The organism is Chryseobacterium panacisoli, from assembly GCF_008274625.1.
Lineage (GTDB): Bacteria > Bacteroidota > Bacteroidia > Flavobacteriales > Weeksellaceae > Chryseobacterium > Chryseobacterium panacisoli.
Genome location: NZ_VTRU01000006.1, coordinates 57,672 through 173,014, shown reverse-complemented (window position 1 = coordinate 173,014; position 115,343 = coordinate 57,672). Strand labels below are relative to the sequence as shown.

Genomic DNA, 115,343 nt, shown 5'->3' with positions numbered 1-115,343 from the left:
GGAAGGAAATGCTACACAGGCTTATGAAAGAGGAAACTCTTATGTAGACTTCGCTCCAGACCGAGTAGCAATGCAGGATGCCACTGCACAGATGGCACTTTTACAGTTCATGCAGGCAGGAAAAACTAAAGTTGCCGTTCCTTCCACTGCTCACGCGGATCACCTGATCCAGGCGAAAGTAGGTGCTGATAAAGATTTACAGGAAGGTATCAACAAAAACTCTGAGGTGTTCAACTTCCTTAGTTCTGTATGTGATAAATACGGAATCGGATTCTGGAAACCGGGAGCGGGTATCATTCACCAGGTTGTACTGGAAAATTATGCCTTCCCTGGAGGAATGATGATCGGTACTGACTCTCACACGGTAAATGCAGGAGGACTGGGAATGGTAGCAATAGGTGTAGGAGGTGCTGACGCGGTAGACGTAATGGCAGGAATGGCCTGGGAGCTTAAAATGCCTAAACTTATCGGAGTAAAATTAACCGGTAAAATGAGCGGATGGACTTCGGCAAAAGATGTTATCTTAAAAGTAGCAGGAATCCTTACCGTAAAAGGAGGTACTGGGTGCATCGTAGAATATTTCGGTGAAGGCGCTGAATCTCTTTCCGCAACTGGTAAAGGGACTATCTGTAACATGGGTGCTGAAATCGGAGCTACAACTTCTACTTTCGGATATGATGATTCTATGAGAAGATATCTTTCCGCTACAGGAAGACAGGATGTAGTAGATGCCGCTGATACAATTGCTGAGCACCTAACAGGTGATGCTGAAGTATATGCAAACCCTGAGCAATATTTCGACCAATTAATAGAAATCAACCTTTCTGAACTGACTCCTCACTTAAACGGACCTTTCACTCCCGATTTGGCGACTCCGGTTGCTGAATTCAGAGCTAAAGCTGAAGCTAACGGATGGCCTTTAGAAGTTGAGTGGGCTCTTATCGGTTCTTGTACCAACTCTTCTTATGAAGATTTATCAAGGGCTGCTTCCATTGTAGAAGATGCGGTATCAAAAGGGGTAAAACCTAAAGCCATCTTAGGAATCAACCCTGGTTCTGAACAGGTGAAATTCACAGCAGAAAGAGACGGCTTCTTAGATTCTTTCAGAAAATTTGAAAACGCAAGAATATTTACCAACGCTTGTGGACCATGTATCGGACAATGGGACAGAGAAGGTGCTGAAAAAGGAGAGAAAAACTCTATTATTCACTCTTTCAACAGAAACTTCGCCAAAAGAGCTGATGGTAACCCGAATACCCATGCATTTGTAGCTTCTCCTGAAATGGTGGCTGCTGTCGCGATCTCAGGCAGACTAGATTTTAACCCAATTACAGATACATTAACTAACGAAGCTGGTGAGCAGGTAAAACTTGAAGAACCTAAAGGCTATGAACTTCCTTCAAAAGGATTCGCAGTAGACGATAACGGATATCAGGCTCCATCTGAAGATGGTTCAAGCGTTGTTGTGAATGTAAGTCCTACTTCAGACAGACTTCAGTTATTAGAAGAATTCCCGGCTTGGGATGGTAAAAACATTGAAGGAGCTAAGGTATTGATTAAAGCTTTCGGAAAATGTACTACTGACCACATTTCTATGGCCGGACCATGGTTGAAGTACAGAGGACACTTAGACAATATCTCAAATAACATGTTGATCGGAGCTGTCAATGCTTACAACATGGAAACCAATAAAGTTAAAAATGAATTAACCGGTGAATACGGTGAAGTTCCGGCTGTACAAAGAGCTTACAAAGCGGCAGGCGTTCCGACAATCGTTGTAGGAGACCAGAACTATGGTGAAGGTTCTTCAAGAGAGCATGCTGCCATGGAGCCCAGACACCTTGGCGTGAAAGCTGTATTGGTAAAATCATTCGCAAGAATCCATGAAACCAACCTTAAAAAACAAGGTATGCTTGGAATCACTTTCGCTAATGAAGCTGACTATGACAAAATCCAGGAAGATGACACGGTTAACTTCTTAGATCTTGATCAGTTTGCTCCAGGAAAACAACTGACTTTAGAATTCGTTCATGCTGACGGAACTAAAGATATCATCATGGCCAACCATACTTATAACGATCAGCAGATTGATTGGTTTAAGGCTGGTTCTGCCCTGAACCTGATCAAACAACAGGAAAAATAAGATTAATTGTTAGATTAATTAATATAAAGGCGGCTTCAATTGAAGTCGTCTTTTTTATCATACCTGCTAATAAATTCAATAGGAGCGGACTAAAGTCCGCTTTTAAAATTATAAAATACATCTGGCTTTAGCCAAAACTTACAATTTTCTTACTTTAATCTATCCAGAAGATTTGTTCTATAGCTTTCTCCAATGGGAATTTCATACTCAGGAAGAGTGATTTTTTTAGCCCCAACACTCTTGATTCTATCCAAATTGACAATGAAAGATTTATGAATCCGCACAAATCTTTCAGGAAGCTGGCTTTCCATTGATTTAAGAGTATCCAGAACGATAAACTCATCATTTTCTGTCCGGATATTGACGTAGTCCTTGATGCTTTCTACGTACAGAATCTCATGAAAGCCGATACGATGCCTTTGTCCAGAGGATTTCACAAAGAAATGGGTATTTTCTTCCTGTGGAAAAGAAAACCGCTCCTGAGCCTTTAATACACTCTTTTGAAACCGTTCAAAGGAGACAGGCTTCAAAAGGTAATCCACAACATTATGTTCATATCCTTCCAGCGCATATTCAGAATAAGCCGTTGTTAAAATATACTTTTGATCAGGTCCAACAATCTTCATAAAATTGATTCCTGTAAGCTCCGGCATCTGAATATCCAGAAAGATGAGGTCTGAATCATTTTTCTGCAGATACTCTAAAGCCAGAATCGGATTCTCTGTAGAGAAAACCAGTTCAAGAAAAGGAATTTTCTCTACATAATGCTCCAGCAGAGAGATTGCCAGGGGTTCGTCATCAACAATGATACATTTTATCTTATTCATCCCTTAAATCAATTTTTAAATCTACAATAAATTCCGTTTCTGAATCTTTGATTTCAAGCTGATGTTTAGGATAAAGGATTTCCAGTCTTTTTTTCACATTCTGAATTCCTATTCCTGACACGATATCTTTCATTTTCTGTGTTTTAAAATTTAAAAGATAAAAATGCAGAATCTTATCATGATCTGAGATTTTCATTTCAAAACCTTTATCACGAAAATCTCCATGTTTGAAAGCATTCTCAACAAAAGGAACAAGCAACATTGGTGAGATCTTCAGCTGAGGATATTGAATATTTTTTTCTATTAGCAACAGTTCAGGGTTTCTGATCCTAAGTTTTTCCAGTGCAATTAAACTGTCAATATATCCAATCTCTTTATCCAGCGAAATAGCATCTTTTGCAAGGTCTTTTGTACTGTACCTCAGCAATTGTCCAAGTTCTTCAATGGCAGGAAGTGCTTTATCCGATTTCTGATAGACCAGAGAGTAGATATTATTTAATGAATTAAAAATAAAATGAGGATTGATCTGAGTTTTTAGTGCCTGAAGTTCCGCCTGTTTCTTGTCTATCAGGAGCTGTTTTTTATCATTTTCAGCCACACCGTATTTTTCCAATATCCACAAAATTCCTGCAATGAAAGTAGGTAATGAGCTATTGTAAATATTATCAAAAAAATAAAAGAAAAGTTCTGTACCTTCACCATAATTCCTAAAACCTAATGTTTCCGGAAGCATAATTTCCTCAAGGATATAACGCAATCCGGCAAAAAACAGAAAAGCCAGTATAAAAACAAAAACGGCAGAATACAGTTTGTCTATTTTAAAAACTTTAGGAAAAACAATGAAATATGCAAAGTAGAAAGTAAGAATCTTCACAAGGAAGAATGTAATTCTAAGAACATGCATATTAAATTTATTAGTCTCCGGAAAAAAATAATTCGGAGTGATCACTGTTCCTATAAAATTAAAGCTCCAATAGATAATCTGAAGCCATATAATTTGCTTTCTTTTCATATTCAAATATACCTTCTGCTGTTTTATTTTGACATTATTTTTCGACAAAAGCCTGTTTTTTTCCGATAAAACTTTTTTAATCTACTCAAATTCATGTTTCATCTAACGTCTATTTTCATGAATACATTCGCCTAATATCTTTGTCCCGGATATATAAAAAAATATTATTTATTGATCTATACATTATGAAAAAAAATATTTTCTTTATTTCAATATTGTTTTGTTCTGCAGTAACAGGACAAATAAAAGATACAACTAATGTTAATAAAATTGAAGCTGTTACAGTGAATGGTAAAAAAGTTCTTGTAGAGCGCAAAGTAGATCGTCTTGTCTACAACGTTCAAAATTCAATGTTATCACAAGGAAGTTCCGGAACAGAAGTTTTATCCTCCACTCCCTTACTTAAGATGGATGAAGACAAAGGGTTGCTTTCCATTGCAGGAAAAAACGGGGTCTCTGTAATGGTTAATGATCGTTTGTTGAATCTTTCCGGAGCAGAACTCATGAACTATCTGAGAAATTTACGTTCTGAAAATATTTTGAAAATCGAAGTTATTACAACCCCACCGTCAAAATATGATGCCCAGGGAAATAGCGGTATCATCAATATTGTTCTTAAAAAGAATCAGAATCTCGGATGGAGTGGCTATCTGAATACCAATTACACTCAGAAAACATATGCAGGTTTCAGCAGTGTGGCAGGGGTAAATTACCAGAATGAAAAAATAAAAGCTTCTGTAAAAGTAATAGGCTATGATGGAGATAAAAGATCTGTAGAAAAAAATAATATCATAGGCCAAAGCTCTTCTATCAGTAAAAATGACAGAAGAGATATGAATGACGGGCTGGGTCTGAATGCCAATCTTGATTATTCGCTTTCTAAAAATTCTAATATTGGGTTGGTATATGATATTACAAAAGGACATTCTAATATGGATATCAACTCAACGCAAAACTATTTTACCAACACTACTTCCACTTTGCAAACTGATACGGATTCAAAGCACCGCTCTACTTTTACATCACAAATGCTAAATCTCTATTTTGATCAAAAGTTGGGAGAACATAAACTAAGTCTTGGCGCAAATTATTATGGAAATCTGCCCGATACGGAAGTTAATTTTACAACAAGAAATATCATCAGCAACTCAACACAGGTTGTGAGAAATCTTTCTTCGGTAAATTATAAGATCTATTCTGGCCAGGCTGACTTAACTTTAAATTTCAAAAAAATCCAGTTGGAAACAGGTGCGAAATACAGTCAGTTTTCTAATAATTCGGACATTGGATATTTTAATTTCACCAATGAGAATTATATCATAGATCCGGCAAAGAGTAATCTTTTTGATTATAATGAAAAAAATTATGCAGGTTATGTCAGTGCCAGTAAGGACCTTGGCGAAAAATGGTCTGTAAAAGCAGGACTTCGCTATGAATATTCACAAACCAAAGGTTTCTCGCCAACTACCCAATCAAAATCGGAGAACAATTACGGAAAGTTTTTTCCGACAGCCTATATATCTTATAAAGCCAATGGTAATAATCAGTTCAGCATTAATTATTCCCGAAGAATCAACCGTCCTTATTTCCGGGCTTTAGATCCGTTCCGATGGTATTCTAATCCTAATACATATTATACCGGAAATCCAAGCCTGCAGCCATCATTTAATCATAATATTGAGTTTAATTATATCTTTAAAAATAAATTTTCAGCCAATCTTTATTATCAGAAAACAAAGAACAATTTTGACCAGATTTCCTTCCTGAACGGAATTGACCTTACCAGTACCTATGAAAATTATTACAATCAGGATATTTACGGGATTAATTTCAATTATACAGATACGTTTTTCAAAATCTGGGAGAGCAATATCTCAACTTCCTTCAGTTATAATGAAACTCAGATTACAAGATTCAATCTGATTCCTAAAAATGGACAGTCATTTTATTTTTCTCTGAACAATACATTCCAGCTGAATAAGGCAAAAACATTCATGCTGTTTGTCAACTACTGGAACAATCTTCCTTCCAGAGACGGATATTTTTTTGTAAGAAACACAGCAAGTCTGGATGCGGGAATCAAAATGAGTTTTGCGGAAAAAGCCCTTCAGGTCAATCTTTCTGTAAGCGACATTTTCAGACAGTCCGGACTGAGGGCTGAAAAATACTTTACTGATAATACACAATATTTTGATAACTATTGGGACGCCAGAAGAATGACACTCAGCATCACTTACAATTTTGGAAATCAGAAAGTAAAATCAAATAACAGAGCCGTGAATTTTGAAGAAAAAAACCGTGCCCAATAACTGTAAAAAACTAAGCCTAGGGAATTTCATGAGATAACCATCATCATATATAAAAAAAACAGAGTGTACTGCTCTGTTTTTTTTGTTTAAATAATTTGTAAGTCATGCTAAAACCTGAATTCAATTCTCGCAAATAAAAACCTTCCTCCTATACCGTACTGGGAAACCTGTCTTGAATATACAAACTGGTTATCAGCCGTTAATGAACTTATATTCGGACTTTTAGATGGTAGAATATTCAGGATGTTATTGCTCCCGATCGTTGCGGAAATATTTTTATTAAAATCATACCCTACAGATAAATCTGTCACAAAGCGGTTATTAAGCACAAAATGCTCTGTACTTCCTGTTACTCCGTCAAAATTAGCATCTAAAACATCTGCATCTGTCACTTTACCGAAGAAAGAATTACGCAATAAAAAAGTAAAACCGGAAAATCTTAACGTATTGGATAAGGTAGCTTTTACGCGTGGTACCGCTTCTTCAAAATACACTCTGTTGGGTTCTGAGAAATAATTATCAATCTGGCTTATTAATTTAGGCGACGCATGGATATCTCCGATTCTTTTGGTCTGATTAAGATTAAGGCCGAAATTATTTTCCAACGAAATACCTTCCGAAATCTTTGAATTCTGAGAAATCGTAATATCCAGACCTTTTGTCTGAGAGTCTACAGCATTGGCAAAAAAGTTGGCAGCGCTGGCCCTTGCCAGATCAAAGGCACTTTGCAAAACCTGATCATCAGCATTGTTGATCTTATCCGGACGGAAAAACAGATCTGTAAGCACTACTCTGTCTTTAATCTTTATTAAATAAGCATCAGCTGTAAAAGTCAGACTTAATGCCGGAATTTTCCATGTAATTCCTGTGCTGTAGGATTGTGATGTTTCCTGTTTCAATTTTGGAATACCCAATGCCTGTGCTGCTTCAGAATTATTTCTGAAAGTACCTACCTGTGTGGTTTTCCCCTGCTGAATCAAGGTAGAAGTGGAACTATAATAGATTTGCGCTAAAGAAGGTGCTCTAAACCCTGTAGAAACAGCACCTCTCCAGTTCAGATTGGGAGCCAGCTTTACATTGGTTGCCAGCTTATAATTGAATGTAGACCCGAAGTCTGAATAATTCTCATATCGTAAAGCTCCTTCCAGCAGCCATCCGTCAGTAACTTCCAGCTCTGCATCGGCATACGCTGCAACACTGTTTCTGTTTCCGGAAACTGCATTTTCCGGACTGAAACCTGGAAAAACCTGTGCCCCTGCAGGTCTTATATTTCCGAAGAAATCGGTTACTTTTTCATTTTCAGGAGTCTTGGCGGTTACCACACGTCCATAGATATCGTAAGAAGCATAAGAGTTTTCTTTTCCTGCATTTACTTTATAATTTTCATGTCGGTATTCAGCACCAAACGCAAGGTTCAATCCTTTCAGGACATCATATTTTTTTGACAAATCCAGATTAACGGTATTTTGTGAAAATTCAGACCCTCCGGCATCAAAAGTTCGTGGAGAATTGTCTGTAATTGATGTATTAAATGTATTTACCACGCCAAAACTAAAGGTGTTTTTCCCGAAAGTATTGCTGAAATCCACATTCCAGCCATTCCATTTTCCTTTAATTCCGGCAGCGAGAGAATAATCATTTACTGTGGCTTCAATCTGAGGAAGATATCCGTTGGGGGTAACGGCATTGATGTTTCTTTCAGTATTTGGAAGTCTGTAAAATCCTCCGGCATTTCCAAGGCGGTAACTATATCCCCCAAAAGAATATACTTTCCATTCCTCATTCACAGGAATTTCAGAATTAAAGAAGAGCTGCCCCGATTGCAGTTTAGACTGCCCTGCTCTCAGACTGAAATCTTTTCTCTCTAATCCTCTGTCATTAAGTTCCTGAGAAGTAAAATCTTTGCCTAACAGCTTTTGAAGATCAGAAATACTGTTTGCCCCCGAAATCTGGGATTGAAAATCAGGTGCAAAATATCCAACCTTACCTGCATATTGTTTAATCGTATTGATAATCTGCTGAGTATTGGAAGTGTTGGTAATATTCTTATACAATCCATCAATATTCACTCCATCCTGCAGTGCTCTGTAATTAATTGCATTGTAAGCATTATAGATATCTCCCTCTCTTACTCCGGCTCTGGAATAAGGGTCGCGGTATTGTGCAGAACCTGTAACGTTAAAAAATCCGGTTTTCCCTATTTTAGCTCCATAATTAAGGTCTACAGAAATGGTCTGTCCATCTATCCCCCCGGAGAAATTATTGGTAACAGGTGAAGCATACCCACCTAAAAACACCTGTCCGGAAAGTCCTAGTCTTTTTTTCAATCCGAGATTAACGACTCCAGCAATGGCATCAGAACCGTATTGGGCAGAAGCTCCGTCTCTTAAAACTTCAATTTTTTCTAAAGCAAAGGCCGGAATAGCGTTAAGATCTGTTCCCACAGAACCTCTTCCCGGTGTAAGGGTAACATTGATCAATGAAGATTGGTATCTTCTTTTTCCGTTGAGCAAAACCAAAACCTGATCCGGACCCAATCCTCTTAAAAGAGCAGGATCTACAAAGTCAGTTCCATCGTTAACCGTGTGAGAAGTGGATGAAAATGACGGTACAATATAATTTAAGGCCTGGCTGATATTGTTAGTCGGGCTCTGTTTTAAAATTTTTGATATATTAATGATATCTACCGGAACGGGAGTATCTGTTAATGATCTTCCGGACCCTCTTGACCCAAGAATAACCACATCCTCTATTTTCTTAGATTGTAATGTGTCTGTCTGTGCGTAATAAAATGTAGAAATAAGCGCGACAGAGGGAACAAAGATTCTTTTTTTGAAATTATGCATGTTGATTGTTGTTTACTTTTTGTTATTAAAAATTGTTTTTTGAGCAACAAAAATCCTGTAGCCTTAAATTTTAAGGTTACCATTAGGCGCTCGAAATGTTTGTATTATTTTTTAGAAATAGAATTGGCTAGAAACAACAACACATGCGCATATAGAAATGGCATGAAAACATATCGGAATAATGAAGACTCACTTCATGATCCGAGGAATAAGAAATAACTGATGTAATGTGATTTCCCCTGTCTTTAAACATTGATCTTAACTTTAAAACAAAAATTCAAGATGGGGATAATGATAGAATGATAAACATTTTTTCCGGAAGATCCGGCTTATCGATTGCAGCACCTTGCTTGTTTTTGCAGGTTGCTATCCCATCTAGAGATTCTTGATAATTACCCGGCAAAGATATAATTATTTCGGAAATAAAAAAAATTTTAGCTTAATTTTTCGATTTTCACAATTTTAGCGTAACAAATTATCTTTTTCAGCGTCTAACCGGGTATCAGTAAAAACATTATGAAAAAAACGATTTTCGCATTATCCTTGTTAAGCTCTGTTGTTGTTTTCTCACAGGAAAAAAACAATAAGCCTCAGGAAAAACAAATTGAAGGAGTAGTCATTACCAAAACTAAAAAAGCCGTTGAACAAAAGGCAGACCGTACTATTTTTGACTTTTCTGAGCAACCTCAACTGAATAATGGGAATGTTCTGGAAGGAATTAAAAAACTTCCAGGCTTAGTATCTACCGACATCGCAGGAATGATGTATCAGGGAAAAATGCTTGAAGTGTATCTTAACGGAAGACCTTTGAACATCACATCCAATGAGTTGAACTCCTTTCTTGAAGGAATGCCGGCTAATTCTGTAGAAAGAATTGAAGTGATTACCCAACCCGGCGCTGAATTTCCGGCTACTTCCGGAGGTGCCATCATGAATATTATCACTAATAAAAATGCTAATAAATATTTAACAGCTACTTATTCCGGGAATTATTCTTTTACAAATTATGATCAATACAGAAGCAGAACGACCAACTCCGTTAACTTAAATGCCAGAAATAAATATTTCGGATGGCAGCTGAATGTTGGCCAGAACTACCGTGAAAGTATGCTGAACGGCCAGCAGGATGAGCTTTTAACCAGTCACACCGACAGATACGGACGGGGATATTTTGCAAAATCAGGATTAACTTTTGATTTGGGTCAGGACAGATTATTATTAAACTACGACATTTATCACAACAATAACGACAATTATACTTTAAGTAACGGCCATGGAGATTTGCCGTTTCAGAATAATCCCAAGGATTTAAGAGAGGCTTTTTATACTTCTTCGGATGTGGCTCATACCAATAGCTTGAGACAGGAAGCTGTTGTAACATATCAGAAACGTTTTGCTGATAAATCTCAAAAACTGGATTTCCAGTTTGGTTATACAAGATCAGACAGTAAGTTTTCTCAGGACAATTATTTTCAGGATGGGACATTTGTAATGCCTACAAACCCGCCAATTAACAGTGTAATGAGTGGCTTAAAAGATATTCTGAACAATAAATCTGTGATGAATATCGCCAACTTCAAAGTAGATTATGCCCAGCCTATCAAGCTTCTTGATGGTGGAAAGGTAAGCTTTGGAGGGTTGTATGAAAAGCAGGATTATGATACGGAAAGTTTTGGTTTGACCAATCTTGAATATCAAAGACAAACGGCGTCAACTTATTTAGAGTTTCAGGCAAAATTGAAAAAATTTGATTTCACTTTAGGTTCCCGTGCTGAGAACTATGATATTTCAGGGGTAACAAGATATTTCGACAAAGATGCAAAGCTGGTAGAAGCGAGTTTGATTCCTTTCAATAAGTTTAAGTTCTTTCCGAATGCCAGTGTACAGTATAATATGATGAACCAGGTTTATATTGCCGCGAATTACAACAGAAAAATCAGTTTGCCAAGTATTTCTGCCTTAAACCCGAATAACGTGACATTCTCCGGACCAAGTACGGAAGTAAATGGTAACCCAAATCTACGGCCAACTATTTTTGATAATTATGAAATAAAAGTATCCGCTTTTGATTATGCATTTATCGGGTACAGTGTAAGTTCAGCAAGCAATCAGGTGGCGCAGATCATCCGAAAAGACGGAAGAAAACTTTTCAATGAACAGGTGAATATTTCAAATATGAAAATTCATAACTTCAACGTGGGTCTGCCGGTTCCTTTTATGGTTTTCAGCAAGCCTTTGAGCGAGATTATGAAGTTTAATTTCAATCCTGATAAAATTAATTTCATGTATCTGTATGCCGGTTATCAGAAACATGAAATCGATAATCTGAATAATAAAGGGTTCTGGATTTTCAATATTATGACGCAGATTATTTTGCCAAAGGATATCAAACTGACCGCCAATTACAGCTATCTGACTCCAAAAGCAGGATATTTCTACTTCACAGCAGAGAAACCATTCAACAACTCGCTTGATATTACATTGACGAAGAAGTTTATGAACAACCGTCTTACACTTTCTGTTTTTGCGAATGATATTTTCAACGGACAGATGATGCAGGTACGTTCTAATCCGCCATCAGGAACTCCGGTAATGATCAGCAGCAAGTATGACACAAGGAATTTTGGATTTTCCATCAACTATAAAATTCCAACGAGAAATAAGCTGGCGAAAGAGGATCCGAATATTCTTAATCAGACCAAAAAAGAAGATAATGGAGGCGTAATGCAGCAGGCGCAATAATTCTTAAGATAAATAAAAGAGGCCGTAATCATTTTACTGCCTCTTTTTTATATGTAATATAGGTTTTGGTAAAGACAATGGACACCTGTTAAAAGCAAAACGGGCTTCCTTCGTCTACGCTCAGGATCAGAGCCCGTTTCTATTGATATTGAAGTGGTGTTATTCATGAAAATATTAGTGATATTAGTGTTTAGATCAAAAATCTATCGTTTGAAATCTCCAGTCAATAATATTTACTAATGTGAGTTGATTTAAATATACAGGAAGATCGGTGATGATTTTTAAGGTCTGAAGGGCCATCATGCTTCCTATTATTCCCGGCAAAGCTCCTAAGACACCGAGACTGTCACAATCCGGCGTATCTTCGTCAAAAGGAGGTTCAGGAAATAGATCTCTCAGGTTTCTACTTCCGTGATGATTAAACACAGCTACCTGTCCTGAGAATCCCAGAATGCTTCCGTAGACCAAAGTCTTTTTTAACTTTACACAGGTATCATTTACCAAATATCTTGTTGAAAAATTATCTGAACCGTCTACAATAACATCGTACTGAGAAAGGATTTTTTCAGCATTGCTTTTATTGATTTTTTCTTCAATTCCTTCAAATACAACCTGATGATTAAGGTTTTCTACATATATCTGAGCACTCTTTACTTTTGAAAGTCCTACTGTATCTTCAGTATGAATAATCTGCCGGTTCAGATTATGAAGTTCAACCTCATCAAAGTCTGCAATCCCAAGAGTTCCTACTCCTGCAGCGGTCAGATATTGAATTATGGGACTTCCCAAACCTCCTGCTCCTATGACAAGAACTTTTGAAGCCATGAGTTTCTTTTGCCCCTCCAGTCCTATTTCTTCAATAAATATCTGCCGGCTGTATCGCGAAAAATGATCTTCTTTTTTCATACTTTATGATAATTGAACCATTAAGATTCTTTAAGTTTTTAAGGAAAGTTAAGCTGAGCTTTGCTTTAAGAAGATATGGCCTTAAAATCTTCGATTTTTCTTAATTTAGCTTCAGCTCTTCAAAGTTCTTAATGGTTTTAAAAGTTTAAAATCCACTATATACAGAATCCCAGTCTTTCATCACAGGATCATACCCTGCTTTTTTAATCATGAGCCTGATCTCATCCATGCTTCGTTCGTCACTGGTTTCAAACTGTTCCAGAGATTCTTTATCTACAGCATAGCCACCTGGATTTGTTTTTGAACCTGCGCTCATGGCAGTTGCTCCCAGAGACACTATATTATTTCTGAATACCTCACTTTCTCTGGTGGAAATGGAAATTTCAAGGTCTTCATTCCAGATTCTGTAAGCGCAAATGAGTTGAAGAAGGTCTTTATCTTCCATAATAAAATTAGGCTCTATGATTCCTTCTGCCGGTCTGAGCCTTGGAAAGGAAACCGAAAATTTACTTTTCCAGTATTGTTTCTGAAGGTAATCTATATGTAAAGCGTTGAAAAAGCTGTCAACCCTCCAGTCTTCAAGCCCAAGAAGAACTCCCAGCCCGATTTTATGAATTCCCGCTCTTCCTATTCTGTCCGGAGTTTCCAGCCGGAAATAAAAATTTGACTTTTTCCCTTTCGGGTGGTATTCTCTGTATACCTCCTGATGATAAGTTTCCTGATACACCAAAACGGAATGAACTCCTTCTTCATGAAGTAACTTGTATTCTCCTTCCATTAAGGGCTGAACTTCAATAGAAATATTGGAAAAATGAGGTTTTAGCTTACGGACAGCATTCTGAAAGTAAGGAACTCCTACTATTTTATTCGCTTCTCCGCTTACCAGCAAGACATGATTTACGCCCATAGATTTCAACACTGATGCTTCAATCATCAGTTCCATATCGGAAAGTGTTTTTCTTTTCAGATTATTATCGAGGCTGAATCCGCAATAGGTACAGATATTCTGACATTCATTACTGAGATACAGCGGGGCATACAACTGAATGGTTTTTCCGAATCGTTTTTGGGTAAGCCTCTGCGTCATTCTTGCCATCAGTTCCAGTTCCAGAGAAGCAGCTGGTGACAGGAGATTAAGAAAATCATCAAGGGTTTTATTTTTCTTCTGAAGACTGTATCTTACATCAGCCAGGCTCACTTTTTCAAGCTTATCCTTTACCTCATCCCACTGGTAGTTTTCAAAAACATCTTTAAAGCTTTTCATGAGTGTGGTTTATTCAAATAAAAATGAAGTAAGCGGACTTGAAGCTTCAGCATGGTTGGCAATGGCTCCCAATCCTGATTCAAAAGCTCTTCTTCCGGCAATCACACCTTCTTTAAAAGCTAAAGCCATATTCAGTGGATTTCCGGCAACAGCAATGGCTGTGTTCACCAGGACGGCATCTGCTCCCATTTCCATTGCTTTTGCAGCATCGGATGGTGCCCCGATTCCGGCATCTACCACGACAGGAACATTACTCTGACTGATGATGATTTCCAAAAAGTCCTGCGTTCTTAATCCTTTATTTGTTCCAATAGGTGCTCCCAAAGGCATTACTACAGCTGTTCCGGCATCTTCAAGGCGTTTGCACAAAACAGGATCTGCATGAATGTAAGGCATTACAACAAATCCTAATTTGGCCAGTTCTTCAGTAGCATATAAGGTTTCAATAGGATCCGGCAGTAAGTACTTTGGATCGGGATGAATTTCCAGTTTTACCCAGTTTGTTTCCAGTGCTTCTCTGGCTAATTGTGCTGCTAATACAGCTTCTTTTGCTGTTCTGGCTCCGGAAGTATTCGGCAGAAGATGAACGTTGGTTTCTTTTAATGAATCAAGCAGATCGTCTTCGCCGGATTGAGCATCAATTCTTTTTAGGGCCATCGTTACCATATTGGTTTCGGATGCGATGACAGATTGTACCATATCACTCATACTTCCGAACTTGCCTGTTCCTAAAAACAGCCTTGATTCAAAAATTCTTCCTGCTATTTCTAATTTCTGATTGTTCATATCATTATTTTGTTTAGTTCTTTAATAATGGTGGGCTCCTTTGTAATGAGCCCGGATACGGCAACACCGTAAATTCCAATTTCCTGCAATGGCAAGATATCTTCAAGGGTAACACTTCCGATTGCAAATATTTTGGGAATGTCTATTGCTTTTTCTCTTAATCCATCTATGATATTACGATATCCTTCAAACCCTAGAACAGGGCTTAATTTTTCTTTGGTTGTGGTAAATTTCAAAGGTCCCAAACCAATATAATCACAAGATTCTTTGATTCTCTGGATGACATCAGAAAGGGTATTAGCAGTTCCGCCAATAATTTTATTTTCGCCTAAGATCTGTCTTGCTTCTTCAATAGTACTGTCGTTTAAGCCTAAATGCACCCCGTCAGCATCAGTTTCTTTCGCCAACTGTACATGGTCATTAATGATACAAACTGCCTGATATTCTGAACAAAGTTCTTTTGAAACTTCACAAAGGCTGATTAATTGATTTTCAGGTGTATTTTTCCATCGAACCTGTACCCATTTGATCCCGTGATCCAGAGCTTTACGGATGCAAAGTTCCTGTTCCTGAAGGGTTTTTCCTTGTGATATGTATTGTAATTTTTCCATGTTTATTATGAATGTGTTCCCAATAAAGAGGGATTGCTTTTTAAAAATTTTTCAACGTATAGTTTTCCCTTCCGGCAGGCGGTTTCCATGCTTTCACTTTTGGCTAGCCCTGCTGTGATTGCTGAGGATAAAACACAGCCCGAACCATGTTTGGGGAAATACATTTGAGTATCTTCGACTGGAGTTAAAAGAGTTTCTTTTTCGTTTTCAACTAAAATATCCGTTCCTAAATGATCTTCCCTATGCCCACCTTTGATCAGCAATGAACATTGATGGGTATCCGGCAAAAGATTATGTTCCTTTAAAACACTGTATTCATTATAATTAGGGGTTATCAAACTGAGTTTATTAACAACCGTTTTTAATTGAGGAAGTGTTTCAAGATCAAAAAAAGTAAACTCAGAAGTGCTTTTCAGAACGGGGTCCCAAACGATTTTCACATCAGAATTGCCTTTTTTAACTGTTTCTACAATCTTATTCAGAAATTCGGCATCTTTTACAATTCCGATTTTCACTGCTGAAACGGGATAATTTTCCATCAGTACCTGAATAGCATCAGTCACTTCTTTTACAGAGCGCCATTCCAGACTCAAACATCTGGAGGCTGTTTGCAATGTCAATGCTGTACATACTCCGAGTCCCATCACTTTCGCTGTCTCAAAGGTTTTACTATCTGATAACAAGCCTGCTCCACCGCTGGGGTCAAAGCCTGCAATACTTATGACGTAAGGACGTTCCTGCATTTTTTGAATACTTTTAAAGGTTCTTCGCTTTCCCAAATGGCACCTAATAGAGCTGCTCCATTTACTCCTGTTTCAAAAACTTTATGAATATTATTCTCGTCAATTCCTCCAAGAGCCATCAATTTTACATCCGGATTGTTCCCTAGTTTTATTTCTTCCTTAATCGTGGAATCCAATCCATAGCCTTTTTTGGAAATACTTGGAAAGAATGGGCTTATGAAAGCATATTCCCATTCTTTGTCCAAAGCATTGTATGTTGTAATATTGTGCACTGAAGTTGAAATTGTATTTTTTCCTGCAAAACACTTGTATACCTCTTCTTTTCGGTCAATCTCTCTGAAATGAAATCTTGAAATGGGATATTCCTTCCCAAGATCATGATGCGTATGCAGTACCAACTGCGGATAGAAAGTTTCATGAATTTGGGTAATGAATTCAGTCATTTCATTCCTAGTGATCCATGGCTTGCGGATGTGAAGCAGGTCAAGACCTTCCTGAAACATTTCGTTAATAGTATCAGTTTCGTTGGGAACAATCAATTCAGGAGTGATGACTAGGATCATATATAAATTTCTTTTCCTTTCTCAATAAACTCCTGTGATTTATCCAGCATTCCCTGTTCTGCAGATTCACGGATTTCCTGAGTAATTTTCATTGAACAGAATTTTGGTCCGCACATTGAACAGAAATGGGCAATCTTTGCACCTTCTGCCGGCAGTGTTTCATCATGATAAGCCCTTGCTGTTTCAGGATCTAATGAAAGATTGAACTGATCCTCCCATCTGAATTCAAATCTGGCTTTACTTAAAGCATTATCTCTGTATTGTGCACCCGGATGTCCTTTTGCTAAATCTGCTGCGTGTGCTGCCAATTTATAGGTTATTACCCCAACTTTTACATCATCTTTGTTTGGAAGTCCTAAATGTTCCTTCGGCGTTACATAACAGAGCATCGCACAGCCAAACCAACCGATCATCGCTGCCCCGATTCCGGAAGTAATGTGATCATAGCCCGGCGCAATATCAGTAGTCAAAGGGCCTAAGGTATAAAATGGAGCTTCATGGCATTCTTCCAGCTGCTTTTCCATGTTTTCTTTGATCATGTGCATCGGCACGTGTCCGGGGCCTTCAATCATTACCTGTACATTATGTTTCCATGCAATTTTCGTCAGCTCACCTAAAGTTTCCAGTTCTGCAAATTGAGCAGCATCATTGGCATCTGCAATAGATCCCGGACGAAGGCCATCTCCCAAAGAGAAAGCAACGTCGTACTTCTTCATGATCTCACAGATTTCTTCAAAATGAGTGTATAAGAAGCTTTCTTTATGATGAAATAAACACCATTTCGCCATAATTGATCCTCCTCTGGAAACAATTCCGGTTACTCTTTTCGCTGTTAAATGGATATATCTCAACAGAACTCCGGCGTGGATCGTGAAGTAAGAAACTCCTTGTTCCGCCTGTTCAATCAGGGTATCTCTGAAGATTTCCCATGTCAGATCTTCAGGAACTCCTTTTACTTTCTCTAATGCCTGATAAATAGGTACAGTACCAATTGGAACCGGACTGTTTCTGATAATCCATTCTCTTGTTTCGTGAATATTTTTCCCGGTTGAAAGATCCATAATGGTATCTGCTCCCCATCGGCAGGCCCATACTGCTTTTTCCACTTCTTCTTCAATACTGGATGAAACAGCACTGTTTCCGATATTGGCATTGATTTTCACCAAAAAGTTTCTTCCGATGATCATCGGTTCACTTTCCGGATGGTTGATGTTATTGGGAATAATTGCTCTTCCGGCAGCAATTTCGTCTCTTACAAATTCCGGAGTAATTTTGCTTTTGGGAGTATTTGCTCCAAAGCTGTGTCCCGGATGTTGAAAAGCCATTTCTTTTGATACGGAATCAAGCTGTTCTATCTTTTGATTTTCTCTGATCGCTACATATTCCATTTCCGGAGTGATGATTCCCTGTTTTGCATAGTAAAGCTGTGTAACTTCCTTTCCTTCCTTTGCTACTTTGGGTTTATGATCATAGGAAAACCTTAACTCATCAAGGCGTGGATCTGCTAAACGCTCTTTTCCGTATTCAGATGTAATTCCTTCCAGGATATTTACATCACTCCTGTCCAGAATCCATTGTTCTCTGATCCTCGGAAGTCCTTTCTGAATGTCAATAATCGAATTTTCATCGGTATAAGGTCCTGAAGTATCATAGATCGTTACCGGAGCATTATGTTCAAAGCCGCCATTGGTCAATTTCGTGGGGCTAAGCTGTATTTCACGCATTGCTACATTGATCGGATGTAATGTTCCTTCAACGTAGATTTTCTTTGAGTTCGGAAATGGCGAACATGTAATGGAGTGAGCCATAAGTATTGGTATTAAATATGTGATTAACCGCCCTGAGTGGCAGTAATGATTAAAACTGAATCGTTGTTATTGAGAATGGTTTCCGCCCAGACTGACAGCGGAATAATACGGTTATTGAGGGCTACAGCAATGCCTTTCTTTTTGCCAGGCAGTTCAATAGCCAATAATGCTTCCAGGTTTGCAGGAAGTACATCAAATGTTTTTCGGGTGTGGTTGATAATAAGTTCCATTCCTAATAATTTAAAATATACTTTAGGAATGGCCATTATTGTACAATAGAATGTACAGCAAAAGTCATCTACTTTTCCCTACGCTGGTATGATCCAGATCAGGTTCAAAGGGTAAAGTCTCAGTCTGTTGGTAACAGACACCCCTAAAGTTTGGGACGAAGTTAGACATTATTTTGAAATAAGCAAAATTGATTTTTGCCTATAATGAAAAAAGACCATCTCGATTTTGAGACAGTCTTCACTTTTTTTTAAATAGTTCTTTAGTAAAAAAGCTTCAAGCTTCCATCAGAATTATATTGATTAGTCCAATTTGATTGGCTCAGAAAAAATTCGGAACTATAAGGTTTATACTCTTTTGAAATTCTTCTTTGAGGATTATTTTTTGATAATGAAAAGTAGAAATATTCTTCAAAAATACCCAAATTTTTAAATGGATTTTGTGCAGAATCAAAGTTATCAAAAGTAATTTCATTCGTAATGTAAGCATCCATATTATTATGCTTTTCAGTTTTAATAGCCTTTTCTAAATTTCCTGAATTATTATAAATAAACTTTTCTACGTAGGTCAAAATATAATCTTGTGGGTCAGTTGGATCGTATGGAACATTAGGATATTGAGTTAAGATCTCCATTAACTTTCCTGAAGCATCATAAGTATAGGTCAAATACTTATCCATATATGAATTATTAACCTGTGGAAGAACTACTTTAATAACTCTACCTTGATTATCAAATTCAAATTTCCTTTCATTCAATTGAACATTAAATGATGAATCTGAGCTATAACTTCCTACAACAGCTGTATTTCCTGTATAAGATATTTTAGTATAAATCAGATTTGTAAATCGGTCCGGAGCTCCCGAAGCTCCTGAGAACTTCAAAATTCCTCCATTTTTTTTATAAACTCTTCCCTGAGCATCATATTCGAACATATAATTTTGTTCCAATCCATTAAAGACAGGTGACAGAAAAGGGTAATTCCACGATATTTTACTAGTATTTTCAGTAATCGTCTGTTCTGAATGATCAACTGGCAATTCATCATTGTCTGAACAAGATGCCATAACCAGCAACGTGGCTAATAAAAGTGATTTGAATTTCATGGTATAGTTTTATGATATGTTATTCTTCACAAGCTCTCCAGATTGCATCATTCTGCGGCACGGGAGCTATGATTTCAATGTTTTCTTTGGTTACCGGGTGAATAAACTCCAGTTTCCTTGCATGAAGATTGATGCCTCCATCAGGATTGGAACGTGGTGCTCCATATTTCAGGTCTCCTTTGATCGGAACTCCTGTTTTGGATAATTGTGCTCTGATCTGATGATGTCTACCGGTTTCAAGATCAATTTCAAGAAGCAGATAATTATCTAATGCTTTGATAACATGATAAGTCAGAATAGCTTCTTTTGCCCCTTCTGTTGCTTTGGGAAAAACAATGGCTTTATTATTCTTTTCGTTTTTCTTTAAATAATGGACCAGCCTTTGACTTTGCGGGATCATTTCTTTCCCCACAACGGCCCAATACGTTTTTTTCACTTCACGGTTTTTTACCATCTGGGTAAGACGGGATAGTGCCTTGGAAGTTTTTGCATAGATCACCAGGCCTGAAGTTGGGCGGTCTATACGATGAACCAAGCCGAGAAAAACATTTCCCGGCTTAGCATCTCTTATTTTTATAAAGTTCTTGATGGATTCTAATAGTGATTCATCACCAGTCTTATCGCCCTGAACAAGCTGACCGACTTTTTTATTGACCACCAGAAGATGGTTGTCTTCATATATAATCTGCTCCTTCATATTTCTTCAGTCTATCTTCTTCTATTGGATAATGACAGAATAATCCCTGCCAGAAGACCTACAGTTTTAACAGCAGAAAGTTTTGAATCCTCCGGAATGAATGCTCCGAATACACAGATAGCCGCAGCAGCGTACATTGCATAAACAAAATTCTTATTCGTAAGCAGCGGAGCCTGAATAAAGAAACTCGCCCCAATCAGAACATAAAAAACTTTTCTAGAAAGCAAATGATTGATTTCCGGAGAGAATAGATTAAACCATCCTACAGCAAGGCAAATCAGTGCTGCGATAGATAATATTCCCTGGATAGATTGTTGATTCTGCATAGATTAATAGCTTTCGTTTTCGTTTGGAAACTCTACACTTTTCACATCTTTTACATACTGAGCAACAGCTCCTGTAATTTCTGTGTAAAGATCAAGATATCTTCTCAAGAATTTCGGGCTGAAACCTTTGTTCATTCCTACCATATCATGATATACCAAAACCTGTCCGTCACAATCTGCTCCGGCACCAATTCCGATAGTAGGGATAGAAATGCTTTCGGTTACTTTTTTAGCTAATTCTGCAGGTATTTTTTCTAATACTACAGAAAAACAGCCTAACTCTTCCAAAAGCTGTGCATCAGCAATCAGTTTTTCGGCTTCTGCCTCTTCTTTAGCTCTTACTTTATACGTTCCGAATTTATAAATAGACTGTGGTGTTAATCCCAAATGTCCCATTACCGGAATTCCCGCATTGATGATTTTCTTGATAGATTTGGAAATCTCTTTTCCGCCTTCAATTTTTACGGCATGTGCACCACCTTCCTTCATCATTCTTACCGCAGACTCCAATGCTTTTTCAGGATTACTCTGATAAGTTCCGAAAGGTAAATCTGCTACCACCAAAGCTCTGTCGGTTCCTCTTACCACACTTTGAGCATGATAGATCATTTGATCCAGCGTAATAGGCAATGTAGTTTCAAAACCAGCCATTACATTCGCTGCAGAGTCTCCAATTAAAATAGCATCTACTCCACCTGCATCTACCATCTTGGCTGTGGTAAAATCATAAGCTGTAAGCATTGTTATTTTTTCCTTGTCGAATTTCATTTTACGCAAGGTTTCAGTCGTAACTTTTTTAATTTCAGAGTGAACAGACATAATTTATCTATTTTTAAAAGTTAAAAAGTCGGCCTTGGGCCGACTTAAGTTTTTGTATGATTTATAAAACTACATGACCGAGTTTCATGAGTTTGTCGTGATTTAAGATCTTGATATTTCTCCCGTCCACTTCAATCAGGCTATCCTGTTTGAATTCGGAGATCAAGCGGATGGCACTTTCTGTAGCAGTACCGATGATGTTGGCAATTTCTTCTCTTGTCAACGAGATCTTGATAAAACCTTCAGGATCTACTCCCAGCTTCTGTTCCAAAAGCAGCAGTATTTCAGCCAATCTTTCTCTCACCGTTTTCTGGGCAAGGAAAGTAATGGTATTGGAGGATTCTCCTAGTTCGTATGAGATTTTTTGAAGCATTACGAAAGACAGCTGCGGATCTACTTCCAGAAGATACATAAAAATATCTGCGGGTAAGAAAACACATTCAATATCTGTCATTGCTTCTGCTTTGGCCTGGAAATTTTCCCCGCAAAGCAAAGAACGATAGCCGATGATATCCCCTTCTTTGATAAATCTTAAGATTTGATCTTTCCCGAATGCTCCTGATTTTGAAAGTTTGGCAGCACCTTTTTCCAGAACAAATACCCCTTTCGGAGTTTCACCATCCTCAAAGATGGTATCATGTTTCTGAAAACTCAGTTTCTTTTTGCCATTAATGTATTTTTCAAAATCTGCGCTAGAAAGTCTTTCTTTAAATGATTTATCATTAAAAACTCTGGCGAACCTCTCTTCAATTGCTATCTGTTGTTCCTGCGGCATTTTATATGATATTTATCACAAAAATAGAACTTTTTAACGCGATAAACAAAAAAATTTGTTATAATTTTGTAGTTCAATATTTTATGGGGTGAGCGAGAACTGTTTTCATTGTGGTCAAGGGATAGAAAAAGAGAGAATTTTATTTGATGAAAAGACTTTCTGTTGTAATGGATGTAAGTCTGTTTACGAAATTCTAAATTTAAATAATTTAAGCAATTTTTATGAGCTTAATAAAGGAGCGGGAATCCGTCCTAATGATGAAAATTCTACCCAATTTGACTACCTGGATACACCGGAAATTTTTGAAAAAGTCACTGATTTTTCTGAAGGAAATACCAGCCTTGTTACATTCAAAATCCCGGTAATCCACTGTTCTTCATGTATCTGGCTATTGGAAAGCCTTCATACTTTAAATCCACATATCAAATATTCACAGGTTAACTTTACAAGAAAGACCTTACAGATCTCATTCAATCATAACGATCTGAAATTAAGTGAATTAGCTAAATTTTTAACCAATCTCGGATATAAGCCCGTTATAAGCCTTGAAACAGCTGATAAAAATGAAGATCATCTCGACAAATCTTTATTAGTAAAATTCGCCATTGCCGCCTTCGCTTTCGGTAACGGAATGTTCCTTGCGTTTCCTGAATATATCGGAGGCGAAGATTATTGGATGGAGCATTATAAAGGCTTATTCAGAACCTTGATATTCCTTCTGGCAACACCTGTTGTATTTTACTCAGCTTCAGATTATTATAAATCCGCATGGTATGGTTTAAAGAATAAAATCGTCAATATTGATGTTCCGATTGTCTTAGGAATTTTTGTTCTATACGGAAGAAGTATTTATGAAGTGGTAACAGATTATGGTCCAGGATATTTTGATACCCTTTGCGGACTTTTATTCTTCATGCTTCTCGGGAAAATTTTTCAAAAAAGAACGTACAACGCTCTTTCCTATGACAGAGATTACAAATCTTTCTATCCTATTGCCGTAACGAAAGTTGATTTCGAAGGAAAACAGGATAATATTTTACTGTCTGAAATAAAAGTAGGTGATAGAATTCTGGTTAGAAATCAGGAAATCATCCCGGTTGACGGAATTCTGATCAGCGGAGAAGGAAATATTGATAACAGTTTTATTACCGGAGAAAGCGAAAGTATCAGCAAACAGCCTGGTGACAAAATTTTTGCGGGAGGAAAGCAGGTTGGATCTTCTTTAGAGCTTGAAGTGATTAAAAACGTAGATCAAAGTTATTTGACTCAGCTTTGGAATAAAGAGGCATTTAAAAAGCATGAAACCGGACTTGACACATTAACAAATAACGTCAGTAAATATTTCACATTCATTATTTTAGGCATCGCTTTAGCCGCGGGAACTTATTGGTATTTTATTGATTTAAATAAAATGTTCCAGGTTATTTCAGCCATTCTGATCATTGCATGCCCTTGTGCTCTTGCGTTGTCGGCACCGTTCACTTTCGGACACATTATGAGGATTTTAGGCCGGAATAAGTTTTATGTAAAAGATACTTTAACGATTGAAAAAATCGCTAAGCTTGACACCATTGTCTTTGATAAAACCGGAACAATTACGCACAGAAAAAAATCAAATATCAAATATCAAGGATTAGAGATCAATGAATTTGATTCTCTGAATATTAAAACATTATTAAAGAACTCCAACCACCCGCTTTCAAAATCATTATATGAATTCATTGAAGTAAATGATGATTATTTCCCTGTAGAAAATTTTGTTGAAATTTCAGGAAAAGGATATGAAGCCAGTGTAAGAGGAAATTTTTATAAAATCGGGTCTGCCCGTTATAATGATCAGGAACCCAAAAATCTGGAAACAGCTGTTTATATCAGCAAAAACGGATCATATTTAGGTAAATTTATCTTTAAAAATGAATACCGCCCAAAACTGAGAGAACTTTTCACAAAATTAACCAACTACAAAATATTTATCCTGAGTGGAGATAACTCCTCGGAAGAAAGCCAGTTAAAAGAACTTATTCCGAATTACAAAGGAATGGCCTTTAATCAGAACCCGGAAGATAAACTGAATTACATTAAAGCCCTTCAGGACCAGCATATGAAAGTAGCAATGCTTGGAGATGGTCTTAACGATGCAGGAGCATTAAAACAAAGTAATGTAGGAATTGCCATTGCTGATGACACCAACAGTTTTACACCATCCTCTGATGTAATTATGAATGGTGATAAAGTGGTTGCATTAGACCATTACCTGAACGTTTGCAAAGGCTCCATCACTATTGTGAAAATGACATTTATAATCAGTTTTCTATACAATATCGTTGGTTTAAGTTACGCTGTTACAGGACATATGCATCCGCTCTTTGCAGCAATCATCATGCCAATCAGTTCTATTACAGTGGTTACCTTTACTACACTTTCCACCTGGATTTTAGGCCGGAAATATTTCAAAAAACAGGCCTAAAAGCCCTTATTTAGACTGATTTTAAATTAGCTGAAATCGTCATTTCGTGATGAAAGTCATTATTTTTCACTAAATTTGAACCCCGAAAATAGGTTAATTTTGTTGTCCAATGGATATTCTATATTTAATGATCCTCTGCAGTGTTTCTTTGGCTGCGATTTTCTTGGTCGTATTTATAGTGTATGCCCGAAAAGGACAGTTTGAAGATGATGAATCTCCGGCTGTCAGAATCCTTTTTGATGATGAAAAAGTCAAAGAAAATGATGAAACAGGCAACAAAAATAAGGACGAGAAAGAAATAGGAGAAAATAATAAAAATTGAGAAAAATAGTGAATAGTTGATATGGAAACACAGAAGTTTAGTTATGACAATAGTATTGTCCGTGCGTTCCTTTATGCGACCTTAGTTTTCGGTCTTATAGGGTTTACGTTCGGGCTTACGGCGGCATTAATGCTTTTCTACCCTGAATTACCTGAATTCTTTTTCGGGACAGATGACACAACCATTAAGAGTTTGGCATCGGGTAATATTCAAGGTTTAATAAACACTCATGGTGCATTTGGTTTTGGTAGAATCAGAATGCTGCACACCAACACCGTAATCTTTGCATTCGTTTGTAACATTGTTTACACGGGTATTTATTACTCATTACAGAGATTATTAAAAACAAGAATGTACAGTGACACATTGTCTTGGTTACATTTCTGGACTTGGCAGTTTATGATCGTTGCTACGTTCATTACGTTCTTTATGGGGATCAACACCTCTAAGGAATATGCTGAACACGAGTGGCCGATCGACATATTGATCGCATTCTCATGGATCATTTTTGGTATCAATATGTTCCTGACTATTTCAAAGAGAAGAGTGAGACACCTTTATGTAGCGATCTGGTTCTACATTGGTACATGGATTGCGGTAGCAATGCTTCACATCTTCAACAACCTTGAAGTACCTTTATCTTTCACAGGCTGGAAATCTTATTCAGCATACGCTGGGGTAAAAGATGCTATTGTACAGTGGTGGTATGGACACAATGCGGTTGCATTCGTATTGACGACTCCGGTTCTAGGTTTAATGTATTACTTCCTTCCGAAGGCTGCAGACAGACCGGTATTCTCTTATAAACTGTCTATTATTCACTTCTGGTCATTAATTTTCGTATATATCTGGGCTGGTCCTCACCACCTTCAGTATACAGCTCTTCCGGCTTGGGCTCAGGCGGTAGGAACAGGGTTCTCTATCATGCTTATTGCACCATCTTGGGGAGGAATGTTAAATGGTCTTCTTACATTAAGAGGAGCTTGGGATAAAGTAAGAGAAAATCCTATCCTTAAGTTTTTCGTAGTAGCCGTTACTTGTTATGGTATGGCAACGTTTGAAGGGCCGCTTTTGGCAACTAAAAACATCAACAAAATTGGTCACTTTACAGACTGGGTTATCGGTCACGTACACTTAGGAGCTCTTGGATGGAATGGTTTCATGGCATTCGGGGTTATCTATTATTTGGTACCAATTATGTGGAGAACAAAACTTTGGTCTGTAAAATTAGCTAACTGGCATTTCTGGTTAGGTACTTTAGGAATTATTTTCTATGCAGTTCCAATGTATATTTCAGGATTCACACAAGGGTTAATGTGGAAGCAATTTAACCCGGACGGAACATTATTATGGAAAAACTGGCTGGATACTGTAACGGCTATTATCCCTTACTTCAAAATGAGATTCGTAGGAGGTTTATTCTATATCTCAGGATCTATCCTAATGATCGTAAACGTAATTGCTACAGTAAGAAAAGGATCATTCCAGAAAGAAGTTCCTGCTGAAGCTCCTGCGTTGGCAAACATCAGTAAAAACAGAAAAGAAGGAGAAGGTACTCACCTTTGGCTGGAAAGAACTCCGGTATTATTAGGTATTTTATCTTTCATTACAATATCTATTGGTAGTTCAATTGAAATCATCCCTACACTATCTCTTAAGAAAAGTGTACCTACGATTTCTGCAGTGAAGCCTTATTCACCACTTGAACTTGAAGGTAGAGATATTTATATCCGTGAAGGATGTAACGCTTGTCACTCTCAGATGGTAAGACCGTTCAGAGATGAGATCACAAGGTTCAACGGTAAAAACGGACAATACTCCAAAGCTGGAGAATTCGTATACGACAGACCGTTCCTATGGGGTTCTAAGAGAACTGGACCGGATTTACATAGAGAAGGAGGTAAAAACCCAAGTTCTTGGCACTACAAGCACATGTATAACCCAAGATCTACTTCCGCAGGTTCCATCATGCCTCGTTATCCTTGGTTAATTGCTACTGACTTAGACAGAACTAAGATGGTAGACAAAATGAAGCTGATGAAAAATGTATTCGATGTACCTTATTCTAAAGCTGAAATTGATTCTGCAGACAAATGGGCAAATAACCAATCAGCAAAAATTGTAAAAGATATCTTCTCAGAAGCAAATGACCTTAAACAGGCTTATGCTAAGAGACCTCAGGGAGAATTAGAGAAAAAAGAAATTGTAGCTCTTATTTCTTATCTTCAGAGATTAGGAACAGATATCAAAACAACTGAAATCAAAACAGCAAGTAATAACTAAAACATTAAAAGGCTCATATTATGATTCCTCAGAACTTTAAAGATATATTATCCAATACAGAAAATGCTGGTTTCTACCAGACACTGGCTCTGATTTTCTTTATGCTGTTCTTCATTGCTTTGGTAATTTATGTTTTTAGCAGGCCTAAAAAATATTACAAAGAAGAAGAGGAGGCACCTCTTGGGGATGAAGAAGATGACGATTTTAATTTAAAAAATTAAACTATTTTTTATGAAACAAAGAACACCTGTTGTTATAAACATCTTAATAATAATCGGACTTTTAATAGTTTTTTATTATTTATTTGTACAGAGCTACGCGTTCCTTTCTTCACCTTACTTCTGGGGAACTGTTGTGATCGCCGGTATCCTTGCCTATATCCATGGTGCAATTGGAGATCTGATTGAAAACAACAAATTCAAAAAATTATCTCCGGAAGAAAAAGCAGCTTATTTAGCTGAAAAGAAAGTTCCTTTCTTAAAAAGAATGTATTTAGCTGCATTCAAAAAGCAATCTGAAACTGAAGAAAAAGATATCCTTATCGACCACGGTTTCGATGGAATCATGGAGCTGGATAACCAGTTACCAAAATGGTGGGTAGGTTTATTCTATTTTGGGACTGCTTTTTGTATTGTATATATTGCAGCATACTCTTTCACAGACTTCGCTCACCCGTTAAGCGAATATGAAAAAGAATATAAAGAACAGCTGGCAAGTATTGATAAGTATATGAAAGAACAGCCTCCTGTAACTATTGAATCAGCAAAATATTCAGCTGATAACATTGCTGCAGGTGAGGAAGTATTCAAAACAAACTGCGTTTCTTGTCACTCTGATGGTGGTAGAGGTGGTATCGGACCCAACCTTACTGATAACTTCTGGCACAACCAACCTGAAAAAACATTATTCAAAAACGTATTCCACGTTGTAGAAAATGGGGTAACAGGTACGGCAATGCAGGCTTGGGGTAAAAATGGGGTATTAACAGGTGCTGACATTCAGAATGTTGCCGCTTATGTTTACCACATTAACCAGGAACAGCCGCCAATTACTCCGGCACAGGGAGGTGCTACTCCATATGGTGATGAAGCGCATTGGGAAAAAGAATAATTTAAAAAATTAGAAACATATGAAAAAAACATAATTTGTTATTACCTTAGAAATAGTAACGAATTATGTTTTTTCTTTTTATAAACACATTACAAAAATGTCAGACATAGAAGAAATAGAAGTACGCGGCGGACAGGGACAGGTTCTGGACCCTGAAACTTACAGAGATTCTATAGGGACAATGGAGCAATCCGGAAAAAGAAGATGGGTATTTCCAAGAAAGCCTAAAGGGAAATATACCAACTACAGAAACATTGTAAGTTATTTATTACTAATCATTTATTTTTCATTACCGTTCATCAAAATCAATGGTAATCCATTATTATTGTTCAATGTCATAGACAGAGAATTTTTCATCTTTGGACAGCCTTTCTATCCACAAGACTTTTTTATCCTTACTTTAGGTGCTATTGCCTCTTTAATCTTCATTATTGTTTTTACGATTGCGTTCGGAAGAATTTTCTGCGGGTGGATTTGCCCTCAGACAATTTTTATGGAATCGATCTTCCGTAAAATAGAATATCTGATTGAAGGTGACAGAAACAAGCAAATGAAGCTGGACAGACAGGAGTGGAACAGCGAAAAGATCTGGAAAAGAAGTTTAAAATGGACTGTTTACATCATTATTTCATTGGTGATCACCCACTTTATGTTTATGTACATCGTAGGATATGAAGAGGTATTCAAGATCATTGGTGAAGGACCATTTGCCCATCCTACCAATTTTATTGTAATGATTCTTCTTACTGCTGCATTTTACTTTGTATTTGCATGGTTCAGAGAGCAGGTTTGTACATTGGTATGCCCATACGGAAGACTCCAGGGAGTATTAATTGATAAAGATACAATCAACGTTTTCTATGACTTCAAAAGAGGAGAAAACAGATCAAAATGGAGAAAAGGCGAAGACCGCAAGGCTGCCGGCAAAGGAGATTGTATCGACTGTCACCAGTGTGTAGTAGTATGTCCTACGGGAATTGATATCCGAGACGGACAACAATTGGAATGTATAAACTGTACGGCCTGTATTGATGCCTGTGACGAAGTGATGGAAAAAGTAGGCCTTCCAAAAGGACTGATCCGATATGCTTCTGAAAACGAAATTGAAAAAGAAACTCAATTTAAGTTTACAGGAAGGATGAAAGGATTTGCCGTATTCTTACTCCTTCTTGTAGGATTCTTAGGATACCTTCTGTACAGCCGTGGTGAAATGGAAGCTAAATTCATCAAGCCGGCAGGAAGCACATTCTTTGTAAGAGACGGTAAAATTACCAATACCTATAATTATACTTTCCTTAATAAAACGAACGATAAAAAAATAGTTACTATCAAAGTAATTGATCCGGCACATGGAGAAATCACATACAGTGCATCAAGCAAAATTCAGGTAGACCGCGATAAAATTTCTAAAGGGACCATCAATATCAGCTTCCCTGAAGGAGAAATGAAACTTTCTAAACAGAATATTACCATTGGCGTTTACGATATGAAAGGAAAACTGATTGATTCATACCAGACTTATTTTGAAGGGCCATTTAAACTGCAATTTTAATTAGAAAAAAATGAAGAACTTTAGTTGGGGACACGGTGTTGTAATTGCATTATTTGCATTCATAGCTTTTATATTATCTATGTTATTTCTTTTTCCAAACGGACAGAAGAACTCTGAAATGGTAACGGATAATTATTATGAAGAGGAGTTAAAATATCAGGATGTCATTGATGCAAAGAAAAAAGCAGACGAATTGCCGGAAAAACCTGTATACAGCCAGGATCCCAAGGGAATTAAAATTACTTTTCCAAAAGATTATAACAACTCAAATACTACGGTAAAATTTGTTTTAAACAGAACCGACGACCAGAATTTAGATATCAAAAAATCTGTACAGCTTGATGCCGGCCAGTCTTTCATAATACCTTCACAGGTATTGAAAATGGGGAACTATACACTAAGACTGAGCTGGACAACCGACAAAACAGACTACAGAATGGATTATGATGTGATATGGAAATAGGACTTATTGTATCGGCTATTGCTTTAGGCTTTGCTTCCGGTTTTCACTGTATCGGAATGTGTGGCCCTATTGCCCTGTCGATGGGATTAACCAAAAAACAGGCAGCTAACTTTTATCTTCAGAATCTTACCTATCAATTCGGAAGAATATTCACCTATTCATTATTGGGTGCGCTTCTCGGGATCATCGGACAAGGATTTGAAATGGCAGGCTTCCAGAAATACCTTACCATTACGGCGGGAGTTCTTCTGATCATTATGGCTGTATTTTCTTTTGGCGGAAAGGATTTTGCCTCAAAAATTCCTTTTCTCTCTAAATTTTTATACTCCGTTAAATTAAACTTAGGAAAACTTCTTCAAAAAGCAGATTACCGTTCAAGATTCTCTACAGGAGTTCTTAATGGTTTTTTGCCCTGCGGAATGGTTTATATGGCTCTTACGGCAAGTCTTGCAGGCGGAGGAATATGGCAGGGAGCTTTATATATGGCTTTATTTGGACTGGGAACATTTCCGTTCATGTTTGCCATTGTTTTAGCTGGAAATCTCATGAATCAGGCATTCAGGGTAAAGGTGTTGAAAGCCGTTCCTGTAATCATGATCATTTTAGGAGGATTATTCATTCTAAGAGGTCTTGAGCTGGGAATTCCCTATGTTTCTCCGAAAGCGGAAGCTATGACGATCTCGAATGACTATCAGGGAGGCTCTCAAATTAACAATAACTGCCACTAATTTCTAACTATTTTATTACGGCAGCTGTTTATAATAGTTAATTGCTTTTTGTTTCAGTTCATTGGCAGACCATTCTTCCCACTCTCCTGTATAGGGGTCGTAGCCACATTTTAAAGGCTTAGATAGATCAAGTAAATTTTCATTTGAATCAGATCGTTCAGTAAAGGCTCTACAGTCTGTACATATATAACGAAATTCACAATCTTTACAGCCCGTGATAACATCTTTTGTAACATTCCAATATTGCTCAAAATTCTGATGCTTGACAGCCTCATTTAAACTTATATCCTTTATATTACCAAAGCTTTCAGGCATTGCAGGGCAGTTTTTTATATTCCCGTTAATATCCACCGCTATTTTCTTATTAAGGCAGGAATTATGGTTAAGGGCTTCTAAAACTTTAGGAAGATTTGTCTGGAAATGATCGGAAGATATCCCTCCGCAAAAACTAAAATTCGTATATTTTTTTTGAGAAAACACTACTTTACAATATTTTTTTCTCGATCCCATAGACATTTTCGGGGGAGCATTAAACAAAAATAATGAGGTAAGTCTTTCAAATTTTGTACTTAACTCTGATATAGTATTCTCATTGATACGATCTGAATACTGCGAAATTATTTCAACTGAACTTACTATCGTATTATCAAATATCACCTTTATCTTGTCAAAATCATCAGGATCCAAGCTTTCATAACAAACCAGTGCAATAAATTTACAGCCTAATCTTTCAGCCTGAGTAACAACTCCTTTCAAGGAAGACAATTCATTTTTTTTAATTTCAATAATCATATTTGAAATTCGATCTGGATTTTGATAGTGTAAATCTAAGTCGATAAACATGTCAAACTCCTCATTGCTGCAGTAAAATCCATATTCTTCCTGAAGCAAAAAATCAAAATATTCATCTAATATTGGTTTGCTTTCTTCCCCATAATCTTTATAAATGGAAGCTAGGCTTTCTTTTTGGTTAAGTCTTTCAATGATATCCGCTAAAGAATTTGGTATAAATTCCGAATTATCTCTCTGAATATCACTGATTAAAGATCTTGTATAGCCTTTTGTAACAATACAGTTTGTGTAGACTCTAAAATAATCATGCTTCATTTCTCTATTCTTAAAATAGGCTTATAACAACTTAAAACATCCAGCTTTTGTGTATTATAATAACTTGATGAAATTTTTCTTTCAGCCTTTTTTTGCAATTTTATATGTTTAAATTCTAGTTCCTGGAAAACAAGGGGTAATTCGTTATGATGAGCTTCAATTTCTTTTATAATATCATCAAGTTTACTTTTCTGTTTCATATTCATTCATTAAATGTAATGCAATTTCTTTTTCTAAATGATAGTTACATGGAAATGATACCATATCAAACTGACCAACAGGGTTGACCTCCAAGAAATAAAAGTTATTATCTGTTGAATACAAAAAATCTATTGAGCCACTTTCCAAAGAAATCCTTTTCATAAGAATATCAATCATTTTTTCAATGGATTCCGGGAGCCTGAAAGGAACTGTCCGATTAGGAATATCATTATTATACCTTCTAAAATCTATCTGCGTTTTACTATCTGCCTGTGAGAGGATTGCCATACTCCAGCATTTTCCAAGAAGATAAAATGTTCTTATCTCAAATTTTTTTTCAATATACTCCTGGATTAAGGAAGTACTGAAGCTTTTTACACGATCCTTCTCTAAAAGTTTTGTATAAGAATCAATTTTGATATCATTGATGCTTCCTAAAAAACCGGGTGTAATAGGTTTTGTAATAGTCTTTTTATATTTTTTTTGCCCCAGCAGCTTATTATTTATATATGATTCCGGAATATTCAGGCCGATTTCTCTTGCGATATCATTTACAATTAATTTATTGACATTGGCTTTACTAAAAGAATTGATGTGTCTTTTATCTGACAACTTATATTGAAGATATTCATGCAAAACACCTCTGTTATGAGATAGATAAGATTTAAACTGAGGCAATTCTATCTTTCTAAATTCTCCGATAGAAATAAATCCTCTTCTATACCAAACGGCTTCTATTTTATCTATATCTATAATATTATTCTTAAGCTTAATAAATGTTTTTGAATCAATGACAGACAGTTCGCACTCATCTGAATCATTAATCCTTAGCCAGTCAACTTGAAAATAACTCAACCAATCTATTACAATAGCAGTTGAGATATCATATTCATCAGAAATTATTAGTATCATAATAAAAAAAAGACTACCAAAAATGGTAGTCTATTAAGTTTAAAGATTATCTTAACACCCTGACCAGCATTCAGTGCTTAATAAGTGGTTATCCTCATCATAAGTATATAATACAGAGTCAGCAGCTCCATTGTCTGAACGTGTTGTAGGGCGAATAACTCTTCTTCCTCCGGAAATAGCCATCATAGAAGTTCTTGAAATTTTTTTGCCTTTGATTTCTTTTTTGAAATCTGATAACGATTTTAAATTTTTCATAGTAATTTTTATTTTTTAGAATAAGTAATAAAAAACCAATTAATCAAATAGATTCATTACAACAATGCAGCCGCGACAAATACATTAATCGCAATATTATTTTAATTTGAATAAACATTATTCAATACTTATCCGGTTTCTTTTTCAAATGTATCAATTAATTCAACAAATCGATTCAATTTAACAAATTTTAACTTTTAAAAAATAATTAATAAATTGTATAAATAACAACAATATCATCATAAAAATGAAAATCAAATACATATGTTGTTAATTTGCATTGCTGAAAACAAAAAAAAGCAATTATTTATGCAATATATATAAAACACTATTTAGTGTCTTAATAGTGATTTTAACCCGCAAAACCACCCTGAAATTGAACAAGATGTACAAATAAATTATCAGAATCCCAGGTATTATATAAAAGAATAATGGAAAAAATGGATAATAATTAATTTTTAAAACTAAATTCTCATCGCAAGATCAATTTTACATTCTTACATTAGAAAGCCTATCTTTACACTTTACTAAACTTGGAACTATGAAGAAAACGGCCATCTTATTTTTATTAAGTTTTTTGATATTACAGTCCTGCAGTGTAAATTCTGAAATTGTCTATCACAAGGATGCCGCTTCTACTTCCGTAATGGATATTGATACAAGAGAGTTTATGGCAGAGATGATGGCCATGACACCTGATTCATTAAAACAAAAGGAATTTGGAGAAATGGACAGACTTCCAACTACCTGGACCAGTATGTATGATGTTGCCAGAAAAGAAGGAAAATTAAAAACAGAGAATCCCGATTCCATCAAAATCATGAAAAAAATCTTCATGAAGTCTACAAAAGAAAATAACACACTTGCAGGATTTTCTTTTAAGATGGATCATTTTTCGCCGGAAGATTATCAGATTCTGAAAAGTTTTACAAAAACTGAAAAAGTCCCGCTGGATCAGAATATTTATAATAATTGGGACGGAAAAACCCTGACGATTGATACCGGAAACTTTAATCTTAAAAGCATTGAAGAGGCTATTCGCTCCAAAAGCTCAAAAGAAGAAACTCAGAAGATGGCAGGAATGATGATTATGTTTTTCAAAAAGATCGGTACTACTTTAAAATTTGAAAATCCCATAAAATCAATGACAGGGAAACATGACTGGGTAAAACAGATCGATGATCATTCCATAAGAATAGAATATGATTTGAAAGCCCTATATGACAAAGATTCAAAATTCAAAAACGAAGATAAAAAGATTATCATTGTTACAGAATAAAACAAAACCCACCGAAATCCGGTGGGATATGTATTAATATGAATTAGCCAATGCTTAATCTGACAGTTATAATCTAGTTAAGACAAACCATATATAAACTATTAAGGGTACTTAATAGCATCCGTTAGTTCGATTGGATTATTCTTCATTTTTATATCTTTTTGTTTAAGTTCTGTAAGTTGATTAAAATTCGGAGTTACCTGCCTTCCGGATTCATCTACCACCTTCACGACTGCTTTTCCGGCCTTTAGTTCTTTATAAGGGTCATTATAGTAATCCAGATAAGCTTTGGTTAACTGTTTTCTGTTAACAGGAATAGTTTCAGCTATTGGATCAACTGCACCAACATCCTTCCTCAATGCAGTCATTGTAAAAATATAATTATTACCGGAATCTCTCATATCTATAATTAAACCAGGTAAAGAATTAAAAATATAAGGTCCTTCCTGAAAAGGAATATCTTTTGCAAACCATGCTTCCCAATTTCTTCCTTTATAATTCAATCTAGCTTTCTGACAGTTAACATCATGTATCTTTTTCACTTCTTCCGTAATCTTCCAATCAAATTTAGGCGCATCTTCCTTGAAAGAATATTTATCTAGACCTATTACAAAATATTTTTCTGTTGTATTATCCTTGGTTTTCCTGATTACCGAAAAATCATAATCTGATGCCTTTTTTCTAATTTGATTAGATCCTAATGAATCAATATGATACAAATTATAGGAATAAAATTTAGAAACATTATCTTTTACATCCAATATCATCTTTTTTTTAATTGTTTCATCCTTTGTGGAATCCATTTTATAAGTCATCTGATAATCTATCCTGTATGTCTGTCCTTGTAAAAAAGATATGGATACCAAAACAATAAAAAGGATCAGAATTGTTTTTTTCATCTTCGTTAGTTAAGAGGGTTAGCATAACCATTCCATAGAGAATGATTGATATTAAAAAACATAGTATTTATTTCTCTGTTAAACCATTGATAATCCGAATCTTTAGAATAGCCGGGATTATTAATAGACACAAACCGTATAAGTCCACCTTTCACAGTTTTGTAAAAATCATAGACTTGAAATTTACCAAAATGATATCGGGCAAAAACCTGAGTTTCATTTTCATTGTATTTAACGTTAACATACAACTTTTTAATATCTTCAATACTTATATCTTTATAAAAAAAACCTAGAATATTTGAAAACGTTGGCTGATCCGTATATATGAAGAGAAATTGCTCACCATTTTTTTGACCAAGCTTGTATTTCAATAGTTTATGCATCTCAGGATTTTTAAAATAGATATACTGCTTATCTACTTTCTTAAACCGATAATCTCCATAAGTATAGAATGGTATGTTTTGTTTTCCTTCATCAAAGGTTAAAATCAATTTTTCATACCTGTCCGGGTGATCAGTCTCCACTTTTTGCTGCCCATTGAAATAATAATAATTATTACAACTTGTTAAGCAAAGCAGAAATACTATCACTATTATTTTAAGTAAACCATTCATTAGTACTGGGATTATAATTACAATTTATAAAATACATTTTCTTTTTATCATCATATGTGGGGATAAAATTTGCTGTACACGCATATTTCAGTTCACATTTTCTGCATGGCATTATTTTATCTCTTTTTATATTCCATACCTCTGAAAGAAGGAATAAATTATTTTCCATATCCGAGTCTAATATACAGCCATATTCTTTTATATCAATAGAATTCAGCTGCAGCATTCCCTTTGCATTCACAAAAACGGTCTTATATAGCCCAAGATTTGCCTTTTTTCCCGTTAGAAAAGCTCTATGGTTTATTGATATAGAATTTATGCCTGCTCTAGGGAATAGAAATTCCTCTTCATTATATTCTAAAAAATATGAGTTAACATTATAAATTTCTATACTTTCCGAATAAGGTGAACTATAGAAATACAGATTTTTTAGTCTTTGCTCTTTAATTGCGTTGGGATTAAAATCTTTCTGGTAAGGTAATGATATAGAAAGACTGATAACACAGCTTTGTTTCAGGAAGTAGGTAAATTCTAATATTTGTTCCCAATCAGTCCCTGGCGGTAAATGAAGATAAAGACATTTTACTCCTAAATATTCAATTCTTTCCACAATTGCTTTGGAATTCCTTACTACGAATTCAGACAATACAATAGTCATAAATTCAATTTTAGAAGTATCATCATTAAAACATTTATGAGAAAGTTTTGGAAAATGATCTTCTGAAGAAAAAAAAATAAATTCTTTTTGAATAAGAAGTTCCAAATACTCCCATGCTATTTCATTATCACCCCATTCATCTATAATATTTTGAACAGATTTCTTATTGATATAGCCTATAAAATCAACTAAAGAATTAGGAACCAACTCAATATCATCTCTCTGCAAATCATAAATAGCACCTCTTGCTGAACCTTTAACCGGTATACAGCATGAAAATAGAAATAGTTTTTTATCCCGATTATGGCTTAGGCAGGTTAATTCCATCTTTAAAAGTTCTTAGACACAAAATTTCAGATTGATATTTTTTAGCTTCAATTTTCCTGATTAAAGGCCCGGAATAAGTAAATTTTGCTCCAGATACTACAGCTTGTGAAAAAATCGGAGGTAAAAATTTTTTCTTTACTGGGTTAACTTCCTGAAGAAGAGTTTTTTTCATGATTCATTTTCTTTAATAACAAAGCCATTTCATAATGTAGGTTATAGTTGCATCGGTAAGAAGTCATTCTAAACTGGCCAAAAGGATTAACCTCTAAAAAATAATATTCCCCGTCTATTCCTTTTATAATATCTATTGATCCTGTTTGCAGATTTAATGCTTTCATCAGTTTTGTAACTTTACGGTCGAGATCTCTAGGCATCTGATAACGAATAAACCGGTTGGGCTTCTCTTGATTATAATTCCTGAAATCAACAGACGTTGCCGGATCATTTTGAGAAAATATTGCCATCGAATAATTTTTTCCTTTAAGATGAAAAACCCTTAGTTCATATTCTTTAATAACCCGCTCCTGGAATAAGCTTGGAAAAAAAGATTCTGTAGGATTATTATATTCAAATGTCATTACAGGGAAATTTTTATTTTTATAATGAATCACTTTTCCCTCATTTAGAGATTTAGTAATCCATAATCGATTATCACTCTCAAATTGATTGGTGACAATTGTAAAAGGAATTTTAAGACCTGCTGTTTCAGCTTTTGTAAGCGTTGCAATCTTACTTAAACCCATAACTGCCGTATAATGATTCACCCATTTCTTATTTCTAAGGGCAAAAAGAATTACATTTAAAACCCCAGAATATTCTGAATATAAATATTGTAACATGTCTAAAGAAAGATCTTCTTCAAACATTTCCTTATACTTATCAAAATTTCCCCATTTGCGATACCATACAGTTGTTACTTCTGAAACATCTATCTTTCCGAAGAATTCATTTTGAATGATTAACTGTCCATGAGAATTTACAGCATAAGACATCTGTGTTTTTCCATTGAACAGATCTATATCATTTAAACGGATATATGGCTCTCCCATATTGTTTAGATGCTCTATAACAACATTTGTATCATCATCCCATGAAGTAGATAAAATTAAAATCATAATAAAAAGGGTTGATTCTCATTACGGAAACAACCCTATAAGTTTTTTTTAATTAACATCCATCCGATGCACCAGAAGGTATTACAACACTCTCAAGTACGTAAGGGTCATTAGCCGTTCCTGAACCACTGCATACTCCCTCAGGAAGTAATTTTTTCAAACCTCCATGGATCTGTTTCAGGCTACCTGTTGTAAGCACTTTTCCACTCTTTAATGATTTTAATTTTTTCATAGTAATTTAGTTTACTTTTTGGTCCTACTCTATAAGCTTTTCGGATTCCGCTTATCACGAATGTATAAAAAACATAACTCCCTGCAAAATGAATAATAAAAAGATTTCATTTTTTTTATTATGTTAACAAAACATATAATAAAAAACAGAATAAAAAATAAAAAAAACAAACAACCTTTAAGGAAATAAAAATCCCCTTCCAATAGTGAAAGGGGAAACATTCTATATGCAAAATATTTTTAATTAATAGTATCAAATCTTGCATATTCTGCAATTTTCTTAGGAAGCTTGATTCCCTCTGCTGTCTGGTTATTCTCCAGCAATGCAGCCATAATTCTTGGCAGTGCCATTGCAGATCCGTTCAGGGTGTGAACCAGCTGAGATTTACCATCACCTTTGTAACGGCATTTCAGTCTGTTAGCCTGGAACGTTTCAAAGTTGGACACAGAGCTTACTTCAAGCCACATTTCCTGAGCCGCACTCCATACTTCAAAGTCATACGTCATTGCAGATGCAAAACCAGTATCACCACCGCAAAGTCTTAATACTCTGAACGGGAGCTCAAGATCTGTAAGGATCTCTTTGATATGCTCTACCATTTCTTCCAAAACAGCATATGAGTTTTCAGGCTTTTCAATTCTTACGATTTCAACCTTTTCAAACTGGTGAAGACGGTTCAATCCTCTTACGTGAGCTCCGTAGCTTCCTGCCTCTCTTCTGTAACATTGAGAGAATGCAGTATTTTTGATCGGAAGATCTTTTTCATCCAGCAATACATCACGGTAAAGGTTCGTTACAGGCACTTCTGCTGTAGGAATCAGGTATAATTTATCTTCATTGATATAATACATCTGTCCTTCTTTATCAGGCAGCTGCCCGGTTCCAAATCCAGAGGCTTCATTTACTACGTGAGGAGGATTTACCTCTGTATATCCTTTCTCGACATTTTTATCTAAGAAATACTGAACCAAAGCTCTCTGTAGCCTTGCTCCTTTTCCTAAATAAACCGGAAAACCTGCTCCAGCAATTTTCACTCCTAATTCAAAATCAATAAGATTATATTTTTTGGCCAGTTCCCAGTGAGGAATAGCTCCTTCACCAAGACCTTCTACCGGATGAGACTGGAAAATCATTTCATTATCATCAGCAGAAGCTCCGCTTTTCACCAATTCATTTGGAATATTCGGAAGCTGGTACAGAATATTCAGTAAGTCGTTTTCTTTAACTTCTAACTGGGATTTCAATTCTGAGCTCGACTCTTTATATTGTGCTGTTTTAGATTTTGCAGATTCCGCTTCTTCTTTTTTCCCTTCTTTCATCAAAAGACCAATTTCTTTCGAAATTTTGTTGATTTCGGATAGTTGGGAATCGAGTTCAAACTGGATTCTTTTTCTTTCGTCGTCGGCAGCGATAGCCTCGTCTACCAACTCAAGATTTTTGAATTGTCTTTTCTTAAGACCTTCTAAAACGCGTTCTTTATTGTCGCGCAAAAAATTGACTTGTAACATTTTATTTAGATGTTAAATATTAGATGTTTAGCTTAAACTAAGCTAACAATTGTACAAATTTAAAAATTATTTTGTGACCGTGATGGTATTTATGGATGTTGGTGCATCAGCATCTTTTGAAAACACCGGAACGCTGTTATACAAAACTTTTGAAACCTGGAATACCGTTGGTGTATTTCGATACTGAATTTCCAAAGTATCAACCACATTATCAGCTACATTAGTGCTTTTTGTATACGTAATCTGCATTCTGGAATAGTAGGAATTCCCTGTCCCCGGATTATCAGGGCTTATAGAATCCAGTCTTCTTCTTTTAGCTCCTGCCAGATACTCCATATAGAACAATGAATCTGTTGTCATTCTTAACGAAATGCTTACCGGAGCAATATCTTTAGTTCCAAAAAAATCGTTTACGGAAAACCCGGTATAAGATCCGGTCTTTTTATTGTTCAGCAGATCCTGTCCAGTGCTGTTTTTCACATAGATATTGAGTAACTGATCTATTCTCTGTAAAGAATCATCATCACTTTTACAACTTACAAGTGTAAAAACCACAACAAGTATGCCCCAAAAATATTTCATCATAAATACAAAGGTAAAATATTAATCTTTAGGCTGCTTCTTTATTTTTCAAAATATTTCTGATACCACAGTTCAAAAGTAACCAGCTGCCAGATTTTCACCCAGTCATACTCATGTTCCTGATGATTCCACCAATCATCAATCACTGCAGTGTTGAAAAAATTTCTCTTTTTTAAACTATTAAGATTTTCAGCAATGAAATCTCTCACTCTTTTTTCATTTTTGATGAAATAGTAAACAGGAAAGGAAAACCCTTTTTTAGGCATATTCAAAACAGACTCGGGGAGATATTTTTCAGCTGTTTTACGCAGTAACGGCTTATTCTTAATCCCATTAAATCTAATATGTTCAGGCAGTGAAGCAACGTAATTGATCAGGCTGTTGCTCAGGTAAGGATAACGAAATTCCACACTGTATTTCATCGCACTCAGATCATCCCGAAATACATGATGGGAAGACAGTGAATATTTCATATCATATTCAAAATACCCGCAATAATTTTTTGCTTCCGAAGCATGGTATTTTGAAAGCCTCAAGTCAATTTTTGCATAAATACCCGGTTGGATAAGAGCTTTAGCTTCAAGAGGCATCATGCTGATCTGGCTCTGCCGAAAAAAATCAAACATATTATCCTGAGAAAAGTAGTTTTTTACCCGTTGTGAAAATTTATCTTTTGTAAAAATAAAAGGTCTTACAAAATTAAAATTCCTCATCAAGAGCCATCTATTGAGCTTCAAGGTATGGGAATAACCGGCGAAGAGTTCATCAGCACCATTTCCGCTTAATACCACTTTAAAATCTTTATCATGGGCATATTTTGCAGCATTAATCAAGACTTCAAAACTGCTGTAGGGTTCTTCAAAATGCTGGATATTTTCCTTAAGCTGATCCAACGCTTCATCATCACTCACTTCTTTTATGTCATGTAAAACACCAAAGTGTCTGGCAGCCAGAGATGCATTTTTCACTTCTTCTTCAGAAAACGGGTAAGAAATGGTGTATGTATTAATATCCGGGTTAAAGGGTTTTGATTTTGAAGCAATTAAGGTAGAATCTATTCCACCACTCATCATCAGTGCTACAGGAACATCTGCATATAATTGTTCTGATATACTTTCAGAAAGCAGCTCATCTACTTTCCTTACAGCTTCTTCTTCCGAAACATTTTTTACAGACGGTGAGGGCAATGTCCAGAATTTTTCTTTAGTGATTTTTTGATCTGCTAAATCAATGGTCATAAAAGAAGCAGGTTCCAGGGATAAAATATTCTGAAAGCAGGTTTGCGGAGCCAATGTTGTTTGAAAAAGGAAATTGGTATAAACACCATTCCAGTTGATTTCAGGTTTTACAAATTCGTTTTTCAACAAAGCTTTTATTTCTGAAGCCCAAACCAGCGCTTCCTCACTTCGATAGTAAAAGAGCGGCTTCATTCCTACTCTGTCTCTTGCCAGTATAATTTTTTTAGTGGTAAGATCGGCAATACAGATTGCAAACATCCCGTCCAGCTTTGCAAAGATTGAATTTCCCCACTCCAGATAACCTTTGAGGATAACTTCAGTATCGGAATTGCTTCGGAAAGAATGACCTAAGGATTCAAGCTCTTTTCTTAGTTTTTTAAAATTATAAATCTCCCCATTAAAAGTAATAATGATCTGCTCATTCTCTGAAAACATGGGCTGATGGCCTTTTTCGGAAAGATCAATAATGGATAATCTACGGAAGCCCAAGGCAATCTTAGAACTTATTTCCTGTAAAACCGAAAATTGTTCTTTAATTTTCGGGGTAGAATCATTTCCTGAAAAAGAAATCCCCTGGTCATGATCATACAGCCAGAATCCTTCATCATCCGGTCCGCGATGTTTGATCGCCTGATTCATTTCCAGAATATTTGTAGAGGAAATACTTTTATGAAATGAATAATAACCGCTGATTCCGCACATAATATGACTTAATAGAATTGTAAAAATAGGAAAATGACTTTGTTTTCTGTACCTGAACAGGATAAATTATTTCTTCAAAAATTTTTCTTTTAAAAGCTGAATTTCCTCTTTTGATACCATATAATCTTTCAAACTGAATGTAGTGGAGCTATAAAATTTCCGGAACATCAGGAATGCTGAAACCAGATATGATGATGTAGTTGCAAGACAGGCTCCCCAAATTCCCCATCTGGGTATGGCAATAAAAGAAAATATCACCGTAACAGCCAATCCCACTATTGATTTAACATTGAGAATCTTTAGCTCCCTCATTCCTGAGAAGTAATGCCCCACCATATCACTTACGGCAATGGCAAAAATACCCGGAGATAAGAGCAGCATGATTTCTTTGGTATGGGTGAATTCTTTTCCAAAAATAATTTCATAAACCTGTGACGGGATGATAATGATTCCCAGTACAAAACCTATCATCAGAATAAACGTCAGTTTTAATGAGTCCTTCGTTTTCTCTACCGATTCTTCCCTGCTTTTGCTATTAACCACATCTGAATATAAAACCACAGCAATACTTCTGGTAATTGTCCATATAGCTTCAGAAAAAGTAACTCCAATGGAGAAGATTCCTACACTGGCAATACCTTCAAAATATTCCAGGAAATAAAAGGAAAGTCTGTAGTTCAGAAATTGAACAAAAGCACTCAGCTGGGTTTTCCAGCCGTATTCAAACATATTCCTGGCAACCTCTTTACTGAATGATATTTCAGAAATATTGCATTTTTTGATGATCTGAAAAAAACTGGTCAGAAAAAGGACTACAAGACAACCGATCTGTGCAAGAAAGTATACTGAAACATCCTTTTTACCAAACAGGTACACCAATATTCCGATAAAGATAATATGGACAAGTTGCTGTAAAACAGTATAAACATTAAACTTCCTAATATCCTGTGTTCCAATAAACAAACTAATATTAGTGGATAACAGTGAAGAAAAGACAGAGATTCCAATAAGATACAAAAGATATTCACTCTGAATAGAAGCCAGGCTGAATAAAAAAGGAATTAAAAGCCCTGTTAGAAGAGACCACAGATAAGCAAATAATAAAACCTTTTCTATTTTAAACCTTGAAGCAAAATAGGACGCACTGCTCCCTGAAAAGATACTGCTGAAAAAACTTACTGCTGCAGCATTGGCAACCACAATAGATATGGTTCCTTTCCCTTCACTTCCCCACATATTCGTAGAATAGATCACCAGGCCGAAACTCAGGATCAGAATAAGAAAACGTGAGACAAAAGTTTTAATAATAGTAAGCTGCATAGCAATTATTTATCAATAGATCTTTTCACAAAATCAACAAAAGACTGTTTTATCATGCTCCAATTATATTTTTCTTCAAATTCTTTCCTAGCCTTAAGAGCATGTACATAATACAGCTCCGGGTTTCTTATATAGTTGAGGATAACTTCCAAAATGGCATCAGCACTCTGTGGATCTACCAGGCTGCCAAATGAAAGTGTACCTATATGTTTTCGGATTCCCTTCAAGTTTGAATAGATCACAGGCTTTCCCGCTCCCATAAAGTAAAACAATTTTATCGGCAATGAGTGATTGTTTTCAAAATTGATTTCCCGAAGATCAAAACATATATCTGCCTCTGCAAATGCTTCTGTAAACTGTTCAAAAGTCGTAGGTTTTCTGAGCTCAATAGTATTAAAAGAATATTTCTTCAGTAATGCTGAAAAATAAAGTTCATCACTATCCTGTACGGTTGATCCAATAATCAAAATCTTAATGTGAAGTGCCGGTACTTTTTGCCGAAGCCTATCCAGGGCATTGAAAAAATTTCCAATGCCCTTATCTTTCGAAATCTGACCTGTATAACATAAGGTAATGGTACCCGGTTCAAGTTTTTTTATGTTTTCATGAATGTAAACAGGATCTGGGTAATAGGGAAGTATCATCTGCTTTTTAAAGCAAAAAAAATATGCTAAAGGAAACTTTTTGGTGGTTTCTCCAAAAATAAAGTGGGTGCTTAAAAACCCTGCATACCACTGAATAAGAGAAAACTTAACGGCCTGGATAATATTAGCTGGAAAAGGGTATTTCTGAAGCATTGACATAGAAGGATACCACTCTGTAACGTCATAGATACAGCTTGCATCATGTTCTTTTACAAATTTCTTTGAAGCCACTACAGCAAGAGGTTCGGAACAAATAATAATCTGGGGTTTAAAATTTTCACAAACCTTACGGAATGTTTCCATTTTCTTTTCCGTACTTTCTTCAAGAACAGCATAGGACTCTATTTCAATTCCGTCAATAACTCCCTCATACGCTGCATATAAACTGCATATTTTTACTTCATACCCGTTATCTCTAAGAGCTTTCGCCTGATGATAAAAAATACGGTCATCATTATAGCTGTGGGATGTCGTTAAAAAAAGTACTTTAGGCATTAGTCTTACTCGAATCTATACAAATATACATTAAAACAAAAAAGTGAGAAACAGGTTCCCACTTTATGATTATTCAGCATATTAGCTTAAATAGCGTTTATTTTACAGAAGCCGCCCAGCTTTTCTCCAAAGGAAGAAGGAAGTGGCTCAAAAAATCAAGATAGGTATTCTTTGAGAAGTCAAAAACCTGAATATCGTCTGAAAGCTCTCCGTTTCTCAACTTCGTTTTAAAATCAATCAGCTTTAAAGTCTTCACTTCACCATTTTCTACAAAACTGGCTTTCATTCTGTCGAAAAGCCCCAATTGATATTGTTCATCAATTTCTCTCATTACCTTTCCTAAAGCATCAATGCTGCATCCTGAAGCCATTTCTTTTTCTTCATCTACACACACCACAATAAACTGATTCTTTTCAATTTTAAATGAAGAAGAAAGTGGTTTTCCATGAGCAGCCCAAGTAGCAAGGAAATCAAAAAGTTTTTCAGTAATCGCTTTTGCTTCTTTCGTTTCAAAAGGTCTTGAAGCCGGATATATAATGACTCTGTAGTCGTTGGTTTCTACAATATTAGATTCTTCGATTTTCATAATGTAAGTATTTATTTTTCAAGAAATTGTGTCATCACGTTCAATTCTGATTATTGAACAGCATATTACTGTAACCGTGATTTCAAATCCTTATCATTTTAAAGACAAAATTACGTAATTTTCTCGAGTCTGAGATCATTGTATTTTTTACTCAGCACATAGAGCATCATAATGAAAAGCGGGAAAATAAACGGGAAGAAAAACCTTAATGCTGCCGACTGCGGAAAGAAAAAGAATTTGATGTACACATTTACCAGGAAAAGTACTGAAATCATTCTTACCCACGCATCTTTAGAACGCCAAAATACTACTGCGATCATCCTAAATAACTCGGCATATCCCAATCATATACTCTGTTTTGATAATTCCAAAATGTAAGAGCAGCCAGTATCGAAATAATAAACAAAAAAGAGAGCCTCCATTCTACCTTCATAAACCTGTATAAGATTACAATTATAAATCTTCTGCTTCAGCAAGAAGTTCAACGATATCTTTTACGGCAACTTCGGTATTTTTGTTAAAGTGTTTTACACCATCCGTCATCATGGTATTACAGAAAGGGCATCCTGTAGCAATTACCTTTGGTTCAAAAGATAAAGCTTCTTCTGTTCTTTCGATATTGATGTCTTTATTTCCTTTTTCAGGTTCTTTAAACATCTGTGCACCTCCTGCTCCACAGCAAAGTCCGTTGGTTTTGCAACGCTTCATTTCTACAAGCTCTGCGTCCAGCTTTTCAAGAAGCATTCTTGGGGCTTCATATTCGTCATTGGCGCGTCCCAGATAACATGGATCATGGAAAGTTATTTTTTTCCCTTTGAATGCACCTCCTTCAATCTTCAGTCTTCCTTCTTCCATTAAGGTTTTAAGGAACTGAGTATGGTGTACTACGTCAAAGTGTCCGCCTAAACTTGGATATTCATTTTTCAAAGTATTGAAACAGTGTGGGCAAGCCGTTACGATTTTCTTTACTTCATAAGCATTCAATACTTCGATATTGGTAAGAGCCATCATCTGGAAAACGAATTCGTTTCCTGCTCTTTTTGCTGGATCTCCGGTACAGCTTTCTTCCTGTCCCAAAACTGCAAATTCTACCCCTATCTTATTTAATATCTTGCAAAATGCTTTTGTGATTTTTTTAGCACGGTCATCAAAGCTTCCCGCACATCCAACCCAAAATAAAACTTCCGGGGCCTTTCCTTCGGCAGCATATTCTGCCATTGTTTTTATATTGAAATCCATTTCTTTTTCAATTTGAAAATGTGAGAATTTGTAAATTTGAAATGATGTGGAATTGTATCAATTTCAAATTTACAAATTGATTAATTATCTAGTTTTCGGATGCCCAGTTCAGACGGTCAGCCTGATTGTACTGCCATGGGGCTGCATTGTTTTCCACATTGGTCATCATCAGATTCAGTTCCTGTGGAGCAGCAGACTGTTCCATTACCAGGAATCTTCTCATTTCAAAAATAATGGAAAGTGGATCAAGCAATACCGGACAAGCATCTGTACATGCATTACATGTTGTACAAGCCCAAAGCTCTTCTTTTGTGATATAGTCGTTCAGCAGTTTTTTACCGTCATCAACGAATTTTCCGTTGGCATCAATATTTCTTCCAACTTCTTCAAGCCTGTCTCTTGTCTTCATCAGGATCAGTCTCGGAGAAAGCTTTTTACCGGTAATATTAGCGGGACAAACGGAAGTACAACGTCCGCATTCTGTACATGAATAAGCATTAAGCAGCTGTACCTGGTTCAGGTCAAAGATATCTTCAGCACCGAATTTAGAAGGTACATCAGCTTCCGTTCCTTCAGCTGGTGCAGCATAAGGGTCTGCATTGGGATCCATCATTAATTTGATCTCCTTTGTTACAGACTCAAGATTATTGAATTTTCCTTTTTTATCAAGATTTGCATACCATGTACTTGGAAATGCAAGGATAATATGCAGATGTTTTGAGTAATAAAGATAGTTCATGAAGAAAAGAATTCCTACAAAGTGAAACCACCAGGCACCTTTTTCTGTGAACATCAAAAATCCGCTATCAAAACTGAAGATTTCCAAAAACGGAACAAATGTCATTTCACTAATCGGGAAGCTTCCATGTTCTGGAAAAACACCTCTAGCCTGTAAAATAAAATCTGAAGCATTCATCATAAAGAATGCCATCATTAAGGCAAATTCAATGATCAAAATCCAGTTTGCATCATTTTTCGGCCATCCGAAAAGTTCTTTCATCGTCAATCTTTTCACTCCGTAAAAGTTTCTACGGATAAAGAAAATGACAACTCCAATTACCACCAAAAGAGCTAAAACCTCCAGCGTTGCGGTAAAGAAGTTATAAAATGTATGTCCTAAAATGCTTGATAAGAAACGATGTGTTCCAAATATTCCATCAACAACGATTTCTATTAATTCAATATTAATAATCACAAAACCTACATATACAAAAAGGTGTAAAACTCCTGCAACAGGACGTGCTGTCATTTTACTCTGTCCCATTGCCACACGAGCCATAGTTCCCCAACGTTCTCCTTTTCTGTCGTTTCTATTGATTTCATGACCCAACCTGATATTTCTATAAATCTTCAGCAGGCTTTTGGCAAACAACCCAAATCCGGCCACTAATAAAATCAGGAAAATAATGTTATCGATGTACTGCATAAGGTGTATTAGTCTTTATTATTTTTACCGAAAACCGAGAAATTTATATATCTCTTCGGGTTCGCTTTCATATCTTCGATTAATGTATTCAGGTTGGAAGATGCAGAGTTCAGATTATTGTAAAGCTGATCATCCTTCATCAGTTTACCTAAACTTCCTTCTCCTTTGTCTATTCCACCAATCACCTGATTCAATTTACCCACTGTAGCATCCAGATTGGCGATCGTTGCATTCAACTGTTTAGTATCAATGCTCTGAGCCAGAGTTCCGTATTTATCCAGCGTCACTTTTCCACTCTGCATCGTAAGGCTTGCATCGTCCAATACTTTCTGCAGTTTAGGGTCATTGTGTCCTACGAGGTTGTTTACACTTCCTGCTGTAGTCTGTAATGCTCCTACGGTTTTGTTAAGGTTGGATAATAAAGCTTTTATCTCAGCTCTGTTTTGTGCATCAACAAGCAGATTGGCATTAGCCATTAAAGAGTCGACTCTATGCAGAACAACCTGCAGCTGATCTTTTACCGGACCTACCTGAGAAGAAAGACTTCCCAGTGTTCCCAGTTTGAAAGCACCTTTCAGGGTATCGCCGTCTTTTGCAGTCGGGCCACCATACATAAGGTTTACTCTCATCTCTTTGCCGGACATTAATCCTGGCTCAAAAATTTCTAATGATGAATTTTTTGAAAACTCAAATTTGTTATCTACTGTAATTTTTACAACAAAATTAATTTTACCGTCTTTTGAGGTCAGAGGAATAATTTTATCCACCTGCCCTACTTTCAATCCGTTGATAGAAACCGCCGCAGACTGCGCCAGACCTTCTACATTGTCATATTTTGCGTAAAATATATTGTCGGTAGTAAAAAGGCTTTTCCCTTTCATAAACTGAAACAACACCACAAAGCCTACAATAGCCAGAAGTGTGATCACACCAGCTTTTAATTCTTTACTGAACTTCACTTGCTAATTTTTTTCTAATAAGCAAATATAACACATTTTAAATAAATCTTTTCCAATATTGTTCTGCGTTAAATACAAAAAAAAGCGACAAAAAAATTTGTCGCTTTTTATATCATTGAAATGAATTTCTTATTGTTGCTGATTTCCAAGTTTACCCCAGATTTCAATTCTAAAATCTTCAATATCTGCATTATCCTGAAGACTTTTCATCCAAGCCTGCCCGAACATTCCAGAACTTCTCTGAGTAAGAGATTCTGTAAACTGCTTAAGATCTCCAGGTTGTTTGTTTATAGTTTCTGATTTTTTGATCAAAACATAAACTCCTGTTCCTCCTTCAACCGGGTTAGAAAGCTTACCTTTTGCAATACCGAATGCTGCACCGGCAACTTTAGGCTCCATAGCGCCAGCTACTGAAGGATTCAATAGATTTACCTGAGCAGATTGTTTTGGAGCTGCGAATAATTTAGCAATCTGATCTAAGCTAGAGGCTTTTGCTGCTGTAATCTTATCAGAAATTTGTTTTGCAGCCAATTTATTTTTAACGATAACTTCGATCTGATCTCTTACAGATTCCGGATCAGCAAGACCTGCATCCTGTTTTCCGTTCAGATAAACTACAATTTTATCACCTGTTCCATCTACAGTAAATAATTCAGTATCTCCTTTCTCTCTTTTCTTATCAAAAGCCCAAGTAAGAATTTCTGAGTCTTTTTCAGTTCCTAAGCCCTGAATCTGACCTTCAAACCTTTTTGCCGCTTTTGGATTTGAGAACTGGTAATTTCCTTTTTTAGCGATATTCACGAAATCGTTGAAAGATTTCCCTTGAACCTGCTGAATGAATTTTCTTGATTTTTTATCTGATTCAGCTTCAGTAGCATCTGAAGGTTTAATTGCTTTCACAAGGTTGGCAACTTTATACCCCATTGATCCTGATTTTTTATCTTCAATGTTGATGATATGGTAACCAAACTGTGTTTCTACTACACCAGTAGCTCCTTTAGGATTGCTTGCAAGGTAAGCAAGGAATTCAGGTACGAAAGGCGTTTCCGGAGTTGTCCATCCTAAGCTACCTCCCTGTGCTGCAGAATTCGGATCGCTGGAAAGCTTAAGGAATTCTGTAAATTTAGCAGGAGCTGCTTTTACGATAGCACCGATAGAGTCTGCTAATTTCTTAGCCTGCTCTTTAGATCTTGTTACCCCTTCACCTGCAGGACTTCCTTTGAATGCAATAAGGATATGTCTTGATAAAGTAGAATCTGAAGCTCTTTTGCCTACAAGTTTAGAAACTACATAAACATCTTGCTCTTTATAAGGACCAAAAGTCTGACCAACTGCTGCTGCTGTGATCTGATCTTTGATCGTTGGAGGCAATTGAGCAGGATTCATATACTGAGGATTGAATGGCGCATCAGAATTTGCCATTACAAACATAGAATCGTTTTTCGTATTCTGGAAGTTTTCAGTACCTCCGCTTGCATCTGTACCTCCTGAATATAATTTTGTAATTTCTTTCAAAGTTGCTGCATCATCTGCTGCACTAGGTTTTGATGGAAAATATACGACACCGATATTTCTGCTTGGTTCAGCTTTAAACATTACAGGGTGCTGCTTGATGTAGTCTGCCAGATCCTGTGTTGTAACATTGACCTTTGTTTTCTGAAGATACGCTGCATAATCTACTTTCACAAAGTCGATATCTGCAAGCTGATCTCTCTGCTTCATCAATTCTTCTGCTTCTTTCTTACCGGTAGTGACACCTGCTGAAATATTGGTAAACACCTGTCTTGCCATTAGTCTGTACTCAATCGTCTTTTTAGTTTTCAACCATTGATTATATCCTTCAGGATTGGTGTTTTTTAATGTTTCAATTTCTTTTTTAAGCTCTTGAGTTTTAAAATTACCTTTCTCATCAAAGAACTGCTGATTCTGAGCAAACATCTGATCATACTGGATCTGATTCCAGAAATAATCATCATTCATTTCAAAACCTAGTTTCTCAAACTGTTGTTTGATAAGTTTAGATTGTACAAGTAACTGCCAAGCCTGCTCTTCAAGACCGCTTTTCGGACGACCTTGTTGATCAGCCTGCTGCTGCAACACGAAAAGCTGATCATTGAACTCTTCGCGGGTGATTTTCTCACCATTTACTTTTCCTAAAACGTCAGGATTCTTACCAAAAACCTTGTCGATACTATCGGGGTTCACCAAGAACGCCAAAAGCGCTAGGGCTATTACTCCCATTAAAAGCCAAGGCTTACTCCTAATCTGTCCTAAAATTGCCATTTTATAAATTATAGTTTTTTATCAGTTTGCGAAAATACACATTTTTAAGAAATTACAGAAACAGAACTGCTTTATTTTGATTTTTAATGCAAAGATTATCTAAAAAAGGAAATTTTGACCGTATTTTTAAGTAAAAAACAAATGGCATAAGTATTGTGCATTTTTAGAATATTATAATATGCCACACGTTTTCAGAGCATATTATAAAAAATCCCTTTAACGATAAAAAACGAAAATGACAATTTGTCATTCGATTGACTATGACAGAATTTGAAGATATTAGTTTAGAAGAAATGATCAGTGACGGATTTGATATCGTAGCTGAAGAAATCAATCTTTCCGACTTCGCTGAGACTGATAAAAATTCCGAACAGAAAATATTCCCTATACTTCCCGTAAGAAATATGGTAATGTTCCCCAATGTGGTAATTCCTATTACTGCCGGGAGAAAAACCTCTATACAGCTTCTTGAGGAAGCACAGAAGAACGGAGATTTCATTGGAATTGTAAGCCAGAAAAATTCGGATATGGAGCAGCCTGCCGAAAAAGATATATATGCCACTGGTACATTGGCAAAGATCATTAAGATCATTAAGCTTCCGGAAGGAAATATTACAGCAATCACGAAAGGCTTCCATAGATTCAAGATTAAAAAGATCATTGAAAACCAGCCGTATTTCAGGGCAGAAATATCAAAATTAAAAGATACACGTCCCAAAAACCAGGAGGAATATGAAGCATTGCTTGAGAACATCAAAGATCTTGCTTTAAAGATCATTGAACTTGACCCGAATATTCCTAATGCAGCCAATTTTGCGATCAAAAACATCAATAACAATGATGATCTTCTTAATTTCATATGCACCAATGCTAATTTTTCTTCAATAGCAAAACAAAAGCTTCTTGAAGAGAAAAATCTGATGATAAGAGCTAATCAGTGCTACGAAATGATGCATGAAGATTTCAGAAAACTGGAATTAAGAAACCAGATTCATCAGAAAACCTCAAAGGATCTTGACAAGCAGCAGAGGGAATATTTCCTGAATCAGCAGATCAGAACCATTCAGGAAGAATTGGGCGGAGGGCCTGAAAGTGATGTTGAAGATCTTCTTGCCAAGGCTAAAACCAAAAAATGGAGCAAGGAAGTAGAGGAGCATTTCCAGAAGGAAATCGGCAGACTTCAACGCCAGAATCCTAATTCTCCGGACTATAATGTACAGAGAAATTATCTTGATTTCTTTACAGATCTTCCGTGGGAAACGTATACAAAAGATATTTTTGATATTGCAAAAGCAGAAAAAGTGCTTGACAAGGCTCACTTTGGACTGGAAGATATCAAGAAGAGAATTTTGGAACACATGGCTGTTTTAAAATTAAAAAACAACATGAAGTCTCCTATTCTATTGCTGGTAGGCCCTCCGGGAGTTGGTAAAACTTCTTTAGGAAAGTCTATTGCAGATGCTTTGGGAAGAAAATATGTGAGACTGTCATTAGGTGGCCTGCATGACGAGAGTGAGATCCGCGGACATAGAAAAACGTATATCGGTGCTATGGCAGGAAGAATTTTGCAGTCGATCAAAAAATCCGGTACCTCAAACCCGGTAATCGTCCTTGATGAGATTGATAAAATCGCGCAGGGTCTTCATGGGGATCCAAGTTCAGCATTACTAGAAGTTCTTGATCCTGAACAAAATAAATCTTTCTATGACAATTTCCTTGAGATGGGGTATGACCTGTCAAAAGTGATGTTTATTGCTACAGCCAATTCTCTTTCAACAATACAGACTCCTCTTTTAGACAGAACAGAGATCATTCAGATTGCCGGTTATACTTTGGAGGAAAAGATTGAGATTGCAAAAAGACACTTAATCAGGAAGCAGCAGGAGGAAAATGGTCTGGATGCAAAATCATTCAAACTTGGAAATGCAGAGCTTAAGCATATTATAGAAGCCCACACTTCGGAAAGCGGTGTAAGAACCTTGGAAAAAAGAATTGCTGCCGTTGGAAGATGGGTAGCGCTTCAGACAGCTTTGGTAAAAGAATATGATCCAAAAATTTCGCTTGAAAAAGTAGATGAAATCCTTGGAGTCCCAAGACCGAAAAGCTTATCAGAAATTACAGGAGTACCCGGAGTGGTAACAGGTCTTGCCTGGACAAGCGTAGGCGGAGACATTCTTTATATTGAAAGTATTTTAAGCAATGGAAAGGGGGCATTAACGATGACCGGAAACCTTGGGACAGTAATGAAAGAATCTGCTACTATTGCACTTGAATATATTAAAGCTAAGCATGACGAACTGGGAATTCCTCAGGAGGAAATGGACAAGAAAAACATTCACGTACACGTTCCGGAAGGAGCAACCCCTAAGGACGGACCATCCGCAGGTATTGCCATGCTGACTTCAATGGTTTCTTCTTTTAAAAACAAGAAAGTAAAACCCCATCTTGCTATGACAGGAGAAATTACTCTAAGAGGAAAAGTACTTCCTGTAGGGGGAATCAAAGAAAAACTTCTTGCGGCTACAAGAGCGGGAATTAAGGATGTAATTCTTTGTGAAGCCAACAGAAAAGATGTGGAAGAGATCAAAAAAGATTATTTAAAAAACCTGAAAGTACATTACGTCAACAGAATGGAAGAAGTCATTGACATCGCCATTGAAGAATAAAACAATTTATAACATATTAACTTCTCAATAAGGAAACACGTTCTGAGCATCAGGGCGTGTTTCTGTTTTGTAAACAAATACATTCTTCTCCTGGCTGCATGGAATAAAATTTGATACAATAGAATAAAATTCTGAAGGATTGAATAAAAAGCTTTTCAATTCAGAGGGGTTTTCTTATTTTTATTCCACACTGCAGATTTTTAGATTATGAATTTTCTTAGACTTCCTTTCCTTGTCAAGCTTACACTTGTGGTAATTTCTATCATCGGTCTTGGCTATCTTCTGGCATTAGGACAGAGTATTTTGGCTCCGTTCTTTCTTGCATTCCTTATGGATATGCTGTTTTTGCCGGCGGCTACTTTTATGGAAAGAAAGTTAAGATTCCCAAGATCAATGTCCACAATGACTTCGGTGTTCATTATGTTGATCATTTTAGGCGGAATTATTTACTTTTTCACCAATCAGCTATCAGACTTCAGTAAGGATCTTCCTCATCTCAGTGAGCAGTTTACAACTGTTTTCAAGGGCCTGCAGCACTGGGTTTCCAAAACATTCAATGTGAAAGTAGATGAACAGGTAGATTATATCAATCAGGGATTGAGTAAACTTCTGTCTTCTTCAGGCGCTATTTTAGGATTTACTTTTGGAATTTTCTCCACGGGATTTGGCTTTATTATATTTTTCACCCTATTTTTTATCTTTATTTTAAATTACAGAAGGCTTTTAAATAATTTTATTGTTACCGTCTTCAACGAAAGACATAAATCAAGCGTACAGGAAGCGGTAAATGAGATTCGTATCATGACCAAGAAATACATCTTCGGACTTTTTCTTCAGGTGATTATTGTATCCATTCTTACCTCCATTCTTCTTACAATTCTGGGAGTGAAATATGCTATTCTTTTGGGAGTTCTTACCGGGTTATTAAACGTTATTCCGTATCTGGGAATTTTTATTTCCCTTTTAATTTCCTGTTTTATAGCTTTTGCAACTTCTACCCCTTCAACATGTATTTATGTTGCTTTGGGATATATTGCCATTCATGCTGTAGATGGAAATATTGTCCTGCCATTTGTTGTGGGCTCCAAAGTAAAAATTAATGCTTTATTTTCCTTTATTGGTATTCTGTTGGGAGAACATCTTTGGGGAATTGCAGGAATGTTCCTGTGTATCCCGGCCATTGCGATTATAAAAATTATCTGTGAAAGAGTGGATGATCTCAAACCTTGGGGAAGATTGCTGGGAGAAGAACCGAGACCTCATAAGAAAAAGAAAAGCTATAAGATTTCCAAGAATATTACTTTGAAAGAGATGGATTAGGATATGAGTAATAATTAATATATCTCTAGCTTTGAAATAGAATAAAAAAGACTGCCTTTTTCAAGACAGTCTTTTTTATTTTTGTTATGAAAGAGGACACAATGGGCTCGTCCCATTTGGACAAGTGTCTGTACATAGAATATAAGACTGAACATCCGGACAGTATCCATAAGTAGGGCCTCCGGGTTCACCTCCAGGACCTCCTAAACAAGGATCACCCGGTGGAATTTTACATGGACAGCCTATTGGGCCTATATCACATTTTCCAACACCTCCTCCTCCTTGGATTTCTCTTAAATCCGTGCGGTTTAATTTTTTAAGATTTTTTAGCATGATCTATTAGTTTTTGTTTGTCCCTCGAAGATATAAAATAAAATTATACAAAAACACCAATTAACGCACATTAACAATTGATTTGATATTTTGCGTTAAATTAATCATAAAATATCCCATTTTTATTTTACATTTGATATCAAATCATCAATCATGAAAATAATAAAATTCATTTTATGCTTACTATTCGGTCTTATGTTTGTTAATGCCGGATTAAACAAGTTTTTCAATTATATGCCTATGGAGAAACCTACTCCGGAACAAATGAAACTTTTCGCTGCTTTTGGAGAAATCAGCTGGCTGATGCCATTAGTGGGCATCGTTGAAGTCATTGGCGGATTATTATTCATTTTCCCAAAGACAAGGGCATTGGGAGCTATTGTTATTCTACCTGTTATGGTTGGAATTGTCACTCATGTTTTCACTATGGATAAATCTCCAATGGGAATGGGTATTGCCGGGGTAATGTTCCTGATCAATTTATGGATGATTCTTGACAACAAGGAAAAATATAAACATTTAGTTTCATAAGGTGGCAGATAATAGGTGGCAGGTTGCATTGCCTACAGCCTATTATCTGTTTCTGCTACCTGTTCCTATACAAAAGCACTAAAGCCTGTAATGGAGCGTCCTACAATCAATGAATTGATTTCTTTTGTTCCTTCATAGGAATAAATAGCTTCTGCATCGGCAACAAATCTGGCTACGTCGTACTCCAGTAGAATTCCGTTGCCTCCCATCACCTCTCTTGCTCTGGAAACAATATCTCTTGTTCTGAGTGTACAGAAAACTTTAGCTAAAGATGCGTGCTCATCTTTTAAAATTCCCTCATCCTGCATTTCAGACAACCGGAATACCATAGTTTGCATAGCAGTAAGATTGGACAGCATTTCCACCAAGTGTCCCTGAATCATTTGAAATGAGGCAATAGGTCTTCCGAACTGTTCTCTTTTTCGGGTATAATCTAAAGCACTTTCATAAGCTCCGCGTGCGCAGCCTGTGGCCATCCATGCCACTCCTGCCCTGGTCATTCTCAGTACTTTTCCTGTATCTTTAAATGAGTTGGCATTCTGCAAACGGTTTTCTTCAGTTACAAGACAATCTTTTAACGTAATCAATCCATTCTGAACAATTCTTAAAGCCATTTTCCCTTTGATCTTTTCTACGGAGTATCCCGGATTATCTTTTTCTACAATAAATCCTTTCACTTCTCCGCTGTCCAGATCTCTTGCCCAGATAATGATTATATCAGCAAAGGTGGCGTTACCAATCCATTTTTTCTGACCATTCAGAACCCAGCCTTCAGGTGTTTTTTTACAGGTTACGGTAAGTCCGCCTGCTGCTCCGGAACCTACTTCCGGCTCTGTAAGTCCGAAAGCTCCTATTTTTTCAAATTTCTGCATCTGTGGAAGCCATTTTTGCTTCTGCTCTTCAGATCCGCAGATATAAATAGAGCCCATTGCCAATCCTGACTGCACTCCGAAAAATGTAGCAATAGAAGCATCCACTCTTGCCATTTCCATTGCTATGACACCTTCCATCAGGAAAGGCATCCCCGGACAGCCATATCCTTCATAGGTAACCCCGCAGATATCAAGCTTCTGGAATTTCGGGATGAGTTCAAAAGGAAATTCGTCTCTGAGCCAGTAATGATTCACCAGGGGTTTTACTTCTTTTTCCATGAAAGCTCTTACTTTCAGCTGAATTTCGCGCTGTTCAGGAGTAAGGGTATGGTAGATATCATAAAAATCTCCGTCAATAGGAGGAAGTTCTTTCTTTTTCTTTTCCGGATCAAGCATTTTCATAAGCCCGGAAAGCTGTTTATCATCCAGTTTTGAAAAATTATGCATCAGTTTTGGCAGATCTACTTTTTGAGAAATGGCACTCAGCTGATCAAAATCTATGGATGTGAATAGTCCTATTGCGTTTCTGATTTTGGAAAAGGTATTTGACATAGTGATAGATTGTAGTTTTGGTTTGTAAAAGATAAGCAAAAATTGCTCCGAAAGCAAAGCCACAGGTTTGCACCTGTTTTACAAAAAACTCAATTTCAGCTAATTAAAACCGAATAATCCCTTTACAATCTTTTTACTTTTGATTTTCAAGCGTTACAAAAAATCCTGACTGAACTTTGACTCAAGGAAAACAATAAAAATCAACGCTATGAAAACGACTTACATTAAATTATCTCTATCCGCTGTTCTTTTATTAGGAATTTATTCATGTAAAAAGGGAGAAGTATCTTCTACAGATCTTGAAGCTTATGCTACTACAGATTCAGCCTCTGCAATTGTTTCAGACAGCATTTCATCTGTTGCCGATATGAAGGTAAAAGACAAACAGTTTATCAAGACAGCAGATGTCAGCATGGAAGTTAAAGATGTATATAATGCAACCATCGCTATTGAAAAATCAGTACAGGAGCTTGGAGGATTTGTCACCAATAGTAATCTTCAAAGTAATGTGGTTTCTGAAAATACCTATAACACATCCAATGAAGAAGCTATGCTGGTCAAAAAATATCAGTCGGAAAACAGAATGCAGGTACGCATTCCTACAGAAAAGCTTGGAGAGTTGTTGACCGCAATCAATACCAACAAATTGTTTTTGAATTCAAGATCCATCAACGCGGAAGACGTGACGGCCAATATTAAATATTCTGAACTGGAGGGAAAAAGAAATCAAAAGACTTCCGACAATATCAGCAAGCTGAAAACAAATAAAGATAAAGTAACGCTGGATGATGGTAATATGTCTGAAGGGAATCTTCAAAAGCTGGCGAGTATGAACATGACAGATGATTTGAAATATAGCACTATCGACATTTATATCAAAGAACCTCAATTGCGTATTGCTGAAATTGCTGTTACCAACACCACAAGCATTGACAATAAGTATAAGTACAATTTCATCTATGATGTTAAAGATGGTTTTGTGTACGGATTCTATCTGATTCAGAAAATCATAGTGGCTCTTATCAATGTATGGCCTCTTTTATTAATTGCTGCAGCAATCATCTATTTTTTAAGAAAAAGAAAAATTTCAAAGCCTGAACAGCCAAAAATCCAAGAATAAAAAAACTCCTAACCAACTGGTTATCATCATAATTTTAGATTTTACAGCCTCTCATTATTGGGAGGTTTTTATTTTTTTTGAAAAAAAACTGTAACGATTGTAATGCCCGCTTTACCTACTGTTTAAAAGAACAGAAAATCAAAAAAAATAATACTATGAAAAATTTAATAAAACTTGGCTTCGCAGCATTATTATCCATGAACTCGATGACTGCAAAAGCACAGAATACAGACATCGGAAAAGACAACAGCCTGCTTTGGGAGGTCTCAGGGAACGGTCTCACTAAACCATCTTACATTACCGGAACTTTTCATATCTTATGCAGTAAAGATTTTGAAATAAAACCTAAAGTCTGGAATGCCCTTAATAAGTCGGAAAACTTTGTCATGGAAATCAATTATACCGATCAAAGCGAAATGGCCTCTATTCAAAAAATGATGGCTGCTGATAAAAAGATTTCTGAACAACTAACTCCTGAAGAAGCAGAAAATTTAGACAAAATACTGGCTGACTATGGAACAACCCTGAAAAATGTTGATACTCACAGTACAACAGCTTTATATTCTCTTGTTGCCACAAAAGCAATCCCCTGCCCTCAGAATGAAGTGAAAATGTATGAAATAGAATTATTGAAAACAGCTTTACAGAATAAGAAAAGCGTAAGCGGGCTGGAAAAAGTGGATGATCAGACTTACGCAATAAGCCAGGCGTACGACCTGAAAGAAACAATCTCTCAATTGAAGTTAGGCAACGAATATGCTGTTGCAGCAAAGAAAATGACTGAAGCATTTAAAAATGAAAATCCGAAAGATCTGGATCAGCTGATTAAGAATCCAAAATTCATGAATAAGAGACAGGAAAAACTTGTACTTACTGATAGAAATAAAAAATGGGTAGAAAAAATGCCGGAAATGATGAAAAACCAAAGTTCTTTCTTTGCCGTAGGAAGCGGACATCTTTGGGGTGAAAACGGCTTGATCAGCCTTCTGAAAGCAAAAGGTTACATTGTAAAACCTGTATCAAGTTTATAATTATAACCAAACCATGAACCGACTGTGAGTAATCCAACTGAAACTGCCTTTTTAAAGCTTGTCAACCAACACAAGGGGATTTTATACAAAGCCTCGCGGATCTATGCAGATTCTGTAGAGGACCGGGAAGACCTGCAGCAGGAGATTCTTATCCAGCTTTGGAAATCCTATCAGAATTTCAAGGGGAACAGTGAATTTTCTACCTGGATGTATCGGGTTGCCATCAATACTGCAATTACGTATTTAAAAAAGGAAAAACAGAGATCCAATACTCACTCAGATGCTCCCTCTCATTTTGAAGTACAGCAGGAAGATTATAATCCTACAAAGGACAGGCAATTGGAAATTTTTTACAGTGCTGTTCAGGAATTGAATTCCCTGGAAAAAGCAATCATATTTTATTTCATGGAAGGGATGTCACATAAAGAGATCGGAAATAATTTAGGACTCAGCGAAGGCAATGCCCGCGTAAAGCTCAACAGAACAAAAGAAAAAATACAGCAAATCATAAAAAAATCAGGTTATGAATTTTGATCAATTAAAAGAACAGTGGAATAAAGAAGACAGCGACGTCGATATTCCTGACACTATAGAACAACTAAAAGAAAGCAAACACCCTATAGAAAAGATTCAAAAGAGTATGAAAAAAGAATTTCCTGCGCAGGTTATTTCCATCATCCTTATTGGTTTCTTTCCGATGCTATTCCAATTTCCGCCTTCACAGTATACCATTTATTATATATCTTATGCTTTATTGGTAGTAGTATCCTGTTATTATTTATTCGGATTTTACCAATTTTACAAACAAGCTGAACTTTATACCGGAAACACAAGAAATAGTCTTTGGAAGATCTACCACGAACTCAAATTAAATATGGAAAGATACCAGTCGTTTGGATTCTTGTTACTTCCCCATTTTCTAATAACATTAGGTTTACTGGCATATAATCTTCTGGAGAAAAAAGGTGAATCGTTGGCGGATATTAGCCATGAACATCAAATATCCCTTATTTTATTAGTATTGATAGGCGTTCTTTCTGTTGTAGCCAGTATTATTTTATGGACAAAATATTTTTACGGACCTAGCGCCAAACAATTGGAAAAGATCCTGAATGAAATGGAAGAATAACATCCTAAAAACCTATCACAAAAGATTTTACTACAACCTCGGCCCTTGTCTGAGGTTTTGTTCTTTAAAAAAATGTTATTTCTCCTGTTCAAATTTATCTGAGGTTTTATTTTTCCGTAAATTTGCAAATCAGAAATAAATCATTATGGATTATAAGCTATTTTCATCCGATACATGATTTTCTGAACGATAAAAATTCTGTAATATGCTATCAAAAATAAATCCAACACAAACTAACAGCTGGAAAGCTCTTGACGAACACTTCGGTGGAAATGACTTTGATCTTAGAACTCTTTTCCAATATAATCCGAACCGTTTTAATGAGTTTTCTCTGCAAAAGGACAACTATCTTTTTGATTACTCCAAAAATTTAATTGATTCCAGAACAAAAGATCTTTTATTACAGTTGGCTGAAGAAAGTCAGTTAAAAGATGCTATTTCCAAAATGTTCTCAGGGGATAAAATCAATGAAACGGAAGGAAGAGCTGTGCTACATACTGCATTAAGAGATTTTTCAGATCGTGAAATTCTTGTGGATGGAGAAAACATCAAGCCACAGATCAAAAGAGTTCTTGATCATATGAAGTCTTTTTCTGAAAAAATCATTTCAGGAGAACATAAAGGTTTCAACGGAAAAGAGATCACTGATGTAGTAAACATCGGAATCGGAGGATCAGATTTGGGTCCTGTAATGGTTTGTTCAGCTTTAAAGCATTTTAAAACAAGATTAAACGCTCACTTTGTTTCCAACGTGGACGGAAATCATATTGCAGAAGTAGTAAAAGATTTAAATCCTGAAACTACTTTATTCATCATTGCTTCCAAGACTTTTACGACTCAGGAAACAATGACCAATGCGAATTCGGCTAAGGACTGGTTCCTGAAAGCAGGAAAACAGGAAGATGTAGCGAAGCATTTTGTGGCTTTATCTACTAATATTGAAGAAGTTAAGAAGTTCGGAATCGCAGAGGAAAATATTTTTGAGTTCTGGGATTGGGTAGGCGGAAGATATTCTCTTTGGAGTGCGATCGGATTAAGCATTGTCCTTTCTGTAGGATATGACAACTTCGAACAGCTTCTTAAAGGTGCTTTTGATACTGACCAGCACTTCCAGACTGCAGGTTTCTCTGAAAACGTTCCGGTATTAATGGGACTTCTGGGAATCTGGTACCGTAACTTCTATGCAGCAACAACGTATGCCATCTTGCCATACTCTCAATATCTGGACAGGTTTGCAGCTTATCTTCAGCAGGGAGATATGGAAAGTAATGGAAAATGTGTAGACAGAAATGGTGAATTTGTGGAATATGAAACCGGACCTATTATTTGGGGAGAGCCAGGTACAAATGGCCAGCATGCCTTCTATCAGCTGATTCACCAGGGAACAGAATTGATCCCTGCAGACTTTATTGCCTATGCAAAAAGTCCGAACAAAGTTTCGGATCATCAGGATAAATTATTAGCCAACTTTTTCGCTCAGACTGAAGCACTTGCCTTCGGAAAACTGGAAGAAGAAGTGGAAGAAGAGCTTAGAAATTCAGGAAAATCTGATGAAGAAATAGAAAGACTCATCAATTTCAAAGTTTTCCACGGAAACACTCCTACTAACTCTATATTATTCAAAGAATTAACTCCTTTTTCACTAGGTCAGCTGATCGCTTTATATGAACACAAAATTTTTGTTCAGGGAGTGATCTGGAATATTTTCAGCTTTGACCAGTTTGGAGTGGAGTTAGGAAAAGTATTAGCCAACAAAATCCTTCCTGAGCTTGAGAGCAATGAAGCGGTAAGCTCTCATGACAGCTCAACCAACGGATTGATCAGTTACTATAAGGAAAACAAATAGTAAGTAAAAAGAAAGTAAAAGTAAATCTATAAAGTAAAAAAGTAAAAATGGCAGAAATTCTTGACGGACTTAAAGTATCCAAGGAAATTAAAGCAGAGATCAAGGTTGAAGTAGAAAAGATTCTCGCAAGCAAAAGAAGAGCACCTCATTTGGTAGCTATTCTTGTAGGAAATAATGGAGCCAGCAAAGCCTATGTAAACTCTAAGGTAAAAGACTGTGAGGAAGTAGGATTTCAATCCAGCTTAATCAAATTTCCAAGTACAGTTTCGGAATCTGAATTATTGGAAAAAATTGACGAGCTTAATAAATCTAAAGCAGTGGACGGATTTATCGTGCAGCTGCCTTTACCGGATCAGATTGACCAGGAAAAAATTATCAACGCAATTGATCCAAGAAAAGACGTGGATGGCTTCCACCCTGAAAACTTCGGAAAAATGGCGCTTGAGATGGATACTTTCTTACCGGCAACTCCTTTCGGTATTCTTACATTATTAGAAAGGTATAATATTGAAACCAAAGGGAAAGACTGTGTAATTATCGGAAGAAGTAAAATTGTGGGAAGACCGATGAGTATTCTGATGGGAAGAAAAGATTTCCCCGGAAACTCTACCGTTACCCTTACACACTCATATACGAAAGACATTGAAGAATATACAAGAAAAGCAGACATCGTAATTACCGCTTTGGGAGATCCTCATTTCTTAAAAGGAGATATGATCAAAGAAGGAGCAGTAATTGTTGACGTGGGTATTACAAGAGTAGATAATGACTCTCCAAAAGGATATTATCTTGCAGGTGATGTAGATTTTGACAGTTGTGCAGAAAAAGCAAGCTGGATTACTCCGGTACCTGGAGGAGTAGGCCCAATGACAAGAGCGATGCTGATGAAAAATACCATCATTGCTTACAAAACTTCGGTCTATAACGACTAATTTTAAAATGAATAAAGAAGAAGATATTTTATTAAAAGAAGGTAAAATGCTCCCTGTAATGGAGCATTTTTACACTTTACAGGGAGAAGGAGCACACACCGGAAAAGCCGCTTATTTTATCAGGCTGGGAGGTTGTGATGTAGGATGTCACTGGTGTGATGTAAAAGAAAGCTGGGATCCGGAACTCCATCCTCTGATGAATGCAGTAGAAATTGCAGAAACAGCTGCAAAACATTGTAAAACAATTGTTCTGACAGGTGGTGAGCCTCTAATGTGGAACTTAGAAATACTGACCTCCAGATTGAAAGAGCTGGGATGCACAGTGCATATCGAAACTTCGGGAGCTTATCCTATGAGCGGACAGCTGGATTGGATTACTCTTTCGCCAAAGAAAACAGGACTGCCTAAAGAAGAGATTTATCAGAAAGCCCACGAGCTTAAAGTCATTATTTTCAATCAGCATGACTTTACATTTGCACAGGAACAGGCTGCAAAAGTTTCTGAAAACTGTAAGCTTTATCTTCAGAGTGAATGGAGCAAAAGAGATGATATGTATCCTAAGATCACAGATTTCATCCTTGAACATCCGGAATGGCAGGCTTCAGTTCAGACTCACAAATATCTGAATATCCCGTAAAAAAGCTTAAATTAGCTGAGCTTATCCGCTATAATACCGATAGATGCAGAGAATTCGATACTCTAGATACCTGAAATCGATCATTATGTTGCTTGACCTCACGGTTATTGCATCTATCTTCATATTCTTTTTTATAAGCAGAAACGAAAGTTTAAAATACAATAAAGAAACATGGTATCAGAATATTTTTTCTCTGATTCTGTTGTTTTTGTTCTGGGTGCTTCTGAGCGGTAGGACAAAAATATACAACATTCCGAGGAACCTTACTTATACCTTGTTTCTTGAACGCCTTTTAATTCACTTCCTCTTTTTTATACTTGGCGTTCTGCTTATAGGGAAGGTAAGTAACAATGTATTTTTCAGTTCGGATATATACTGGCTTTCCCTTTACCTTTTTATTTTCATCTTCCTTGTAAAATCACTGATCTATTTTGCAATCAAGTACTTGCGGTCTCTTGGAGCCAATTACAGGAATGTGATGTTCTTAGGAGACAGCCACTCTACAGAAATCCTGAAAAATATTTTTACAGACCGTAAAGACTACGGATACAGAATATTTGAATATGAAAATTCTAATATCAATAGTAATGAACTGGTTGCTTTCTGGAAAAAGAACGGGATCCATACTCTGTTTTTATCAATGGAAAACTCTTATAATGAATGGATTCAGAATGAGATTTTCAAATTGGCAGAAGATAATAAGATTCATATTTCACTCATCCCAAGTATCACACAAAGCGATTTTTTCCTGTATGATCTGGGATATATACAAACCCAGCCGGTTCTTAACCAGGCAAGATATCCTTTAGATTATTATTCTAATTTTCTGATGAAAAGGACGTTTGATATTTTGTTTTCTGTTATTATACTGGTTTTTATCTGCTCGTGGGTATTCCCAATTATTGCGGTTTTAATCAAGGCTACTTCCAAAGGTCCTGTCTTTTTCCTTCAGAAGAGGTACGGTTTTCATGAAGAGGTATTCAATTGCATTAAATTCAGAACAATGGTTGTAAATGATGAGTCCACAACCAAAACTACATCGGTAAACGATTCAAGGATTACCAAAGTGGGTAAATTTTTAAGAAAAACAAGTCTTGATGAGCTTCCACAGTTTATTAATGTACTGAAAGGGGAAATGTCTGTAGTAGGGCCGCGCCCTCATATGCTTTCCGTGGATAATTACTATAAGCCAAAAATCGGAAGATACAGCTTAAGAAGTATGGTAAGCCCTGGTATCACAGGACTAGCACAGGTAAATGGATTACGCGGTGACTTCGGAGATGTGGAAGTGGAGATGAAAAAACGGGTTCTGGCCGATGCTTTCTATGTAAGAAACTGGAGTTTTGTACTCGATCTGGTGATTACTTTAAAAACCGTTTTTCTGGTTATAGGTGGAGATAAAAACGCAAAATAAAGAACAGGACCAGATTAATATCGAAATAATTTTAACACAAAACCAGGCTTTAGTCTTCTTCTCGACTCTAGTCCAATTAAATAAAAAAGTCTAATTTAGCAGTATGTTAAAAAAGTTTTTCACAGCAGTAGGGGAATACATGATCCTCTTGGGAAAATCCCTGCAGAAACCTCAGAAAATGAGGGTTTTCTGGAAGCTGTTCATGAGAGAAATTAATGATTTGGGAGTAAATTCTTTCGGACTTGTCATCTTCACATCCATATTCGTTGGAGCGGTAGTGGCTATTCAGATGTTCAACAACTTTGATGCTTCTTCTTTTCCTATTCCGCCTTCATTTGTGGGATATGCTACGAAAGCAGTTTTGGTTCTGGAATTTGCCCCTACCATTATCAGTCTGATTCTGGCGGGTAAAGTGGGTTCTTATATTGCCTCAAGTATTGGGACCATGAGAGTTTCCGAACAGATTGATGCATTGGATATCATGGGAGTAAACTCACCCAATTTTCTGATATTTCCTAAAATTATCGCCTGTATGCTGTTTAATCCCCTTCTTATTGCTATCAGTATCGTATTTGGTATTGGTGGAGGATATATTGCCGGGATTTTAACGGGAAACTGGACGGAAAACGATTATATCGTTGGTATTCAAATGTATATGCCTAATTTATTTATTTACTATGCATTCTCCAAGACTATCGTTTTTGCGTTTATCATTGCTACTGTACCGTCTTATTTCGGATACAATGTAAAAGGAGGATCGCTGGAAGTAGGTAGAGCCAGTACACAGGCCGTAGTATGGACAATGGTATTTATTATCATTTCCGAGTTAATTTTAACCCAATTAATATTAAGCTGATGATTGAGGTAAAAGATCTTAAGAAAAGTTTTGATGATGTTGAAGTACTTAAGGGAATTTCAACTTCATTTGATAAAGGAAAAGTAAACTTAATCATTGGGCAGAGTGGCTCCGGAAAAACCGTTTTTTTAAAAAGTTTATTAAATGTTTATATGCCCTCTTCCGGAGAAATCTTATTTGACGGCAGGAATGTAAACACTATGAACAGAGAAGAAAAACAGCATCTTCGTTCAGAAATCGGAACCGTATTTCAAGGAAGTGCATTATTTGATTCCTTAACTGTAGAAGAGAATATCATGTTTCCTCTTGATATGTTTACCAATCTTACCTACAGAGAGAAAAAGAAAAGAGTTTTTGAAGTAATAGGAAGAGTACACCTTGATAAAGCAGAAAGAAAATATCCTTCTGAGATCTCAGGAGGAATGCAGAAAAGGGTGGCTATCGCCAGAGCTATCGTCAACAATCCCAAATATCTGTTTTGTGATGAACCCAATTCCGGGCTGGATCCTTATACTTCTAAGATAATTGATGACCTTCTTTACGAAATTACAAAGGAATATAATACGACCACCATCATCAATACTCACGATATGAACTCCGTAATGACGATTGGCGAGAAAATTGTATACCTACGATTAGGAATCAAAGAATGGGAAGGTAATAAAGACATTCTGATTACTGCAGGCAATAAAAATCTGATCGATTTCGTTTATTCTTCAGAACTGTTTAAAGAGCTGAGAGAATATTTACTTGAGAATAATAAAACGATTGAAACGACAAATACAAAAATAGACGATAATGAAAAAGGCACTTAGTATAGCGTTATTAGGATTTTCAATGTGGGCTTCTGCACAGATTTCACTGGCAGGTAAGGCTAACTTAATTTTTCCTACCGGCTCACCTTCATGGTCCAATATTAAAGGAACAGTGAATGATGCAATTGATGGAACAGGTAAAAACAATGTAGGTTTCAACGTCGGACTTTCATTAAAAGTGGGTCTTCCTACTTCATTGTTTGTAATGCCGGAGATCTATTATACTCATTTCAAGAATGAGTTTACTACAGAGAACACTACTTTTGATGTTAAAAGTAACCGTATAGATGTTCCGGTTCTTTTAGGATACAACCTTTTGGGGAATATGTTAGGTGTTTTTGTAGGTCCTGTTGGAAGTTTTAACTTAAACAAGGATAATACTTACAATGATTTCAAAGAAAATGCTAAAAATGATTTTACTGTTGGCTACCAGTTTGGGGCACAGCTTGAAATCAAAAAGCTTATTGTAAATGCAAGATATGAAGGCGCTTTCAGTAAAGATGAAAGAAACTTTATCAACAGAGTTTCCGGTTCGGAAATCAGATATGATAACAGACCTAACCTTTTTATGGTAGGTTTAGGATATAAATTCTAATAGATATCGAAATAACAACTTAAAACCCTCAAATTAAATTTGAGGGTTTTTATTTTGCTCTTCAAGTTCAGCCTGACGCTTTGCAATGTCTGCAGCCTGTTTTTCAAGCTCTTCTTTGTCTTTCTGCAGCTGTTTGAATTCTTTTTTCTTCTGTTCCGCTTTTATAGCGCTTCCCTTGCTTAGATATCCTACCATTCCTCCAATGATAAGTCCTATTCCTACTCCTGCCATTATTCCCATAATGTGGGAAATTTTTATTTGTTCTACGGCAAAATCAGTCGTTAAATAGAAAAGCAATGCAGAAACAGCCAAAAGTATAAGTCCGGTAATTGATAAACTCTTCATAATATTGTGTTTAGGTGGTTACATAAAAAAAGCCTTACCAAATTTACTAAAAATTTAATAAGGCCTTATTCAAGATTAAAATTCTAATTATATTTTTCCTCCCGCAGCCTTATAATATTCTAAAGCTTTCGGAAGATCCTTATTGATATCTGAAATTCTTGTTTCCGGATTCGGGTGGGTAGATAAGAATTCTGGTTGTCTTGCTCCTGTAGATGCCGCTTCCATTCTGTTCCAGAAAGGGATTGCTGCTCTTGGATCATATCCTGCCATAGACATCAGGTAAAGCCCCATTTCATCAGCTTCTGACTCCTGACCTCTTCCGTATTTCAATAATGCCACCTGTGAACCGATAGGATATACCTTCTGGAAAACACTGGCCCATTGTGAATTTGAGATTGTTCCTCCCAGGATAGCACCTCCGTACTGGGCTACCATTGCCTGAGAAATTCTTTCGTTTCCGTGGCCCGCCAGTGCGTGGGAAACCTCATGTCCCAGTACTACGGCAAGTCCGTTATCATCTTTTGTAACCGGCAATATTCCGGTATAGACAGCTACTTTACCACCAGGCATACACCAGGCATTCAGTTCACTGCTTTGCAGAAGATTAAATTCCCAGCTGTAGCTCGCAAGATCTGCTGATCTTCCTATACTCTGATAATATCTTTCTGCAGCGCTTTTAATTCTGTTTCCTACATTTACCACTCTCTTTGCATCTGCCGTACCGGTAATTACTTTACCTTTAGACAATGTCGTCTTGTATTCCTGTGAAGACATTGTTAAAATTTCCGAGTTGTTGGCCAGCTGTAAAGACGATCTTCCGGTAATCGGGTTTGTAGTACAGGCAACAGCCGACAGAGCAATAGCTCCCATTCCTAATAGATGTGTAACTTTCATAGTTTGAGTGTTAATAATTCAACCTTAACAATTTTTATTCCAAAATATTTCAGAAAGAATATATTTGCATACATTTTGCTGTTTAAATTTAATAATTATCTCATTATGAAAAATTATATTTCTTTACTAATGATTTTTGGATTCCTGTTCTTATTTCAGAGTTGTGCTTCACAAGGCTCATTAGATTCAAAAACAGTGGATGCCTTAGTAGGTTCTCAGGAATTCACATTCCATGCAGAAAGGGCCAATCCTACGAATTATGATGTTATCAATGTCATGAATTCAATGCCGAATGCTACTGCAACAAGAATACTCAACCTGAACGGAGATTACACCATTGATGTCAGTAAAAATACGCTGGAAGTAGTGTTACCGTATTTCGGAAGATTATTCAACCCAACTTATGGAAATACAAGCGATAACAGCTACAGATTTACTTCTAAAGATTTCACAGTGAATAAAACTCAGAATAAAAAAGGAAAATGGACTTTAAAGTTCAAGCCTAATGATGTAAGGAATGTGGATGAAGTGAATATTGAAATTTTTAAAAATGGTAAAGCTTTCGTTTCTATGAGAAGTAACGACAGACAGCCGATTTCCTATGACGGATATGTTTCAAAAACTGAGGTAAAACAGGAAAAAGAGAAACCTTAATCCCTGTTTTCGTTCGATAAAAATTTTTCAACAAATAACTTTGCTTCAGTACTTGGATTGGAAACCATAGCTGAAGCATTTTTTTTATGCATATGATAGGCTTCTTCTACTGCATTGCTCTTTTTCATCAGGGATAAAATATATTCCTGAACCCAATATTCGAAACGTTTCTCAGCCTGCAGAACACGGATTTCTTCAAAACGTCCGGTTTTCTTTTTCAGATCAATAAATTCGAAGATTGTACCATAAACGTCCTGTAATCCCTCATTGTGTAGAGCAGAACCTAATAAAACAGGAATTTTCCAGCCTTTTTCTTTAGGTGGAATAAAATCCAGGGCTCTTTTTAATTCCAGTCTTGTGTTTTTTGCTTTCTGGAGGTTGTCCTGATCTACTTTATTGATGAAAATAAGGTCTACCATTTCCATGATACCGCGTTTTATTCCCTGAAGTTCGTCCCCGCCTCCAATGATTTTAAGGAATAAAAAGACGTCAGTAATATCAGCAACAAGAACTTCTGACTGTCCTACTCCCACTGTTTCAATTAAAATATAATCGTATCCTGCAGCTTCGCAGATCATCATGGTTTCAAAAGTAGTGTTGGCTACTCCACCCAGAAAACCTGAACTTGGGGAAGGGCGTATGAATGCATTTTCTTCTTTGGCCAATTCTTCCATTCTGGTTTTATCACCTAAGATACTTCCTTTATTAATTGCTGAACTGGGATCGATAGCCAGAACAGCTACTTTTTTACCCTGTGCAATAACCAATCGGCCAAAGTTTTCTATAAAAGTGGATTTTCCAGCGCCGGGAACACCCGTTACTCCTACTCTCACAGAGTTTCCGGTAAAAGGCATAATCTTCTTCAGAAGGTCTTCTGCCTGCACCCTATGCTCTGCTTTTTTACTTTCAACCAATGTAATAGCTTTTGCAATCAGGCGTTTGTTTCCTGACTGTATTCCGTCTATTAGCTCTTCTGTAGAAAATTTCATTAATTCAAAATTAATAATTAAAATGGGAATGGTCAATAGCCGCAGACAATGATAAAGCAAAAGATTTAAAATTGTCTTCATCCTGGATTACCGATTTTTCATGAATTCAATTTTTATTTCTTCTAAATTAAAACTAGAACGCCCTGTATCAAAGGCTTAAGGAATTTATTACATTTGTTATATCTCAAAAAGAAGAAACATGAAAAAACTCATCGCTGCGGCTTCGTTTACTGCTATTTTGCTGGTTTCCTGTACGCCGAAAGCTGCTACATCCACTGCTACTGCAGGAACTTCAACATCTACTGCGGAGCAGATTGCCCAAGGGAAAACTATTTTTGAAAATTCTTGTGGAAGATGTCATAAGTTACCTGATCCTGCCTCACACAATCCTGTACAATGGGTAGGAATTATGAATTCTATGGCTCCAAAGGCAAAACTAACGGATGAACAGCACCAATGGGTTTATGATTATATTGTTTCTGTGAAGAAGTAATCATCAAACAAAAATATGGTATGAAAAAACTCATCTTAACCGGTATCGCAGCATCAGCATTTCTGGTATCTTGCGGACCAAAAAGTGTGGCCGTAACAGGGCCGAAGTATACCTCATCTGAGCAGCTGGCGCAAGGAAAAACCATTTTTGAAAATTCCTGTGCAAAATGTCATAAGCTGCCAGAACCAACGAAACATGACGATAAAGGATGGATCAACACGTTAAGCAGAATGGCTCCAAAGGCTAAACTGACCGATGACCAACATCAAATGGTGTATGATTATTTGATTTCTGTCAATAAAAAATAAGCTTTCCATGGAAAGCTTATTTTTTTAATAGGGCTTGGCAACAAGATTAGTCAGCTTTTTTTACGGTTCTTGTTCTGACTGTCTTTCCTTTGACCAGCTTTTCCCGATCTTCAAGTATTTCGAGTGCTGCCCGGTTGTAAGCAAATTTTTTAGCTTCTTTAAGTGTTCCTAAAGCCTGTTTATATTCAAAGTTTCTTTCATGCAGAAGAGAAAGACAGTTCAGAATTTCCGATTTATCAATTCCTTTGAGCTCTAAGGCAAATGCTATCAATTTTTCTGCTTCTTTATAATCTTCATTATTCAAAAGACATTCAATATAATATTTTGGGGTATTGACATTACCAATGTTACTCTGCATGGCTTCATCAAAGTACTTCTTTGCCGTTTCATAATCCTTCAGTTCTTCGGAATATACCCTTCCCATCAGACAAAGGCTGTCTGCATCTTCAGGTTCATAAGACAGAGCATAGTTCAGAGCATCCATACATTCAGAAAGATTGAATGGAAAATAATCTAATGCTTCAAAATAATATTTACTTTTAGTTAAGGTCATTTCTGTAGTTTTTGAGTTCATTCTTTAAGACATTCCTTTGTTTTTTGAATGTCCTGTCTTCATAATTCTTTTTAAAATCTGTTCCTGAAAATGTCCGAACCGGATTTCCACGCTCTACCTGCATCTGAAGAGACCAGGTGTCTTTCAGTTTTCTTTCCAGCTGTTGCATATAAACTGTCATTACCTTTTCTTTTAATCTGATAACGGATAGTTTTTTATTCTCAAGCTGAGAACGGGAATCCTGTACAAACACTGTTTCTTTAGAAGGGGTATGAGTGGCACGAACGGCAGTATTTACTTTGTTTACATTTTGTCCTCCACTCCCCTGACTTCTCGCGGTCTGAAACCGGATATCTTTCTCATTGAAATCAATCATTTTTACATCTTCCAGTTCAAAAATTCCGATAAACCAGTTGCTCCTTTTATGCAGTTTCCTGAAGGTGCTTTTTCCAATCCAGCAAACACTTCCCAGCCAGCTTTTTAAAAACGGGATTATATCTTTCCCTTTTAAGAGCAGGGTTACGGATTTTAATGTCAGGTTTTCATCACCGTTTTCACGATGAATGATTTCGTATTCTATTGTATTTTGTTTTGCCTCTTCAAGAAAGGTCTTCAGAACCTTGGCGGCTACCCACTGGCATTCTAAAGGACCTCTTCCTGAAGTGATCTGTATTAATTTTTCCATTTTTATATTGGCATTTTGCTTAATAAAGGGTGCCCAACAGGATCTATTCCCTTTTGTAATAATTTTTTTGCAGCCATTACTGCCCAGCATTTGTCACTGGAGTGAATATTTCTGTAAAATGAAAGTAAAATATCGGGTCTCACAACGGTAAACCCATTGGCATCGATAGTTTCAAGATCATCTTTTTCAAAGAAGTCTATGGTAATTCTGTGGAATTTTTCGTTTTCCAATTCTACCGTTTTCTCATACCTGCGAAAATTTTCTTCACTTGGCAGATGATCATACCTCGTCCAGACTTTCTGAAATCCTTCCTGCTGAAGAATGATAATGACTTCTGCAACATTTTCTTTCTTTACAAAAACATCAATATCCTTGTGGTCGTGAGCATGCTTATATTCTGTATGTTCTTTTTCTGACATAAAATGCCATGCCCAGCCTCCTGAGATAATGATTTTATCTTTTAATATATTCAAAATTTCGAGTCCCAACCGGATTCTGAACTCCGGCCAGACTTCACCGTACCTTTTTATGTTGTGTGGTGCTCCCATTTTTTGTTTTTTTAATTGAAAATTTTATCAAACCTTATAGGTTTTAAAAACCTATAAGGTTTAATCAACCAAATTATCTCTCCATTCTCACAATTCTCGGCTGGAATGTTCCCAGGATATCTACCAATTCACTCTGTGCATTCATTACTTCATTGATGTCTTTATAGGCCATTGGTGCTTCTTCTGCATTTCCGCCCATCAATGTGACATTTTTAAGTTTCAATTCTTTTTTGATATCATGCTGAGTGAAAAGAGCTCTGCATTCTACTCTTGAGTGCGCTCTTCCGGCTCCATGAGATGCTGAATTCAGGGATTCCGGGTTTCCTTTTCCGCGAACGATAAATCCTTTCGCTGTCATGGATCCTGGAATCATTCCCAGTTCATTTTCGTTGGCAGGTGTTGCACCCTTTCGGTGGACAATCACTTCTTTTCCGTTATGGATTTCTTTCCAGGCAAAGTTGTGGTGGTTCTCAATTCTGGCTTTTACTCTTCCACCGACCGCTTTTACCAGCCTTCTGTGGATATCATCGTGACAGGCTGAAGCATAATCTCCGGCAAGATTCATGGCCGTCCAATATTCCAATCCCAGGTGTGTGCTAAGGTCCAGCCAGGCAAAGTTTTGGGCTTCTTTAGGTAATGGACATTGTTCTGCTGCCACTCTTGAGTAATATTGGGCAATTTCTGCTCCCAGCCCTCTTGAGCCACTGTGAGAAAGTATTCCCAGATATTTTCCTTTTGGCAGACCAATCTGTTCGTCTTCTTCAGTGATTTCTACTTCTCCGAATTCTACAAAGTGATTTCCTCCGCCTGAGGAACCCATCTGCTTAATGGCTTTTCCTTTTAATCTCCTTAAGATCGGGATCATATCGAATGTATCTCTTTCAAAAATATCATGATCTATGTGAGATTTGTGCGTTTCATACATTCCGAATTTTGTATGCTCGGCAAGCGCTTTTTCATATTTGTCTCTTGCTCCTTCAAGATATGAAATGGGTGTATCCAAAATACTGAGGCTCATTCTGCAGCCTATATCCATTCCTACTCCGTAAGGGATTACTGCATTTTCCACCGCCAGAACTCCTCCTATGGGAAGTCCGTACCCGCTGTGGGCATCAGGCATTAATGCCCCCTGAATAGAAACAGGCAGCTTCAAAGCAGTGTATAACTGATTTTTTGCCTCTTCTGAGATATTGTTACCAAAAATCTGAAATGAAGCACGCTGTGAATTCAACATTCTTTTTTCAGTTTTTTTGGATGAAAGCAGGGTTTCTGCGATTTGTCCGAAAGTGAGATCTTTTTCAAATTCTTCCGGATTCAGCAGGATTTCCTTTAAAAGAGATTTTACATGGTGAATATTTTTTGTTGCAAAATTTCTTTTCATGACTTCCAATGCTACGTTTACGCTTTGGTTATTTGGATAGCCCAGTTTTAATATATCTTTTCCTTTTAGTTTTAAATTTCCCATTGTTTTTGTTTTAAATAACAGTTGGACTTATACGTCCTGTAAGCTTTCTGCAATCTCTGTTGCAGACATTGTGCAGGTAATATATTTCCTGCTTTTGATAAGTGGAATATCTTCTCTTTTTCTTCTCCATGGATATGACCTGCCATAAATTGTTTTATGGATAATTCCTACAATTTTATGCTGTCCCAAATAATCTTCCAGCTCTGCACATTCTTTTTCCAATTCAAAGTCTACAGGTTTATAGTGGGTAATCATATTGGGTCTTATACGCAGGATAAATCTCCATGGTTCAATAAATTCGTAGTATGGAACATAAGACTTCCGGACAGGGCAATATTCTTCCTGTTTCAAAAAATATTGTCTCTCTCTTGGAGTAAGCCCTAATTTGGGATCATTCCAGGAATATAAAGAGATCTGTTTGAGCTTCTGTACTGTTTCTACATATATTCTTCGCCCGTATTTTCTTTTCTTTTTCAAAAACTGGCGGCTTTCTGAATACATGTAAGTATTGATCTTCTTCAAAATTCCTTCAAAGAAATCTCCGTCTTTAGATCTCATTATATCTTCCCTTACCACAAAGAATCTTACAAATCCTCTCTGATAAGGATTATCCAAAGGAATCCAGGGAATATTTCGCCTTATATCCCAAAGTTCATCACTACGTTGATATTTTTTTCTTATCTGCTTTTCTACATCTTTTCTAATTGTTCTTTTCCTGCTTCTCACGCTTCTTAGACGGGAAAACAGAAGGTTATCATTTTCCATTAATTCTCACTCAACTAAACACTTAGTTGACTTAATATTTATCATTTTTAACGGGAAAGGAAATAGATTCTTCCTCCGTCAGAATGACAAGATGAATGTTATGAACTAATGAGAAAGTTCTGCATATTGAGATTCCTTCTCGTCGTTCGAAATGACACTAAAAAAGATTCCGGGTAAACTTGGGAGTTTGAATATTGCGCAATAAAAAACCCGAAATCTCTACGACTTCGGGTTTTGATATTTTATTGTACTGTTATTCTAAGAATGTACCAAACCGCGAAGCCTTACCACCATAAGTGGCAATCCAACTGTAGAATTCTGTTTTGTTTTGAACATTGCTTCGTCGTTTTTTATTGGTTAAACTTGATTTTCAGGTGCAAATATATAAATTTTTCTGAGAATCAAAATATTTTTTTCATTTAAGGTGAATAATACTGAGAAAAATGGCATCAATAACCTTTGTCATTCTTTTTGTATCCAAAGTTTCCAGGGTATCGGTGGGTTCATGATAATTTTTATTTCTGAAGAAGGAAGTATCGGTAATCATGAGCGCGGGAAAATCAAAATTCCAATAGTTGAGATGATCGGAAAAGTCTATTCCTGCTACAAATTTTGGTGCTGAGAAGGTTTCTGTTTTTATCTGCTCTGAACCTTTAAAATTGCCTATAAAGTTTCTTACGAATGGGCCTGCACTACTGAATTTTTTAACCAAAGTAATAAAATCTCCCTTATCACCATACACCCAGGAAAGAAGACCTATCGGAAAATTTTGAGAGCCTTTTTCATCACGGAAATAACCGATCATTTCCACACTGGCCATTCCATAGACATCGATATTGTTGTCTTTCAAATATTTTGCATGGACATAGCTTCCCATATTTTCGGTTCTGAAATAAGGAGGTTCTTCCAGTGTATAGGCTACAAGATCAACTCTGTACTTCAGCTTCTGCCCTTTAAGCATCCTTGCCAGCTCCAGAAGGGCCGTAACTCCAGTGGCATTGTCATCTGCTCCCTGTTGGTCTCCACAAACGTCATAATGAGCTCCTATGATGATTCGCTTCTTGTTTTCCGTTCCAAAAGAAGTGATCACATTCTTATATATTTTTCCATCCACTTTGTATTCCTGGTAAGCGGTGCTGTCACCATAAGTACTAAAAGTCTGATGGATATAGCCTGCAACTGCATTCAGCTGGTCTATATTTTTATGATTTCTAAATTGTGGCGTTTGGGTAAGTATAGTCAAATGCTTTTTAACCAAGGAAGTATCAGCAACGATCTTCGAGCTTTGTATGGATACATTCTTCTTCCCTGAAGCTAACAGGACAACGCCAGCGATAATAATAAAGCCTACGAGAAGAAACAGTTTTTTCCTCGTAGGCTTTATTATATTTTTCAGATTCATAGGTTGCGTTTTAATTTCAAGTTGAAATTAAAGCTTTTCTGTTTATTTTTCTAAAAATCTTTCTAAAATTTCCACTGCACATTTCGGAAGGTTGGTTCCAGGTCCGAAAATAAAGTCTGCACCGTTGGCATAAAGGAATTCATAGTCCTGCTGAGGAATTACTCCTCCTACAACGATGGTGATATCATCTGCACCCAGTTTTACCAATTCTTCCACTACCTGCGGAACTAGTGTTTTGTGTCCGGCAGCCAATGATGATACTCCTAAAATGTGAATATCATTTTCCACAGCCTGTTTAGCTACTTCTTCCGGTGTCTGGAATAAAGGTGCTACATCCACATCAAATCCCATATCGGCAAATGCTGTGGCTACTACTTTTGCTCCTCTGTCATGCCCGTCCTGTCCCATTTTGGCAACCATTAGTCTTGGGCGTCGTCCTTCTTCTTCTTCAAATTTCTGAGTAAGATGAATGGCTTTTTCAAAATATTCGTTTTTACCGGCATTCATTGCGTATACACCAGAGATTGTTTTAATATTTGCTTTATATCTTCCAAAGGTTTCTTCCATGGCATCACTCATTTCGCCAAGGGTAACTCTTCTTCTTGCGGCTTCAATACATAATGCCAGCAGATTTCCTTTTCCTGTTTTCGCGCTTTCACGGATCTCATTCAGGATTTGTTCAACAGCATCAGCATTTCTGTCCGTTTTGATCGTGTTTAATCTTTCGATCTGCTTTCTGCGAACTTCGGTATTATCAATGTCTAATATTTCTATCTGATCCTGTTTTAATGAGGATTTGAATGAATTAACTCCGATAATGAACTCTTCTCCGCTATCGATCTTAGCTTGTTTTTTAGCAGCAGCTTCTTCAATTCTCATTTTAGGAATTCCGGCTTCGATCGCTTTGGTCATTCCTCCTTCCTGCTCTACCTCATCAATGTATCTCATCGCTTCTTCGATCATTTGCTGAGTAAGGCTTTCCACAAGATTACTTCCTCCCATTGGATCTACTACATCACATATCCCGCTTTCCTGCTGAAGAATGATCTGCGTATTTCTTGCAATTTTTGCTGAATAGTCTGTAGGAAGAGCGATGGCTTCATCCAATGCATTGGTATGGAGAGACTGTGTTCCTCCTAAAGCCGAAGACAATGCTTCAATAGCTGTTCTTGTAATATTATTGAAAGGTTCCTGCTCTGTCAGAGACCATCCGGAAGTCTGGGAGTGCGTTCTTAAGGCAAGGGATTTTGGATTCTGAGGATTAAACTGTTTCAAAAGGGTTGCCCAGATATATCTTGCAGCACGCATTTTAGCAATTTCCATGAAATGATTCATTCCGATTGCCCAGAAGAACGATAGTCTTGGGGCAAAGTCGTCTACATTCATTCCTGCTTTTATTCCTGTTCTTACATATTCAAGGCCGTCTGCCAGTGTATATGCCATTTCAAGTACCGGTGTGGCACCCGCTTCCTGCATATGGTATCCGGAAATAGAAATTGAGTTGAATTTTGGAATGTTTTGCGAAGTGTATTCAAAAATATCTGCGATAATCTTCATGGAAGGTGCTGGTGGATAGATATAGGTATTTCTTACCATGAATTCCTTCAAAATATCATTCTGAATGGTTCCTGAAAGCAAATCCTGTTTTACACCCTGTTCTTCTGCAGCGACGATATAGAAAGACAAAATAGGAAGTACAGCTCCGTTCATTGTCATAGATACTGAAATCTGATCTAATGGGATTTCGTTGAAAAGGATTTTCATATCTTCCACAGAGTCGATGGCAACTCCTGCTTTTCCTACGTCTCCTACTACTCTTGAATGATCAGAATCGTATCCTCTGTGTGTTGCCAAGTCAAATGCAACTGAAAGTCCTTTCTGACCTGCAGCAAGATTTCTTCTGTAAAAAGCGTTGGATTCTTCGGCTGTAGAAAACCCTGCATATTGACGGACCGTCCAGGGTTTTTGCACATACATAGTGGAATACGGTCCTCTCAGATAAGGTGCAATTCCTGGAGAAGTCTGCGTTAAGGATTCATCTTTTACATCTTTTTTCTCGTAGGATGATTTGAGTTCAAGCCCGTCTTTTTCAAAATTGTAAATTTCTCTTTCCTGAGGTGATACATTAAAATCCGGTTTTTTCACAGAAATTGTCTTTCGCATTCCAATTATTTTTGTCCCCGTAAAGTTAATTTTTTTGAACGAAACATGAAACTTATGTTAACACGCTGTTTTACTTCAATTTAGCAAAAGGAAAGGCCGGACAAATGCCCGGCCTTTCTTATTGGTATATCGTCTGCTTATTTTTTGATAAGCTTCGTATTGTAAGTATTGTTGTCATCTTTTATCGTGATCACATACATACCTTTGATTAATGAAGCAACATTAATTCTTTGCCCATCAATCTGACCTTCCTGAGCTAATCTTCCGTCAGCAGTATAGATTTTATAATCTGCCTTACCTTTAAGGTTTTTCACTTCTACGAAAGTATCTGCAGGGTTCGGGTAAATTGAAATTTCAGTTGATTTAACGTCTTTTGTTTCATTTACCGCAAGGGTACCCGTAATCTTAACAGGCAGATCCATTACTGAACCTCCTCCAGTTGTAATATCTCCACAAGCACTTGCCAGAGCAGCTGTGTTGTACTTGGTAACAATTCTCATTCTTAAAAGCTTATCTCCGGCATATGTAGTTGAAGGCACTGTAAAGTTTTGTGCTCCAAAGCTCACGCTTCCTGCAGGAACCCCTCCAGAAACACTAATTACTCTTTCGGATATCTCAAATACGCCATTTCTGTTATAATCAATCCAAACAGAAAGATTTAAAGGAACGTTGGAATTGCTAAATGCTTGTCTTACTACAGGTGTAATAGCGTACGCTGTTCCCTGAACCAAATTGACAATCTTACTAGGATCTTCAGATAAATCTTTATATGATCTTAATGAAGGGTCATCATAAACAAGATTTGATATTGTTACTTTTCTGATTGCTCCGACATAAGATGTCCCTGAATTCATTATACAGTAATCAATCCCGGTCTTTAAGCCGTTTGTTTTAAATACATAATTATTAGAGAATGCACCAGGAACACTGTTTACAACAGCTGCTACCTGTACTTCATAATTTGTTTCATCTTCAAGACCTGTTAATACAACTGAATTTGTTGTACTTGTTGTATTTGACCAGTTTGATGTACCTTGTTTTCTATAGTTAACAGAATATGTTGCTCCAGTTACGCTATTCCATGATGCTCTGGCTGTTGTCTTGAACACTTCTGTACTTATTGTTGTAAGTCCGGTTGGCGCCGCAGTTGTAGATGTAGGTGCATCTGCAACAGTAACCTGAGGAGAAACGGCATAGAAAACGTTACCAATTGCTGATACTCTCAACTTAATTGGTGTTGTAATTGTATTTGGCATTTGCACTGTGAAGCTACCTGTATTAGGTGTAGAAGCTACTAAGTCTGTCCAGGTTGCCCCATTATCTGAAGTATAATCAATCTTTACATTAGGTGAGTTATAAGGAGCTGTATTTGTATTGGCTACTTCCCACTGAATAATGTTATTGGCATTTTTATATAATACCGATGATGTAGTAATTCCGTTAAATTTGAAAGGACCATCATTACCTATTACTGTATTAACTTCTGAAGAAGATAGCATTGGTCTTTGTGCGTTTTGGTCTCTAACAGTTACGGCATAGCTTACTGTTCTAGGAACATAAGATACAGTTTCCCAATTTGGATTTGGGTTATTTGCCGCATCAGTTTTATTGGTAAGAATTCCATTCATAACCAGAGGAAGGCTTGGGAAATATCTTCTTCCACTAGCTGTTCCAAAACGGGATCTTGTCAAAGCCCCCTGTGTATTGTATCCCCACCCTGTGTCTCCGGAAATTGAAGCTAAGCCGGTAACACTATTTGTCTGTTCCCAAGTATAATTAATAGCATCTCCTTCTGCATCTGTTGCTGATGCATCGAGATAATAGGCTGTTCCTTTAGGAACTGTATATGATGTAAGTGCTGCTATTACAGGTGGTGTATTATTAGTAATATTTTCCGACGTACCACATGTTGCAGGCTTACCATCTAAATTTGTTAAAATCTGATCTACTGATTTATAGTGGAAATAAGCATCTGAAGACATTTGAACATTGTCACTTGTAATCCCTGCATATCCCATAATAGTAGTTCCTCCTCCTGGTTCTACGTTAACATTGCTTCCTTCAGATTTATTTGAAAATGTATGATTTCCACCTAACTGATGCCCCATTTCATGAGCCACATAGTCAATATCAAAAGCATCTCCACTTGGGATACTATTAGCTGGTGAAGTAAATCCCGATCCTTTACCTGCAGGTACACTCGTAGTTGGATCAACACATATACAGCCGATGCATCCAGCATTTCCTCCTCCCCCTGAAGCACCAAATAAATGACCTATGTCATAGTTGGCATTGGTTACCTGAGCTGTAATAGCATTCTGAAGTTCAAGATTCCAAGCTCCTTCGGATCCTACATCACCTGGTGAATAAGGGTCTGAAGCCGGATCTGTATAGATAACATTCGGGAAATTCTGAACAAGTAGTTTTATTCCAAAATCCTTTTGGAATACTCCATTCACACGGCTCATAGTATTGTTAATTGCAACAAGTGCCGGAGCTCTTTTTTGATCATCAGTAGCCGTAGCCGGTACACCTGCCAAATTCATAAAGTATTGAGTATACTCTCCCGTAACAGAAATTGCTAATCTGTAAGTTCTGAATTTTGTACTTGATGGTCTACTGGTGATTCCTACATTAGAAAGGGTCTTTTTCCCATTAGCTTCTAATGACTTAATATCTTTAAAGTTCTTCTCTTCTGTAGAACATTCAAATCCGTGCTCGCTTTCTGTTCTGTTTGTTTTGTAGAAAACGCCATACACCTGCTTATCTGTAGTAATAGGTTCTATAAACTGGAACTTTCCGTCTTTGATTATCATTGACTGCAACTCAGTGGGTGCAGTACTGAATCTTACATATTTTCCTGGATCATCTACTCCTACACCAACGTAAGAACCCAATTGGTATTTGTCTGCAATGGATTTTTCCATAACAGGATCACTGTATACAGCAAATTTTTCAATTTTCCCTTCTGCTGTAGGTAAAGAAACAATCACAGCCTGAGCTCCTTTTCCTGTTTCTACAGCATCTTTTAAAATATTCCTAAGAGATTGCAAATCAAACCTGTAAGAATACTGAACTTCTACCTCTTTTCTTATTTGAGACGTCCTTTGCGAAGCCGGCTCCCATCTCTGTGCATTAAAGCTGGACAGCCCAGCTGCCAAAGCACAAACCAGTAAAATTCTTTTTTTCATAATTACCTAATTAATTTAGAATTAATAAACTTTAAATATCCGCCATAAAAATAAGGATTATAAATACAATCACATAAAAAAAACAGTCAATTTTAAATAAAATCAACTGTTTTCTTACATATTATATTTTTTTATAATTATTTCTTTATTCCCATCTCAAATAAAGCAAATGATATAAGATCTGCATTTTCACTAATTACCTGATCTGTTGCTCTTCCGGCTCCGTGGCCTGCATTCTTTTCAATCCTTAAAAGAATAGGATTTTTACATGCCTGTTTTTCCTGAAGTTCTGCTCCAAATTTAAATGAGTGTGCCGGAACAACTCTATCATCATGATCACTGGTGATGATCATTGTTGATGGGTAGCAAGTTCCTGCTTTTACATTGTGTACCGGAGAATAAGATTTAAGATATTCAAACATTTCTTTACTGTCTTCTGCAGTTCCGTAGTCATATGACCATCCTGCTCCTGCTGTAAATTTATTATACCTCAGCATATCCAAAACTCCTACTCCCGGGAAGGCTACTTTTGCCAGATCCGGTCTCATGGTCATTGTTGCACCTACCAGCAATCCTCCGTTTGATCTTCCTGAAAGAGCCATGTATTGTTTTGAAGTATACCCTTTGCTCTGAAGATATTCTCCGGCAGCGATAAAGTCTTCAAAAACATTTTTCTTCTGTTGTTTTGTTCCGGCATCATGCCATTTTTTACCATACTCACCTCCTCCACGGATGTTCGGAACGGCATAAATTCCGCCGTTTTCCATCCAGATTGCGTTTACTACGGAGAATGATGGCTGCAGACTGATGTTGAAACCTCCATAAGAATATAGAATGGTAGGATTTTTACCGTCAAGCTTAGTTCCTTTTTTATAATTGATCATCATAGGAACCTTTGTACCGTCTTTTGAAGTATAAAATACCTGTTCTGAAACATAATCGTCCGGATTAAACTTCACTTTAGGCTTTTGATACACATCAGATTTTCCTGAATCTACATTGAATTTATAAGTAGTTCCCGGTGTAATATAATTGCTGAAAGAGAAGTAAACATCTTTCTCCTTTTCTTTTCCTCCGAATCCTGAAATATTTCCTTTACCCGGCAGTGCAATTTCTCTAACCAGTTTTCCTGCTTTATCAAATTGCTTTACCTGATCTATGGCATCAATCATATAGGTTGCAAAGAAATATCCTCCCCCGGAAGAAATTCCCAATACATTTTCAGTTTGTGGGATTACATCCTTCCATGTTGCCGGAGCAGGATTGCTTATCGTTGTTTTTACAAGACGCATATTCGGAGCATCTTTGTCTGTAAAAATGAAAAGATCATCACCTTGTGTATCTACAATGCCGGCATTGATATCAAACCCGCTTACAATTTGCACAAAATCTCCTCCTTTTGTCAGATCCTTGACATACAGCTCATTGCCATTGGTAGCATTAGCCGCAGAAATGATCAGGTATCTCTGGTCTTCAGAAACTCCTGCGCTTAAGTATCTTCTTGGTGTTTTATCCCCTCCGAAGATCAATTTATCTTCAGACTGTTTTGTTCCTAATTTATGAAAGTATACTTTATGCTTGTCTGTCATACCGGAAAGCACAGTTCCTTCTTTCGGCTTGTCGTAACTTGAATAATAGAATCCTTCATCTCCCTGCCATGAAATTCCACTGAATTTTACATCCAGTAAAGTCTCATCAATTTGTTTTTTGGTAACAGCATCAATGATGATGATTTTATTCCAGTCGCTTCCTCCTTCAGAAATAGAGTAAGCCGCAAGGTTTCCTTTTTTATTGAATGAAAGATTGGAAAGAGAAGTCGTTCCTTTTTCCGAAAATTTATTAGGATCTAAAAATACTTCTGTAGCATTGGTCTTGTTGTTTGTTCTGTACAAAACAGACTGTGCCTGCAAACCATCGTTTTTATAATAATAAGTATAATCTCCTTCTTTGAAAGGTGCTGAAATTTTTTCATAATTCCAGATTTCCTTCAACTGGTTTTTAATTTTATCCCTGAACGGAATTTTAGAAAGATAATTCTGACTGTAAGCTACTTCTTCATCTACCCATTTTTTTGTAGGTTCAGAATCGTTTTCCAGATCTCTGAAAGGATCAGAAACAGCAGTTCCGAAATAGGTATCTGTCTGACTTCCTTTTAATGCTTTAGGGTAATTCATTTTCTGAGAATAAAAAGATGCTGAAAACAACACTCCAGCGGTTAACAATATAGGTTTAAAATTCATACTGATCGGTTTTTCTCAAAAATACGTAAAGTATGCGAAATAAAAAAAGTCCCTTTATATTGGGACTCTTTATTCTTTAGCGGAATATTTTTTCAACTATTCATTGGCTCCGAAACTTTCAAAATAGAAGTCGGTAAGATTGGTAACAATCTCATCAGGGCTGCCATTCCAATAGTATATTTTATCACCTTCTTTAAGTTCATAAAGATTAAAATTCTGATCGGTTGTGACTGTTTTATCAGCATTTTTGAAGTCCTGAACAGCCTGAACCAAATATTTCTTCAGGTCTTCTGCTTTTATTTTATTAAGATCTCCCTTTGGTCCGGAGGTTAATTTTGAAGGAACCAGGAAACTTACAGAATAACTTATTTCTGCGATTTTTTCTCCTTCAACATATTCATTCGGAACAACTTTTACATTTTTAACAGTCAGTTTACCTGTTTTAAAATTCCCAAACATTGCGGTAAAGTACTCCTCTGCCTCTTTTTTACATGCTGCCGCCGTTGCTTTAGGGAAAGCAGACAGAAAATTCTCTACACTGCCGTTCATCATTTCTTTTGAAGTTTCTTTAAAATCTACCTGATAAGCATTCTGGCCTTCCACTGTTGGTTTTAAGTAATCATTCAGTTTATTCAACGCCGCTTCGTCATTATTCACGAAGGTTCCGAAAAATAACTCGAAGGCTTCTTTGGGCTTCTTCACTTCAGTTTGAGCGATCAGTTGCTGCCCCATCATGGTAAGGAGCAACAGGAAAATAATTTTGTAGTTTTTCATAGTTGATATTTTTATGTTTAGTCATTTGAAAAAACAAAGCCCCTGAAGGATCAGAGGCTTTGTTCTTATTTGTTTTAATTTTAATAATTTTCTTCTTCTCCCTTCATTTTCTCTGCATTTTCCGCCATGATTACGGCATCAATCATTTCAGAGATATCTCCATTCATGTAGGCATCAAGGTTGTACATAGACTTGTTGATTCTATGATCTGTAACTCTTCCCTGAGGGTAGTTGTATGTTTTAATTTTTGCAGAACGGTCACCGGTAGAAACCATAGATTTACGCTGTGCAGCAATATCACCCTGTACTTTCTGCAATTCGATATCGTATAATTTTGTTCTTAGCATTTCCATCGCCAGCTCACGGTTAGCTAGCTGAGAACGAGCCTGTTGACAAACCACAACCAATCCTGAAGGCTTGTGGGTAAGCTGAACTTTTGTTTCAACCTTGTTTACGTTCTGACCTCCGGCACCTCCTGAACGTGAAGTCTGCATTTCAATATCAGCAGGGTTCAGTTCGAAATCTACTTCTTCAGCTTCCGGAAGAACAGCAATTGTGATTGCAGAGGTGTGTACTCTTCCCTGAGATTCTGTTTCAGGTACACGCTGTACACGGTGAACTCCGGACTCGAATTTCATGATTCCGTAAACACCTTCTCCTTCCACTTTCATGATCAATTCTTTGTATCCTTTGGCTGCTTCGTTAGAATCTGTCACTTCATGTCTCCATCCTTTTGTTTTAAAATACATGGTATACATTCTGTAGATATCTTCCACAAAGATAGCCGCTTCATCACCACCTGTTCCGGCACGTAATTCTACGATAACGTTTTTGTCATCTGCAGGATCTTTAGGGATCAGTAATACTTTCAGTTCTTCCTCCAATCCCGGAAGTTTAGCCTGAGCTTCTAACTTTTCTTCTTTAGCAAGATCTACCAAATCCCTGTCTGAACCATCTGCAATAATCTCTTCAGATTCTGCAATACTATCCAGTGCCCCTTTGTACTGATCATAAACTCTTACAATTTTTCCCAAATCACTATATTCTTTGTTCAAAGAAGAATATCTTTTTTGGTCTGAAATGACATCAGGCTGTATAATAAGGTCTGCAACCTCATTATATCTTTGTTTTATAGCTTCTAATTTTGGAATTAATGATTTAGACATTGTAGAAATTTTGTGGGTGCAAAGATAAGGATTATTAATTCAAAATTAAAATTACTGAGCATCATAAATTTTTGAGCATTAGGGATAAAGGGAGCCAATCTGTAAAAAGACGAATTTATAAATTGCATATTAACCTTTGTCTGCTACTAAGGCTTGTTTTGATATGGCCCTGAAAGTCTTCTGTCAACCCAATATAAAATAATTCCTACTGCAATAATTCCCACTCCTATAAGGCTTTCTTTAGGATTATGAATAAAGGTAAAATAGAGAATATAGAAACTGAACAATAGAAAAACAGCCGGAAAAATATGGAAAGCATTCGACTTAAAAATTTTTCTGTCTTTTTTCTTCAGGAAAAATACGGTAGAAATTGCCAGGCTTGCAAAAAGCTGTAAAATAAAAGCTGTGTAAACAAAAATTTCTTTAAAACTTCCGGTGAGAATTATAACCACGGCAATAACTGCATGGGCAAAAATAGCTCTTACAGGAATTCCTTTTGTATTGCCCGTTGATAATGGTTTCCAGATGTAAGTATGTTTTGCAAAAGCCTGCGTCAATCTTGAGCCTACCCATAAATATCCGCTAATTGTGGCAACCAGCTGCAAAGCAATAAAAATATTGACGATCTTTCCAAAAGCAGGGCCTAACATATTGACAGCAGCTTCTCCCATCACATCTTCTTTTCCTGCCAACTGACTCACAGGAGCATGTTTCAGCATAATATAATTCACCAGAATATAGCTTACCGTCACAAAAACAGTCCCTATAATCAAGGATTTCGGAAGGTTTTTCTGAACATCTTTTATTTCTCCTGCAATGTAAGAAGCGGAATTCCAGCCTGTATAGGAATAGGTCACAAATACCAGAGATGTAGCAAACGCTGGAAGCATGATCTCATTCTGCCAGCTGTCACTGAAATTGAGACTGTTGCCAATCTGCGGTGAATCTGAAATTCCCACTCCAAGAATTACCAGGACAATAATAAAAGCTATTTTAATGAACGTAAAAAAGTTATGAAATCTACTGGATGTTTTCAGGCTAAATGATAATGCAATTGCTACCAGAAATATTGCGGCAATTGCAAAGCCATTTCCAAAAGAATAATCGAATACGGAAAGGTATTTTGACATCGCCAATGCAGCTAATGCCACAGGAGAGGAAAATCCAATAATCAGAGAAACCCAGCTTATCAGATATCCGAACAATGGATGATAGGTTTCTTTAAGATAGATAAAATCTCCTCCGTTTCCTTTGAAATGAGAACCTAATTCAGCATAGCAAAAAGCTCCGAACAAAGCGAGAATTCCTCCGATGCTCCATAACAGGAAAATACTGTAGGTATTGGTAATATCAGATAACTGAAAACCAAGGGTAGTAAAAATCCCGGTTCCTATCATATTGGAAACGACAATGGCTGCGGCTGTTTTCCAGCCAATCTGATGTGAAGCAGTGCTCATTTAATGATTAAAAGTTAAAATTAAGTCTTCCGAAGAAATAATTTCCCAGTGTTCCCATTTGTACAGGTGCATATTTGAATACTCCATAATACGAATTTTCATAAATCTGGCGGTCCGGGAAAACATCAAATACATTATTGGCTCCTACTGTAAAGTTGATACTTTTTGTGATATCATACCCAATACTGATGTCCGTAACTACTTTTGGGGAGAATTCCTGTACTCCTCCAAAGGGATAACCATCTCTTATTACTTTACCAAAATAAGTATTTCTTACGAGAAAATTGAACTTCCCGATTCCATAATTTAACCCTAATGAAGCTTTTGTTTTTGGAGATAGGGTTTCAATGATATTGATCTGATCCGGGCCAAAAAACTGATCCTGAGGTGTGCCTAAGTTTTCCGGAAAATGAAAGTCTGTGATTTTAGTTTCCGTATAGTTCCCGGCAAGATTCATATTTAATTTTCCATTCCCGAGAGTCCAGTCATAGGAAACCACTATATCTACACCCTTTGTTTCTGTATCAATGGCATTGGCAAAGAATCTTCCGCTTTCTACCTTAAACTGTTCTAACCTTGGATCTGTAATATTGCTGGTGATCACAATTCTGTCTTTCACTTTGATCCAGTATCCATCTATAGTGATTGTCAATTTGTTTAAAGGTCTCAGTGTAAATCCCGCACTTGCATTAACAGAAGTTTCCTGCTTGAGTTTGTCAAATCCCAGAATTTCAGAGGCTTTGCTATCATTACTAAAGATTCCCTTTGTAACAATTTTCTCACCTGAAGTAGAGATATCGGCATAGGAATTATTAAAGTACTGCTGCTGAAGGGAAGGTGCTCTGAATCCTGTTCCCAAAGCTGCCCTTATTGCATAATTTTTCACAAACTCATATCGTATCGCCAGCTTTCCATTCAAAGTATTTCCGAAATCTGAATAATTTTCAAACCTGGCAGCCGCATCTATATTCAGTTTTTTATCCAGATCATAGGATACATCAGCATATACCGCAGTAGAATGCCTGTCTTTCTTCAATGCATTACTTGGAGAGAATCCGATAAAGGATTGAGATCCGCCCGCACCCAACACCGTTGCCCCTTCACCTGCAACGTTTCCATTGATGTCATATTGGGTATAAGAAGCTTCATCACCGGCTTTGATCTGGTATTGTTCAAATCTGAACTCTCCACCGAATGCGATATTGAAACGGTTTATATTTTTGGAAACATCAAGATTCACGGTATTTTGAAGAAAGCTATGCGCGCCTGCATAAAACCTGGTGGGTGATTTTACTCCCAGCGAAGCATTATTGGTATTGCTTACATTATAATTGAAGGTATTGCTGCCGAATGTATTGCTAAGGTCAAATAGCCAGTCATTGACATTATATTTTGCACCTACAGCATAGGAAATATCATATACCTGAGATCCAAGAGTGGCCTGAAAACCATTCGGATAAATGGATGAAACCACATTTGATTTCTCGCTCGGCAGTCTTCTGAAGCCAAACCCCTTTCCTTCTTTTATACTGAAACCTCCGAAAGAATATACTTTAAACTGATCATTAAAAGGATATTCTGAATTGAAAAAAAGCTGTCCCTGTCTGATCTGGGCATCTCCGATCTGAAAATTGAAATCATCACGTGTCAAGCCTCTTTCTTTTATTTTTGCATCATCTTCGGCTCTTGCAGCTTCCGGGTCATCTGCAAAGGCGTAAGCAAAGTTATCCCCGAAAATATCCAGATCATGATTTTGAGTTCTTGTTGTTTTTCCTCTGTGGCTTAACTGCAGAGAAAGATTGATATAACCGTCTTTCTTTCCTAATGAAGTCCCGTAATTGGCTCCCGCCTGGTAAGTATCCCCATCATTTCTACCAGTCACTCCGTACGTAAGACTTGCTGAAGCTCCTGCATTTTTTTTAAGAATAATATTGATTACTCCTGCAATGGCATCAGAACCGTATTGTGCTGCAGCTCCGTCTCTTAACACTTCTATTCTATCAATAGCAATGACAGGAATTGTACTCAGATCTGTCCCCACAGAGCCATTCCCTACCGTATTCTGATAGTTGACTAAAGAAGTCGTGTGTCTTCTTTTCCCATTTAGCAATACGAGAACCTGATCAGGTCCCATTCCTCTTAAGGTTACAGGATCAATATGTTCCGTCCCATCAGAAGCAGACTGTCTCACTGCATTAAATGATGGGATCACATAATTCAGAAGATCCTGAGCCGTCATTTGCGGTGAACTCCTTTGAATTTTGTCAATATTGATAACATCTACGGGAACCGGTGTTTCCAGTTTTGTTCTTTTGACATTACGGTTTCCAACGATGATAATATCTTCGATTTGTTTTCCTTTCTCCTCATTTTCCTGAGCAGCAACCCAAATTGCTCCAAGCAATAATACCGCTGTACTTAATTTTTTCATTTTTGTTCTTGCCAATTAAATAATAACAGTCTGACGGATATTTCCGCAGATATACAAGACTTCAAGAAATGGAATTCATATAAGAATATTGACTTCACTTATCTCCCCCTCAGGGTTGGAATTAGCACCTTTACACTTCTCGAATCGTGCAGGTTGCTAAGGTTTCTTTGGGCCAAATCCCTCCACCTTTCTTGATAAATCTACTGCAAAAGTAGACTAATTTTTTAAATATACAAAAAAGCAGATCTGCCATACTGCAAATCTGCTTTCTCTTTTTTACTTAACAATCATCTTTTGAATGACTGTTCCTGTTTCTGATTTCAGCTGAACCAGATAAGTGCCTGGCGGATAATTGATTTTTGCTTCATAAGTACCGTTTTCTTTATTCAGTTTGAATGAATCCAGTTTTTTACCGGTCATATCAAAAATTAAAATCTCTCCGTTTTTCGCTTTGTTAAAAATTAATTTTGCTACTCCGTTTTGTATTGGATTATCTGCAATCTGAAGCGATAATTTATTTTCAGCGTTTGGATCTGTTGTTGACAGCGCACCTGCATAATTTCCGAAAATCCTGAATTCTCCCGGCTGTAAAGTTATCGGAGCCGTTGTTGAAGCTATATTTGAAATGCTGTCATCCATCAGATTCTGCCATTGCCCAGTGTAAGGAAAGTAAGGAACGACATCTTTTGCAGATGTGTCATAATTGGCCAGTACCACCACATTTTTTATCCCGGTTGTAATCGTCGGATCATAGAGATAAATTCTTGTGATCAGTCCATTCGGATCATTAGCCAGATTATTGGATTCTATACTGTATGTTTTAGTTTTAAAAATCTGGTGGGCATTTCTGATCGTGATTATTTTAGCCCATGTATCATATACGGCTTTTCGGTTTGCATTGGTATCATATCCCAAAGTAAATGCAACAGGTTTCTCATCCGTTCTGCACCCGTTATTGATGGTACCGTCAGCGCATCTGTTGATACTGAATTCGTATCCTAATTCCCCAAACTGCCAGATCATTTTCGGACCGGGAATGGTAAAGAAAGTCGCTCCGAAAGTTTTCATTCTCTCAAGAGCTGTATTAAGATTTTTAACATCATAGCTCCCATTCGCAGCACCATATGCAAGATTTTTAAACATCAGCCTTTCTTCATCATGACTTTCTCCGTACCCTACAGCACGCATATTGGTAAACCCATGAAGACTATGATTCATTCTGTCATAATTACTGTTGTCCTTATATCCCATGGTATTTTGATTATAAGGATCCGTTTGCTTATTCCAAAGCATCACTCCTTTTCCTTCTGCTACCCTGTAGTTTGCCCATTGCTGTTCTTCTGCATCCGTTCCCAGGTGTTCAAAGATCATGTAAGAATTGGGATCTATTGTCCATTGTCTGTCTGCATAATGTTTCATGATATCCACTCTGTCCTGTTGATAGGCATTGGTGCATGCTTCATCATTTTCGGAACAGCTTTGGGTAAATCCTTTTGTTAAATCCCAGCGGAATCCGTCAATACGATATTCTGTAAGCCATTGCTGAAGACATCTTTCAACGTAATATTGCGTTGAAAGGCTTGTATGATTAAAATCGTTAAACACATTGTATGAGTGTTTCGGAACCTGATTGAAATAAGGGTTGTTTGCTGCAACATTTCCATAGCCGTCACCATCGGGATCTATGTTCCAAAGTCTTACCAAAGGAGAACGTCCTGTTGCATGGTTAAATGCCACATCCAGAATCACTGCAATCCCGTTCTGGTGGCAGAGGTCTACAAATTCTTTGAATTTTTCGGGAGTTCCATAGGCTTTGTCCAATGCATAATGGAAAGAAGTATTGTATCCCCATGAAAGGTTTCCGTCAAATTCCATGATCGGCATTAATTCTATGGCATTGATTTTTAAATTCTTTAAATAAGCAATTTTATCAATCAGTGACTGCCAGTTCTTTTCCTGTGTAAAGTCTCTCAATAATAATTCGTAGACCAGCAGATCTTCTTTCGCTGGTCTCTGAAAATTGGTTGTCTGCCAGTTATAGGCTGTCTGTCCCGTTTTAAATGTTGAAACTTCAAAACCCTGTCCTGCAGGAAATGCAGGTAAATTTGGATAAGTAGAAGCAGAAATCCATTGATCGTCATAAGATGATAAAATTTGTGGTGAATAAGGATCTGCTACTTTTCTCAAATCATTGGTTCTGTATTGGAAAGTATATAACTGCTGAGGAGTAATTCCGTTGAGCTCAATCCAATACAAATCAGGATTTGAGGTATCTCTTTTCATTAAATAAGAATCATTCACAGCCCAGCTGTTGAAACTTCCGATGACATGTACAAAATTTTTACCTGGTGCATATAAAGCAAGCCCCACTTTGGTCTGATCTGTCGGATGGTAATTAATTCCCTGCTTGATCCAGTTTGGAATGGCTTCAGAAACTACATTTCTCGGAACCTGTAAAATGAATGTCGCAGTTTTAGAATTAGATCCTTCTGTGGCAACAAGTTCCATGCTGGTATCCTGAGTAACTGTATAACTGTAAGAGTAGGATTGTGACGGAGTTGTTGTAGAATTGACAACAGCTCCGTTTGCTTTTAGCAGAAATGTTGCGTTGTTATTTGTTGTTGCTGTAATATTAATAGAATTTCCTGCCGGAACAGAAGTCAGGCTATTAGCCAGTGGATTGGTAAGATTTAAGCTTAAGGTACCCACATTTACAAAAATGTCCGGTGAGGTCTGATGAGATCCTGTTTTATCTTTTAGTAAAAATCCGAACCTGCCTATCCCTGTTCTTCCGAAAAAAGCAGTAGGAGTAAAAGTGAGTGAATAGCTGTCTGTACCTGCATTATAATTCAGTTTATTAAGATCATTGGAACTGTTCCAGCTGCCATTGGTAGGACAATCCTGACTGTTCTGATAATTGGTATCAAAAGACCATGACCAGATATAAATGGCATTATTGGAAACTCCCCAGGCAGTTTCATCAATCTGATCTCCCGGAACTGTAAGCGTAACTGCATCTGTCTCGTTGAATGGATTTGGGCTAATGGAGTAATTGATCTGCCCAAAAACAGCCATTGCAATCAACAGAAAAACAACGGAATAAAGCTTTTTCATTTCTTATTTTTTATCGAATATAGTATAAATTTTTCTTCATAATGACTATTCTTATCCATTCTTCATCAAATATTTCAATTTTCCGGAAAAAAACAAACTAAAAAAAAGGCTCATGAAAATTTCATGAGCCTCCCAATAAAAGTAATTGTAATGAACTATTTTTTGAACGAAAATCTTTATTATTGAAATTCAGTTAGTCTTTTATAATTTTTTTAGAAACGGATTGTCCGTTCTTTAATTTTAATTCCACGATATATAGCCCTGAAGGAAGTTCAGTCATATTGATTTGGTTATCTGAGAACTGTACATTCATTTTTTGTCCTACCGCATTGATAACATTTACTTTGTCAATCACGGAGTCTGCTTTAACAGTAAGAATTCCTTTTGTCGGATTAGGGTACATTCCTATGACTGCATTATTCAGTCTGATATCTGAAGTACCCAAAGAAGATGTCGGTTTAATACATCTTACTGAAGACCCCTGACCTCTCATAGCTCCAGCTGACGGGTTGGCAATAGTTGAACCAATATAGAGATATTTAGCTCCTAAGCTTGATGTATCTGAACTCCAGAAATATCCTCTTTGTCCTACGAATGTAAAATCACCATTGCTTGAGCCTCTGTATCCTCCTGCCGGTAATTTAAGATTGCTGCTGTAAGCCGTTGCCGGATTGCCAATACCTTCAGCTCCTACTAAAGCAGTCCAGTCTGCCTGTGAAGGCATTTTCCAGTCTGTTCCGATAGCTTTACAAGGATCCACCCCAGCCGATGCATTAACGTCTGCGGCTGATGTACCAGCCCATGTATCTGAACTTGCAAAACCTGCCCACCATGCCGGAGATCCCACAATATAGGCTCCGCCTGCTGCACCAATGCCTTCCGGAGTATTGGGTGAAGGCGCTTGTGCTGTCTGAGAATTTCTCAGCTGGTGGCCGTCATCCCATCTTCCCCATTGAAAAAGATCTCCATATGCGTTCGCATCGGCTACAGATGAAGCGACCTGAGTACTTCCAAGGTTCTGCTGAAGCCATATTTTTCCGTCTGCTCCTCTTACAGTAGTATAAGCAACCTGCTGCCCGCGATACATAAAACTCACACATCCAACATCTCCCACATTTGCTCCCGGGTCTGTATTACTGCAAGTTTGAGGATTTAATGTCAATGAAATTCTTTTAACTTTTGTGGTATTGTCAGAATAAGCAAGAATAAGATAGTTATGCGCTTTATCTATAGCAAGGTCATTGTATTTTGCTTCACCATCTGAAACAAAATCGCCACCAAAAGCAACCCAGTTTTGTGAATCATCTAATTTATAAACGGTATTTCTCAGGAAATTATCATTTTCAAAACGGCTGGCGACTACATATGGTTTCCCGGATTCCGTTATGGCTAATGCAACATGCTGTACCCTTCCTTCTGAGAAATTAGCATTTCCGACCTGGACCCAAGAATTTCCGTCAAATTTCTTGACATTCACTTTCTTTCCTCCTGCTGAGTTTGAAACATAGGCTACATAAATAATGTTAGATCCATCCAAAGCGATATCAGCATTATACTGTTCTCCTGATGAAGAAGCATCTGCCGCTGCTCCACCTACCAAACTCCAGTCTTGTGTTGAGTTGGCATCAGTGCTGTTCTGATACACCTTTACCCCTCCGGAAATATTACATGTATAGACCATATTATTGGTTCCGATGACCATTTCAGCAAATTCAGCACCTCCTGAAAAGCCGGCATTTCCTACCTGCTCCCAGGTTCCTCCAAAATATCTTTTTACCGTTCCTGAACCATAAGATCCATAAGTGAATATAATATTATCAGAAGAAACTGCAGAAGCCTGATAATTTACAGAACTGTCTGTAGCATTCGGAAGCTGAGACCATAAAGATCCTGTAAACAAACGTACTTCCATTCCAGAACCTGGATAACCAAGCTGATTGGTATAATAAAGGCTGTTTCCATTAGGACTTATAGACAGTGAACTGTACGTTGCTGTTCCTGTTGTAACTCCCGCACTTCCCCCTAAATATGACCATGAAGTCCCGTTAAATTTCTGAACAGAACCTCTGGCTACGGAAACATCATAATATGACAGATAATAATTTCCTGAATTATCAATAACTAAATTATTAAAACTGCTCCCTCCTGCTGATACATCCTGAATGCCTCCAACATTTTCCCATTGCTGAGCATACAAGCAGCTTCCGGCCATGGTCAGCAACGTTAATCCCGTTCTGATTTTCTGTATTGCAAAATGTAAATCTCTAAACATATAAAATATTATTTTTAATTATTCTAAATTTAATTTAATTTTGCGCAAAAGTACCTCACATAATTAACCCCAAGTTATCATTTACGAACTTTTGGTTATCCTGAGAAGGACTTTTCCCTTAAGTAGTTGTACCATGGCTGTAAAAATGTGTTGTATGAGGAAATCATCTAAAAGTGGACTTCTGTTCAGATCCGAAGACATCAAAATCATCATACAGGAAGATCTGTGTCCTGACCAGTCTTTCAAATCTCATATGCTGGAGGGGAAGTCCAGCTTTAATCTTCTTTTTCTGCTGAGTGATGGTATTAATTTGGAGGCTCATGACTGCGGAAGTCAATTTTCATTTAAGAAAAACCAATACATCCTTCACTATTCACCCGAAGAAAGTATTGCAGAGCTATGGACGGAAAACCAGGAAATTCTGAAGTATCTCCAGATTCAGATCAATTATCAATATGTTTTCAATCTCATTAATCCTGACCTCAACCGTGAGAATGCAGAAATTCTGGAAAACATGACTCACAATAATTTTATATTCCTTCATAAAGAGACACCTCCGGACATGACGGTTGAAATGCATATGATTGTAAAGGAAATTCTGGGATATACCAAAAAAGGAATCATGCAGAAGCTTTTTATAGAAGCCAAGATCATTAAGCTCCTGATTTTGATTTTTGAACAGTTCAATGAGAAAAACATTTTGGAATCCACTCCGAAGACTCCTGAAATGATCAGGAAATTCATTGATGAAAATTATCACCGAAATATAAAAGCAGAAGAGATCGGAAAATATATGGGCATGAATCAGAGTATTATCAGAAAAGAATTCAAGGCACAGTATCATACCACGATTGCTCATTATATATCAGAGCTCAGAATGCTGAAGGCAAGAAAACTGATCACCGATAAAGAGATTATGATCAAAGAAATTGCCATTGAGTGCGGTTACGAATATCTCCAGAACTTTACACGGGCTTTTAAAAAGAAATTTGGAGTATCTCCGGAAAGCCTCAGGAATAATAAATAGAAAAACCGCCTAACGAATTAAGCGGTTTTATATATGTTGTTTTGCTTTGATATTACTTTTTCAGAATTAAGGTGAAAAAGCAATGACAATCAATTAATGATGATGTCCGTGATCGTGAAGGAAAGGTCCGTTTCCTTTAGGCTCGCTGTAGATAACTTCTACACCTTCCTGTTCAGAAACAAGCTTTCTTCTGATATCTTCAGGATCGAAAGGCTTTACTTTTCCGAAATACTCTTTCAAACCTTCAGTTAGCCACATTGGGATTACTAATCCGAAGAACATAAAAATACACCAGAATCCTACTAAGAACATAGTAATGAAGAATATAGTCCAAAGGAACTGGTAGAATGGCCAAAATGCTGATAATATCGTTATCATTCTCTTTAAGATTTTAGGCAAAAATAAAGCTTTTTTCTTTTTTACACAAAAGATCAGTGCTCTATTTTGTTATTTATTTTAATTTTAAACTAATTAATGGGCAAGATTCGCGAAGAAATCATTGCCTTTATCATCGGAAATAATGAATGCAGGGAAGTCTTTTACTTCGATTTTTCTTACCGCTTCCATTCCTAATTCCGGGAAGTCTACTACATCTACAGACACAATATTGTCTTTGGCCAGAATAGCAGCAGGCCCTCCGATAGATCCAAGGTAAAAACCTCCGTATTTATGACAGGCATTGGTAACATCTTTACTTCTGTTTCCTTTTGCCAGCATAATCATACTTCCGCCGTGGCTTTGGAATTCATCCACATAAACGTCCATTCTTCCTGCTGTAGTAGGTCCGAAACTTCCTGAAGCCATACCTTCCGGAGTTTTTGCAGGTCCCGCATAATAAATCGGGTGGTTTTTGAAATATTCCGGCATTGGCTTTCCGCTATCGATAATTTCTTTGATTTTTGCGTGAGCGATGTCTCTTGCAACGATCAGAGTTCCGTTCAGTTTCAATCTTGTTTTGATCGGATATTTGGATAACTCGGCAAGAATTTCCGGCATTGGCTTATTTAAGTTAATCTCAACCGCTTCTTCAAGGTGTGGAGGGGTATCAGGTAAGAATCTTTTCGGATCCTGTTCCAACTGCTCAAGGAAGATCCCTTCTTTTGTGATTTTCCCTTTAATGTTTCTGTCTGCAGAACAGGAAACCCCCATTCCTACCGGGCAAGATGCAGCATGTCTCGGAAGTCTGATCACTCTTACATCATGGGTAAGGTATTTTCCTCCAAACTGAGCCCCGATTGCACTTTCCTGGCAGATTTTCTGAACTTTTGCCTCCCATTCAAGATCTCTGAATGCCTGTCCGGCTTCATTACCTTCTGTTGGAAGATGGTCATAGTATTTTGCTGATGCTTTCTTTACTGCAGCAAGGTTGGCTTCTGCTGAAGTTCCTCCAATTACCAATGCTAAGTGATAAGGCGGGCATGCAGCTGTTCCAAGGTCTGAAATTCTTTCTTTAACGAATTCTTCAAGAGATTTTTCGTTCAATAAGGATTTTGTTTTTTGGTATAAGAATGTTTTATTGGCTGAACCTCCTCCTTTTGTTAAGAATAAAAATTCGTAATAATCTCCCTTTTTAGCATAGATATCAATCTGTGCAGGAAGGTTGGATCCTGAATTCTTTTCATCAAACATCGTCAAAGGAACTACCTGAGAATATCTTAGGTTTCTTTTCTGATAAGTATTGAAGATTCCTTTGCTCAGGTATTCTCCGTCCTCTACTCCTGTGTATACATTTTCTCCTTTCTTTCCCATTACGATAGCTGTTCCGGTATCCTGGCATGAAGGAAGAGCTCCCTCAGCGGCTACTGCAGCGTTTTGTAAAAGGTTATAAGCAACAAATCTGTCGTTATCAGTAGCTTCAGGATCATCAATGATTCTTCTAAGGCTTTCCAGGTGTGAAGAACGAAGCATGAAAGAAACATCTGCCATCGCTTCTTCCGCTAATAACTCCAGTCCTTTCGGATCAATTGTTAAAATTTCTCTTTCACCCAGTTTTTCAACCTTTACATAATCTGATGTAAGCTTCTTGTACACCGTATCATCTTTCTGAATTGGATACGGATCCTGATATCTAAAGTCCATTCAATTTTTGTTTGTGCAAAAATACGCCTCCTGTAAAAAAATATGAGTAAAATCAGTCATTTAAATTGATATTTATAATGATTATAAATTGCGGGTTTCTGAGTTTATAAGTACCTTTATAAAAGCTTAATAAGCAAAGCCAAAAGATTATTTCTTTGATTAAAAATCAATAATTCTAAAGATTTTTATGGCTTTCAAATAAACAGATCATACAAATTTCAACCACTATGAATTACAGAATAGAAAAAGACACCATGGGAGAAGTGCAGGTACCTGCAGATAAATTTTGGGGCGCACAGACGGAACGCTCCAGAAACAATTTTAAAATAGGTCCTGAGGGTTCAATGCCGCACGAAATTATTGAAGCTTTTGCTTATCTGAAAAAGGCAGCAGCTTATACCAACACTGATCTGGGAGTGCTTCCTGCTGAAAAGAGAGATATGATCGCTAAAGTATGTGATGAAATTCTTGAGGGAAAACTTAATGACCAGTTTCCGTTGGTGATCTGGCAGACAGGTTCCGGAACACAGTCGAACATGAATGTCAATGAAGTAGTTTCAAACAGAGCGCATGTCAACAATGGAGGAACATTGGGTGAAAAATCTGAAATTCACCCGAATGATGATGTGAATAAATCCCAGTCATCTAATGACACCTATCCCACTGCCATGCACATTGCTGCGTATACAAAAGTAGTGGAGATAACGATTCCTGCAGTAGAAAAATTAAAAAATACGCTGGCTGAAAAATCGAAAGCATTCAAAGATATTGTAAAAATAGGGAGAACCCACCTGATGGATGCTACTCCTCTTACCCTTGGGCAGGAATTTTCCGGGTATGTGGCTCAATTGGAATTCGGATTGAGAGCTTTAAGAAATACATTACCTCACCTTTCTGAGCTTGCATTGGGTGGAACAGCTGTAGGAACAGGATTGAATACTCCTAACGGGTATGATGTAAAGGTTGCAGAATATATTTCTCAATTTACAAAACACCCTTTCATTACGGCTGAAAATAAATTTGAGGCTCTTGCAGCACACGATGCAATTGTTGAATCTCACGGAGCTTTAAAGCAGCTTGCGGTTTCTTTATATAAGATTGCTCAGGATATCAGATTACTGGCATCAGGCCCACGTTCCGGAATCGGGGAAATTCATATTCCAGAGAATGAGCCGGGATCATCCATTATGCCCGGAAAAGTAAATCCTACTCAGAATGAAGCAATGACTATGGTTTGTGCTCAGGTTTTAGGAAATGATACAACCATTTCGTTTGCAGGAACTCAGGGCAATTATGAGCTGAATGTTTTCAAACCGGTAATGGCTTACAATTTTCTGCAGTCTGCCCAGTTGATCGCTGATGCATGTATTTCTTTCAATGATCACTGTGCTGTAGGTATTGAACCGAATCATGAAAGAATTAAAGAACTTGTAGACAAATCTTTAATGCTTGTTACAGCATTAAATACTCATATCGGGTATGAAAATGCGGCTAAAATTGCTAAAACAGCCCATAAAAATGGGACAACCTTAAAAGAAGAAGCTGTCAATCTTGGATTATTAACAGCTGAACAGTTTGACGAGTGGGTAAAACCAGAAGATATGGTAGGAAGCTTAAAATAATGATTCTATAACTGATATAATGCAAAAACTCCGGGAGCCTTTCCCGGAGTTTTCGTTTTGCTGTCAAAATGTATTTAATCTAATCCAATGGCTAATCCGAATATGAGTGCTTTATCATTTTTGAAATAACTGTCTTTAAAGAAATTGCTGAAATCTTTTTTAACAAACAGACTGAAACTGTTGTATGAGAATGTGATCTGTGCCCCGTATACAAAAGGATTCACCTGGTAGTTTCCGCGGTCTCTTGTCTCTCCATCATTTCCTTTGACAATATTGTTGGTAGACATTTTCACCCCGCCATACACATTGGCTCCTATTTTAAATCCTGTGTAATAACTGCGGTACTGGATATCCATTCCTGCATTTTTAAGTTTGGAAAAGTTATACTGCATCCCAAGAGGAACCATAATATATCCTGTTCTCAGTTTACTTTTATCAAGGTTACCGTTGTACTGAGCCAAAGCCACTCCCTGATCTGCACTTCTTGTAAACAGCATATTATTATCAGCTCTAAGGGTTCTCCATGAGAATCCTAATCCGGAAATAACCGCCCACGGACTTGTTCTGCTAAGCTGGTAATTCAGTTTCAGACCAAATTCCAGATTATTGGCATATCCTATGTTTTTATCCAGTTCATTATCAGGAGAGCTATTTGTGAGGGTCATAATTCCGTAAGAGAAATAGCCTGTAAAGCTTCTGCTGGGGCGAAATTTTTTCAACAGTTTTTCTTTAAGCTCTTCTTTGGAGGTAACATCTGTGTTCAAAAGTGAATATCTTACCTGCTTCTGAATAACGTCATCAAGATCAAATCCAAGTTCCTCTATTCTTTTGTCCATTTTCTCAGAATAGCGGTCTGCAATTTGGGCTTTTTCTCTGTCAAATTCTATTTTATCAAGATTTCTTGCCTGCAAAACAACCAATTCTTCTTCCATCAGTTTCTTTTCTTCCTGAATAATGGTATTGATCTTTGTGGCATATTCTTCCACTTTCTCTTTTACAATAGGGCTTACCTCAGTATCTTTTTTAGAAGACAGGTTAATATTCAAAGCTTTTTGTGCATGGAATGATGCTGAAATAGAGCATAACAATCCCATTACGATTAATTTCTTGATCATATTATTAATTTTTAATTTTTTACAAACAAACTATCTGGCATTCAGATCAATAGTGGTAGCCACATTACTTCCATCCTTTGTTTTTTCGATAACATCTTTATGTTCTACCGAAAAAAGGAGGGTAGAAGGGTCTACATATTTTTTCTTTTTAACCGGAGTTTTTAAAGAATCGGCTTTTGCTATGAGTTTAGGATTAGAAATCTGGGGAATCTCCAGTTTTTTCACTACGGTTTCTTTGGGAATAAGTTTATTTTGGCCTATTGCTACTGCAGAAATCACTTCTTCTTTATCTGGGGCAAGCGTTTTCTTTACTTCCTTTTTATCATTCTTCTGAGCGGCCAGAGGTGCATTATATTGAGACGGGCTTTTTATGATTTCATCTGTTTTATTTTCTTCTGCTTTCTTCACTATTTCAGGTTGAATTTCTGAAGGCTGATTGAGAAAAAACAGAACAGCTCCTAAACTCAGTGTCAAGATCAAACAGGCAGCCACTACAGCCCAGTTCATTTGTGATTTGGGACGGCTATTGCTGCTGTTTTGAAACTCAATTTCAGACCACAGATCCCGGGACGGAGCAATCTCTCTTTCTTCGATCTGTTTTTTGATCTGGCATTCAATAGTATCTTTAGACGTTTTCATTTTTCACTTTTTTTTGTTGTTGAAAGTAGATCTTTCTTAATTTTTCTTTTGCTCTGAACAGCTGTGTTTTGCTGACAGCCATTGAAATCTGCAAAGTATCAGCAATTTCCTGATGAGAATATCCTTCCAGCACATACAGGTTAAAAACCATCCTATAGGCGTCGGGAAGCTGATCCAAAAGCTCCTGTGCATTAAAATCACAATCAATCTCCGGTTCGTGGATGTCTTCATGGAAAGATTGGTTGATCTCATCAAGATAGAATACTGTTTTATGACTTTTGATAAAATTCAGACATTCATTCACAACTATTTTTCTTGCCCAGCTATCCAGGTTCGACTCTCCTCTGAAGCTTTCTATGTGCTTAAAAATTTTACAGAACGCTTTAATGAGACAATCTTCAGCCTGATACAAATCGCTCACATAGCTTTTGCTTACACTCAGAAATCTCTTTACATTCTGTTCATAGAAAATCTTCTGTGCAGCCGGATCCTGTTTTTTCAGGAGGCTCAACAAATCATTCTTTTTATTTCCGAACAAAAGTTTCATGCTTATGCTGTTTCTATATTAAAGACAATGAAAACGAAAAAAGGTTACAACTTTTTTTAAATATTTTTTTTGATATGCTTAATTTAGTAAAGAAAGAAGGCTGCCTTAGAATGAGACAGCCTTTTATTTTATCCTGAGAATTCATCAAGCATATTTCTGGTAGGAACAAAGAAAAGCGCTCCTGTAACTGCTGTGCTGAAATCTAAAATTCTGTCATAATTTCCCGGAGGATCACCTATGAACATATTGGTCAACATTTTTCTGGTTGTTGTGAATGTGCTTGAATAGGCAATAAAATAGGTTCCGAACTCATTTGTGGAAGGATTCCCAAAAGGCATATTATCTCTGACAATTTTCAACTCTTCCTCATTTTCTCCTTCGATATTGGCTAAAGCAATGTGTGAATTGGAAGGCTTTACATGATCAGACATTTCAATATCGTTTTCTTTTGATCTCCCGATAACTTTCTCCTGATCTTCTGTTGACAGACTTTTCCAGGCGTCCATATTGTGCAGGTATTTCTGAACGAAAAGGTAGCTTCCGCCTTTGTACTGAAGGTCTTCATCTCCGATCTTTGCAAAATAATCACGGTCATCACCATGAGGATTCTCCGTTCCATCTACAAAACCCAAAATAGAGCGTGCATCCCAATATTTAAATCCATGAATTTCCAGAATACTTTCAGCTACTGAACTTAATAGCTTGGATATTTCAACAGCCATATCGAAAATAAGGCTTTTGTTGTCTGCTCTCAGGTGAAAATGAAGGTCCCCGGGCGTGGAGACTGCGGTATGCTTTATTCCTTTTATTTCTTCAAAATTGATCAATTCTTTTGGCAGAGGTGTCGGAAGTTCAAGTTTTCTCCATGCGTCAGCACCAATTCCCATTACACAGCTTGCTCTGCTGTCCGGAAAACGGTTAAACACTGAATTATTAAGATTTAACACCAAAGCGCATAGTTCCTGAAAAACGTCTTTCAGCTGTGGGCTGTCATTAAGTTTCCAGACCATGAAAATAGTGTTGCTGTTCGGATAATCCGTTACACTCTGTGATTCTATCGTATTCATACCTCTTTTTGTGGTATTAAATATCCGAAACAGAAACCTGATCTGCAAAATATTGTTCCAGATCTTTCAAAGTTTCCGGATTGGTCTGAATATCTTTTACCAAAAGGCCTTTGTTCACTACCACAATTCTGTTGCAGACTTCCGTTGTGTGGGAAAGATCATGGCTGGATATCAGAAAAGTAACACCATCCTGTTTTGATAATTCCTTGATCAGATTTTTCAGCTTAATTTGTGTAGACGGATCCAGGTTGGCAAAAGGCTCATCAAGAATAATAATTTCGGGATTCCCGATAATTGCCCCTACAATTCCTACTTTTTTCTGATTCCCTTTTGAAAGGTCGCGGACATATTTCCCGGATTTAAGGATTTCTCCATTGAAAAAATCATGAAAAGGTTTCAGAAATTCATCTACTGATGCTTTGTTCTGCCCTCTCAATTCCCCAATGAAGTAAAAATATTCCTCAGGGGTAAGATATCCGATAAGAAAAGTATCGTCTACAAAGGCTGAAACTTTATTTTTCCATGCTTCAGATTCGTTCACTTTAATTCCGTCAATACTTACAGAACCTGTTGTAGCCTGAATCAAATCCAGCATCAGGCTGAAAAGGGTTGTTTTTCCTGCACCGTTATTTCCTACGAGGCCAAATGTTTCCCCGTTTGGAATTTCAAGATGTTCGATATTAAGAACCGTTGCTGTTCCGTATGTTTTGGATAAATTTTGTATGTTGATCATGGTTTAACTTATATTTTTAAATGCATCCAGCGTGCTGTATTTTTCTTTCTTGTAAAGTTTTACGATAATATTGAAGATTTTCTCTCTCAGGAAAAATCCTATAACCCCGATAATGGCAATGCTTATTACGCCTCCAGTAATTCCCCATAAATATTTTGTTAAAGCAAATACCCCCATTGGAAGAAGCATTTTAGGAATCAGCAGAAGCATAGCGATCATATTGAAGCTGCCTTTCTGTCCCAATCTTTTTTCTTTTGTATTAAGGTCAATCTGAGTTTTATTGAAAGCTCCGGACCACAAGGTAAACTGAGAATTCACACCAATATTATATAATCCTGCTGCAAAAAAGGTCACGTAGACTTCCCAGCCGAAGTATGCATAGCAAAGAGCAATAATGATAGAAATTCCCGTTACGATATTCATCAGCCACCATTTCGCTTTTAAATATTCTTTATAGGGAACATTCAGGGTCATCATCAATGGATAATATGAGCTGTCAAAAGCAGGTACTCTCTGGCCAAACAGAAACTGAAAACCTCCTGTCACAAAAAGGCCCATCACCATCATCATCGCCGGAGTTTTGTAGAGTGAAGAGCTAAACATCAGCAATCCATAGAACAGAAACATAAAGCTTCCAAACAGAACCCCTTTGGTGACTTTATTACGTCTCAGCATTTTAATATCATTATTAATAAATGTTCCGATAACTCCGTATTTATTCAGGAAAGCTATATTTTCTGTTTTTCCGACTGTTTTCTTTGCTTCAAGTCCTTGATCAAGATAAAATTCATTGCGCAGGTACCGGAAACAAATCCACCACAGTATTATGAACAACGCAACAGGTACCAATGCAAAGTAAGGTTTCTCATAGAAACTGAAGAAAACAGACTCAGAGTAAGACAGAACCGGAATTATTTTATAATATCCCAACATTCCTATACCCAAAAAGCATACTCCTATGATCACCGCCAGTGTTTCTTTACCGTTGAAGAAAATATTGATAAAGTTATTCAGATAGAGTAATGAAATTACACCTATAAGCCATACCAATATTCCCAAGATATTATATCCGTTGAATAGAGCAATCAATGAAAATGTGATAAAGAATAGAGAACTCAGCCAGCTGAATGCGGAAAGAAAAGTTTTGGCCAGCATATAATTAACCAATGTATTCTTCCTGATATTCATGGTGAGAAATGGCTTTATATTCTGTGTAGGAATCTCCTGCCATAGATACTTAAGAACGAGATCAATAATCCAGGCAACAATCATGAATTTTGAAACCACCTTTACAGGATTCTGATGTATCTCCTCCTGCACATAGAAAAAAGCAATAAAAGCTCCACCTACAAGACAACCCACGAAATAAAGTATTCCAATAAAGCGGAGGATTTTCATGGTCAGATTGATCCCTAAAGATGTACCACGGAAGAAGCTTTTTATTTCAAGCTTAAGGAACTTTAGAAACATATGTTAGTTTTTTACATTAGTAAATATAATGTAAAATATGTTACAAGTTTTTAAAGAAAAATAGATTTATATAGTTATCCAATAAGCTCTTTTGCCTGTGCCAGAGCAGCTTCCGTAATTTTGCTTCCGGAAAGTAACTGAGCAATTTCGTTCAGCTTTTCTTCGTTGCTCAAAGGAATTATAGTAGATTGTGTTCTGCCGGAAATATCCTGCTTTACCACTTTATAGTTATCATTTCCTTTTGCAGCAACCTGCGCCAGGTGTGAAATAACGATCAGCTGCATGTCTTCAGACATTTCTCTCATAAGGTTTCCGATCTCTTCGGCAACTTTTCCTGAAACTCCGGTATCAATTTCGTCCAGAATTAAAGTTGGCAATTCATCACTTTCCGCAATAATCTTTTTTACGGCCAGCATTACCCTTGATCTTTCTCCTCCGGAAATTGCAGTCTGAATTGGTTTTAAAGGAAAACCTGAATTGGCCTGGAACAGCAGCTGAATATTTTCTTTTCCAAACTGATTGAATTCTTCAGCATCCTGCAGTTCTATATCAACTTTTGCTTTTTCTAGACCTAATTTTTTCAGCAGGCCTTCCGCTTTCCTTATGAAGACAGGAATATTTTTGTGCCTGTTCTTAGAAAGCTTTCCAGCGAGACTTTGTAGTGTTTTTTCTTTGTGAGAAATATTTTCTTCAGTTTCTTCAATCTGCGTTTCCAGTTCAGAAGCACCTTTCTGATCACCTGCCAGCTGGTTTCTGATCCCAATTAATTCATTGATATCCGAAACACTATGTTTAAGAAACAGAGCGTTTATTTTATTATTCAGATCAGTAAGATATCCAAGGTTTTCAGGATTGGTTTCAACTCTTTCGGCTGCATGTTCCAGTTCGGAAATAATATCTTTCAGCTCTACGAAAGAAGTTTCCAGTCTTTCATCAAGTTCTGCAAAACTGGTAGAAACTTCCGAAATTTTTGAAAGCTTATGGGTAGCTTCATGAAAGAAAGACAGAATCCCTATTTCTTCCTGATGGAATCTGGACAGGATCTGACCTACGTTTTCGGAAATCATCCCTGCATTTTCCTGAATAGAAAGCTGGTTCTGAACCTCTTCATAGTCTACATCATCAAGTTTCAGTTCTTCCAGCTCATTGAGCAAAAATTCTTTATAATCACTTTCTTTATTGGCTTCTGACAATTGAGTTTTCAGTTTTTTCAACAGCATTTTCAGGCTTTGAAAGTCAGAAAATTCCTTCTGATACTCGTCAATAATTTTTTTATTCTCAGAAAGTCCGTCAATAATTTTAAACTGATATTCTGAAGTAAAAAGATTGGATGTTTCAAACTGGGAATGAATATCAATCAGCTGTGAGGAAAGTTCTTTGAGAATATCCAGCGTTACCGGTACATCATTGATAAAGGCACGGGATTTCCCTGATGGCAGAATCTCTCTTCTTATAATCGTCTGAAGTTCATAGTCCAGATCATTTTCGATAAAAAATTTCTTAAACTGGTTGTTCAGGGAAAATTCGGTTTCCACAACGCTTTTCTCTTCGGCTTTGGCAATGGATTTTACATCTGCTCTTTCACCTAAAATAAGCCGGAGCGCTCCTAAAATAATAGATTTACCCGCACCCGTTTCACCGGTAATAACCTGTAAACCATTATTCAGAGATACTTCAAGAGTATCAATCAGGGCAAAGTTTTTAATGTAAATTCTCGAAAGCATTGATAATCCGGTTATGATCCAATTTGAGTTTGAACTGTAAAAATAAAGTTTTTTTTTAATGAATTGAGAAAATGTTTAGGTGCTTTCTGTTCATTACACTTTCCACTTATTCCACTTATTATCAATATTTTTTGGTGAAAGAATAATCATTGTCTGTTTAAGATCATTCAGAATCAAACCTCCATTATTTCCGGAATTGAATATATTGAAGATCTCATCACTTTTTGTATCCATGAACAGGTTGAAGAAAAATGCCTGCTGAAATGTGTTCTCGTACATTTTCAATTGCATCAGGGCATCAAAGATTACTTTTTTTCCGGCAGTCTGATCCTGGTTGAAAAGGTTATCCATTCCGGCTCTGTGGTAAGTATAAATAGTAGAACGCAACTGGTTCCAGTTAGGATTCATAATTTCATTAATTAATATAGAGCGGCTTCGTGGCTCATTGATGGTATTCCAGCCTTCATAGTTCCTGTTCTGGGAATTCTGTGCAATCTGCTGTGCTTTTGAGTACCATTGAGATCCTCCCATAGACTGGAAGCTATCTGCATCTATCCCCAAAATAAGGTAAATATAGAAGCTGACCACATCCGTAAGATTTTTTCCTGAAAACTGTCTTTCATTAAAAATAAGACTTTCATTTTCAATATATTCAAAGCCGAACCTCTGATCCTGAAGATTGATTAAAGGGGATTCGTAAGTTGTATTGTAAACAGGGCGCATAGCCTGAACAACAATGGATCCTTTGAATCTGTTTCCATCTCTTTCTCCGATAACAACAGAAAAACCACATTTTATTTTTTCAAAATTCTGAAGCTTTTTCCCTGTCCAGCTGGTATTATTGATAAAATCCCTGAGACTTTTTTCCAATGCTTTATATGCCTGCTGATTACTTCCTCCTACCTGTTGAGAATTTACCTGAACGGTTGCCAACAGTTCCTGAGAAAAACTTTGGGTATAGATAAAAAACAGAAAAAATAAACTTATAATTTTTTTCATTGTCTATTAAAAATTGAGAACGGAAATTTATTAAAATTATTTTAAAAGTTGAGACTCAACAAAATTGAGAATATCTTTCGCTACATCATCTTTAGATTTCAGATCGAATTCTTTTTTCTCTGTTTTGGTAAATATCCTTATTTTATTGGTATCATTCTTAAATCCGGCACCTTCGTCACGCAGAGAATTTAATACAATCATATCAAGGTTTTTCTTTTCCAGTTTTCCTTTTGCATTTTCTTCTTCATTTTGAGTTTCCAGGGCAAATCCTACCAAAAACTGGTGAGTTTTCTTTTCACCCATCGTTTTAAGGATATCCGGATTCTTCACCAGCTCAATGGTCAGGTTATCATCGTTTTTCTTGATCTTTTCTTTAGCCACTTCTTTTGGGGCGTAATCTGCCACTGCTGCACTTGCAATACCGATGTCTACGCTTTCATAAAACTCAAATACTTTTGCCAGCATTTCTTTTGCTGAAGTTACTTTATGAAGCTCCACATTGGGATCATGAATAGTCTGGAAACTCGGTCCTGAAATAAGAATCACTTTTGCTCCTCTTTTTGAGGCTTCTTCTGCAAGAGAAAATCCCATTTTTCCGGATGAATGATTTCCGATGAATCTTACAGGATCTATCGCTTCATAAGTAGGACCGGCTGTAATTAAAACTGTTTTTCCTTCAAGGCTATTGGAATGGCTGTTCGCAGTAAAATAATTTTCAACAGTATTAAAAATCGTTGACGGTTCTGCCATTCTTCCCTGCCCAACCAGTCCGCTTGCCAGTTCACCACTTTCTGCTGGAATGATAATGTGTCCAAAACTTTCTGCAAGCTCCAGATTCTTCTTTGTGGAAGGATGTATATACATATCAAGATCCATTGCAGGTGCTATGAAAACCGGGCATTTTGCAGACATGTAAGTGGCAATAACCAGATTATCACACATCCCGTGAATCATTTTAGACAGTGTATTGGCCGTACAGGGAGCTACAATCATAATATCTGCCCACAATGCCATTTCCACATGACTGTTCCATGTTCCGTTATCGCTGTAAAACTCTGAATACACTGGTTTTCTGGATAGTGTAGACAGGCTTAGTTTTGTCACAAAATGTTCTGCATCAGGAGTCATAATAACCTGTACTTCAGCTCCTTTTTTCACAAAATCCCTTATCAAAAAATGAATTTTGTAGGCCGCAATTCCACCAGAGACGGCGATAAGAATCTTTTTACCGGAAACACTCATTAAGTTCTAATTTTTTGAAATACTAAAATACTTATTTTTTACCACACAATCTGGCTTTAAAACGATAAAGGTCATAAAAGAACAGATTTCCTTTATGACCTTCATTTATAAAAATACAGAAGATTTATTTTCTCTCTTCTGTTTTTCTGAAATAAACATCTTCGTTTAACCACTCTTCAATAGCAATTGAAGTTGGCTTTGGAAGCTTTTCGTAATGTTTAGAGATCTCAATTTGTTCTCTGTTTTCGAAAACCTCTTCTAATGTAGAATTGTGAACCGCAAATTCATCTAATTTGTTGTGAAGTTCCGTACGGATCTCCGCATTGATCTGCTCTGCTCTCTTTCCCATGATAACAATAGCTTCATAGATTGAACCTACTTTATCTTCAATCTTATCTTTATCGTAAGTAATTGTATTTACTTCTGCTTTTGTATCTTTTACACTCATTTTGAGAAAATTATTTTTATTTTAAGATGGCAAATTTACGAATTATCTTTGAATTTTGAAAGTCGCTGCAGGAGGAGGGGTCTTAAGTGCCGCACTGTCCCTCTGTAACTGCATTGCTTTCTTTTCATTGCTAATCTGATCTTTAATCTGCTGCTCAGTTTTACCCTGATCTGCCAGTTTTTCAGCTTCTTTTTTCTGTCTTGCTGTCAAAGCTGCAATTTTTGCATCTGTTTCTTTTTTAACGACAGCAAAATGTTCTTTTTCTTTTTCCAGCTTTTCTCTAAGATCTGTCGCTGTTTTAGAATATTCTGTATTAGGAAGTTCTTTTTCTACAAATTTTGTATAAGTCAATGCACTCTCAATACGCTCAGCTTTAAGATTATAGATTGATTTCATCGCCAGTTCATAACGGGACTTCATGATATAATCATAAATTTTTGAACGAAGTTTTGTACTTGGGAAATCTTCCAGAACGTTTTCCAATGCTACATTCGCAGCTTTATATTCTCCCATTTTGAAGTATTGTCTTCCGTTTTCATAGGCTTTAAACTCAAGCTTATAAGACAACTCATCAATTAACTGGCTGATATTTTTAGATCTCTCGGAGTTTGGATAATTGTTCAGGAAATCCTGCAGCTCATTGATCGCCAGCTCTGTACTGGACTGATCTAAGTTATAATCCATAGACCCCTCATAATAGCACAGTGCAGACATGTAAGCTGCTTCTTCTGCTCTTGGATCCTTCGGAAAACTAACTGCAAAGTTTTTGAACTGGTGACCTGCCAGTTTATAACTCTTGTCATAATAGTTGGCATAAGCAGTGTTGAAACCTACATTAGGGAAATCATCTGTTCCTGCCACAAGATTTGCAAGTCTGTCATAAAGAGCCAATGCATTTTTCCACTTTTTCTTAGCAAAGTTTTCATTAGCTGCTTTCAAGATAAATTCTTTATCAGCACTCCTCATTGCTCTTTCCTGCTGGCTTACACAAGATGAAATCACCGCTACAGCAAAAAGACCTAAAATATATTTTTTCATATAAAAAGTTCAACAGTTTTCGGATTATACAGCCGATTTACTAATTTGCAAAAATATAACTTTTTTGCCAATAGATTTTTTTTTATGAATATTTAACGTAATTTTAGTCTGCAGCGTATCCCAAAATTGCAAAAACACTTAATAAAAGATTCATTCTTACCTTTTTCTCGGCTTCTTTGGTATAGGTTTCTTCGTTTTTACTCGGAACATACAGCTCATAAAAGTTTTTATTCCTGATGACAAATAAAGTGGATCCAATAATCATGGTAAGGATATCTTCAGGCTTTGGGGTAAAAGTAAAAACTCCAGAAGCTACTCCTTTTTTAATGACTTCATCCAGTTTTTTTACGAATAACTGATAGAAATCAAGCAATTCGTCTTTCAGGTTTTCCGTATGGCGAAGTTCCTGGGTAACAAACCCATGGAAATAGTTATACTTGAACAGCTGAGAAACGATATATTTAATCATCTCCCGCATCTGCATTTCCGGTTTCCCATCTTTGATGGTATCTGCAAATTCTGAAAAATTTTCTCTGGTCTTCAGCACCCTGTACTGATAGAGATAAGACATCATTTTCTCCTTAGAACCAAAGTAATAAGAGATCATAGCGACATTAATGTTGGCTTTGGAACAGATATCCCTTACAGAAGTTCCCTCATATCCTTTTTTAGCGATGAGCTCTTCTGCAATATCCAGTATGTGAATCTGTTTTTCCGTAAATTTTTTTTTCATGAAGTGCACTTTGAGTAAAGTTAAGAAATTTTTAACACATTTATAAACGATCGTTTAATAATTTTAAATTAAATCTGAAAAACACTATTTTTGAATATGGAGTTTTTTGATTTTCACCACCATAAAAAATATATCATAAACGGAATTTATAATCTGGACATTGAGCAAATCCCGCCCGATTCCCCTTATTCCATCGGCATTCATCCCAATGATATTGATATCAACAATACAGAACAGCAGTTTTCATGGATGAGAAACATGATCTCTGAAAACTGTTTTGCCATTGGTGAATGCGGGTTGGATTCTTTGGTTTCTACAGATCAGAAAATTCAGGAGGACGTTTTTTTAAGACAGATAAATATTGCAAATGAGATAAAAAAGCCTGTGATTATTCATTGTGTAAGAAAATTTTATGAGGTCATTTCTTTTAAAAAGAAGGCCGAACAGCCAATGATCATCCATGGTTTCAATAAAAAACGACAAATTGCTGAAGATCTTCTGAGCAATAATTTTTACCTGAGTTTTGGAAAAGCTGTTTTGTATAATTTATCTTTGCAGGATATTATAAAAAACACACCATTAGACAGAATCTTTTTAGAAACTGATAATGAAGATTTTAACATTGAAGAATTGTACATTAAAGTTTCGGAAATAAAAGCGATTTCCTTGGAACAACTGAATGAACAAATTTTAGAAAATTTACACTCAATAAAAAATGGATAAATACTGGCTGGAAAGAACTGAACTTTTGATAAAGGAAGAGGGGTTGGATAGGCTGATAAAAGCGAATGTGCTTGTTGTAGGTTTAGGCGGAGTAGGTTCTTTTGCCGCAGAATTTCTGGCGAGAGCCGGAATAGGAAACATGACCATTGTGGATGGTGATACAGTAGATATCACGAATATCAACAGACAGCTGCCTGCTTTACATTCTACTGTAGGAAAGCACAAGGTAGAAGTAGTTGCTGAAAGGCTTCTTGACATCAATCCCCAGCTTAATTTAACGAAAATCAATGAATTTCTGAATCCGGAAAGAATGGATGAAGTGTTGGATTCTGCAAAATTTGATTATGTTCTGGACTGCATCGATAGTGTTACTCCAAAACTTTCCCTGATTATCGCTGCTAAAAGGAGAAGGATAAGAATTGTAAGTTCAATGGGAGCTGGCGGAAAAACCGACCCAAGTAAAGTATTGGTAAGAGATATCAGCAAAACGGAGCACTGCCACCTAGCAAGACAGGTAAGAAAAAGGCTGAAAAAAGTAAAAATTGACAAAGGAGTCCGTTGTGTTTTTGCCAATGACATTCAGGATGAAGAAAGTTTGAAAATGACTGACGGAACCAATTATAAAAGATCTTTTTACGGAACAATAAGCTATATGCCTGCCATTTTCGGGCTGTACACCGCTTCAGAAGTCATCAATTATTTATTAAATCAGGATTAAAATACTTTCCACTTGTTTCGCAGATTGGTAAAAACGATTACGTGGATCAATCTGAGAAACTTGTAAAAAAACAAAAACAATATTTACAACTCCGTAAATGACAAATTCCAAGTATCCCAGAGCGGAAAAGCTCAAAAAAAATACAGAAATCAGTTTGCTTTTTGATAAGGGCAAATGGAGAACCAGTGGAAATCTGAGAATCATTATTCTGAAAGACAAGGCCACTCTTCCTGTAGATGCAAGCAGATTCGGGGTTTCTGTTTCAAAAAGATACTTTAAAAGAGCTGTACACAGAAATCGGATTAAAAGATTGCTGAGGGAATGCTACCGTCTGAATAAAGATTTATTTAAACAAGCTTTCGGAGAAAAAACGATGGCCATGCTATTTTGGGTATCTCCTGAGATGCCATCGAAATTTCAGGATGTGGAAGCTCAGTTTATAACGCTTTGTGAAGCGCAGAAAAAATAATTTCTCATTAGGATAAGAGATCTGTGAGGTATTTTAGATTATGCGAATCGGGCAGATTTTTTATTTTCACACAGATCGCACAGTTTTTACACAGATGATGGCGTAGATATTATCTTTTTATTCTACAACAGATCATGAGTGTTACTAATAGCTTGAATCTTATACCTCAAACTTAGAAATTAACAGTTCTTAATATCATATACTTTTTGTAATTTTAGGGAAAACAATAAATCTGAAAATTAATATGTTAGATAATATTCCCTATTTTTCTTATGCCATCAGTGCATTTATCGGAATCGGATTGGCCGCTGCTACCGGATTTCGGGTATTTCTCCCGATGTTTATTGTAAGTCTTGCGTCTTATTTCAACTGGATT

At 36.8% G+C, this 115,343-nt stretch carries 106 protein-coding genes and 3 riboswitches (2 of these 109 cut by a window edge); of the genes, 35 read left to right on the top strand and 71 right to left on the bottom strand.

What is annotated here, in order from left to right:
- Positions 1-2,143 carry the 3' portion of an aconitate hydratase gene (locus tag FW781_RS19775; RefSeq protein ID WP_149388996.1) on the top strand. It extends 125 nt beyond the left edge of the window, so 2,143 of the gene's 2,268 nt are visible here — the last part of the coding sequence; its start codon lies beyond the left edge, outside the window; it ends in the stop codon at positions 2,141-2,143.
- A 149-nt stretch (positions 2,144-2,292) separates the two neighbouring features.
- Here FW781_RS19775 and FW781_RS19770 read toward each other — a convergent pair whose 3' ends face one another.
- A complete protein-coding gene (locus tag FW781_RS19770) occupies positions 2,293-2,970 on the bottom strand; it encodes a LytR/AlgR family response regulator transcription factor (protein WP_149388995.1) in 678 nt (225 codons plus the stop codon).
- Complete coding sequence (locus tag FW781_RS19765; protein WP_149388994.1) at positions 2,963-3,982, bottom strand: sensor histidine kinase; 1,020 nt, start codon at positions 3,980-3,982, stop codon at positions 2,963-2,965. Before FW781_RS19765 ends, FW781_RS19770 begins: the two co-directional genes overlap by 8 nt.
- 185 nt (positions 3,983-4,167) lie before the next feature.
- Between FW781_RS19765 and FW781_RS19760 the strand changes: the two genes are divergently transcribed.
- Positions 4,168-6,291 carry an outer membrane beta-barrel family protein gene (locus tag FW781_RS19760; RefSeq protein ID WP_149388993.1) on the top strand — a complete coding sequence of 708 codons (2,124 nt, stop codon included), beginning with the start codon at positions 4,168-4,170 and terminating at the stop codon, positions 6,289-6,291.
- Positions 6,292-6,398: 107 nt separating this feature from the next.
- Here FW781_RS19760 and FW781_RS19755 read toward each other — a convergent pair whose 3' ends face one another.
- Complete coding sequence (locus FW781_RS19755; protein ID WP_149388992.1) at positions 6,399-9,137, bottom strand: TonB-dependent receptor plug domain-containing protein; 2,739 nt, start codon at positions 9,135-9,137, stop codon at positions 6,399-6,401.
- Positions 9,138-9,436: 299 nt separating this feature from the next.
- Positions 9,437-9,534: riboswitch (SAM-I-IV-variant riboswitch) on the bottom strand.
- 119 nt (positions 9,535-9,653) lie between these two features.
- On the opposite strand from FW781_RS19755, the gene FW781_RS19750 reads away from it, so the two are divergent.
- Positions 9,654-11,879 (top strand): outer membrane beta-barrel protein, encoded by a 2,226-nt coding sequence (locus FW781_RS19750; RefSeq protein ID WP_149388991.1) that lies wholly within the window; start codon positions 9,654-9,656, stop codon positions 11,877-11,879.
- A gap of 195 nt (positions 11,880-12,074) precedes the next feature.
- Here the strand turns inward: FW781_RS19750 and FW781_RS19745 are convergent, their stop codons facing one another.
- The 13 genes from FW781_RS19745 to FW781_RS19685 all read right to left on the bottom strand — a co-directional run bounded on the left by FW781_RS19745 (position 12,075) and on the right by FW781_RS19685 (position 22,510).
- Complete coding sequence (locus FW781_RS19745) at positions 12,075-12,785, bottom strand: HesA/MoeB/ThiF family protein (protein ID WP_149388990.1); 711 nt, start codon at positions 12,783-12,785, stop codon at positions 12,075-12,077.
- 145 nt (positions 12,786-12,930) lie between these two features.
- Positions 12,931-14,049 carry a 2-iminoacetate synthase ThiH gene (gene thiH / locus FW781_RS19740; RefSeq protein WP_149388989.1) on the bottom strand — a complete coding sequence of 373 codons (1,119 nt, stop codon included), beginning with the start codon at positions 14,047-14,049 and terminating at the stop codon, positions 12,931-12,933.
- 9 nt (positions 14,050-14,058) lie between these two features.
- Positions 14,059-14,835, bottom strand: coding sequence for a thiazole synthase (locus FW781_RS19735; protein ID WP_149388988.1), 777 nt, complete (start codon positions 14,833-14,835; stop codon positions 14,059-14,061).
- On the bottom strand, positions 14,832-15,446 hold the full coding sequence (locus FW781_RS19730) for a thiamine phosphate synthase (RefSeq protein ID WP_149388987.1): 615 nt from the start codon (positions 15,444-15,446) through the stop codon (positions 14,832-14,834). The genes FW781_RS19735 and FW781_RS19730 overlap by 4 nt, the downstream gene beginning before the upstream one ends.
- Before the next feature lie 5 nt (positions 15,447-15,451).
- A complete protein-coding gene (locus FW781_RS19725; RefSeq protein WP_149388986.1) occupies positions 15,452-16,189 on the bottom strand; it encodes a hydroxymethylpyrimidine/phosphomethylpyrimidine kinase in 738 nt (245 codons plus the stop codon).
- Entirely contained in the window at positions 16,165-16,752 is a 588-nt protein-coding gene (locus FW781_RS19720; protein ID WP_149388985.1) for a thiamine phosphate synthase, read from the bottom strand. Before FW781_RS19720 ends, FW781_RS19725 begins: the two co-directional genes overlap by 25 nt.
- Positions 16,749-18,560, bottom strand: coding sequence for a phosphomethylpyrimidine synthase ThiC (thiC, locus tag FW781_RS19715; protein ID WP_149388984.1), 1,812 nt, complete (start codon positions 18,558-18,560; stop codon positions 16,749-16,751). Before thiC ends, FW781_RS19720 begins: the two co-directional genes overlap by 4 nt.
- A gap of 23 nt (positions 18,561-18,583) precedes the next feature.
- Positions 18,584-18,790 carry a sulfur carrier protein ThiS gene (thiS, locus tag FW781_RS19710; protein WP_047377339.1) on the bottom strand — a complete coding sequence of 69 codons (207 nt, stop codon included), beginning with the start codon at positions 18,788-18,790 and terminating at the stop codon, positions 18,584-18,586.
- 58 nt (positions 18,791-18,848) lie between these two features.
- Positions 18,849-18,945: riboswitch (TPP riboswitch) on the bottom strand.
- Positions 18,946-19,050: 105 nt separating this feature from the next.
- Positions 19,051-19,893 (bottom strand): hypothetical protein, encoded by an 843-nt coding sequence (locus FW781_RS19705; RefSeq protein ID WP_149388983.1) that lies wholly within the window; start codon positions 19,891-19,893, stop codon positions 19,051-19,053.
- 19 nt (positions 19,894-19,912) lie between these two features.
- A complete protein-coding gene (locus FW781_RS19700) occupies positions 19,913-20,590 on the bottom strand; it encodes an RluA family pseudouridine synthase (RefSeq protein ID WP_149388982.1) in 678 nt (225 codons plus the stop codon).
- Positions 20,591-20,601: 11 nt separating this feature from the next.
- The gene (locus FW781_RS19695; RefSeq protein WP_047428884.1) at positions 20,602-20,916 is read right to left on the bottom strand and encodes a hypothetical protein; all 315 of its coding nucleotides are present in this window, start codon (positions 20,914-20,916) and stop codon (positions 20,602-20,604) included.
- A gap of 3 nt (positions 20,917-20,919) precedes the next feature.
- A complete protein-coding gene (gene panB, locus FW781_RS19690; protein WP_103232094.1) occupies positions 20,920-21,735 on the bottom strand; it encodes a 3-methyl-2-oxobutanoate hydroxymethyltransferase in 816 nt (271 codons plus the stop codon).
- A gap of 61 nt (positions 21,736-21,796) precedes the next feature.
- The gene (locus FW781_RS19685; RefSeq protein WP_034692595.1) at positions 21,797-22,510 is read right to left on the bottom strand and encodes a Crp/Fnr family transcriptional regulator; all 714 of its coding nucleotides are present in this window, start codon (positions 22,508-22,510) and stop codon (positions 21,797-21,799) included.
- Between the two features lie 88 nt (positions 22,511-22,598).
- Between FW781_RS19685 and FW781_RS19680 the strand changes: the two genes are divergently transcribed.
- The 8 genes from FW781_RS19680 (at position 22,599) to FW781_RS19645 (ending at position 31,435) form a co-directional block, all read left to right on the top strand.
- On the top strand, positions 22,599-24,977 hold the full coding sequence (locus FW781_RS19680) for a heavy metal translocating P-type ATPase (protein ID WP_149388981.1): 2,379 nt from the start codon (positions 22,599-22,601) through the stop codon (positions 24,975-24,977).
- A 109-nt stretch (positions 24,978-25,086) separates the two neighbouring features.
- The gene (gene ccoS / locus FW781_RS19675) at positions 25,087-25,299 is read left to right on the top strand and encodes a cbb3-type cytochrome oxidase assembly protein CcoS (protein ID WP_149388980.1); all 213 of its coding nucleotides are present in this window, start codon (positions 25,087-25,089) and stop codon (positions 25,297-25,299) included.
- A 21-nt stretch (positions 25,300-25,320) separates the two neighbouring features.
- Complete coding sequence (ccoN, locus tag FW781_RS19670; RefSeq protein WP_149388979.1) at positions 25,321-27,582, top strand: cytochrome-c oxidase, cbb3-type subunit I; 2,262 nt, start codon at positions 25,321-25,323, stop codon at positions 27,580-27,582.
- Between the two features lie 20 nt (positions 27,583-27,602).
- Positions 27,603-27,803 (top strand): cbb3-type cytochrome oxidase subunit 3, encoded by a 201-nt coding sequence (locus FW781_RS19665; protein WP_047381685.1) that lies wholly within the window; start codon positions 27,603-27,605, stop codon positions 27,801-27,803.
- Between the two features lie 10 nt (positions 27,804-27,813).
- Positions 27,814-28,692: a c-type cytochrome gene (locus FW781_RS19660; RefSeq protein ID WP_149388978.1), complete on the top strand. Its 879-nt coding sequence runs from the start codon at positions 27,814-27,816 to the stop codon at positions 28,690-28,692.
- A 97-nt stretch (positions 28,693-28,789) separates the two neighbouring features.
- Entirely contained in the window at positions 28,790-30,244 is a 1,455-nt protein-coding gene (gene ccoG, locus FW781_RS19655) for a cytochrome c oxidase accessory protein CcoG (protein ID WP_149388977.1), read from the top strand.
- A 10-nt stretch (positions 30,245-30,254) separates the two neighbouring features.
- Positions 30,255-30,707: a FixH family protein gene (locus FW781_RS19650; RefSeq protein WP_149388976.1), complete on the top strand. Its 453-nt coding sequence runs from the start codon at positions 30,255-30,257 to the stop codon at positions 30,705-30,707.
- On the top strand, positions 30,698-31,435 hold the full coding sequence (locus FW781_RS19645; protein WP_149388975.1) for a sulfite exporter TauE/SafE family protein: 738 nt from the start codon (positions 30,698-30,700) through the stop codon (positions 31,433-31,435). Before FW781_RS19650 ends, FW781_RS19645 begins: the two co-directional genes overlap by 10 nt.
- A 15-nt stretch (positions 31,436-31,450) precedes the next feature.
- Here the strand turns inward: FW781_RS19645 and gwsS are convergent, their stop codons facing one another.
- Genes gwsS through FW781_RS19625 form a run of 4 tightly spaced genes read right to left on the bottom strand, consistent with a single transcriptional unit; the run spans position 31,451 to position 33,910 of the window.
- Positions 31,451-32,542: a grasp-with-spasm system SPASM domain peptide maturase gene (gwsS, locus tag FW781_RS19640; RefSeq protein ID WP_149388974.1), complete on the bottom strand. Its 1,092-nt coding sequence runs from the start codon at positions 32,540-32,542 to the stop codon at positions 31,451-31,453.
- Positions 32,539-32,742, bottom strand: coding sequence for a hypothetical protein (locus FW781_RS19635; RefSeq protein WP_149388973.1), 204 nt, complete (start codon positions 32,740-32,742; stop codon positions 32,539-32,541). Before FW781_RS19635 ends, gwsS begins: the two co-directional genes overlap by 4 nt.
- Entirely contained in the window at positions 32,726-33,655 is a 930-nt protein-coding gene (gwsG, locus tag FW781_RS19630; RefSeq protein WP_149388972.1) for a grasp-with-spasm system ATP-grasp peptide maturase, read from the bottom strand. Before gwsG (FW781_RS19630) ends, FW781_RS19635 begins: the two co-directional genes overlap by 17 nt.
- A gap of 51 nt (positions 33,656-33,706) precedes the next feature.
- Positions 33,707-33,910, bottom strand: a complete 204-nt coding sequence (locus FW781_RS19625) for a hypothetical protein (RefSeq protein ID WP_149388971.1) — start codon at positions 33,908-33,910, stop codon at positions 33,707-33,709.
- A 541-nt stretch (positions 33,911-34,451) separates the two neighbouring features.
- Here FW781_RS19625 and FW781_RS19620 point away from each other — a divergent pair.
- Complete coding sequence (locus FW781_RS19620) at positions 34,452-35,189, top strand: hypothetical protein (RefSeq protein WP_149388970.1); 738 nt, start codon at positions 34,452-34,454, stop codon at positions 35,187-35,189.
- A 101-nt stretch (positions 35,190-35,290) separates the two neighbouring features.
- On the opposite strand, the gene FW781_RS19615 is transcribed toward FW781_RS19620, so the two are convergent.
- The 17 genes from FW781_RS19615 to FW781_RS19540 form a co-directional block, all read right to left on the bottom strand.
- Complete coding sequence (locus FW781_RS19615; RefSeq protein WP_149388969.1) at positions 35,291-36,088, bottom strand: GLPGLI family protein; 798 nt, start codon at positions 36,086-36,088, stop codon at positions 35,291-35,293.
- Between the two features lie 5 nt (positions 36,089-36,093).
- Entirely contained in the window at positions 36,094-36,702 is a 609-nt protein-coding gene (locus FW781_RS19610) for a hypothetical protein (RefSeq protein ID WP_149388968.1), read from the bottom strand.
- On the bottom strand, positions 36,686-37,687 hold the full coding sequence (locus FW781_RS19605) for a hypothetical protein (protein ID WP_149388967.1): 1,002 nt from the start codon (positions 37,685-37,687) through the stop codon (positions 36,686-36,688). The genes FW781_RS19610 and FW781_RS19605 overlap by 17 nt, the downstream gene beginning before the upstream one ends.
- Positions 37,662-37,859: a hypothetical protein gene (locus FW781_RS22550; RefSeq protein WP_172625770.1), complete on the bottom strand. Its 198-nt coding sequence runs from the start codon at positions 37,857-37,859 to the stop codon at positions 37,662-37,664. The genes FW781_RS19605 and FW781_RS22550 overlap by 26 nt, the downstream gene beginning before the upstream one ends.
- The gene (gene gwsG, locus FW781_RS19600) at positions 37,831-38,802 is read right to left on the bottom strand and encodes a grasp-with-spasm system ATP-grasp peptide maturase (RefSeq protein ID WP_149388966.1); all 972 of its coding nucleotides are present in this window, start codon (positions 38,800-38,802) and stop codon (positions 37,831-37,833) included. Before gwsG (FW781_RS19600) ends, FW781_RS22550 begins: the two co-directional genes overlap by 29 nt.
- 52 nt (positions 38,803-38,854) lie before the next feature.
- Complete coding sequence (locus tag FW781_RS19595) at positions 38,855-39,034, bottom strand: hypothetical protein (RefSeq protein ID WP_149388965.1); 180 nt, start codon at positions 39,032-39,034, stop codon at positions 38,855-38,857.
- Between the two features lie 239 nt (positions 39,035-39,273).
- Positions 39,274-40,542, bottom strand: a complete 1,269-nt coding sequence (gene serS / locus FW781_RS19590; RefSeq protein ID WP_149388964.1) for a serine--tRNA ligase — start codon at positions 40,540-40,542, stop codon at positions 39,274-39,276.
- A 66-nt stretch (positions 40,543-40,608) separates the two neighbouring features.
- On the bottom strand, positions 40,609-41,127 hold the full coding sequence (locus tag FW781_RS19585) for a hypothetical protein (RefSeq protein WP_149388963.1): 519 nt from the start codon (positions 41,125-41,127) through the stop codon (positions 40,609-40,611).
- A gap of 38 nt (positions 41,128-41,165) precedes the next feature.
- Complete coding sequence (gene asnB / locus FW781_RS19580; RefSeq protein WP_149388962.1) at positions 41,166-43,064, bottom strand: asparagine synthase (glutamine-hydrolyzing); 1,899 nt, start codon at positions 43,062-43,064, stop codon at positions 41,166-41,168.
- Positions 43,065-43,130: 66 nt separating this feature from the next.
- Positions 43,131-44,384, bottom strand: a complete 1,254-nt coding sequence (locus FW781_RS19575; protein ID WP_149388961.1) for an oligosaccharide flippase family protein — start codon at positions 44,382-44,384, stop codon at positions 43,131-43,133.
- 5 nt (positions 44,385-44,389) lie between these two features.
- Complete coding sequence (locus tag FW781_RS19570; RefSeq protein WP_149388960.1) at positions 44,390-45,523, bottom strand: glycosyltransferase; 1,134 nt, start codon at positions 45,521-45,523, stop codon at positions 44,390-44,392.
- Positions 45,524-45,620: 97 nt separating this feature from the next.
- Complete coding sequence (locus FW781_RS19565) at positions 45,621-46,109, bottom strand: hypothetical protein (RefSeq protein ID WP_149388959.1); 489 nt, start codon at positions 46,107-46,109, stop codon at positions 45,621-45,623.
- 110 nt (positions 46,110-46,219) lie between these two features.
- The gene (locus FW781_RS19560) at positions 46,220-46,429 is read right to left on the bottom strand and encodes a hypothetical protein (RefSeq protein WP_149388958.1); all 210 of its coding nucleotides are present in this window, start codon (positions 46,427-46,429) and stop codon (positions 46,220-46,222) included.
- Between the two features lie 133 nt (positions 46,430-46,562).
- Positions 46,563-47,348: a (Fe-S)-binding protein gene (locus tag FW781_RS19555; protein ID WP_047377320.1), complete on the bottom strand. Its 786-nt coding sequence runs from the start codon at positions 47,346-47,348 to the stop codon at positions 46,563-46,565.
- 88 nt (positions 47,349-47,436) lie between these two features.
- Complete coding sequence (locus FW781_RS19550; RefSeq protein WP_149388957.1) at positions 47,437-48,774, bottom strand: (Fe-S)-binding protein; 1,338 nt, start codon at positions 48,772-48,774, stop codon at positions 47,437-47,439.
- An 8-nt stretch (positions 48,775-48,782) separates the two neighbouring features.
- Positions 48,783-49,733, bottom strand: coding sequence for an MlaD family protein (locus FW781_RS19545; protein ID WP_149388956.1), 951 nt, complete (start codon positions 49,731-49,733; stop codon positions 48,783-48,785).
- Positions 49,734-49,862: 129 nt separating this feature from the next.
- Positions 49,863-52,016, bottom strand: coding sequence for a peptidylprolyl isomerase (locus FW781_RS19540; RefSeq protein WP_149388955.1), 2,154 nt, complete (start codon positions 52,014-52,016; stop codon positions 49,863-49,865).
- Positions 52,017-52,276: 260 nt separating this feature from the next.
- Between FW781_RS19540 and lon the strand changes: the two genes are divergently transcribed.
- Together lon and FW781_RS19530 are read left to right on the top strand one after the other, a co-directional pair.
- The gene (lon, locus tag FW781_RS19535) at positions 52,277-54,682 is read left to right on the top strand and encodes an endopeptidase La (RefSeq protein ID WP_149388954.1); all 2,406 of its coding nucleotides are present in this window, start codon (positions 52,277-52,279) and stop codon (positions 54,680-54,682) included.
- Positions 54,683-54,889: 207 nt separating this feature from the next.
- Complete coding sequence (locus tag FW781_RS19530; protein ID WP_149388953.1) at positions 54,890-56,002, top strand: AI-2E family transporter; 1,113 nt, start codon at positions 54,890-54,892, stop codon at positions 56,000-56,002.
- 84 nt (positions 56,003-56,086) lie between these two features.
- Here the strand turns inward: FW781_RS19530 and FW781_RS19525 are convergent, their stop codons facing one another.
- Complete coding sequence (locus FW781_RS19525; protein WP_149388952.1) at positions 56,087-56,335, bottom strand: bacteriocin-like protein; 249 nt, start codon at positions 56,333-56,335, stop codon at positions 56,087-56,089.
- A gap of 153 nt (positions 56,336-56,488) precedes the next feature.
- On the opposite strand from FW781_RS19525, the gene FW781_RS19520 reads away from it, so the two are divergent.
- Positions 56,489-56,866: a DoxX family protein gene (locus tag FW781_RS19520; protein ID WP_149388951.1), complete on the top strand. Its 378-nt coding sequence runs from the start codon at positions 56,489-56,491 to the stop codon at positions 56,864-56,866.
- Positions 56,867-56,931: 65 nt separating this feature from the next.
- Here the strand turns inward: FW781_RS19520 and FW781_RS19515 are convergent, their stop codons facing one another.
- Positions 56,932-58,290 carry an acyl-CoA dehydrogenase family protein gene (locus FW781_RS19515; RefSeq protein WP_047381734.1) on the bottom strand — a complete coding sequence of 453 codons (1,359 nt, stop codon included), beginning with the start codon at positions 58,288-58,290 and terminating at the stop codon, positions 56,932-56,934.
- A gap of 208 nt (positions 58,291-58,498) precedes the next feature.
- Between FW781_RS19515 and FW781_RS19510 the strand changes: the two genes are divergently transcribed.
- The 11 genes from FW781_RS19510 to FW781_RS19460 all read left to right on the top strand — a co-directional run bounded on the left by FW781_RS19510 (position 58,499) and on the right by FW781_RS19460 (position 68,665).
- Positions 58,499-59,410, top strand: coding sequence for a DUF4349 domain-containing protein (locus tag FW781_RS19510; protein WP_149388950.1), 912 nt, complete (start codon positions 58,499-58,501; stop codon positions 59,408-59,410).
- A gap of 155 nt (positions 59,411-59,565) precedes the next feature.
- Positions 59,566-60,441 (top strand): TraB/GumN family protein, encoded by an 876-nt coding sequence (locus tag FW781_RS19505; protein WP_149388949.1) that lies wholly within the window; start codon positions 59,566-59,568, stop codon positions 60,439-60,441.
- A gap of 24 nt (positions 60,442-60,465) precedes the next feature.
- Complete coding sequence (locus FW781_RS19500) at positions 60,466-60,975, top strand: RNA polymerase sigma factor (RefSeq protein WP_149388948.1); 510 nt, start codon at positions 60,466-60,468, stop codon at positions 60,973-60,975.
- Positions 60,965-61,570 (top strand): hypothetical protein, encoded by a 606-nt coding sequence (locus tag FW781_RS19495; protein ID WP_149388947.1) that lies wholly within the window; start codon positions 60,965-60,967, stop codon positions 61,568-61,570. The genes FW781_RS19500 and FW781_RS19495 overlap by 11 nt, the downstream gene beginning before the upstream one ends.
- Before the next feature lie 205 nt (positions 61,571-61,775).
- On the top strand, positions 61,776-63,416 hold the full coding sequence (pgi, locus tag FW781_RS19490) for a glucose-6-phosphate isomerase (protein WP_149388946.1): 1,641 nt from the start codon (positions 61,776-61,778) through the stop codon (positions 63,414-63,416).
- Between the two features lie 47 nt (positions 63,417-63,463).
- Positions 63,464-64,348, top strand: coding sequence for a bifunctional 5,10-methylenetetrahydrofolate dehydrogenase/5,10-methenyltetrahydrofolate cyclohydrolase (locus tag FW781_RS19485; RefSeq protein ID WP_047377306.1), 885 nt, complete (start codon positions 63,464-63,466; stop codon positions 64,346-64,348).
- A gap of 7 nt (positions 64,349-64,355) precedes the next feature.
- Positions 64,356-64,985 carry a 7-carboxy-7-deazaguanine synthase QueE gene (locus FW781_RS19480; RefSeq protein ID WP_149388945.1) on the top strand — a complete coding sequence of 210 codons (630 nt, stop codon included), beginning with the start codon at positions 64,356-64,358 and terminating at the stop codon, positions 64,983-64,985.
- Between the two features lie 43 nt (positions 64,986-65,028).
- Entirely contained in the window at positions 65,029-66,399 is a 1,371-nt protein-coding gene (locus FW781_RS19475; protein ID WP_149388944.1) for an exopolysaccharide biosynthesis polyprenyl glycosylphosphotransferase, read from the top strand.
- A gap of 103 nt (positions 66,400-66,502) precedes the next feature.
- Complete coding sequence (locus FW781_RS19470) at positions 66,503-67,255, top strand: MlaE family ABC transporter permease (protein ID WP_149388943.1); 753 nt, start codon at positions 66,503-66,505, stop codon at positions 67,253-67,255.
- Positions 67,255-68,070: an ABC transporter ATP-binding protein gene (locus tag FW781_RS19465; RefSeq protein WP_047424627.1), complete on the top strand. Its 816-nt coding sequence runs from the start codon at positions 67,255-67,257 to the stop codon at positions 68,068-68,070. Before FW781_RS19470 ends, FW781_RS19465 begins: the two co-directional genes overlap by 1 nt.
- Positions 68,054-68,665 (top strand): outer membrane beta-barrel protein, encoded by a 612-nt coding sequence (locus FW781_RS19460; RefSeq protein WP_149388942.1) that lies wholly within the window; start codon positions 68,054-68,056, stop codon positions 68,663-68,665. Before FW781_RS19465 ends, FW781_RS19460 begins: the two co-directional genes overlap by 17 nt.
- 33 nt (positions 68,666-68,698) lie before the next feature.
- Here the strand turns inward: FW781_RS19460 and FW781_RS19455 are convergent, their stop codons facing one another.
- Together FW781_RS19455 and FW781_RS19450 are read right to left on the bottom strand one after the other, a co-directional pair.
- Positions 68,699-69,010, bottom strand: coding sequence for a hypothetical protein (locus tag FW781_RS19455; RefSeq protein WP_149388941.1), 312 nt, complete (start codon positions 69,008-69,010; stop codon positions 68,699-68,701).
- A gap of 87 nt (positions 69,011-69,097) precedes the next feature.
- Positions 69,098-69,904, bottom strand: coding sequence for a M48 family metallopeptidase (locus FW781_RS19450; RefSeq protein ID WP_047381756.1), 807 nt, complete (start codon positions 69,902-69,904; stop codon positions 69,098-69,100).
- A 105-nt stretch (positions 69,905-70,009) separates the two neighbouring features.
- On the opposite strand from FW781_RS19450, the gene FW781_RS19445 reads away from it, so the two are divergent.
- The gene (locus FW781_RS19445) at positions 70,010-70,558 is read left to right on the top strand and encodes a DUF4251 domain-containing protein (RefSeq protein WP_149388940.1); all 549 of its coding nucleotides are present in this window, start codon (positions 70,010-70,012) and stop codon (positions 70,556-70,558) included.
- Here FW781_RS19445 and meaB read toward each other — a convergent pair.
- Positions 70,555-71,547, bottom strand: coding sequence for a methylmalonyl Co-A mutase-associated GTPase MeaB (meaB, locus tag FW781_RS19440; protein WP_149388939.1), 993 nt, complete (start codon positions 71,545-71,547; stop codon positions 70,555-70,557). The genes FW781_RS19445 and meaB overlap by 4 nt on opposite strands.
- Positions 71,548-71,746: 199 nt before the next feature.
- Between meaB and FW781_RS19435 the strand changes: the two genes are divergently transcribed.
- Together FW781_RS19435 and FW781_RS19430 are read left to right on the top strand one after the other, a co-directional pair.
- The gene (locus FW781_RS19435; protein WP_114822102.1) at positions 71,747-72,040 is read left to right on the top strand and encodes a c-type cytochrome; all 294 of its coding nucleotides are present in this window, start codon (positions 71,747-71,749) and stop codon (positions 72,038-72,040) included.
- A gap of 20 nt (positions 72,041-72,060) precedes the next feature.
- Positions 72,061-72,348, top strand: coding sequence for a c-type cytochrome (locus FW781_RS19430; RefSeq protein ID WP_047491822.1), 288 nt, complete (start codon positions 72,061-72,063; stop codon positions 72,346-72,348).
- Positions 72,349-72,394: 46 nt separating this feature from the next.
- Here FW781_RS19430 and FW781_RS19425 read toward each other — a convergent pair whose 3' ends face one another.
- From FW781_RS19425 to FW781_RS19355, 15 genes are all read right to left on the bottom strand, one after another.
- Complete coding sequence (locus FW781_RS19425; protein ID WP_149388938.1) at positions 72,395-72,901, bottom strand: tetratricopeptide repeat protein; 507 nt, start codon at positions 72,899-72,901, stop codon at positions 72,395-72,397.
- A complete protein-coding gene (gene prfH / locus FW781_RS19420) occupies positions 72,888-73,586 on the bottom strand; it encodes a peptide chain release factor H (RefSeq protein WP_149388937.1) in 699 nt (232 codons plus the stop codon). Before prfH ends, FW781_RS19425 begins: the two co-directional genes overlap by 14 nt.
- A 2-nt stretch (positions 73,587-73,588) precedes the next feature.
- Positions 73,589-74,134 (bottom strand): nucleotidyltransferase family protein, encoded by a 546-nt coding sequence (locus FW781_RS19415; protein ID WP_149388936.1) that lies wholly within the window; start codon positions 74,132-74,134, stop codon positions 73,589-73,591.
- 73 nt (positions 74,135-74,207) lie between these two features.
- Entirely contained in the window at positions 74,208-75,599 is a 1,392-nt protein-coding gene (locus tag FW781_RS19410; RefSeq protein ID WP_149388935.1) for an RtcB family protein, read from the bottom strand.
- Between the two features lie 27 nt (positions 75,600-75,626).
- The gene (locus FW781_RS19405; protein ID WP_149388934.1) at positions 75,627-76,364 is read right to left on the bottom strand and encodes a hypothetical protein; all 738 of its coding nucleotides are present in this window, start codon (positions 76,362-76,364) and stop codon (positions 75,627-75,629) included.
- Positions 76,365-76,779: 415 nt separating this feature from the next.
- Positions 76,780-77,766, bottom strand: coding sequence for a M28 family peptidase (locus FW781_RS19400; RefSeq protein ID WP_149388933.1), 987 nt, complete (start codon positions 77,764-77,766; stop codon positions 76,780-76,782).
- A gap of 42 nt (positions 77,767-77,808) precedes the next feature.
- On the bottom strand, positions 77,809-79,929 hold the full coding sequence (scpA, locus tag FW781_RS19395) for a methylmalonyl-CoA mutase (protein ID WP_149388932.1): 2,121 nt from the start codon (positions 79,927-79,929) through the stop codon (positions 77,809-77,811).
- A gap of 137 nt (positions 79,930-80,066) precedes the next feature.
- Positions 80,067-83,120 (bottom strand): reprolysin-like metallopeptidase, encoded by a 3,054-nt coding sequence (locus tag FW781_RS19390; protein ID WP_149388931.1) that lies wholly within the window; start codon positions 83,118-83,120, stop codon positions 80,067-80,069.
- Positions 83,121-83,257: 137 nt separating this feature from the next.
- On the bottom strand, positions 83,258-85,360 hold the full coding sequence (locus FW781_RS19385; RefSeq protein ID WP_149388930.1) for a prolyl oligopeptidase family serine peptidase: 2,103 nt from the start codon (positions 85,358-85,360) through the stop codon (positions 83,258-83,260).
- Between the two features lie 96 nt (positions 85,361-85,456).
- Entirely contained in the window at positions 85,457-86,134 is a 678-nt protein-coding gene (locus tag FW781_RS19380; protein ID WP_149388929.1) for a hypothetical protein, read from the bottom strand.
- Between the two features lie 80 nt (positions 86,135-86,214).
- Positions 86,215-87,300, bottom strand: a complete 1,086-nt coding sequence (gene prfA, locus FW781_RS19375; protein WP_047424606.1) for a peptide chain release factor 1 — start codon at positions 87,298-87,300, stop codon at positions 86,215-86,217.
- A gap of 146 nt (positions 87,301-87,446) precedes the next feature.
- The gene (locus FW781_RS19370; protein ID WP_149388928.1) at positions 87,447-88,757 is read right to left on the bottom strand and encodes an APC family permease; all 1,311 of its coding nucleotides are present in this window, start codon (positions 88,755-88,757) and stop codon (positions 87,447-87,449) included.
- A gap of 7 nt (positions 88,758-88,764) precedes the next feature.
- Positions 88,765-91,188, bottom strand: coding sequence for a TonB-dependent receptor plug domain-containing protein (locus FW781_RS19365; RefSeq protein WP_149388927.1), 2,424 nt, complete (start codon positions 91,186-91,188; stop codon positions 88,765-88,767).
- A 95-nt stretch (positions 91,189-91,283) separates the two neighbouring features.
- A riboswitch (SAM riboswitch) is annotated at positions 91,284-91,389 on the bottom strand.
- A gap of 75 nt (positions 91,390-91,464) precedes the next feature.
- Positions 91,465-94,302, bottom strand: a complete 2,838-nt coding sequence (locus tag FW781_RS19360) for an alpha-amylase family glycosyl hydrolase (RefSeq protein ID WP_149388926.1) — start codon at positions 94,300-94,302, stop codon at positions 91,465-91,467.
- Positions 94,303-94,495: 193 nt separating this feature from the next.
- Positions 94,496-96,574 (bottom strand): T9SS type A sorting domain-containing protein, encoded by a 2,079-nt coding sequence (locus tag FW781_RS19355; RefSeq protein WP_149388925.1) that lies wholly within the window; start codon positions 96,572-96,574, stop codon positions 94,496-94,498.
- Between the two features lie 154 nt (positions 96,575-96,728).
- On the opposite strand from FW781_RS19355, the gene FW781_RS19350 reads away from it, so the two are divergent.
- Entirely contained in the window at positions 96,729-97,601 is an 873-nt protein-coding gene (locus tag FW781_RS19350) for a helix-turn-helix domain-containing protein (protein ID WP_172625769.1), read from the top strand.
- Positions 97,602-97,694: 93 nt separating this feature from the next.
- On the opposite strand, the gene FW781_RS19345 is transcribed toward FW781_RS19350, so the two are convergent.
- Positions 97,695-97,979, bottom strand: a complete 285-nt coding sequence (locus FW781_RS19345) for a hypothetical protein (RefSeq protein WP_172625768.1) — start codon at positions 97,977-97,979, stop codon at positions 97,695-97,697.
- Between the two features lie 93 nt (positions 97,980-98,072).
- Entirely contained in the window at positions 98,073-99,680 is a 1,608-nt protein-coding gene (locus FW781_RS19340; protein WP_149388923.1) for a fumarate hydratase, read from the bottom strand.
- A 227-nt stretch (positions 99,681-99,907) separates the two neighbouring features.
- On the opposite strand from FW781_RS19340, the gene fumC reads away from it, so the two are divergent.
- Positions 99,908-101,302: a class II fumarate hydratase gene (gene fumC / locus FW781_RS19335; protein WP_149388922.1), complete on the top strand. Its 1,395-nt coding sequence runs from the start codon at positions 99,908-99,910 to the stop codon at positions 101,300-101,302.
- Between the two features lie 74 nt (positions 101,303-101,376).
- On the opposite strand, the gene FW781_RS19330 is transcribed toward fumC, so the two are convergent.
- The 12 genes from FW781_RS19330 to FW781_RS19275 all read right to left on the bottom strand — a co-directional run bounded on the left by FW781_RS19330 (position 101,377) and on the right by FW781_RS19275 (position 113,057).
- A complete protein-coding gene (locus tag FW781_RS19330; RefSeq protein ID WP_149388921.1) occupies positions 101,377-102,417 on the bottom strand; it encodes a porin family protein in 1,041 nt (346 codons plus the stop codon).
- A 30-nt stretch (positions 102,418-102,447) separates the two neighbouring features.
- Positions 102,448-103,056, bottom strand: a complete 609-nt coding sequence (locus tag FW781_RS19325) for a hypothetical protein (protein ID WP_149388920.1) — start codon at positions 103,054-103,056, stop codon at positions 102,448-102,450.
- A complete protein-coding gene (locus tag FW781_RS19320) occupies positions 103,043-103,603 on the bottom strand; it encodes an RNA polymerase sigma factor (protein WP_149388919.1) in 561 nt (186 codons plus the stop codon). Before FW781_RS19320 ends, FW781_RS19325 begins: the two co-directional genes overlap by 14 nt.
- 128 nt (positions 103,604-103,731) lie before the next feature.
- Entirely contained in the window at positions 103,732-104,670 is a 939-nt protein-coding gene (locus FW781_RS19315; protein WP_149388918.1) for a Dyp-type peroxidase, read from the bottom strand.
- Between the two features lie 16 nt (positions 104,671-104,686).
- Positions 104,687-105,403 (bottom strand): ABC transporter ATP-binding protein, encoded by a 717-nt coding sequence (locus tag FW781_RS19310; protein WP_149388917.1) that lies wholly within the window; start codon positions 105,401-105,403, stop codon positions 104,687-104,689.
- A gap of 3 nt (positions 105,404-105,406) precedes the next feature.
- The gene (locus tag FW781_RS19305; RefSeq protein WP_149388916.1) at positions 105,407-106,873 is read right to left on the bottom strand and encodes a DUF5687 family protein; all 1,467 of its coding nucleotides are present in this window, start codon (positions 106,871-106,873) and stop codon (positions 105,407-105,409) included.
- A gap of 74 nt (positions 106,874-106,947) precedes the next feature.
- Positions 106,948-108,597, bottom strand: a complete 1,650-nt coding sequence (locus FW781_RS19300; protein ID WP_149388915.1) for a DNA repair protein RecN — start codon at positions 108,595-108,597, stop codon at positions 106,948-106,950.
- A 93-nt stretch (positions 108,598-108,690) separates the two neighbouring features.
- A complete protein-coding gene (gene porD / locus FW781_RS19295) occupies positions 108,691-109,596 on the bottom strand; it encodes a type IX secretion system protein PorD (protein ID WP_149388914.1) in 906 nt (301 codons plus the stop codon).
- Between the two features lie 36 nt (positions 109,597-109,632).
- The gene (coaBC, locus tag FW781_RS19290; protein WP_149388913.1) at positions 109,633-110,838 is read right to left on the bottom strand and encodes a bifunctional phosphopantothenoylcysteine decarboxylase/phosphopantothenate--cysteine ligase CoaBC; all 1,206 of its coding nucleotides are present in this window, start codon (positions 110,836-110,838) and stop codon (positions 109,633-109,635) included.
- A gap of 124 nt (positions 110,839-110,962) precedes the next feature.
- Positions 110,963-111,286, bottom strand: coding sequence for a DNA-directed RNA polymerase subunit omega (locus tag FW781_RS19285; RefSeq protein WP_034681463.1), 324 nt, complete (start codon positions 111,284-111,286; stop codon positions 110,963-110,965).
- A 42-nt stretch (positions 111,287-111,328) separates the two neighbouring features.
- The gene (locus FW781_RS19280) at positions 111,329-112,324 is read right to left on the bottom strand and encodes an outer membrane protein assembly factor BamD (protein ID WP_149388912.1); all 996 of its coding nucleotides are present in this window, start codon (positions 112,322-112,324) and stop codon (positions 111,329-111,331) included.
- Between the two features lie 103 nt (positions 112,325-112,427).
- Positions 112,428-113,057, bottom strand: a complete 630-nt coding sequence (locus tag FW781_RS19275; protein WP_027372956.1) for a TetR/AcrR family transcriptional regulator — start codon at positions 113,055-113,057, stop codon at positions 112,428-112,430.
- A 96-nt stretch (positions 113,058-113,153) separates the two neighbouring features.
- Here FW781_RS19275 and FW781_RS19270 point away from each other — a divergent pair, with 96 nt between their 5' ends.
- The 4 genes from FW781_RS19270 to FW781_RS19255 all read left to right on the top strand — a co-directional run.
- Positions 113,154-113,780 carry a TatD family hydrolase gene (locus tag FW781_RS19270; protein ID WP_149388911.1) on the top strand — a complete coding sequence of 209 codons (627 nt, stop codon included), beginning with the start codon at positions 113,154-113,156 and terminating at the stop codon, positions 113,778-113,780.
- Complete coding sequence (locus FW781_RS19265; protein ID WP_149388910.1) at positions 113,773-114,498, top strand: tRNA threonylcarbamoyladenosine dehydratase; 726 nt, start codon at positions 113,773-113,775, stop codon at positions 114,496-114,498. The genes FW781_RS19270 and FW781_RS19265 overlap by 8 nt, the downstream gene beginning before the upstream one ends.
- A gap of 97 nt (positions 114,499-114,595) precedes the next feature.
- Positions 114,596-114,967 carry a ribonuclease P protein component gene (gene rnpA / locus FW781_RS19260; protein ID WP_149388909.1) on the top strand — a complete coding sequence of 124 codons (372 nt, stop codon included), beginning with the start codon at positions 114,596-114,598 and terminating at the stop codon, positions 114,965-114,967.
- Between the two features lie 244 nt (positions 114,968-115,211).
- Positions 115,212-115,343: the 5' end (the start) of a DUF4126 domain-containing protein gene (locus FW781_RS19255; RefSeq protein ID WP_149388908.1), read on the top strand. The gene runs 474 nt beyond the window's last position; 132 of the gene's 606 nt are visible here — the first part of the coding sequence; the start codon lies at positions 115,212-115,214; its stop codon lies off the right edge, out of view.

Coding starts and splice junctions, on each gene's coding strand:
- ccoN (WP_149388979.1), top strand. CDS start 25,321: ATGGAAACACAGAAGTTTAGTTATGACAATAGTATTGTCCGTGCGTTC.
- FW781_RS19450 (WP_047381756.1), bottom strand. CDS start 69,904: ATGAAAGTTACACATCTATTAGGAATGGGAGCTATTGCTCTGTCGGCT.
- FW781_RS19320 (WP_149388919.1), bottom strand. CDS start 103,603: ATGAAACTTTTGTTCGGAAATAAAAAGAATGATTTGTTGAGCCTCCTG.
- FW781_RS19570 (WP_149388960.1), bottom strand. CDS start 45,523: ATGCCTAAAGTACTTTTTTTAACGACATCCCACAGCTATAATGATGAC.
- FW781_RS19405 (WP_149388934.1), bottom strand. CDS start 76,364: ATGGAAAATGATAACCTTCTGTTTTCCCGTCTAAGAAGCGTGAGAAGC.
- FW781_RS19345 (WP_172625768.1), bottom strand. CDS start 97,979: ATGATAACGATATTATCAGCATTTTGGCCATTCTACCAGTTCCTTTGG.
- FW781_RS19645 (WP_149388975.1), top strand. CDS start 30,698: ATGGAAATAGGACTTATTGTATCGGCTATTGCTTTAGGCTTTGCTTCC.
- FW781_RS19430 (WP_047491822.1), top strand. CDS start 72,061: ATGAAAAAACTCATCTTAACCGGTATCGCAGCATCAGCATTTCTGGTA.
- FW781_RS19435 (WP_114822102.1), top strand. CDS start 71,747: ATGAAAAAACTCATCGCTGCGGCTTCGTTTACTGCTATTTTGCTGGTT.
- FW781_RS19735 (WP_149388988.1), bottom strand. CDS start 14,835: ATGAACAATCAGAAATTAGAAATAGCAGGAAGAATTTTTGAATCAAGG.
- FW781_RS19745 (WP_149388990.1), bottom strand. CDS start 12,785: ATGAAAAAAGAAGATCATTTTTCGCGATACAGCCGGCAGATATTTATT.
- FW781_RS19365 (WP_149388927.1), bottom strand. CDS start 91,188: ATGAAAAAATTAAGTACAGCGGTATTATTGCTTGGAGCAATTTGGGTT.
- FW781_RS19565 (WP_149388959.1), bottom strand. CDS start 46,109: ATGAAAATCGAAGAATCTAATATTGTAGAAACCAACGACTACAGAGTC.
- FW781_RS19665 (WP_047381685.1), top strand. CDS start 27,603: ATGATTCCTCAGAACTTTAAAGATATATTATCCAATACAGAAAATGCT.
- FW781_RS19635 (WP_149388973.1), bottom strand. CDS start 32,742: ATGAAACAGAAAAGTAAACTTGATGATATTATAAAAGAAATTGAAGCT.
- gwsG (WP_149388972.1), bottom strand. CDS start 33,655: ATGATACTAATAATTTCTGATGAATATGATATCTCAACTGCTATTGTA.
- FW781_RS19760 (WP_149388993.1), top strand. CDS start 4,168: ATGAAAAAAAATATTTTCTTTATTTCAATATTGTTTTGTTCTGCAGTA.
- FW781_RS19480 (WP_149388945.1), top strand. CDS start 64,356: ATGAATAAAGAAGAAGATATTTTATTAAAAGAAGGTAAAATGCTCCCT.
- asnB (WP_149388962.1), bottom strand. CDS start 43,064: ATGTGCGGAATCAGCGGTTATTATTCATTTCATAAAAGTATTTCCTCT.
- FW781_RS19455 (WP_149388941.1), bottom strand. CDS start 69,010: ATGAAGAGTTTATCAATTACCGGACTTATACTTTTGGCTGTTTCTGCA.
- coaBC (WP_149388913.1), bottom strand. CDS start 110,838: ATGAGTGTTTCCGGTAAAAAGATTCTTATCGCCGTCTCTGGTGGAATT.
- FW781_RS19620 (WP_149388970.1), top strand. CDS start 34,452: ATGAAGAAAACGGCCATCTTATTTTTATTAAGTTTTTTGATATTACAG.
- FW781_RS19550 (WP_149388957.1), bottom strand. CDS start 48,774: ATGCAGTACATCGATAACATTATTTTCCTGATTTTATTAGTGGCCGGA.
- FW781_RS19380 (WP_149388929.1), bottom strand. CDS start 86,134: ATGAAAAACTACAAAATTATTTTCCTGTTGCTCCTTACCATGATGGGG.
- FW781_RS19660 (WP_149388978.1), top strand. CDS start 27,814: ATGAAACAAAGAACACCTGTTGTTATAAACATCTTAATAATAATCGGA.
- FW781_RS19350 (WP_172625769.1), top strand. CDS start 96,729: ATGAGGAAATCATCTAAAAGTGGACTTCTGTTCAGATCCGAAGACATC.
- ccoG (WP_149388977.1), top strand. CDS start 28,790: ATGTCAGACATAGAAGAAATAGAAGTACGCGGCGGACAGGGACAGGTT.
- prfA (WP_047424606.1), bottom strand. CDS start 87,300: ATGTCTAAATCATTAATTCCAAAATTAGAAGCTATAAAACAAAGATAT.
- FW781_RS19510 (WP_149388950.1), top strand. CDS start 58,499: ATGAAAACGACTTACATTAAATTATCTCTATCCGCTGTTCTTTTATTA.
- FW781_RS19445 (WP_149388940.1), top strand. CDS start 70,010: ATGAAAAATTATATTTCTTTACTAATGATTTTTGGATTCCTGTTCTTA.
- FW781_RS19720 (WP_149388985.1), bottom strand. CDS start 16,752: ATGATCCTAGTCATCACTCCTGAATTGATTGTTCCCAACGAAACTGAT.
- FW781_RS19370 (WP_149388928.1), bottom strand. CDS start 88,757: ATGAGCACTGCTTCACATCAGATTGGCTGGAAAACAGCCGCAGCCATT.
- FW781_RS19755 (WP_149388992.1), bottom strand. CDS start 9,137: ATGCATAATTTCAAAAAAAGAATCTTTGTTCCCTCTGTCGCGCTTATT.
- FW781_RS19685 (WP_034692595.1), bottom strand. CDS start 22,510: ATGCCGCAGGAACAACAGATAGCAATTGAAGAGAGGTTCGCCAGAGTT.
- FW781_RS19410 (WP_149388935.1), bottom strand. CDS start 75,599: ATGGGAAATTTAAAACTAAAAGGAAAAGATATATTAAAACTGGGCTAT.
- FW781_RS19505 (WP_149388949.1), top strand. CDS start 59,566: ATGAAAAATTTAATAAAACTTGGCTTCGCAGCATTATTATCCATGAAC.
- FW781_RS19610 (WP_149388968.1), bottom strand. CDS start 36,702: ATGAATGGTTTACTTAAAATAATAGTGATAGTATTTCTGCTTTGCTTA.
- FW781_RS19730 (WP_149388987.1), bottom strand. CDS start 15,446: ATGGAAAAATTACAATACATATCACAAGGAAAAACCCTTCAGGAACAG.
- thiH (WP_149388989.1), bottom strand. CDS start 14,049: ATGAAAAGCTTTAAAGATGTTTTTGAAAACTACCAGTGGGATGAGGTA.
- FW781_RS19285 (WP_034681463.1), bottom strand. CDS start 111,286: ATGAGTGTAAAAGATACAAAAGCAGAAGTAAATACAATTACTTACGAT.
- FW781_RS19385 (WP_149388930.1), bottom strand. CDS start 85,360: ATGAATTTTAAACCTATATTGTTAACCGCTGGAGTGTTGTTTTCAGCA.
- lon (WP_149388954.1), top strand. CDS start 52,277: ATGACAGAATTTGAAGATATTAGTTTAGAAGAAATGATCAGTGACGGA.
- FW781_RS19355 (WP_149388925.1), bottom strand. CDS start 96,574: ATGTTTAGAGATTTACATTTTGCAATACAGAAAATCAGAACGGGATTA.
- FW781_RS19485 (WP_047377306.1), top strand. CDS start 63,464: ATGGCAGAAATTCTTGACGGACTTAAAGTATCCAAGGAAATTAAAGCA.
- porD (WP_149388914.1), bottom strand. CDS start 109,596: ATGAAAAAAATTATAAGTTTATTTTTTCTGTTTTTTATCTATACCCAA.
- gwsS (WP_149388974.1), bottom strand. CDS start 32,542: ATGAAGCATGATTATTTTAGAGTCTACACAAACTGTATTGTTACAAAA.
- FW781_RS19515 (WP_047381734.1), bottom strand. CDS start 58,290: ATGTCAAATACCTTTTCCAAAATCAGAAACGCAATAGGACTATTCACA.
- FW781_RS19625 (WP_149388971.1), bottom strand. CDS start 33,910: ATGAAAAATTTAAAATCGTTATCAGATTTCAAAAAAGAAATCAAAGGC.
- FW781_RS19615 (WP_149388969.1), bottom strand. CDS start 36,088: ATGAAAAAAACAATTCTGATCCTTTTTATTGTTTTGGTATCCATATCT.
- FW781_RS19465 (WP_047424627.1), top strand. CDS start 67,255: ATGATTGAGGTAAAAGATCTTAAGAAAAGTTTTGATGATGTTGAAGTA.
- ccoS (WP_149388980.1), top strand. CDS start 25,087: ATGGATATTCTATATTTAATGATCCTCTGCAGTGTTTCTTTGGCTGCG.
- FW781_RS19525 (WP_149388952.1), bottom strand. CDS start 56,335: ATGCTAAAAAATCTTAAAAAATTAAACCGCACGGATTTAAGAGAAATC.
- FW781_RS19725 (WP_149388986.1), bottom strand. CDS start 16,189: ATGCAGGAACGTCCTTACGTCATAAGTATTGCAGGCTTTGACCCCAGC.
- FW781_RS19360 (WP_149388926.1), bottom strand. CDS start 94,302: ATGAAAAAGCTTTATTCCGTTGTTTTTCTGTTGATTGCAATGGCTGTT.
- FW781_RS19700 (WP_149388982.1), bottom strand. CDS start 20,590: ATGAAGGAGCAGATTATATATGAAGACAACCATCTTCTGGTGGTCAAT.
- FW781_RS19575 (WP_149388961.1), bottom strand. CDS start 44,384: ATGCAGCTTACTATTATTAAAACTTTTGTCTCACGTTTTCTTATTCTG.
- FW781_RS19340 (WP_149388923.1), bottom strand. CDS start 99,680: ATGGACTTTAGATATCAGGATCCGTATCCAATTCAGAAAGATGATACG.
- thiC (WP_149388984.1), bottom strand. CDS start 18,560: ATGGCTCACTCCATTACATGTTCGCCATTTCCGAACTCAAAGAAAATC.
- FW781_RS19540 (WP_149388955.1), bottom strand. CDS start 52,016: ATGGCAATTTTAGGACAGATTAGGAGTAAGCCTTGGCTTTTAATGGGA.
- FW781_RS19425 (WP_149388938.1), bottom strand. CDS start 72,901: ATGACCTTAACTAAAAGTAAATATTATTTTGAAGCATTAGATTATTTT.
- FW781_RS19415 (WP_149388936.1), bottom strand. CDS start 74,134: ATGGGAGCACCACACAACATAAAAAGGTACGGTGAAGTCTGGCCGGAG.
- FW781_RS19495 (WP_149388947.1), top strand. CDS start 60,965: ATGAATTTTGATCAATTAAAAGAACAGTGGAATAAAGAAGACAGCGAC.
- serS (WP_149388964.1), bottom strand. CDS start 40,542: ATGTTACAAGTCAATTTTTTGCGCGACAATAAAGAACGCGTTTTAGAA.
- prfH (WP_149388937.1), bottom strand. CDS start 73,586: ATGGAAAAATTAATACAGATCACTTCAGGAAGAGGTCCTTTAGAATGC.
- thiS (WP_047377339.1), bottom strand. CDS start 18,790: ATGGAACTTATTATCAACCACACCCGAAAAACATTTGATGTACTTCCT.
- FW781_RS19460 (WP_149388942.1), top strand. CDS start 68,054: ATGAAAAAGGCACTTAGTATAGCGTTATTAGGATTTTCAATGTGGGCT.
- FW781_RS19265 (WP_149388910.1), top strand. CDS start 113,773: ATGGATAAATACTGGCTGGAAAGAACTGAACTTTTGATAAAGGAAGAG.
- FW781_RS22550 (WP_172625770.1), bottom strand. CDS start 37,859: ATGAAAAAAACTCTTCTTCAGGAAGTTAACCCAGTAAAGAAAAAATTT.
- pgi (WP_149388946.1), top strand. CDS start 61,776: ATGCTATCAAAAATAAATCCAACACAAACTAACAGCTGGAAAGCTCTT.
- FW781_RS19470 (WP_149388943.1), top strand. CDS start 66,503: ATGTTAAAAAAGTTTTTCACAGCAGTAGGGGAATACATGATCCTCTTG.
- FW781_RS19705 (WP_149388983.1), bottom strand. CDS start 19,893: ATGAAATTCAAATCACTTTTATTAGCCACGTTGCTGGTTATGGCATCT.
- FW781_RS19585 (WP_149388963.1), bottom strand. CDS start 41,127: ATGATGAAATATTTTTGGGGCATACTTGTTGTGGTTTTTACACTTGTA.
- fumC (WP_149388922.1), top strand. CDS start 99,908: ATGAATTACAGAATAGAAAAAGACACCATGGGAGAAGTGCAGGTACCT.
- FW781_RS19520 (WP_149388951.1), top strand. CDS start 56,489: ATGAAAATAATAAAATTCATTTTATGCTTACTATTCGGTCTTATGTTT.
- panB (WP_103232094.1), bottom strand. CDS start 21,735: ATGTCTGTTCACTCTGAAATTAAAAAAGTTACGACTGAAACCTTGCGT.
- meaB (WP_149388939.1), bottom strand. CDS start 71,547: ATGAAATTTTCTACAGAAGAGCTAATAGACGGAATACAGTCAGGAAAC.
- FW781_RS19530 (WP_149388953.1), top strand. CDS start 54,890: ATGAATTTTCTTAGACTTCCTTTCCTTGTCAAGCTTACACTTGTGGTA.
- FW781_RS19400 (WP_149388933.1), bottom strand. CDS start 77,766: ATGAATCTGAAAAATATAATAAAGCCTACGAGGAAAAAACTGTTTCTT.
- FW781_RS19605 (WP_149388967.1), bottom strand. CDS start 37,687: ATGGAATTAACCTGCCTAAGCCATAATCGGGATAAAAAACTATTTCTA.
- FW781_RS19305 (WP_149388916.1), bottom strand. CDS start 106,873: ATGTTTCTAAAGTTCCTTAAGCTTGAAATAAAAAGCTTCTTCCGTGGT.
- FW781_RS19695 (WP_047428884.1), bottom strand. CDS start 20,916: ATGCAGAATCAACAATCTATCCAGGGAATATTATCTATCGCAGCACTG.
- FW781_RS19750 (WP_149388991.1), top strand. CDS start 9,654: ATGAAAAAAACGATTTTCGCATTATCCTTGTTAAGCTCTGTTGTTGTT.
- rnpA (WP_149388909.1), top strand. CDS start 114,596: ATGACAAATTCCAAGTATCCCAGAGCGGAAAAGCTCAAAAAAAATACA.
- FW781_RS19475 (WP_149388944.1), top strand. CDS start 65,029: ATGCAGAGAATTCGATACTCTAGATACCTGAAATCGATCATTATGTTG.
- FW781_RS19765 (WP_149388994.1), bottom strand. CDS start 3,982: ATGAAAAGAAAGCAAATTATATGGCTTCAGATTATCTATTGGAGCTTT.
- FW781_RS19325 (WP_149388920.1), bottom strand. CDS start 103,056: ATGAAAACGTCTAAAGATACTATTGAATGCCAGATCAAAAAACAGATC.
- FW781_RS19310 (WP_149388917.1), bottom strand. CDS start 105,403: ATGATCAACATACAAAATTTATCCAAAACATACGGAACAGCAACGGTT.
- FW781_RS19770 (WP_149388995.1), bottom strand. CDS start 2,970: ATGAATAAGATAAAATGTATCATTGTTGATGACGAACCCCTGGCAATC.
- scpA (WP_149388932.1), bottom strand. CDS start 79,929: ATGCGAAAGACAATTTCTGTGAAAAAACCGGATTTTAATGTATCACCT.
- gwsG (WP_149388966.1), bottom strand. CDS start 38,802: ATGATTTTAATTTTATCTACTTCATGGGATGATGATACAAATGTTGTT.
- FW781_RS19555 (WP_047377320.1), bottom strand. CDS start 47,348: ATGGATTTCAATATAAAAACAATGGCAGAATATGCTGCCGAAGGAAAG.
- FW781_RS19330 (WP_149388921.1), bottom strand. CDS start 102,417: ATGATCAAGAAATTAATCGTAATGGGATTGTTATGCTCTATTTCAGCA.
- FW781_RS19650 (WP_149388976.1), top strand. CDS start 30,255: ATGAAGAACTTTAGTTGGGGACACGGTGTTGTAATTGCATTATTTGCA.
- FW781_RS19270 (WP_149388911.1), top strand. CDS start 113,154: ATGGAGTTTTTTGATTTTCACCACCATAAAAAATATATCATAAACGGA.
- FW781_RS19300 (WP_149388915.1), bottom strand. CDS start 108,597: ATGCTTTCGAGAATTTACATTAAAAACTTTGCCCTGATTGATACTCTT.
- FW781_RS19595 (WP_149388965.1), bottom strand. CDS start 39,034: ATGAAAAAATTAAAATCATTAAAGAGTGGAAAAGTGCTTACAACAGGT.
- FW781_RS19390 (WP_149388931.1), bottom strand. CDS start 83,120: ATGAAAAAAAGAATTTTACTGGTTTGTGCTTTGGCAGCTGGGCTGTCC.
- FW781_RS19560 (WP_149388958.1), bottom strand. CDS start 46,429: ATGATCGCAGTAGTATTTTGGCGTTCTAAAGATGCGTGGGTAAGAATG.
- FW781_RS19275 (WP_027372956.1), bottom strand. CDS start 113,057: ATGAAAAAAAAATTTACGGAAAAACAGATTCACATACTGGATATTGCA.
- FW781_RS19315 (WP_149388918.1), bottom strand. CDS start 104,670: ATGAATACGATAGAATCACAGAGTGTAACGGATTATCCGAACAGCAAC.
- FW781_RS19280 (WP_149388912.1), bottom strand. CDS start 112,324: ATGAAAAAATATATTTTAGGTCTTTTTGCTGTAGCGGTGATTTCATCT.